Genomic DNA, 115,343 nt, shown 5'->3' with positions numbered 1-115,343 from the left:
ACAACAGCGGCTCCCCGCCCGGCGCGGGCGCACTGTTCGGCCTGGCGGTGGACCTGGACCGCGACGCGGTGTACTTCGTCGACGACGCCACGAACTTCCTCAACGTCCTGAAGTAACCCACCAGGACCCCCAGAGGCCCCGGACCCCCCCGTCCGGGGCCTCTCCCTTGCCCCCACTCACCGGGCAGCGCCTCCGCCCAACGCGAAACCCCAGCTCAGAGAGATTCTGAGCTGGGGTCCAGTGGAGCCGCCTAAGGGAATCGAACCCTTGACCTACGCATTACGAGGGCCTGCAAGATCGTGACGATGGATGCCGAGCCGTGGCACTGGATCCTCTTTTAGCTGGTCAGCGCCGCGCAGCGGAGAGGCACGTGCTCGTCCGGTCCGACCCCTGCCGGGCTGTCCGCTCACGCACGGCTCACGCAGCCGGAGCGTTTCACCGCTTCGTCACAGAGGATCTGGAGCATCTGGGCCCTCGTCGTTCTGTAGCGTTCCTGCTCGGGCAACTGGGATGATGGAATCCCGCAGCACGCAACCAGGATGGGAGGCAGCAGATGGCGTACTCGACCCGCATGGCTGCCGCCCTCTCGGGAGCGACTGTCGGACAACTTCGCACGTGGAGGCAGGACCGTGGCAACGGGCCGATCCTCCAGCCCGAGCTGGCAGCCAGGCCGGCCCTGTACTCCTTCCGCGACGTACTCGCGCTGCGCGCGTTCGCACACCTTCGCCAGGACGTGTCGCTCCAGAAAATCCGCATAGCCCTGGCCACCCTGAAAAAGATCGGTGAGGTCGAGCACCTATCCAGTTACTCCCTAGTGACCGAGGGTGACTCAATCGTCCTCGTCGGCCACGATGACCACGGCACCGATCTTGTGAAGCGTCCTGGCCAACGGGTGATTGCCACCATGGCTGACATCCTCCAGGAGTTCGCTCCCAGAGCTGGCGTCGTCGTCCCTCACCTGCTCCAGCCGAAGCAGCACGTCACTGTCGACCCCGAGACCCAGGGCGGACAGCCCGTGATCACGGGCACGAGAACCCCTTTCGACACCGTCGCGGAGCTGATCGAGGACGGCATCCCCCCAGAAAAGATCGCCGACTACTACCCCGGCGTCACCGCAGACGCAGCACGTGACGCTGCTTCCTTCGCGCTCTACGTGGACAGCTACAGCACGGGAGCGCGCTCTGCCTGATGCGGATCCTCATCGACGAGAATGTCCCCGTCCAGGTGTTGGAGATGCTCAGGCGGCTCCTGCCCGGACATGAGGTCAAGCACGTCGGCGAGATCAAATGGGCAGGAAAGAAGGATCTCGCCCTTCTCCCCGATGCCGCGAGGAAGGGCTTCGATGTCTTCCTGACGAAAGACGCCCGGCAGTTGGATGACCCGTCGGAGACGGAGGCCATCAAGAAGTCAGGCATGCACCACATCCGCTTCAGCCAGGCGCACCGGGGCATGGCCGGTCTGGGCCTGGCTATGGGCGCGGTGGTAGCAGCCATGCCATTGATCGTCGGCGAACTCAACGAAGCAGACACACAGCAGCTGATTCACATCAAGGGCTTGAACCCCGTGAGCAAGCACCGCTTCAAGCGTCTGAACCCGTCGGTCTCACCTCCGCCCTACTGGCCACGTTAGACCCGTCGGATACGGGGCCGACAGGAGGGAGCGTCAGCCTCCTTGGCATACCAGAAGGGTCAGCGCTCACTCAGTATTCTTCTCACCTTGCTCATCTGTCCCGCGCAGACGGCGCGCTCGCTCGGCAACACCGCTGGAGAGCCTGTCCTTCACCGAGTTGGCCCGGTCGAGAGTCTCACTGCCCAGGCTACGGGCAGCACCAGCACCTCTTACTCCCTTTGCTAGAGCTTTATCCCTCACCTCCACGGCAGCGTCCGTCCATCGCCGCGCCTCAGATGAGTCGCTACCGGACTCGATTCCGATCCGCACGTGAAAGTCATAGACGCCGGCCGCGACCCGGTTGCTCGACTGGACCACAGCCGGGGACGTGTTCGGGTGCAGCAACACCTTGGCGTTGGCTACGCCAGCAGCGGCGTTCATTCTGGCGAGCAGAGTTTCAGTGCTCCGCGAGATGTGCTCCAGCCGGTCCTTGCGAGCGACCTTCAGGCCGAGGCGATGCCCGTTGAGCTCATCGGGGGACGCGTCCAGCACCCTATCGAGTTCGAGTACAGCGATAGCGTCCTGCAACTGGAAACAGCGAGCCAGAACCGCGAGCCATTCTCGAACGATGCCCTCAGCCTCCTTGACCGTCTTGGCGAGATCGCCGATCTTGGTCTGACGCTCCATATTATCCGCGAGCGCGTCGAGTTGACGCAGCGCGTACGCCTGCGTCTCCGCAATCGCAGCCGGCGCGGCGTGCACCTTCGACCAAGTGACCTCGTCGACTCTCCCCCGCTTCTCTCGGAGGGTCATGGCCTCCTCGATCACGAAGCCCACTCCGATCATACGGGCCAAAGCAGTGTCCTTCTGCGCTCGCAGTACGTCGTCGACCTTCTTGTCGATCGCGGCAAGATAGTCAGTGATCTCGTCCATGGTCTGCTGCATCGCGACTTGCGCCATGAACTTCCCGGCGTTGGCAAGAGTCGCCGGGTTGGACAGGAGCGATCGGGGCGCGTGCGCGAACTCGACGAACCCCTTGATTTGCCCCTTCCCCCCCTTTAGCACACCCGTGCTGAGCCCCGTCTTCGCGCTCTCCCTCAGGCCATACTTCTTGAGGAGCAACGCCGACTTCGGGGTCAGCTTCACCCAGTGAGCGGAATTGGCGGCGATCTCCGAACCTGCATCGGCGACTGCCGCGCCCGTGGCGAAGACGGACTTGTACCACCGCGGTCCGAGGCTCTTGGACGGCAGTCCCTCCGAAGCGAGGAAGTTTTCGACATCCATCGCGCTCCCAATGACTGTCAGCCCATCCCCGTCGCCTATCAGCTGAATCTCGTTGCCCATGGTCCGCTCCAGCAGTGGCTACTCGCGTCGAAGGTCGTTGGTGTTCGCAGAGTGATCGCCGACCGGAGTGGAAGTCTTCCGAAGACGGGAGACCTCCACCCTCGACCCGGTCGGGACGTGGGTGGACTATTCCTGCGCCGACGTGGTCGCTCGGGCTCAGCTGTCCGGCATACCAGTGGTGGCCCACTCGTCGGCAAAGTGCTCCATCTGCTTCAGGACCAGGTTCACCGCCTCCGCACGACGGTCCGGCGGGTAGCCGTGGCGAGCCAGCAAGCGCTTGATGGCGCTACGGAGACCAGCGCGGACCGGCTCTCGGGCAATCCAGTCCGGCTTGAGCTTCTTCTGGACCTCCGCGACGAGATCGCGGGCGATGCTCGCCAGGATCTCGTCGCCCATGAGTTCCTGCGCCGTGCTGTGCTCGGCCACAGCGTCGTAGAAGGCGAGCTCGCGCCAGTTCAGCGGCGGCTCGAACTTCTCGCCGCGCCTGGCATCCTCGACCACCTCCTTCGCCATCTCGACCAGCTTGGCGATGAGTTCGGCGCTCGTGTACTGCTGCCGCGTGTACCGAATCATGAGGTCCTGCAGGCGGTCGGAGAAGGCCGTACGGCGGACGATGTTGTGACGCGTGACCTCACGCATCTTCTGCTCGATGAGCCGCCGCAGTGCCTCCGCCGCGAGATGCGGAGTGTCGCTGCCCTGGAGCTTGGCGACGAGTGCGTCGTTGAGGTGCGTAAGGTCGGCCATCTCCAGGCCGGCCTCGGCGAACAGGTCCGATATCCCCCCGGTCTCGACCACAGAGGAGGTCAGCTGGGCGAGGTACAGCTCAACATCGCGGGCTACGGGCAGGCCGCGCGCCTCGCGCTCCGCTGCGTCGAGCTTGGCCATGTAGGCGCGGACCTCGACGAAGAACTGGATGTCCCGGCGCCAGGTCGGGTGGTCCGGGAAACGCTCGCCGATGTTCGTGGCACTGGCGGACAGAGCGTAGAAGCGCTCCAGGCGGTGGGAGTGGTCGCGGAAACGCCGGCCGACGGTCTGGCGCGGGTCGTCGAGCTTCTCCGGGTCGTTGCCGGGAGTACGCGGGTTCCGGAGGTACTCGGCGGCCCTGCCGGCGGCGTTGACGAACGCCTTCGCTGTCGGCTGTTCAAGACGCGCACGCCAGTTGAAGCCGCGCAGGATGTCGCTGAGGATGTCATACTCGTTGCGCAGTTCGTCCAGTGCACGGTCGAGGTCCTGGCCGAGGGTGCGGTCCTCCTGGTCGGCGTCCGTGTACTCGGCGATGGCCTTCTGCAGGTTCTCCGTCAGCGGCGCGTAGCCGACGAGAAGACCGTCCTCCTTGCCACGGAAGCGGCGGTTGACCCGGGCGAGGGCCTGCATCAGGTTTGCGCCCTTGAGCGGACGGTCCAGGTACATGGTGTGGACCGGCGGGGCGTCGAAGCCGGTCAGCAGCATGTTGTTGACGATGAGCAGCTCCAGCTCGTCGTCGGGGTCCTTGGCCCGATTGATGACCGCCTTGCGCTGGCCGTCGGGCAGCGCGTGGTCGAGCAGGTGGTCCTCGTCCTTGCGGGAGTTCGAGGAGAATACGATCTTCATCGCGCCCTTGGCGGGCTCGTCGCTGTGCCAGTCAGGCCGCAATTCGCGGAGGGCGTCGTAAACCTTGACGCAGATCTCACGGGTCGCGCAGACGACCATCGCCTTGCCCGCCGCCCCGCCTTTATCGGAGACCCCGACGAACGGCCGCATCCGCTCACGCCGCTGCTCCCAGTGCGCCACCAGATCCTCGGCGAGATCCCTGACACGGGCCGGCAAGCCGTACATGGCATTCATCGTGGCGACGGCCGTCTCGACCCTGCGGCGTTCGGTGTCGTCGAGGCCGTCGGTGATGCGGTCGGCCTCCTCGTCGATCTTCGTCGGGTCGACGTCCTTGCCGAGGGCGAGCTTGATGACCCGGCCCTCGTGGAAGACCTTGACCGTCGCGCCGTCGTCGGCGGCCCTCTTGAGGTCGTAGACATCGATGTAACCGCCGAAGACCTCGCGGGTGTTGCGGTCGGCCTCAGAAATCGGCGTTCCGGTGAAGGCGAGGAGCGTGGCGTGCGGGAGGGCGTCGCGGAGGTGGCGGGCGTAGCCGTCGAGGTTGTCGTAGTGGCTGCGGTGGGCTTCGTCGACGACGACCACGATGTTGCGCCGGTCGGAGAGCAACGGGTGGTCGGCCCCCGACTCCTTCTCCTCCTTGGTCTTACCGAACTTCTGCAGGGTGGTGAAGAGGATGCCGCCGGTCCGCTTGGCTGCGAGCTCCTCCCGCAGTTTGGCCCGGGTCGCGACCTGGAGGGGCGCACCCGGGAGGATCTCGCTCTCCAGGAAGGTGGAGTACAGCTGATCGTCGAGGTCGTTGCGGTCGGTGATGACGACCACGGTGGGGTTCAGCAGCGCCGGGTCGCTCATCACCATCGCCGTGGTGAGCACCATCTCCTCGGACTTGCCCGAGCCCTGCGTGTGCCAGACGACACCGGCCTTCCCGTTCCCGGCTGCCGCTTCGCGTACCTTCTCCGCGGCCCGGGTCACCGCGAAGTACTGGTGCGGCTTCGCGATGCGCTTCATCCGCTTGGACGGCACGAGGTTGATGAAGGACCGGCACAGGGAGAGGAACCGGGACTGGGTGAACAGCCCGTGCAGCGCCAGGTTCTGGCCCGAATCGGCCACTCCTTCGTCGTCCACGGCGAACGGGGTGACGCGGGCCCCGGTCTCGTCCGTGTTCCACGGCGCGAAGTGCTCGTACGGGGTGAAGGGCGTGCCGTACTTCGCGGTGACGCCGTCGGAAAGCAGCACCACCGCGTTGTAACGGAAGGCGGTCGGGAACTCCTTCACGTACCGGGCGACCTGGGCGTGCGCATCCTGAAGCGTGGCGCTCTCGTCGCCGGCGCGCTTCAGTTCCAGCACGGCGAGTGGGAGCCCGTTGACGTACAGAACGATGTCGAAGCGGCGCCGCTTCTCACCGTCGACGACGGTGACCTGGTTCAGCGCACGGTACGTGTTCCCGTCCGGGTCGGTGAGGTCGACTAGGCGGACGGTCGGGTTGTGCTCGGCGCCGAAGGTGTCGGTGTAGACGACGGAGCGGATGCCGGTGGTCAGGTAACCGTGGGCGGTGCGGTTCTCCTCGAACGTGTCCTGCGACTCCGGGGTCGCCGCGACACCGACGGCGTCACGGACGGCGTCCGGGGGCAGCTCGGGGTTGAGCCGCTCGATCGCCTCGCGGAGGTCCGAGTAGAGGATCAGGTCGTCCCACGACTTACGGTGCCCTGAGCCGGGGGCGAACTCGTTACCGGATGCCGGCAGCCAGGCCAACTCGGCGAGTTCGTCGAGGGCAAGTAACTCCCAGTCGGCTTCCAGGGGGCGGTGACTCGGGCCTCTTCTGCTTCCACGCTCGTCATCGTGCGTCATGTGTGGTCCTCGACAATCTTCTCGGCGTCTTTGACGCGAAGGTGGCCGGACATGAGCTGGGAGAGGAGGATGTCGCGGAGGGTTGAGAGATTCCTGTTCTCTCGGGCGCTTGTGATGGCCGCCGCGTGTAGAGGGGCTACTTTCTGGGCAAAGGCTGCAATCTCTGGCGCCTCGGGGAGCCGAATCTGCATGGCCTTGAAGTTCTTGCGACTCAGCTCCAGGAAGGTGGATCCGTTAGCCAAGCTGATCATTTCGTCCACACGCGAGCGCATCTCGTGCAGGAGCCACCAGCGCATGTCCTCGTTCGAAGGAATCACCACGATAAACCCCTGATTCACCGCCGCAGGAATCTGCGGCAAAGCAAAGGCGCCAATGGTGGCACGGGAGGTCATAAAGATCGATTGCACAGGATAAAGCTGAGAGGCGCAGTTCTCGAGACCATGTTCAGTGATGCTCCGACTCGTCTCGAACAGATACGGGGACAAGAGGGCTGTCACATCCGACGGAGTGGTCCAGGAGAATACGCCGCCCCAGTAGTCGTCTACCTTGGTACTCGGAGTTCCCCCGCCAGCAACCGTGGCAACGGAGCCGAAAGTCTCCTCGCTGAAATCGAGACTAATCGCCGCCTGGGCGAACAAGGAATCGCTTAGCTCAAGGGCCGTGACCGCGATGCGCTCGTTTACAGCGATCTTGTCATCCAGCACCCCGAGCGCAGCACCGATTCGTCGTTGCTCGTCCACGTTCGGGACTGACGGAAGCTTTAGGTCGCGGACCTGAGCAACACGCAAATGCGCCACAGTTGAACCGGACGCTTGGGCGTGCAAGAGATCCTGAACCGCGGGACTCAAGAGGAAGTAATGAAGGAAGCGTGAATCCGAGCGCAGCATGTTCGGACGCAGCAGCATTGTCCTCTGCCCGAGGCAGATTTGCATACCTTCTTCGATGCGGCCAACTCGCCCCACAGGGGCCTCGCGGGTGAGAATGATGTCACCCGCCCGAGGAATCGCGCGAGCCGTCCAGGTGTCGAAGGTCTCCTGGCTCACCAGCTTTGCTTCCGAGAGTCGAATTCGTCCATTAATAATGTGCGGCGTTCCGATGGCAAACCCTACGGTGCGTTCTCCAGGAGCGGCCTCGGGCGGCGTACGGTTCTTGCAGTCCACTACGAGCTCGCAGAGGTCTGCCAACGTCAACTCGTTCATCCGATGCCCTCCAGCTGCTCCCGAACCGTCTTCTCCAGCTCCGCCGACCTGTCGAACAACGCGAACAACTCCTCCGTCAGCGCAGCGATCCGCTCCCCCACCGCCTCCGTGCTCTCCTCCACCGCCTCCACAGCCCCCACATACCGCCCCGGTGTCAGCACGTACCCGTGCTCCCGGACCGTCGCGAGGTCGGCCGAGAAGCAGAACCCAGCCTCGTCCTCGTACGTAAGCCCCGCCTCACGAGCCGACCCCACACCCCGCCACGCGTGATAGGCACCAGCGATCTTCGCCAGGTCGGCCTCCGTCAGCACGCGCTCCGTCCGGTCCACCATCTCGCCCATGTTCCGGGCGTCGATGAACAGGATCTCGCCACGCCGGTCGTCCAGGCGCTTTGCGCCCTGCGGAGTCTTGTCCTTGGCCAGGAACCACAGACAGGCCGGGATCTGCGTCGTGCGGAACAGTTGGGAGGGCATGGCCACCATGCAGGCCACCAGGTCGGCCTCAACCAGTGCCTGACGGATCCCGCCCTCGCCGCTCTGCTGGGAGCTCATCGAACCGTTGGCCAGGACGATCCCGGCGGTACCGCGCTCGCCCAGCTTGGAGATCATGTGCTGGAGCCAGGCGTAGTTAGCGTTGGTCTTCGGCGGTACCCCGTACTTCCACCGCGGGTCGCTCTCGTCCCTCGCCCAGTCCTTGATGTTGAACGGCGGGTTGGCCATGACGAAGTCGGCCTTGAGGTCGGGGTGCTTGTCGTCGGCGAAGGTGTCGCCCCAGCGGGGAGCGAGGTTGCCGTCGATGCCGTGAATGGCGAGGTTCATCTTGCCCAGGCGCCAGGTGCGCTCGTTGAGCTCCTGGCCGAAAACCGAGATGTCGGCCTTGTGTGCGCGCCCGGCGTGGGCCTCGATGAACTTGGCCGCCTGGACGAACATGCCGCCCGAGCCGCACGCCGGGTCGTAGACCCGCCCCTGGTACGGCTCCAGGATCTCCACGATCAGCCGGACGACGGACTGCGGCGTGTAGAACTCGCCGCCCCTCTTGCCCTCGGCCCGAGCGAAGTTGCCGAGGAAGTACTCGTACACCTCACCCAGAACGTCCTGCGCCGGCTTGTCACCGCTGCCGCCGAAGCGGGCGTCGCTGATGAGGTCGACAAGTTCGCCGAGGCGCTTCTGGTCCACGTTGTCGCGGTTGAAGATCTTCGGCAGGACGCCGGTGAGCGAGGCGTTCTCACGCATGACGGAGTCCATCGCGTCGTCAAGCAGCTTGCCGACGCCCTGGCTCTTGGCGTGAGTGGCGATCCACGTCCAACGGGCGGTCTCCGGAACCCAGAAGACGTGGGCGCCGGTGTACTCGTCCCGGTCCTCCAGGAAGTCGTCCATCCGGTCCTCGGTGATGCCGTCATCGGCGAGTTCCGCGGCGAGCTCGGAGCGGCGCTCGTCGAAGGCGTCGGAGACGTACTTCAGGAAGATCAGGCCGAGGACGAACTCCTTGTACTGCGCGGCGTCGATGGAGCCGCGCAGCTTGTCAGCGGCCTTCCACAGGATCGCCTGGATCTCCTTGGCGGTGGAGGCGCTGAACAATTCCGCCTGTTCGGTGGGTTTCTTCACTGCGGTAGCCATGGGCAGACCGTCTCCTTCAGTCGTCGGTTCCGGGGAGGTGCTGGAGGGTGAGCGTGCCGTCGGCGATGCCGGCGGCGGTGAGGCGGACCAGGTCGTCGAGAGCGGCGGACTGCTCCCGCAGGAGGTGCGCGCGAGTCTCGATCTCCGCGAGCACGGAGTCGAAGCGTTCGGCCTCGCGCCCGCTCAGGTCGGGGATGAGGAGGTCTTCGATACCTCGCGAGGCCCGCACCGCGCCACTGGTACGCGCGTACTCGGCGGCGGCCGCCCGCAGCAGCGCTGCAAGTACCCGTGGCAGCACCGGCGGGTCGGCGTCGGGGTGGACGCGGAGGATACGGGCCGGGGCAGCCACCAGGGACAGACCCGCTTCGTCGACGTAGGTGCCGAAGCGGGGGCTCGTGGTGACGACGATGTCGCCCGGCTCGGTGAACAGGGCGTGCTCGTAGCCGGTGAGGAGGACTCCGCGGTCGATGCGGCGTCCGCCCGGGCGGGCGATGCCGAGGACCTCGTCGGGGGTGAGCACGGTGTAGTGGCCGTCTGCCCTGAGGTGTTCGTCGGCGAAACGGTGCCCGGGGCGTCGGCGCAGGCGCCGGTCGTCGACGAGCCGGCGGACGGTGGTGCGCCGCATGGGCTGGTCGTCGGGGCGCAGCACGGCATGGGCGCTCAGCGCCGCGCGCAGGTCGGCGCGCTGCCGGGCTTGCTCGTGCAGCTCCGTCAGGCGCTGCTCCAGGGCGCTGATGCGGACCGGACGCTCGATGACGCCCCGGGTGTAGCGGGCCATGGGCGGGGGGTGCTGGATGGTGAAGGCGGTGCCCGGCCGGTCATCGAGGTCCTTCGCGGGGACGATCAGCGCGTGGCGGGGTTCGTGGTGGCGGTCGCCGCGCCAGGAGGCGGCGCGCCAGATGGCGATGTCCTCGGCAAGCACGTCGAGAACCGTGTCGGTGAGCGGCTGCGCAGAGTAATCGGCGAGGAGGACCAGGCCCGTGCGGTGTTCCGCCGAGGTGCGGGCCAGCACCCAGAGGGCGGTGCGGTAGCCGGGACGGTAGGGGAACGCGCCGTCGGGCAGGCTCACCGCGGCCTTGAGTAAACCGTCCCGGAGGAAGGACCGGCGCAGACGGTCGGCCTCGCTGTGCCGGGGGAACGGGCGTACGAGCACATCGGCGGGGCCGAGAACGACGGCTGTCGAGCCTTCGTCGAGGTAGTCGGTGAGTGCCTGTACCTGTTCCAGGACGGCCTGTGGGCTGCGGTTCTCCCCCGACTCGTAGGGGAGGACGGAGACCAGCAGATGGGGGTATCCCCAGTCGTCGACGGGCAGGTCCTCCCCCTCGGTGACGCCGAGGTCGAACTCGTTCACGCCTCGGACGAGCATCCGGCGACGAACCAGGCGGGCCCGCACCGGGTCGGGGTCGGCGGCGAGGTAGGTGTGGCCGGAGTCCTCGGCGGCCCGGGCGTGCAGGGCGGCGAGCAGGTCGCCGGAGCGCGCGTGCGGGGCGGCGACGACGGAGCCTTCGTCGAGGGTGTCGACACCGGACAGCGCAGCGAGGGCGCGTACCACGGCCGGGGTGGGCTCGTCGGCGACCAGGTCGTGGGAGCCGAGGCGGCGGCGGGCCTCCAGGACCCAGTCGAAAGCCTCGGGTGCGGTGTAGGCGGCCTCGGTCAGCTCGTCAGCCAACACCGCCAGCTCGGGGCCGAGGCGGTCCGACTCCGGGACGGCCTGCAACTCGGCCGACAAGGACGTGTCCTCGGGATCGAGCTCGTCGGCCTGGGTGAGAACGGCGTCCCAGCTCTGGCCCGAGAGAGGAATGTCGAGTTGTTGGCGCAGGCAGATCAGCGCAGTCAGCGCCCCCACCAGAACGGAGGCGGAAAGGGCAGGCGTCCGCCAGGCAGCGAGGGTGTACAGGGCCAGTTCGGCCTGCAAACGGCGGGGTTCGGCGTTGCCGCGACCCGTCCTCGTCAACCAGTCGACGACCGCGCGCGCGTCGAACAGGGGCCGCCCTCCTTCGTGGGCGACGGGAGCGGGAAAGTCCGAATGCCTGCGGCTCCAGTTGGTGGGGACGGGCCGACGTACCTGGGCGAGGGTGGCGATTTCCGCATATGTGATCCGCCAGGCCGACGGCTCGGGCACGATGGGCGACACGGCTCCTTCGCGTGTGCTGGTCACCCGCTTCACTCCCCCTTCCGTACCGGTCCTGTTCGGGCATCCTCACCGGCCGATCAACGGGCTCTGAGGCTGGCAGAACCCTACAGCGAACACGACAAGGGCAACGAAAGGAAGCCTGATAACCCGGGTTATCAGGATCTCCAACGAGTTCCCAAGCCTTCCGGTCTCACTCTGGTGCTCGCACGACGCACCGACACCTGGTGCTCGCCACAGTCGAGATCCGGAGGTCTCCCCATGGCTGACAACGCTCCCATGACCAGTTCAGAACAGGATCAGCCTGCCGCGTCCCCTTCCACGACGCCCGCCTCGCAGGCTCCTGCCCCCGAGTCCGGGCCGCTCGCCGAGCTCGTGGAGGCACGTCTGGCTGCCGCGCCCCTCGGCGAACCCGTGAAGGCACTTGTGACCGAGGCACTCGGCAGCGCGCAAACCCCGGGGAATTCACCCGTGGGCCGGATCTTCCTCGACTCCGTCTCTGTGGAAGGTTTCCGCGGCATCGGCCCTCGGGCCTGGCTGAACCTCAGCCCCCGCCCGGGTGTCACCCTCGTCGTGGGCCGCAACGGCTCGGGGAAGTCCAGCATCGCCGAAGCAGTCGAGACGGCGTTCACCGGCACGAACATGCGTTGGCTCGGGCAGGACGCGACGCGCACCAGCAACTGGCGCAACCTTCACGGCGGGGCCAAGACGGAGATCGAGGTCAAGCTCGCCGTCGAGGGCGACACCGGCCGGAGCACGCTCACTCGTGCCTGGACCGGCCACAACATCACCGACTGCGTGGGCACGTTCCGGCGTCCGGGACACGGCGCGGTCTCCCTCGACCAGGCTGCATGGAAGCAGGCCCTGACGGACTACCGTCCCTTTCTGTCGTACGTCGACCTCGGCCGCATGATCAGCGGCAAGCCCTCCCAGATGTATGACTCCATCGCCACGATCCTCGGACTCGGGCAGCTAAGCGCCGCGTACAACCACCTTGGGCTGCAGGAGAAGGCGCTGGGCGACACGATCAAGGCGGCGAAGCACGAGCTGCCGGAGATCACGTCCGCGCTGTACGCACTTGAGGACGACGAGCGTGCGGTCCAGGCGCTAATCGCCATTGAGACGAAGGGCCGGCCTGACTTCGAGGCGCTGGACGGACTCGTGGCGGGCCTGCCCTTCGACGATGACGGTCTCCTCGCCGAACTGCGTGCCGCGGTCGACATGCGGGGACCTGACCTGGAGCAGGTCGGAGCAGCGGTGGACCGGCTGCGCGAGGCGCTCGCCGGAGTCGAGGATGTGCGCCTGACCGGTGCCGAGGACGCGTTGCAGCGCGTCGGCCTGCTGGAGAAGGCCCTGGCCCACAGCGACCGTCATCCCGACGAAGGGTCCTGCCCGGTCTGCGGCACCGAACGGGTCCTCGACGCCGCGTGGGCCGCCGACGCCGATGCCCAGATCACCCTGCTCCGGCAGGAGGCGAAGACCGCCGAGGACGCGCGTAGCGAACTGCGGTCGGCAGCACGGGCGGCTCAGAACCTCATCGAGACACCTCAGCGGATCCCGGTCGCCCTGACCGATCCCTGGAACGAATGGCTTGACTGCCGTGCGATCAGCGATCCGGCTCAGCTCGTGCAGCGCTTCCACGACACCGCCTTGACCCTGGCCGACGCCTGCGCCGCTGTGAAGGACAACGCCGTCCGGGAGTTGGAGAAGCGGGACGAACGGTGGCGTCAGCTCGTCACGCGCCTGGCGAGCTGGATGGAGAAGGCCCGCACCGCGGTGGACGCCGAGCCCCGGCTCGGCCCTGTCAGGAAGGCCCGCACCTGGGTCAAGGATCTCACCGCCGAGCTGCGAGAGAGGCGAATGGAGGGCTTCACCGGTCACTCCCAGCGGATCTGGGAGAAGCTTCGCCAGGAGAGCGACATCGACCTCAAGCGGGTGAGCCTCCAGGGCAGCGAGAGGGCCAACGTCCGCAAGCTCGTCATGGACGTCACCGTCGACAGGGAGGAGGCTTCGGCGCTGAGCGTCATGAGCCAGGGAGAGCAGCACTCTCTCGCGCTGTCCTTGTTCCTGCCCCGTGCGGCCACCGCCGACAGCCCGTTCGGCTTCATTGTCATCGATGACCCCGTGCAGTCCATGGACCCGGCCAAGGTCAACGGGCTCGCCCAGGTCCTACACAAGCTCGGCGAGCACCGGCAGGTGGTCGTGTTCACCCACGACACCCGGCTTCAGCGCGCTTTCACGACCCAGGAGTTGCCGGTCACGGTGTTCGAGATCGAGCGGGGCAAGGCGTCCAAGGTGAACGTCAAAGCGGTGACCGATCCGGTCCGCCAGGCGATCGCGGATGCCAGGGCTCTCGCCAGTACCGAGCGTCTTCCGGATGCGGCCCGCACCCACGTGCTTCCCGCACTGTGCCGGATCGCGCTGGAGAACGCCTTCGTCGAGGCGGCCTGGGTCCAGCACCTCCGCTCCGGGGGCTCTGAGCACGATCTGCAGTCCGCCGTGGCCGACGCGGACAAGCTCATGAAGATGGCCGCGCTGGCCTTCTTCGGCGATATCGGGCGCACCGGCGATGTCTACCGGGAGCTCCGCACCCGTTGCGGCCCGCGTGCGGTGGACCTCCTCAAGCAGTGTCAGAGCGGTGCCCACGCCACGGGGACCCGCATCGCCGACGCGCACCGCTTCGTGACCGAGATCAGCGAGCTCACGCAGAAGGTGCGCAAGACGGAGGTGGCAAAGTGACCGGCGCCGCTGGTACTTCGATCGACGAGCTGCTGCTGACAGCCGACCAGTTGCTCTCCGACCCCAGCGTCGAAGCCTCGGCGGCCGGTCGGCACCGTGGAGCCTCCCTCGCGCTGCGGACCGCCCTGGAGATCGCGGTCGATCGCACGCTCGACGCCGCGACGCCGGGACTGGCCGGCATCACCACGCGGGCGAAGATGCTCTGCCTGCGCTGCTACACCGCCGCGACCATCGCCCGGAGGGCCAACGTCGTCTGGTCGCACCTCTGCCTTGGGTGCCACTACCACCAGTACGAGATCGGCCCTACCCGAGACCAGGTCCGCTCATGGCGTGCGGAAGTTAGCGAACTGGTACAGGAATTGCCTCGTTGACCGAGACCCCCAGGCGGGCGATGGCATCGGCCACCGCGTCGGTGTAGGTGCCCGAGGCATACGGCGTTCGCAGCGATGATGCTTAACCTCCTTGACAGTCTGCCGTGTTCATCGATCGAGTGACGCCAGGCTGACTGCCAATGAAGCTCTCCCCGGTCCGGGCCTGCGGCGTTTACTCATGTGAGCAGCATCAGGCAGTCCCAGGCGGCGGGGCAGTCTGTCGGGATGAGGCCCGAGTAGTCGGCGAGGACCAGGGCGGTGCCGGCGGCGCCCGTCAGGAAGCCTGGTTCGCCCTGGGCTGAGTTGTTCGGCTGCTCGGAGAGGTGCTTGAGGGTGTCCGTGGCGACGAGGTGTTCCGCGGCTCGCCGGGCGACAGTGTTGGAGCCGGACTGCGCCGCGGTCTGCAGAACTCCTGCTGTGCCGTGGCAGAGTGCTGGGCCTTCGGTGTCCCATTGCGTGGACGGCCGTTCGCCCATGGTGGCCAGTGCACGTCGGCCGGCGTGGGCCAGAGTAGATTCCTTCAAGGCGTCGGCGGCGAGGGTGAGGGCGCTGCTGATGCCGGGGGCGCCGTAGCACCAGGCGTCCCGTCTTCCTGGGGTGTGCCGGGTTGTCGAGCCGGTGTCAAGGTCGTTGCCGCTCACGTACGGGGGCCAGGTGCCTGCTGGCTCCCGCCAGTTCTGGAGCCAGGTGGCGGCGGTGTGGATCGCGTCGGCTTGTCCGGGGCAGGTGTGGCCGGCGGTGTGTGCGATGGCGAGGGTGGCGAGCGGGCCAGCGACGCCGTGGGCGAGGCCGGTGGTGGCGGCGCCTGAGGGGTGCACGTGAACGGTCGGCGGGTGTTCGGTGGCGGGGAGCCACCAGCCTGGGCGGGAACCGTGTGGTGTGAGGATCATGTGCGTTAGTGCCTTCAGCGCGGCTCGCAGTCCGGGTTCGGCCTCGGTGCCGTAGCCGCGGAGGTGTGCGGCGAGCAGGACGCGGCCGATGCCGGCGAGTCCCTTGATCGCGTCGTAGACGGCCCACGGGGTGCCTTCGCCGAGTGCGGAGCGTTGGTGGTGGTGCTGGGCGAGGGCGTAGGCGCGGGCGCTGAGCCAGCGTGTTGCTCGGGGCAGCGTCTTGTCGTATGGGGTGCCGGGAAGGTAGCCGGTGCCGATGAGCAGAGAGGCCGCAAGTGCTCCCGGGCCGGTGTGGATTCCGTCCGGTGGTGCTTTTGCTGCCAGTTTGTGTGCCTGGTCCCAGTGGGCGATGGCGGCGGCTTCGGCGCCGGGGTCGGCTTGGGCGAGGTAGGCGTGTAGGAGAGCGGTGCCGGCGAGCCCGTAGCACAGGGTGGGCGCGGCGCGTGGCGAGACGCGGGCCGTGACGTACTCCGGGGCGCGAAGGGCCTGGGCGAGCTGTCGGGCGGTCTCGGCGGCGCGGGTCTGTAAGGGGGTCATGCTCGGCGGTGGAGGAGGTCGGCGGACAGTGTCCGGGCGATGCGTTCGGTTTCGGGGCCGCCAGCGAGGAGTCGGTTGGCGTGCATGTGGATGACATCGCTGGCGCAGCGGGCCGCGACTTGCGGGGCCAGGGTGTCGCGGTAGTCGGCCAGGGCGGCGCGCAACTCAGCGTGGGCGGTGGTCATTTCGGTGGGGATGAGCGAGGCGGCGCCGTCGCCGAGATGGGGCCGAAGGGCGTCGCGATGGCGTCGTTGGTCGGCGGTGAGGCGACCGGGGCGAAGAGCGGTTCTCTCCTGGCCGGGGGCGAGGCTGCGAGCGATGTCGGTGGCGCATGCCACGGCGAGGAGGAGACGTTCGTCCGGCGTCCGATGTACGGCTTGGAGGGCGAGTCGGCTGTCTGCGGTGAACACGGCCTCTGCCACGGTGATGGCGTCCGGGCCGCCGTACCGCTCGACCTCCTGCTCGTACGGCTCCAGGAGCAAGGTGCGTAGGAGGCCGGTGCGGTGTAGCGCGTCGGCGGCGTTGCTGAGTCGCGGTTGGATGCGGGTGGCGAGGGTGTGCGGGGTGCCGTGGAAGCGTAGGCGTAGGTGGGGGCCGAGGGCGGGGGTGGTGTAGCGGAGGAAGAACCAGCGGTCGGCGTCGCCGGTGAGATCGTCCAGGAGCGGGGCGAGGTGGGCCAGCAGGGTGTCGTGGAGGTGGCTGGGAGCTGCGAGGGCGGCGGAGAGCCATGTGCTGCCCGGCAGGTGGAAGGAGGCCGGTGGGTGCCGGCGCAGGGCGCGGCGGGGGTCGGGTGGCGTGGGTTGCGGGGTGTGGCGGCGGGTGAGCGGGACGACGAGGTCGATCAGGTGGCGTCCGGTCGGGCCGTCGACAGCGGCCAGTTGCTCGGGCGCGGCGAGGGGTTCGGCCAGCGTGCGGGTGCCGCGGCGGATGCTGCGGCGTAGGATTTCGCGCTCTTCGGCGTTGTCCAGGTCCAGCGGGAGGCGGCGGTCCACTTCCTCGGTGACCAGGACAGGCGGTGGGGTCGGCCGAGCGGAGGTGCGCCAGGTGGCGAGGTGCGCCTCGAAGGTGGCGCGGTCGTCAGCGGCGGCGGCCACGCGGGTGGGGAGGAGCCAGCGGGCAGGGGTGAGCAGCGTGTCGCGGTAGCGCACCCGCGGGGTGTGAGGGAAGGCGGCGAAAGGGCCCCAGTGCCACGGGTGCCAGGGGCGGGTGCCGGTGTGGCCGAGTAAGTGCAGCAGGTGGGCGGCCGGGGGCAGCAGCTTCGGGGCGAGGCGGCTGTAGAGCACGGGTATCACGGGCCGGTCGTGGCTTGTCGACCACAGCTGCAGGTGGTCGCCGGTGGTGCCCAGGGCGAGGTCGGCGGGGAGGAGGTCGTCGGGGCGGGTGGGCACGTCGAGGGGGATGCGCCAGGGCGCGGTGCCGGTCTCGACGGCGAGTGCGGTGGCGCGTACGGTACGGGACCGGCAGACGATCTCGGCGATCATGGGACCGTTCCCGGGATCGTGGGCTTCGTCGGGGGCAAGGTCCGGCAGGTAGCGGGTGAAGCGTCCTGGCGCGGCGCCGGCATCCTGGGAGCCGGTCGCGGGGCAGACGGCGATCTTCAGACCGGTGGCACCGTGGAGCAGTTGTATGTGGATCTCGGCAGTGCGGGGCGGTGGCAGGGGCGAGGGGTTGGCGAGGGGGTCGATGTCGTCCTCGGTGAGTACGAGTTCGTCGGCGCCTCCGATGAGCGTGTCGCTGAGCAGGCGGGCGAGTACCTCGGTGCGTTGTGGATCGAGACCTTCGTCCAAGCCCAGCGCATCCCTCGGACGAGGCTCGCCCAGGCCCGTTACGGGGTCGAGGACGTCGAGGAGAGTGACGAGGCGGTGCCGTCCGTACTCGGCGCAAAAACGCTGGTGGTAATCGGTCAGCGGCCCGGCGCGGTGCCCGATGCGCCAGAGCAGCGAGGCGGCTTCGGCCGCCCTGCGCGCCACCGAGGACGGCAGCGCGATGTTGGCATCCGCGAGGGTGTCGACGGCCAACTGGCGAGGGGAGTGGTGCAGGGCGTCGGCCAGGCCGGTTGCTTCGCGGAGTAGTTTGCGCCGGGGCATCGCTCCGGGCGGAAAGATGTCGGCGTTGTGCAGCAACTCGGCGAGGCGTTCGAGGTCGGGTCGGGCGGATGCCTCGGGTGGGAGCTTGGCCAGCACGTGGCGTAACGGGTCTACGCCCGAGCCGACCGGTAACAGATCGGTCAGCAGCAGCCCGGAGTTGATCATCTGCTGTACGGCATCGGCAACCCGCTCAGCGGGAGTGCTGGGGTGGCGAAGACTCAGCTCGGCAATGAGGTCGCCGGCGCGGGCGCCATCGTGGGCGGCGTGCAGCAGCCAGGTGGAGACTTCCGTGGCGCGTACGCTCGACCGCCGCGACCCATCCGGCGTGGGGTGTTCGATCTCCCATCGGTCCCCTCGGAGCCGCGCAAGGGTGGCGGAGGTGACGGTGAGCGCGTACAGCAGGCTGGGCTCGGTCCCGAGCAGCCGGTCGGTGACGGCTGCCAGCCAGGCCGGGTTCGGGGTGGTGAAAGGGCGGTGGTCCGCGCTCAACTGCAACGTTACCGTGAGCGCACCGAGAAGTGCGGGCGCTACTCCGGCGAAGACGCCGTGCGGGGTTGTCCGGGTCCGCGACCGCAGGTCGTAGGCGCGCCGTGTCATTCGTCCACGCGCGGTGGCCGCGGCGTCGGCCGCGCTCCGGCTGGCCAGGTAGATGCCCTCGTCCAGTATCCCGCGCTCTCCCGTGTCCTCGTCGTCCGAGGGCGCGAAGTACGGTCGCAGCGGGATCCTCGCCATCGCCATCGGCTGGCTATCGAACACTGTGCGCATCAAGCACCTCCGGATGCCCCGGGGCGGGCCGGACGCGCTTGAGCGCGTCCGGCCCTGGACACTGGTCAGTCGTCGGTCAGCAGCCGGTCGTCGGGCCCTGCGGCGGGGACTCGCCGCAGCCATCTCCGGTCGTGTCACCGTCGCCTTCGCCGCTGAGCCAGCTGCTCAGCACCCGGATGTCCTCACCGGTGGGGTCCAGCGCGAACGGGTCATCAACTGCGTTTGCCATGTCGTTCCCTCCCTTCAGCGCACGGGCTCCCAGGGCTCCGTTGCCCAGGAGCACGGTTCCGGGCCGTTCCCCTGTCCCGGGGCCAGCCCGAGTCTTCAGGTGCCGATCACCAGGCCGGCACTGGGCTTGTCCACGGTCACGACATCTCCCGCGGGGAAGCCCCGCCGGCCGCGGAAGTAGGCGCGCACGACCGGCTCACCGGCGTGCCGGGCCTCGCGATCGAAGCGGGAGACGGCAGCGGCCAGGCGTTCGCTCAGCTCCTCCCGGGCGGGGCCGTGGCCGATCACGCCGATCTCGAAGCCGTCCCGTTGGTGCTCCTGCGCGCGCAAGGTGAGGTAAGCCAGGGAATCGTCAGACCAGATGCACGCAGCACCAGTGCCCAGCACCCACCCGACCAGACCGCGGTCGTTCGCTTCCGAAGTTGCTCGCAGCCTGCCGTACGGAGCAACGGCGCCGGCCAGCCAGACATCCAGCCGCGGCAGCACGCGCTCGGATCCCGTCAGCTCCACGCCTGTCCACCACTCACACCGCGGCTCGGCGAACGCCTTGGTCAGCGCCGTGTCGTCGACCGCCTGGTCCTCGTCCACGACGAGCCGCACGTCGCTTCCGGCGAGCTGCACCGTGCGCGGGGCATGCGCGCTCACTCCTTGCATGGCCACGAAGCCGGAGCGGATGAGGGCATCGCTGCGCAGGTGATCATCCTCACGGGTGAAGGCGATCGTGCGGGACAGCGAGCGGAATCGCAGTGGCACCAGCAGTCGGCCGTCGTCGGCGAGTTGGTCGACCCACGGCGCAGGCAGGTCGGCGGCGCCTACGGTGACGATGATCCGATCGAATCCGCCGCTGGTTGCGTCGGAAGTCGGCTGGGCGCCGTCCGCGGTGATTACCTGAACGCGGTCGTAGCCGGTCGCGGCTAGCAAGCGCTGTGCCCTCGCGGTGATGTCGGGGTCGATGTCGATGCTTGTGACTTCGCCTTCCGGACCGGCCAGCTCGGACAGAAGCGCGGCGTTGCAGCCGCCCGAGCCGATCTCCAGTACCCGCATCCCAAGTGCCACCCGAGCTGCCTCAAGCATCCGGGCGTGCAGCCACGGTGCACTGACCGAACTGACCCACCGACCCTCGGTGGTACGTTTCGTGACCACTCCCTCAGGCGCTCCGTACACGTCCTCGGCCGGCACTTCGGGCGCGAAGCAGTGACGCGGTACGGCACGGAACGCAGCCTCCACCTCATCGGAGACGATGGCGCCCTGCTTCCGCAGCTCGGCGACCATCCCTTCACGCAACAGCTCTGCGGAATCCGAGTTGGTTTGGGTCTCGGTCACAGTTACATCCCTTTCTGGGCGTACACGTACTCATGCGAACGACCCCGCGTCACGTGGGGCACCGGTGTGCCGGAGGTTGATCCAGGCGGAGCTGCTCCGGCCGGGGAGGGCGGGAGCGGGTGGCTCGCTGGGGCAGGTTCATGGTGACGGTCAGCCGCCTTCCGTGTCCTGCGGTCGACGGGCGAGCCGCAAGAATTCGCCATCGAGTGCGCAGGACTGTGTGCTCACCGGGTGTGAAAGGGGTCTTGGTGGCGACGGGAGGGGAGGTGGGTGGCTGTTATTGCGTGGGCCGCTCGTTGGAGGTCGCGGAGGTAGGTGCGGAGGTTGATCTGGTCTGTGAGGGACTGGTTGGTGACAGCGGGGTGGTCGAGTACAAGGGCGACGAGTTCTTGCAGTTCGTGGCGGCGGTGGTGGTAGGTGTCGAGGACGCTTGTCTCGGCGTCGGCCCAGTCGCAGTAGTGCTGGTCCCGGTATGCGACGACGGTGTTGTGCGCAGCTGCGATCTTTCGTTCCCAGTCGACGTGGAGCAGGTCGCGGGCGAGCAGGCACAGGTCCATGTTCACCGCGCGGTAGCGCGCCAGCTCGGGTAGAACGGCGATGTGCTCGGGGAGTTCGTAGCGGCCGAGGAATTCGGCACTGTCGAGGACGGCTAAGCCTATGAGGGTGCGGCGGCGCTGGAGGACTTCGGTGAAGTCCGTGGCGCAGTGGGAGGCGGGTCGGGCGTTTTCCAGGCAGGCGAGAAGGTATCTCCGCCAATGGCTCTTGTATCGGCGTGTCCCCCGGTGGCTCATGGGGGCGGTGAGGGCATTAGTGCACAAGATGGCGGCGGTGTGCCATTGAGTGGAGGGAGGCGTTCGGGCGTCGATGGCGGCGACGAGGGTGCGGACGAATTCCGTGTGCTCGGCAAGGCGGAGGCCGTCAGGGGCTTCGAACACTTCCCTGATGAGGAGGTGCCAGGATGCCGCGTTCGTGACCCACAGGACTTCCGGGTAGAGGCCGTGGGTGCCATCTGGGAGATCGTCTCAGCGATGCCTGTGGAATGGATGAATCTGCGTGCCTGGGGGCCGGTGAGCAGCCCGGTGCCGACGAGCCAGCCGACGTGTTCGTCCGCAATGCGGTACTCGTCCGGATGGCGGGCGAGATCCTCGGGTATACCGAGCTGTTGGCGGGTGATCATCGTGGCTCCAGCGCAGGCAGATATTTGAGGCTCGGTTTCGAAACAGCACCCCGGGCCGATTTGCAGGGGCCGATCCCGGCGATCGCTGGGGTCGGTGCGTACGCTAATGAGATTCGGTTACGTCGCGTCCTGCTGGCCGCTCAAGGCAGAAGACCTCTCACGAGGTGACCTATTCACGGTGGGGGTATCCAGCGTTGGATCGGCGGCGAGGAGGGGGACGATGCGGTTCAGCCACTGGTCTTGGCGGCCCAACCTGAGCCGCGGATCGTCCTGCTCGCCAGCCGGACTGCTGGTGGCGTAGGCGGCGACGGGCTGGTCGCCGCGGGCCTGGTCTGCCAGCACGGTGACGAAGATGGCAACCACGGCGGCGCTGAGCCAGACGAACGGCCACAGGGAGAAGTCGTTCTGCTCCCGGACAGCCTTGTGGCGGCTCACCGGTCGTCACCGATCCTCACCGACGAGCCCGGGTGCGTTTCGGCGAGCAGCGGACGGACGCGCTCCAGCCACCGCTTGGCGTTCGACATCTCCTCGGTGGTGGGGAAGCAGTCGATGTCCGCCCAGACGCCGTTGAAGCGGTCGACGCCCAGGCCCGGTTCCTCGTCGGTGCCTTCGATGACCTGGGTGAAGAAGGCCACCGGGTCTTCGTAGGTAGCTTTGCGGCTGTCTCGGAATCCGCGGTGCCAGAAGCGGAAGCGGCGTGAAGGGGTCTGCCGGTCCGGACCGTTCTTCTCGGGAGCGTGGCCGAGGACCTCGGTGGCGATGCGGATCCCGCCCCAGGTGGCGTGGCCCTCGACGAACGGCATGACGGCGCGGCCGGCCAGGCCCCGCTGCTGAGGAAACGGGGTGCCGAAGGTCGCCAGGAGCTCGGGGGAACGGTGGTGCTGCGCGGGATGGATCAGCTCGTGCGCGAAGGCGAGCGTCAGCTCGTCGTGGTGGTAGATGCCGGCGTGGCGGGCGGAGTCCGGCATGAACCAGATCTCGCGTGTTCCGTCCGGCAGCGTCACCGTCCGTGGTCCGAACAGCATCCACGTCAGGCGCAGTCCCACGCCCTGCACGCGCAACTGCCGGTATGCGTTCTTCACCGCGAGCGGGTCCGGAGTCAGGGCACGGACTTCCTCGGCGAACATCCCGCGCATGTTGTCCATGACGCGCGTACGCCAAGCGCGCGGGTTGAACATACGGATCGTCAGCTCGGCGGGCAAGCCCATTCCGACGGTCTCAGCGACCAGGGGTTCGCACTGCGCGATGATGGTCCGCAGGCGATCGGCTAACTCGGAGTGCTCTTTTCCAGCCTGGTTGTCGATGTGGATACGGGTGGTGGTCATCGAAGATGTGCTCCTAGCCGGTACGGAAGGTCCATCAGGTGCAGGTGCTTGTACGGGGGTGGGGCAGGGATGGCGGCAGCGACGCCGGTGGCAGCGGATGCGGCCCTCGCGGACGCACAAGCTCATCCCGCTCTGTGGTCGAAGGCAGGGCTGACGTGATCGAGCCAGGAGCCCGGCGCAGCCGGGCCCGCCGGCGACGGCATCCGCCTGAAGCTGTCCTGGTCGGTGAACAAGAAGGACTCCAAAAGGTTCGCGTCGTACGAGGGTCGGGGACGGCATCGCGGAGAGGTTTGCCTGCTGCCCGCCGGGATGGGCAAAGGACCGGGGATGGTCCTCCTCGGGGAAGGTGAGGGCCCGGCATCCGGCGGGCAGCAGGAGCTTCAGCACCCGCGAATCGGGCGGGATCTGCACCACTGGTCACGGCACGGCGGATACACCGGCACACGGCGGGCGCGGAGATTCCACACCATGGGGATCAGGGGCGCGACCGGCAGAACTACGATCACCGGGCAACCCCCGTCCCCGGTCCCACGCTGCGGGCCGCCGTGCTCGCTGTTTCGGCGGGGAGATCGTCCAGGAGCACCGGCGTACAGTCGTGGACGATGGTGACCTCCCGCACCGCGAGCGTCCACCGCCGTCTGATAGGCGGGCTGGCGTAGGGGACCAGGCTCAGGCCGCTCTTCTGCCTGCTGGGAAGGGGCTTCAGCGTCTCCGGGTGGTAGACAAGGCCGCCGACACCCCAGCTCGATGTGCGCCCCACCAGCGCCGCGGAGTACTCCTGATCCAGATGCGGACAGTCCCGCACCGCCTCAAAAGCACACTCCTGGTGGACTGGAGGCTGGGTCATGCGCTCCCCATCAGCGATGGGCCTGGCTCCTGCCACCAGGAACAGCAGCGGCTCGCCCGCCGGCGCGGCCGGGGCGAAGCAGACCTGGCACAACCTCTCGTTCATCGCCTGCCGCTGCCGCGGCCCGTGCACGAGGCCGATCTGCGCACGCCCCTTGCCCTCCGCCTGCGGAATCCGCTTCCACAGCAGACCGCGATGGCGGTCCGCCGGCTGCTCGTCCGCGAATCCGATTCCCTCACCGCCGAGGAAAGGAAGCCATCGCCGCATCACGGGCGTGGAAAGCGGCGCTTCACCCGTCCACGGAGCGATCGCAGGCACCCGCAAGCCGTGCTGGTAACGCTGTTCCCGCGGTGTCATAACGCCCCCTGAGCTGTGCAATACCTGCGGTTCGGGCTGATGATGCTGCCGTCGGGAAGCAACTCGCCGGTGTCGTCGAAGAGGAGCACCCCGTTGCACAGCAAGCTCCAGCCCGCCACGAAGTCGCTCGTCAGGCTCTTGGCCGCGTCGCGGTCGGGCGACTGCGAAGACGGACAGGGCGGGTCATGTCTACACATGCTGGACCTCCCGTGCGGCTTGCGCCTGCGGCGTCGCTTCCGGTTCGCTGCGGGCCGCGATGCTGCTGCGGGGGGACGTGTTCCCGGAGCGTTCGCACCGAGCACCTCCTCGATCGCGTCGAGACTGGTCGTCCATTCCGTGCCGCCGGCCGCCGGACGCAGCCACGCCACCGGCGGCGTCACCGGCACCTTGAAGACCGGCTCCAGGCGGATGTCGTCTACGTCGGGCGCCACCGCACGCAGAACCCCGATCTGGCCACCGTGCTCGGTGTCGGCTACCAACTGGCCGAGCAACGGATGTGACTGGTGTCCCATGTCAATCTGCGTCGTTGCCGCCATGGCTTTCATCACTCCCTCGGCCTTCACCGACATGCAGCTGCACTCACCGTCCTCGGAGCCCTCAGATGGCTGCGCACTGCCGTACGTGTGGGATGCAGCCGGGTGCCAGGGTCCGGGTCGAGTTGTCGTTCCGTCCCGGCTTCCGAGACGAGAGAGGTTCCTTGAGAGGCCAGAGGCAGGCAACTGGCATCCGTCACAGTTCCTGGGGACGGGCGTGGTCGGTCACAGTTTTTGTCGCAGATATGTGATGCGCGTGCGAATCTTTGCCAGACTAGGAGCGGCGCCGGGCAATCGTTCCGAGAGGAGGCGACAGCCGTGGATGGAGACAAGCGGACACATGGTCCTTCGTGTGCACGCCGCTTACGCACTCAAGGCACTTCCGAGGGGCGGACGGTCCAGGAAATCGCTGAGACGATTCAGCATCACTGCTCCGTCTCCCTGTTGCGTGCGCACCGTCTCGCTCGGGGACTCACCTTGAAGAACGTGGCAGAGAATCTCCGAATCCTGGGAGCAGGATACGGAGATGAAGCCCCGAAACCTGACGCGATCCAACTTGGATACTGGGAAACCGGAAAGAATCATCCCAAACCCGTGACGGTTGGCCTGCTGTGTTCCTTCTATAAATCCACGCCTGACGAACTCGGCTTCGCAAGTACTGCGGCAGTAAAAACACTTGTACCGTCTGGTGCCGCTGGGATTCAGGCGGGTTCAACGCCCGGCGAGTCTTTTGGTCAGCGCCTTGATACTGCACGGCGTGAAACAGACCGAACGCTGGCCTCCGCCAGCGTCACCCCTGCTCAACTCGATCTACTCGACGAGCGGGTCGGATGGGCTCGACATCAGTACCTGTATACGCCTCCGGCGCCCATCCTCGAAACGCTCCTCAGCCTCCTTGCGGACATCGACGATCTGGCCGGGGACCGGCAACCGGCTGCGGTCCAGGTTCGGCTGTCAGAACTCACGGCGATACTCGCGACGCTGATCGCCGATGCCTTGATGAAGCTCGGTGATTTGACCAGGTCCCAAGCCTGGTACGGCACCGCACGTGCCGCCGCGGATGACAGCGGCAACGTGGAGTTGCGGGCGAGGGTAAGGGCGCAGGCCGCGATGCTGCCGTTCTATTACGGCCCCCTCGAAGTCGCGGTCACCCTTACTCGCGAAGCACGGATGATCACTCGTGGCCGGCCATCAGCCACCACCGCCTTCGCCGCAGCCGCGGAGGCTCGTGCTCTTGCGAAGTTGGGCGATCGCTACGACGCGCAGCGTGCGCTCCGTCTCGCGGCCGATCTGTTCGAACAGATCGGACCGAGTGGAGACGCGGACGACGCATTCTCCTTCCCCGAGCGACGGTTTCTCCTGTACCGGAGTGGGGCGTTGACTGCCATCGGGGACACCGCACAGGCGCGGCGAGTGCAGGCGCAAGCCTTGGAGCTCTACCCGACCAGAACGGGCATCGATCCGGCACTGCTCCAACTGGAAGCGGCGATCTGCAGCGCCCTCGACCGCCTCCCCACCGACGCCTGCGATCTCGCCGGTTCGGCCATCCTGACGATCCTTCCCGCCTATCAGACACCAATCCTGCGAGCACGGGCTCACGAGGTGATCCGAGCGCTTCCACCCCCGACCCGCAGCAGCCGTCCAGCGCGTGAACTGCGGGAGATCCTGGCCCTCCCTCCTGGCACGATGTGACAAGGGTGCCCGCGGTAGGCGACCTTGGACACATGACAGTAGCGGCACCGGTAGCCGGCGGCTTCGATGAGTCAGAGCTGCAACGCGTCCTGGAACAAGCATGCTTGACAGTCGGCCTGCGCAGCTCCGACGCCCGTCTGCTGCGTGGCCACACCAACGCCGTCATCCTGCTGGCGGAGGACCCGGTCGTCGTCAAGATCGCCAGACGCGGGTCGCGGCTCAGGGACGTGACCCGCACCGTTGCCTTCGTCCGCTGGCTCATGACCGTCGGCTTCCCGACCGTACCGCTCCTCCCGGTGGACCAGCCCGTGGTCGTCGACCATCACGCCGTGACCTTCTGGACCTACCTCCCCCAGCCTGAGAACCCAGTCACGGCCGCTCAACTGGCCGACCCCCTCAACGCACTTCACTCACTCATCCCGCCGAATGTATCCCTGCCAGCGCACGACAACATACGTGCCATTCGACGCTCCATTTCGGCGATCAGCAATCTGCCGATGTCGGCCGTCAAATTTCTCAGCGACTATGCGGATCGGCTCGAATCTGATCTCGCAGGCATTGGTTTCGCTCGCCAGTCAGGTACCATTCAAGGCGACCCCCAACACCGAAACGCACTGCACACTCCTGACGGAGTCGTCCTGTGCGACTGGGACACCGCCTCAACCGGACAGCCGGAATGGGATTTGGTGACCGTCGAGATACATTGCCGCAGATTCGGCCACGGGAAGCGGCACTATGAGCAATTCGCCGACGCTTACGGCTGGGACGTCCGGCAGTGGTCGGGCTACAGTACCTTGGCTCAGATTCGCGAACTTCGAATGATCACCACGAACGCCCGGAAAGCGCATCACACCCCGGGAAGTCTGGAAGAAGTCAAGCGCCGCATCGAAGGCGTCCAGCGTGACGACCCGGAGCTTCAATGGAGGATCTTGTGATGGTCACCGTCGAGTTCGTGGACCGTTATCGGAAGGCCAGCATGACGGGCGAAGGGCTGACTCTGAGCACCTACGACCGCGGCCACCTGAGCGAGTTCCACCTACGCTGATGCGTATGCGGACGTCCACGCCGCCGAGGCCGCCGAGGCCCCGTTGTGGACGAATTCGAACGCAGCGTTGACCGCCATATGTCCACGCCCGGCTGGCGAGAAGCCGACCCACACGAGGCCAGGACCAGGACCAGCGTCACGCCGCGGGGGCGGGACCAGGGGCGGGAGAGTCAGGGAGTTGGTTGGCGTGCCACGCCGCGCGAGTCCACGCGTTACCTCCGGGGTCCTGGTCACAGACACCAACTCCGCTGCTTGCGTTCCGGCCGTGCATGCAGTCAGCGGCTTCCCACGCCACCCGGGACCCCCTCCCGCAGTCAGGGCGTCAGGACTGCCTACCTGAGGAGGTATCGGGTTCTTCCAGGAAGCGCCGCTGGCCCACGAGACGGCCTGCGCGCTGCGCGACCTCGGGCAGCCGCGGGACGCTGAGATCCATTTCCGGCGCAGCGTCGCGACCCGCCGTCGCCAGCTCTACGTCCGTACCCACAGCGTGACGCTGGGATATCTCGGAGCGGTTCAGGTTCGGCAGGAGCGTCTCGACGAGGCGTCCGCCACCTGGACGGAGTCGTTGGACGCGATGTCTGGCATTCACTCCGGTCGTGCTCGTGACGTCATCGTTCGCATGCAGAGGGACCTCACGCCCGTCCGCGGGGTGGCCGGCAGGTCGCGGAGCTGGATCGCCGGGCACGAGACTTGCTGCGCGTCGTAGGCTGCGCCAACCAGCTCTGCGGTGCCGGTTGACGGCTGGCGAACACGCATCTCCGAGGGAGAGGGACGAGCGCCGATGGCGACGTACCAGGTCGAATCGATCGGAACGGTCGTCGGGGGCCACACCCGCCTCCAGGACGACTACCAGGCCGGGGTCGAGTCGGTCATCCGCCTCAACGAGGCGTACCCCCTAGAACGCTGCAGGGAATCGAGGAGTTCTCCCACCTGACCGTGACGTGGCACTTCCACCTGGCGCGACCCGAAGACGTCCAACTCCACGCACGAAGCCCACGGGGAAACACGCGGTGGCCGGCGACCGGCACGTTCGTCCACCGCAACCACCGGCGCCCCAACCAACTGGCAACCGACTACCCCCGGTTGCTGGGCGCGGACGGCCGGGACCTTCGAGTGACGGATCTCGACGCAGTCGACGGAACGCCGGTCGTCGACCTGGCCCCGTACTTCGTAGAGATGGGGCCCCGGGGCGATATCCGTCAACCTGTGTGGCCGAGCGAGATGCTCGCCACGTACTGGCTCGACGCGTCGAAGCGGCCGTAGCTCGGAGTCCCGCAACTTCTCCATCACGACCCTTGCGGCTCGACGCCCAGAACCGGGACGGTTAGGAGCCGGAGGCGACGGACAGGGGTTGCCCGCCCAGACCTCCCTTCCCTCCCGCTCCAGATTGCAACGGTCCGTGCACTGGCGGTTGAGACGGTCTGTCGTTGGCCTGTTCATGAGCGGGGCCGGAGGTCAGATATTGCAGTTCGCTGCCGGCAGATACGGAAGATCGCGCAATGACTGGCCAGCGACGCAAGGCCAAGTCAACATCGACGACCTTGAAGAAATCCCAGGTCGACCGATCCAGCGCATCGCTCGCGTAGATGATGCCGTCCGCGGACGAGACCGGCTGGGCTGTCGTCTACCTCCCCCAGGGCGGCACGAGACCGCGCAGCTTGGGCATTTGCTTCCCGAGGTCGCGGTGGTCCTGGCCTAGCAAAGGCCCGTTCAGGAACCCCTGCGCCGTCCCCCGCCGCACCGCAGGCGTTTGATCCGCAACCGAGCACCCCTTTGGAGGCGCCCCTGTATTCCGGCTTTCCACTCGATCCTTCCGCTCCGATGGGCGGTGCGCGCGTGTACTCGGTCGGTCCCCGGCATTTGGCCGGTGACGACGGGCGCCCGTACGACGCCGTCGCCGATGCACTCGGTGGCCTGGGCTGGACGAGCCTGACAACGGTCCGGGGCCGGCTGGATCCGGACGAAGCACCGGAGGACCGCCAGGTCCTGCGCAGCACCGTCCTGCACATCAGCCCCGAGTCCCTGTGCTGGGCCCAGTGGGTGCTGGCGGACGAGCCGTTCCACTTGGGAGACCTGCCGATCGCCTGGCAGGTCTCCGCCCGTGCGGACACCAGCAGCCCGGCTGAGTGGTCGGCATACTTCACGACCGGCGTTCCCGGTGAGGCGGTGGCCGACTTCCTCGCCGCGCTCGACGCCCACGCCCAGCCTGCGGTGCCGCTCGTCCGTCCCGAGCTGGTGGTCGACGCCGTCACCGCGCACGGGTGGCTCCTCGACGCCGACCAGAGCGCGGGGGCGACGGATCCCACGTTCATCTCGCACGTCAGCCTCGGCGAGGTACCGCCCCTCATCCAGGACGCCGACCCGCGCACCCTGACCGGCGAGCCCGACGAGCCGGAACCGCACGGATGGCAGGCATGGGCCCAGCCCGCGCCCGACGCACCGTATCTGTGGGCGGTTTCCTTCTCCACGTCCGTCCCGCACGACCTCGTGGCCGCGTTCGCCGCGTCCCTCAGCTCGACGGAGTCCGTCCTGCGCCGTGTGGTGCCCGAGGCGACCCGCGAGCGACTGCTGTGGACGCCAGCCGGCCAGGATCTGTAGGTCGCAGCCGTCGGCGCCCCGCCGATTGGTGAAGCGCCGATCCGCGTAGGAAGTCGGTATTGCGCTAGCAAGTCTGCTAGACCTAGCGGCCCTGCCTGCTAGCAGTACCGCTGTGACCAGGCATCTAGCGTTCTAGCGACACAGCGAATCCCTGCTAATGCCCGATCCTTGCCGTTCATGGGCGCAACGACGGAGGTTCCTGCTAGAGGCCGTCGGGCTCGCCGGGTAGGTGGGTGTAGCGGAACCGGCGAGGGCGCCCGGTACGGCAGCCCAAGCCGAGGGCGCCTCGCCTCGTCGCGGCTGGTGACGTAGACGTGCAAGCCCGCGGCGCCGACGAACACGCACGCGGCGGCAGCCACGCCGCGGGCGCCTTGGACGACTCGCTCGGCCCGCACACAGAGTGCGGTCCGAGCGGGTCGTGTGCTCGTCTCGCCAGTCGGCCCGGTCTTCCGCAGCGGCGCACGCGCTCGCACCGCTCGCCGCCGCTACGGCGGCGATGGCAGCCGTCCGCAAGGGTTACCCCCTGCGCGACTGGTACCGCTGGCAACCGCGCCTCCATGATCCTGGTCCGCGGCCCAAGTGGTGACTGAAGGTGATCTACGGCGGATCCGACATAGTGCGTCGGGCGCCACAACTTGACAAAGGCGTACGCCGCGGTCACCGGCAGGCGGTTCCCGCTCAGGCCGTCCGTGCACTACCCGCACACCACGCCATTGCCCGGACCATGCCGCCGTCACGGCGATCCTGTGCGTCCCGGTGGCCCCGACTCGGGTGGGGCATGAGCCGCATGTCCATTGAGGGGAACCGCGGTGGTGGCGATGGCCCGCAGGTCCTCAGCCAGGAGAGGCTGGTCGTAGCGGGTGACGATCTGCGCCAGGCTCTCCACAAGATTGGCGCGCTGGTCCTCATTGAGACCTTCGGCGAAGGTCTGGAGCAGGCGGGCAATCTGGACCCAGGCGTTGTCGGGCGCGTGGTCAGTGATCTTCTCTGCAAGCCGGTTGACGGCGTCGATGGTTTCGCGGCCGGTCGCTTCGGGGTGGTGTGTGAGCCAGTAGGCCAGCGTCAGGGTCGGAGTGGCCGCCAGTGCCTGGTGGAGTTCTTCTGCTTCCTGCCGACGCTGACGGCGCCGCTGTTCGTTCAGCGCCTCTTCGTGCAGTTGCCGTTCGAGGGCAGTGGCCGCTGCCAGGTCCTCGGTGGTCACGGTCAGGGCCGCTTCGGCCCACAGGAGGCGGACCGGAGCACCGGCCAGGTCAGCCTCGGCACCCAGGCGGGTGTTGATGTGGGCCTGCGCGGCCTGGTGCTCGCCGAGTGGGTACAGCCGGGCCGTGGCGCGGGCCGTTTCCAGGGCGTGATGGGTGACCACCGCGCGGGGATTGTGATGGAGCCGAGCGGCGGGCACCTCCTGCCACCGGCCGGTCAGTTCAGCACGGAAGCAGAATCCGGGCGTGTTGCTTGGAAGCGTGTAGCTGCCCCCGGCGAGCTGTCCGGCGCGAGGCGCCGGCCAGCCGGATCGGCTACGACCGCGACGCATGGTCACCGGGGAGCGGGGGCGCGGCGGGGTCCTGGGCCCGCAGTCGGGTGAGTATCTGGTCGCGCAGACGTATGGCGTCGGCGTTCTGCACGGCGGGAGGTGCGGGGGCCCAGCTGTACAGGAGATTCTGCATGGCGATCAGGCGGTTGGCGCTGTAGTGCGGGTCGTCGGTGCGGTGGACGGCGTCGCACACGATCTGGCCGATAGTCTCGCGCTGTTCGGGGTGTTCCAGGGCAGTCTGCATCCAGTAGGCGAAGGCGTCGGCGACCGGCGGCGACCAGCCGGTGGTGGGCAGTGCGTTGCGCCACATGTCGGTGAGCCATGCTGTGTCGTTTGCGGAGTCGGTCAGGAGGGCCGGGGCGGAGGGGGTGCCCCGCTGGGCGAGGTGGGCGAAGGTACTCTGCGCTGCCGCCCGGTGCGGGCCATGCGAGTCGCTGGCCCACTGGGTCAGCTGGTGGTGGATTCCCAAGCGCTGCTCGCTGTTGTCCCACAGGGCGTTCAGGGCCTCGCTGACGGCCTGGGTGATCTGGGCCGTCCGGCGGTTCCTGGCGTCGCCGTCGCCGTGAGCCCTGGTGGCGAGTTCAGCGATACGGCTGAGCATGCTGGAGGGGTGGGCCTCGGCGAGGCGGCGACAGGCACGGATGAGGACGGCCGTGAAGTCGGCGGACAGCGCGGCGGCTTCTGGTTTGGCCCATCGGCGGTAAGCCCTGCGGGCGAGGTCTCCGGTCCGGTCGTCCACAGCGGCCAGGACGAGGAGGTCGCAGGCAGCGTCGCTGTAGGTGGTGGACCACTGTTCGGCCAGGGACTTGAGGAGTGCGGTTCTGCGGTGGCGGGCTGTGTAGTGCACGACCCAGTGGCTGACGCGCTGAATCAGCGGCCTGGCGAGGTCCTCGTCGAGTCCGGTGACCTGGGAAGCGGTCCAGGCGGTGAACTGCTGCAGAAGGTGCGGGCGGTCGTCCAGGAAGTAGTCGACAACGGCCTCGGCGTAGTTGTGGTAGCGGAAGCGGATCGTCCCGTCGGGCTGGAGGTCGGCGTTGGCCTTCTGCGTCAGTGCCACGACGCCGAGTCCTTGCTGCCCGGGACGGGACTGGGGTGCTTCCTTGAGCGCCTTGGCCAAAGTGGTGGATGCCTCGTAGATCTTCTCCGAGCTCGCGCCTTCGAGTACCGCAGCGGCAAGCAGGTAGTTGCGGTAGTCGCTGTCCTGGTGGGTGGTGTGCCACTCAAGGAGGTCGCTGCGCCAGTCCTCGGCGGCTGTGACGACCTTCTGGACCAAGCCGGTGAAGTCCCCGGGGTCGACAGGCTGGCCCTGTACGAGGCGGCCCTTGTCCCGCTCGACGTCCTCGGTGTTGACGATGGCGTTGGCCCAGGCTCCGATCTGCGCCGGCTGAAGCCGGGCGATCCCCCGTTGGATGGGTTCGGCTGCAATCCATTGGTCCACGCCAATGATGAGCGGCACGTCCTTCAGGTGTTCTCGCAGGATGGCGGCACGCTCTGGGCCAGCAAGGAGGCGGCTGAGGTGGGTCGCACCGTCTCCGCACTTCTTCCATGCCTGGGCGCTCATCAGGACGATGAGTACAGACCCGTGGGGCAGCTTGTCTGAGTCTTCGGCCAGTTCGCGGCCGAATCCGGCATGTGGGTCCTCGGCCCGCAGGTCCAGGATCCAGCCGGTGTTGTGCTCGTGCAGGCCGCTCAGGTCAAACGGCGTGCCGGGCTCCCGCCGGACCTGGCGGACGGGGCCGTTCACGCGGCGGTGCAGGATGTCCAGCGCGGTGCTGAAGCGGCCGCTGCCGTCTGTGCCGGTCAGCACAGTCACGGGGCTCTTGTTGAGGATCTCGCTGATCGCGAGGTCGTCGTCCTGGCCCCGGACGTAGTTCCGTAGGTGTGCGTCGATGTCCTTGCCCGGGATGGTGGTGCCGCGCAGCCGCTGGATGCCCTGTTCGATGAGCGTGCCAATCATGACGCCGCGGTTGGTGCCGACGCGCTGGTTGACCTGCGCGGTCCAGTACGGTTCGGTGCTCTGTTCGTGGTAGTCGGATCCCTCGGCGCGGGCAGCGTCCCCGGTGGTGGCAGGGCGGGACCCGACGGCAGCTTCGAGCGTCGGATCGGACGGGTCGCTCCCGGGCGCGTCGGAAGCAGGCGTCAGACCGTAGTCGGCATCAGGCGGTAAGTCGTTCACGGGCTGCGGAGACGGAACGCTTGAGGTCACGTACTTCCCCTTCTCACGTGCTGGAGGGACGGCGGCGGGGGCTACCGGGAGGCGGGCGGCGGGCCTATGTAGCGGGCCCGGATACCCGTCATCTCACCGCCCTCCTCCACCGTGACGGCGTCCTGGCTCGTCTCCACGGGGCCGGCGACAGTGTCGGAGTCGACAGCGGTGGCCTTGCCGCGCAGCGTCCCGACCTTCTGCCGCACAGACGGCCCGGAGGGGTCGCGGCCCTCCTCCCCCACGAACGTCAAACGCTGCCCGTAGATCTCCTCGAGCGTGCCGCGCACCCGGCCCAGCATTCGCAGCAGCCGGACATCATCGACGCTGATGCGCTCGGGGGCGTGCCGGTATCCTTCCAGCACGTCACGCAGAGTCTCCAAGTTCTCCAGCCTCGCAGCGAACTCCTCCGGATCTGCCGTGAGCGGCATGCTCAGTTCCCCGTGCAGGACGCCTGAAGCGGGCAGGGCTGTCTCAGGCTGGCCGCGCCGGTCCAGCAGATTCTCCAGGCGTTGGTAGAGGAACGTGGAGGTGGCCGGAAGCCCTGCGCCGAGCACGGCGGGCAAGGCACTGAGGTCAGGCATGAACTCTCCCTGTTCTGACGGGCGTTGAAGGGCCTCCAGGAACTTGGCCTGCGCTCACTGGACGGAAAACTGGACCTTGCGGAAGTTGACCGAAAGTGAATTTCATCTCTCGTCACACCATTTCCAACTGCATCAACAGCCGCATTCGGTGGGGCCCCTATGGCCGCTCATGTCTCCCTGGCGGTCCGGGGTCCGTCTCGCAATGCTGCGGTGCACGCTCAGCCCGTCCCTCGGGTGTCGGACCACGGGGGGTGCGGTGGCCGGACTGACGGTAGAGCAGCTCGTCAGGGTGTCTGGCCACGCGTTCCTGCCGCCAGGCGGTGTCGAAAGAGAGCCGGCCCACGTTTCGGGCCATAGCCCACGCAGCACGGCAACTGGTCACAGGAGACAGAAGAATGCGAGCGAGGGTCAGGCGCATGACTCTCAGCATGAGCGCCGCACTCTGCACAGGAGGGGGTTTCCCACGCGTCAGCTCTCCTGCGTCCCACAGCATCGCCTAAAACAAGACGTTCTCAAGATGGCGCGCAATGTACTTCGCCACTTACGTCCGAGCTTACCGCCACAGGCAGCACGGCAGCCCCTTAAAGCTACCGGCCGCCCATTGGTTTCGGCGGTCGCACCCGAACTGCAAAATTCGACACCGCGCCAGGGGGGTAGGCGAGCGCACGGCCCCCATCGTCAAGCGAACGGCAGGAGCACGATTGAATAAGTGTGCTCGGATCGTCGCAGTGGCACCAAAACGCGAAGAGTCACCCGGCGTACTTGCCACTCTGCTGTACGTGGAATACATCCCACACGGGCTCGGTGCATAAAGGGGCTGGACTACCGCGTCCAGCACGGCGATCGACGATGCTGCGATTCGCTGGGCGCCATGGCCGTCACCGTCGCGATGCCAGCGTTCAACCAGCCTCGAATCCGAGCCTGCCGATGGTTCCGGGTCGCGGCTGCAAGCGGTGGTCGCGCGGGTCTCAGCCGTGGCGGGTGTGCGGGCGCGTTCGAAGACGTCGGCGACGGTGCAGGCAGGTTCGGAAACTCACTCAGCGGCGTCGTTTGGGGTCGTGCGCCGGCGAGGTGGCTGGCGGTGCGGCGGGTGCGTGGGCGCGTTGGTGGCGGGTTCGGTTGTTGCGTGCTGTGGCGGCTTCGGCGCATTTGCTGGGGGTGTGGTGCAGGCGCCATAGCAGGACTTCGGCGGGGTGGGTGGCGGTGTCGAGTTCCCGCTGCGTGGCGGTCTTGGCCAGCGTGTCCTTCGCCAGCGTGCCGGCGGCTTCGGTGCTGGTGAGGGTGGCTGCGAGGGCAGGCCAGACTGGATCGGCGAGGATGCGTTCGGCGTGCTCGGGCAGCACTTGGCGGATGAGGCCGGCGTAGCCGTGCTGGATGTCGGTGCGGGGCGCGTGGGTGGCGAGTTCGGCCAGGGCGGGGGCGGTGGTGTGCTGGTAGGCCGCTTGCAGGTGGGCCAGTGTCGTCTGGGCGGCGGCGGCTTGCTGGGTGTGGCCGTGGGCTTGGTGGAAGCGGTGGGCGGCTATGGCTACCAGCGTCAGGGTGATCAGTAGGTCCGCGATGAGGGCGGTGTCCGCGGGTTGGCCGGCGGTGCGCAGGAGTCGCTTCGCCGAGGTGCGCAGGGCGGTGGCTTGCGCGTGTTCGAAGCGGATGTGGGAGCGGGTGGCGCGTTCGAAGTGTTGAGCGGCGGTGAAGATCTCGATGCGGGTGGGGCCGGTGGTGACGGTGGGCAGGATGTCCAGCAGGTCGCCGACGGCCGCGAGCTGTGCCTGTCCGAGGGCCGGGTCGTCGCCGTGGAGGCTGGTGTGGGCGGCCTGGACGGCGCGGGTGGTGTGGCGCCACCGCTGGCTCGCGCGGCCTGTCCGGGCACGGCTGGGTGTGTCGGGTGCGGTGTCGTGGGCGGTGATCCGTTCGCGGATCTTGGGCCAGGTCAGGTCCTTGGCGAGGGTGCCGCCGGCGAACCAGACCGGCTCACCGTCCTTGTTGCGGTTGTCGGCGGTGGCGACTTTGAGGCCGATGACGTCGCCGGACGGGGCGATGCGTCTGTTGATCAGCACGTGTGATCCCGTGAGCTTGGCGAAGAAGTCTGCTTCGGAGGTGGCGTGGGCGGCGGCGGTGCGCACGATGGCGCGTAGCTCGTCGCGTGTGGTGATGGCTTTTCCCTGGCGGTCGGCTTTGTGGCGTTCGGCGCTGGTGGCGCGTTTGGCGGCGGTGCCGTCGCCGGCGTTGACTCGGGTGAGGCCGTAGTCGGTCTCGATGCGCCGGCACTCGGCTTGGGCGCGTTGGCCGGAGCGGTGGTGGTCGGGGCGGCGGCCGTCTTCGCGTACGAGGGTGGCGATGATGTGGATGTGGTCGTCGGCGTGCCGTACAGCGGCCCAGCGGCAGCCCGCCTCCTCGCCTTCGGGGGCGATGCCGGTAGCGGCGACGATGCGGCGGGCGATCTGCGCCCACTGGGTGTCGGTGAGGATCCGGTCGCCCTTCGCGGCCCTGACCGAGCAGTGCCAGACATGCTTGACCGGGCGCTGGTCGGCCTCCAGCAGGTGCAGCGGCTGGTCGAGCAGATCGCGTAGGTCGGCGCGGGTGGCTGCCGGGTCGCGGCCGGGGTCGGGGGCGGTGTCGTCGTGGGAGGCGACGAGGTGGGCGTCGACGTGCGCTTCGGCCTTGCCGGGGCCGTAGAGGTAGTTCAGCAGGCCAAGGGTGGAAGAGCCCTGCTTGTGGACCTTCGGGATCACCGGCCCTCCGGACGCTGGGGGTTCATCAGCGCGACGAACCGGCCGGTGGCATCCTTCAGCTCCTCGGCAGCTTCCTGGACTGACAGGACGGCGGCGTCGAGCTGGGCGGGGCGCTGGCCGGTATGGAGGGCCTTGACGGCTTGGTTGAGGAGGTTTCCGTTGGCGCGCAGGGTGCGGTGCGCGGCGAACAGCTTGGCCAGCGTCTCCCGGTTGGAGGCGATCAGCGCGGCGGTGCGCTCCGGGTCGGCGGCAGCGGCGAGCGCGGCGCGGGCCATGTACGTAGCCCGGGTGACCTCGGCCGCCGCCGCGCCGGAGTCGATGACGGCCAGCTCGCGTGGGCTCAGCCGCACGCTGACCGCCGTACGCTGCCTGCGATTACGGGAGCGCTGCCGTACCCGCCGACGGTCGGCGACCCGCCGTCCGGGCTCGGGTCCGCCCTCGGACCCGGCCCCTTCCCCCGACGCCCCCTGGCGGCGGGGAGCCTCCGCCACCCCCGGGGCGGAGGCCGGTTGGGACACTCCCCCGGCGGGGGAGTGTCCCAACCTCCAACTTGCTCCGCTGATTCGGTCGGGAGGGAGACCTCGCCAACGGGAGCGAGGTGGGTCGGTACTGGTGGGCCTGCCGGTGGACTCGGGCTGATGCATGCGGACTGGCTCCTCAGGTGTGGGTGGGCGGTGCCTGGATCGGGGGCACTGCATGGAGCGGTGAGCGTGACGGCTCTTCGCTGGTTGAACGGGAGGCGGCGGCAGCCATGGTGGTCTGCGGATCGTGGGACGGACGGTCGGAAGTAGTGTCAGCGTCGGACTTCAGCACCTTCATGATCTTGGTGAGGCGTTCGCCGCCGATGGGAAGCCCTTGATCACGGATCGCGTTTTCGACGACGGTGCGGGAGGTTTCGCCGTGGCTTTCGACGGCCTCTCGGGCGATGGCCAGGAGTTGGCCGAATTCGGCGCCGGGTGGGCGGCCTGTGCGGCGCTGTGTGGGCTGAGCTGGGGCGGGATGGGGTGGTGGGGCAGAGATGGAGGTGTCGGCCGCGGTGTGGCGGTCAGCGGTTTCGCTGCGGCGGTCGGAGGCCAGCGGATCGGACGCGATCGTGGGCCGTTCCGTCGTGGGGGTTCCGTTCGGGCCAGCGGAACCTGCCGGGTTGAGCACAGGGGTTCCGGTCGCGCTGACTGCCGAGAGGGCGGGCTCGGCAGCGGCGTGCGGAAGTCCCGGACCATCGTTGGGTGTGCGTGTGGGGGTGTTTCGGCTGATGAGGATGTAGAGGTGGACGGCACCGGCGAGGGCGAGCGGTGCGACGGTGGAAAGAAGGGCGACGGAGAGATCGCCGAGGTGCAGTTCGTCGGACCGACCGGTTTCGAGGTGGTTCAGGCGGACGGCGTGGAGAGCGTTGGCCCAGATGCTGGTCCCCGTGGCGGTGAACACCAATGCCCAGATGTAGATACGGGAGCCGGTCGGGCCGGCGCGCAGGATGATCAGAGCTGCGACGCCGATGGCGATGAAGCCGTCGATCACCAGCGGGAACAGGTACGTCAGCGGGCCGCGGATGTGAACGGCGACGGCCATCTGGCGCAGGGCGTCGTACGACAGCACGAAGCCGATGGCGGCCAGAGCGGCGACGCTGATACGCAGCGCGATGCTGCCCCGGACCGTGGAAGCGGTGGAACGGGTTGGGTCGAGCTGTTGCGCGGCGGCAGGCAAGTCCAGGTACTCCTACGGGTGCTGGGATGATCCGTCTTGGGCGTCTTGGCCGTTGCACGTGCAGGTCAGGGCGGGACGGCAGGCCGGGCTCCATTCCGACTCAGGTAGGCGGCAGCGTGCGGTGTCGACTACTGAGACGGCGGGGCCTCAGCCGTCCGTCCCGGAGTGGGGCCTTGCGACCTGCAGCGATACGGGACGGACGGCCAGGACGGCACAAGACGGATGCGAGCAGGGTCGAGCGTGGGGCACTCGTGATCGACTTCCGTCTTGGCCTCGACTGCCGTCTTGCTCGCATGCTGTACGACCTGGGCCGCGACGGCAGGGACGGCAGGGACGGCAGCCGGGGATGGGCGGGGCGTTAGACCTTCGCCCCTGTCGGATCTGCGTCGACCGGATGGACCGTCGGGCAGTACCGCCGCCATGCGTCGAGGAACTTGTTGCGCGTGTAGCCCTTGCGCTGGGTGCCGTCGGCCATGCGCACGTTCCCGGAAGTGATCTCGAACTCGCGGAGCATGGCGCCGAGGTCGCGCGGGCTAAGGCCGTGGCGACCCCACTCCGCCCACGGGCTCTCGACATCCTGGCGGAGGTGGTGGAGGAGTTCCTCCGTGCTGAGGCTGTCGACCTCGCGCTGGGCTACGAAGACGCGACGGATGTCGGCGAGGATCCGTGCACCGCTTGCGTGCTCGTCCTCAGCCGCGGTCTCGGCGGCGACCATCTCCGCGCAAGCCGTACGCGCGCGAGAAGGCCAGGTCCCCGCAGCGAGGTCGGCGGCGATCACCAACGGCTCCCAGGTGTCGGCGGCCCGGTCCTCGACGGGCATGGCCGGTTCCAGATCGGCTGCCTCGTCGAGCAGCGGGGTCGCCCAGGCGGCCATGCGGTCGCGCAGATCGTGGAGGGCCGGGGTATCGCGCCGGGAGCGGAACGGCTTCACGCTCTCGCCCTCGGCGCGACGGCGCATGCGGATGACCACTGCCCGGTCCATGATGGTGTCCGGCAGGTTCCCGATGCCGGCCAGAGCCGCCATGGCGAAGGTGGCGAACTTGCGGGGCGTGTGGTCGTTGCCGACGACCCGCGTGACGAACCGATTGCGCTGGTGCCCGGCGTTGAGCAGGCCGCGCATCTCTTCGTTCTTCTCGGCCATCTTCGGGGTGCCGAAGATGGTGTCCGCCTCGTCCACCAGGAGCGTGGGCGGCACATCCGTGATGGAGCGGAAGATCGCCGCCGGGGTGGTGTTGATGGTGAGCATCGGCTCGTGGACCGTCTCGGTGAGTACGTCCAGCAGGCGGGACTTGCCGCATCGCTTCGCCGGCCCGACCACGGCCAGGCGCGGGGCGTGCTGCCAGGCAGGTTGTAGGTGGCTGGCCACCACCCAGAGGGTTACCGCGTCCAGAGCCTGCGGTGAGGGCAGGATCACGAACTTCGCGATCTGAGCCCGCAACTCATCCAGCAATTCGGTCCCGCGCGTCGGCTCGGGGTCTGATGCCGTCTCCTCATCGTCCGCGGGGGACGCCTCGCCTACGGGCGCCGGAGGCTCCGGCCGCGGCTGGCGGGTGGGCCGGCCGGGGACCGCGACAGGAGGCCAGGCGCCCGGGGCAGGTGCGCGATCGGGGTCGGGTGTTGCACTATGCACGGGGCAGCTCCTCTGCTGGCGGTCGCAGGCTTGTGCGCCGTTGCCGCCGGATTCGGTCACATGGGGCCATAGACAGGCGCTGCTGGGGCCTCCGGCGTTGCAGCGCCGGGGGCTCGCCCACTTCTCGCGGGAACCGTTGTGCCGCGAGGGAACACGGACAGTACGACCACGGCGGGGAACAGTCCAGCGATTCTGTGTCCGCTCCGCGCAGAACTCTTCCTCGGGTGCCCGTCCGGTCATGCGGCCAGGCCGAGCAGGTCCAGCAAGTCGGCCGTCACGACCCGGTACGCCTTGCCCAGCCGAAGGACCCGGCACGGGTACTGTCCCCGCTTGGCCAACTCGTATCCCTTGCTTCGCCCCAGCCCGAGCGCGCGGTTGCAGGTGTCCAGGTCGATGGCCACCGGAAGGGCGAGCAGTTCCTCGCGGGTCATCCCTCTCGACGGGACGCTGGGGGCTTCGTCACGCATGGACGCTCCATTCCGTACTGAGCCCTCGGCGAACGCGGGGATCACGTCCGACTCCAGGCAGGTCATTCCAGGATGACGGAGTTATTGTGTCTTCATGACACAACGACGACCCCATGCTGGGAACGAAGGCGCGGACGAGGACGACGTCCCGGAGTGGACGGACCACGTCATGGCCACCGTGGCCGGAGAAGTCCGGCGGCGGAGGAAGGAGTTGGGGTGGAGCGCCCAGGAACTGGCCAACGAGTGCGGGGCCCTCGGGCACACGATCCCCCGCAACGTCATCGCCAACATGGAGTCGGGCCGCCGCGCGTCGCTGCCGCTGGTCGACGTCATGGTCCTGGCCCAGGCGCTGGGCACGAACCCGATCTGCCTGATCTACCCGATCGGCTACGTCGCCGAGGTTCAGCGGCTCCCGTACGAGGACCGGGTCGCCCCGTGGGAGGCCATGTGCTGGTTCATCGCACAGGACGACGGATATCTGACCGACCGCGACATGCTGCGCTACCAGGGCGAGCACATCAGCGCCCTCGTCTCGGCCAAGTCCGCGATGGCGAGTGAGCGCTACGCCCGATGGGCCGTCGATCACGCACGCACTGGAGCGGAGAGGGCGAAGGCTCTCCGTGAGCAGGCTGAGGCCCTTGAGGAAGTCGACGAGGCCAAGCACCGCCTGCGTGTTGCCCGCTCCTTCATCCGGAGCGAGCGCGGCCTTCTCCCCTACCTACCGCCAGAACTCGCGGATGTCGATCCCGACGGCTCCAACGCCGACACTACAGAGGAGGACGGCCTTTGAAGGGTTCCACCCACCGCCGCTGCTACTGTCGCGACCCCGAGAGCGGCAAACCGCTCGGCAAGAAGTGCCCCAAGCTCACCAACCGCAAGCACGGCTCGTACTCCATACGCCAGGAGCTGCCGCCCCGCGAGGACGGGGCACGCCGCTCCTTCAGCCGCGCCGGCTACGAGACCCTCAAGGCCGCGCAGACGGACCTGAACCACGTCCGCGCCCTCCTCGGCCTGGCTGGTGCCGACGACCCTGAAGGCATGGACCTGATCGCCGTCATGCTGGAGGAGGTGGGCGACGAAAAGCGGCCGCTGCCTGACGTGGAGGAGACGCGGCGTCGCCTCAAGTCCGGCCAAGACCTCGTCGGCCGGCTCACCGTCGACGAGTGGCTGGACCGGTGGCTGGAGGGCAAGCGCATCCGCCGTTCCGGCCTGAGCCGCTACGACACGGACATCCGTGTCCACCTCAAGCCGCGGATCGGTCACCACCGCCTGGACCGGCTGCGGGTGAGCCACCTCAGCGGCATGTTCACGGCCATCGCCGACCACAACGTCGAGATCCTGGAGCAGAACGCGCAGCGGCGCGCGGCGATCGAGGAGTTGGCGGCGGTCCCGTGGAAGGGGGCGGAGAACCGTGCCCGCCGCAAGGCGATGAAGGCCGCGATCGACGCGATGCCGCCGTTCCGCCGCATCACCGGCCCCGCCACACGCCAGCGGGTCAAGGCCACGCTGCGGGCGTCGCTCAACGACGCCATCGGCCAGCAGATCATCACCTTCAACCCGGCCGCCCACGTCGAACTCGACCCCGTGCGCAAGCCGAAGGCCCTGGTGTGGACGAAGGAGCGGGTGGCCAGGTGGCGCGAGACGGGTGACAAGCCGTCGCCGGTGATGGTCTGGACGCCGAAGCAAACCGGGGCTTTCCTCGACTTTGTAGCCGAAGACCGGCTGTACGCGATGTGGCACCTGATCGCCTTTCGCGGCCTGCGGCGCGGAGAGGCGTGCGGGCAGCCGTGGTCGGAGACCAACCTGGATGCCCATTCGCTGACCGTTTCCGCGCAGCTCGTGCAGGACGGTTGGGACGTGGAGACGTCCGAGCCAAAGACCGATAGCGGGCACCGCGTGGTCGCGCTCGACGACGACACCGTCAACGTCCTCAAGCGGCACCGCGAGCGTCAAGAAGCGGCACGCGAGGAATGGGGTACGGCCTGGGTCGAGACAGGCATGGTCTTTACTCAGGAAGACGGTTCCTGGCTGCACCCCGGCAAGGTGACCGACCTTTTCGAGCGGCTCGTCGCCGCCTCCGGCCTCCCGCCTGTCCGGCTGCACGACCTGCGCCACGGCGCGGCCACGCTCATGCTCGCCGCCGGCGTGGACGTGAAGATCGTCTCCGACACCCTCGGACACAGCGACACCCGGATCACGCGGGACATCTACCAGAGCGTCCTCCCCGAGGTCGGCCGCGGAGCCGCGGAGGCCACCGCCAAGCTGGTCCCGCTCCAGCGCAAAGTGGCGGAGAACGCACAAAAGGCCGCGGTTGACAAAGCTCGCAAAGCAGCCAAGAAGGCAAAGCAGTCGAAAACTGTCGAAGCCGCGAAGAAGAAGGTTAAGCGCAAGAAGCCCAAGATTTGAGCAATTCCCCAAGTTCCGTGCGCTACAGGTGTTGAGGTCGTTTGGGGCGGGAGGCGCTGAGGTTTTCGCCGGGCGTTCGAATCGAGGCGCCTGCATTGTCCGCCCGGTCGTGGTCAGCGTTCGCCCGCCCTACAGGCATGCCAGTGACGCTAATCTCCTTGCTGCTGGTGCGTGACCCAGCCATGGCGCGGCGCTAGATCGGCCGCTTCAGCCCCTACATCGTGACAGGCTTGGCCGATCGGCCCCGCAGTGGCGGTGGACGCTGAGCGGCAGTCGGCTGACTGCGCGCAACATCGCACTGCATCAGCGGCCTCGCTCGGGTGTGACGTGCGAATGTGACGGGGCGCACCGACCAACGGCCGGTGCGCAGCCAGTGCATCGCCGAGTTCCTGCGAACAGCGCCTGGCGTGGGAGATCCTCGACCTCGAACGCGCCGCAGCGCCCCTCGCCGGCGGTTTCCAAAACTACGGTCCCTCTGCTGGCCCGTAACCGAGGTCGTAACGTAGTCATCAGATAATGTCCCGCGCCCAGGGCTGACCCCGCATCATCGCGGCCGGCGGCCACCGGGAGGCGGAGAACTGCGAGCCCGCGTTCACCAGCTGCGTGCCTGCTCCCCCATGGCGCCGCCCTGCGGGCTGTCCTGCGGTCTGCACAAGAACAGACGCCGCAGGGCCCCGACTCTCATCGTGCCCTGCCCACGACCGGACGACCCCAACTGGCACAAAGTGGTCGCCGACGAAAATTCCTCCGGGCTGGCATCTACGCTCGCCGCCAGTCCGCACGACGCACCACCTGAGCCACCGCTGCGGGTCCTTGATTCACCAACGTGGGTTCACTCCTGTGAACACCTTGCGTGCTGCTGCCCCTTACTGTTGCTGACGGTCCAAGCCGGCCCTGCCCCACTGACAAACAAACCGGCCGCCTCCACGCACCACACGCCTGACAGGAGACCGATCATCAGCCGCAACCAGGACTCCATCCCCCCGCCGCCGTATATCGAGCTGCGCATCGGCGACTTCCACCTCACCCTGCAGCGCCGCCCCGTCCGGCTGCTGACAACCGCACTCATCGCCGCAGTCCTCCTGCTCGCCGGCGGCAGCGCCTGGGCCGTCCACCTGCCATGGCAGTAAACCCGCCTAGGCTGCCTCCACCGCACCGGCCCGGTCAGCGGAAGCCCGGCGAGCGCACCGCATGTGAACAAGGGCCGTGGCCAGGTCACCGACGCCGCACCGGAGCCCCGGAGCGACTCGGTTCCGGGTAGTTCTACGTCCGCCTCCGCCGGGGCCTTGGCCCTGGCCCCGGCCTGGAGCAAATTGTTCAACACGTCCTCAAAAAGCCACCCACGCCACCGAGTACCCGAGTGCCTCGTCCGTGGGCAGGCCCTAAGGGCCCCCGCGATATACAGCCAAGAGGAGACCTGCCGTCCCGGCCCACAGCCGATGTGCTGGATCCGCTGATCGCCCTGGCCCGCCGGGCATCACGTCCGAACCCGGCTTACCGGCTCTGTACCGATACCTCAGTCACCGTACGTTGTATCAACGTGCTGTAGCTAGCGATGCCAGCTCCGACGCCCCCGGCGGGTCAGGCCCTCAGTCGGTGAAGGCTTTGCCCACCCCAGAATTCAGTACCTGCGTACCGAGAGTCGCTCTCTGGGACCTTCGCGCGAAACCATGCGGCCGACAGCCGACACCCTTCGGTGGGCCAGCCATGACTGCGTGCCACGGTCACGATGCTTACGTCGATCAGCTGCAGGAGCGCAGCCGATAGGCCACGCGCATGGCCACTCTGAATGGTGATCGACTGCGCGTTGTTGATCCACGTGTAGCTCGACTCACTGGCCGCAGCAAAGTCCTGAGGAAATGCGAGGTGCGCAACCCCGTTCCGGATCTTCTGCACCTCCTTCAGGACATCGCGAAACACACTTGGTTCTTGGGCGTACTCAACGAACAACCAACTTTTGGGAGTCGCACCAGCCCAGGTGAAGGATAGCCATGCAGCCCATTTATCAGATATGTCGTGATTGATTACCCCACGTTGGCGCAGGTAGGGAGATAGGTGGTCAGGCTCCCACGGGCGGGATAGCCCGCCCTGCCCGTCCGACCTCTTGGCTTTGGGGATCTCAAAGCGCCCCAGTCCACTGCTGCCCCGATCGCCCCACTTGTCTTCCGGATAGGAAGCCGCTCCGACCAAGTCGCTGAGGAAGCGCTCCCACGCCGCAGCTGCCATCAGGACAGTCAGCGGGTTCAGCGTCGCGCGAGGCTGGCGACCCCGCGCGTCTCGCTCAGAGTGGATGTAGATGAGGTCCAGGAACTTCTTCACATTCCACGTTGTCTCGCGACAGACGTCGGCGAACCGATCTTTCGTCAGCATTAGCGCAGGGTAGCCAAGAGCGAGGTCGCCTGCGGGTGGGGTTGCCAACCCCGCGCGGATCGACGGGGATGTTCACTGCCGAAGGAGGCCCCACCAGCCCATCCCGTCGTCGCGCTCACGCAGCGCTCACGCAAGCAGGCTCGCGGCGTTCCGGCCGTGTCGCACGTCATGCTCTGCTGCATGCAAAAGGCCAGGTCACGGGCTACGTGACCTGGCCTTTGATGGAGCCGCCTAAGGGAATCGAACCCTTGACCTACGCATTACGAGTGCGTCGCTCTGGCCGACTGAGCTAAGGCGGCAGGTTGCGGGCCGGGGCCCTGGCAACGGCGACAAGTTTACACAGTTCCCCGGGGTCCTCCGCACCCGGTTGGGGAGTGGGCTACCGGCAGCGCTTGCCGTCCTCGGGTGGGGTGCCTTCCAGGAGGAAGGTGCCGACCGCGTCGTCGATGCAGCCGTTGCCGCGGGCGTACGCCGTGTGGCCGTCGCCCTCGTACGTCAGCAGCACGCCCTCCTTGAGCTGGGCCGCCAGGCTCTCCGCCCAGACGTACGGGGTCGCCGGGTCGCGGGTGGTGCCGACGACCAGGATCGGGTCGGTGCCCGCGGCCTCGATGCGGTTGGCTTCGCCGGTGGCGGGGACGGGCCAGTCGGCGCAGTTCAGTGCGGCCCAGGCGAAGTCGCGGCCGAAGACCGGGGAGTCCGCCTCGAAGTCCGGGACCAGCTTCTCGACGTCCGCCGGGGTCTCGAAGGGTGGCGGCTGGTCGATGCAGTTCACGGCGGCGAAGCCGTACATCATGCTGCCGTACGAGCCGTCCGCCTCGCGCTCGAAGTACATGTCCGCCAGCGCCAGCAGCCCGCTGCCGTCCTTGCGCTCCATCGCGTCGGTGAGGGAGTCGCGGAGCTGCGGCCAGAAGTCCTCCTGGTACATGGCCATCAGCACGCCCATCGTCGCCAGCGGCTCGCCCAGGTTCCGCTTCTCGCCGGTCGGCACCGGCTTCGAGTCGAGTCGGTCCAGGAAGTCACGGAGCTGCGTGCCCGCGTCCTCGGCGCTGCCTGTGCCCAGCGGGCAGTCGGAGCGCTGGACGCAGTCCTCGGCGAAGGAGTCGAAGGCGGTGGTGAAACCGGCGTTCTGGTCGAGGTTCAGTTGCCGGGAGGTGAGGGACGGGTCCATCGCGCCGTCGAGGACCAGGCGGCCCGCGCGCTGCGGGAAGAGGCCCGCGTAGGTGGCGCCGAGCATCGTGCCGTACGAGGCGCCGACGTACGTCAGCTTCTCGTCGCCGAGGACGCCGCGGAAGACGTCCATGTCCCGGGCCGCCTCCTCCGTCGAGACATGGCCCAGCAGGTCGCCCGCGCGCTTCGCGCAGCCCTGGGCGAAGCGGTCGAACGACGCGGTCAGCGCCTCGACCTCGCGCTCGTCGTCGGGCGTCTGATCGACCTGGGTGTGCGCCTCGAACTCCGCGTTCGTCAGGCACTTCACCGGCTGGCTGCTGCCCACGCCGCGGGGGTCCATCGCCACGATGTCGTACCGGGCCCGGACGTCCTCCGGGTAGCCGATGCCCGCGAAGTTCTGCATGAACTCGATGGCCGAGGCGCCCGGGCCGCCCGGGTTCACGTGCAGCGAGCCCAGGCGCCCGCCGGGGTTCTCGGCCTGCTTGCGGGTGACCGCCAGCTTCAGGTCACCGCCGCCCGGCTCGGCGTAGTCCATCGGTACGCGCAGCGTCGTGCAGTCGAAGCCGGGGGCGTCGTCGCACTCGGTCCAGCGCAGCTTCTGCTCGTAGTACGGCTTGATGTCCGCGGGGATCTTCGCCGGGAGCGCTTCGAGCACCTTGCTGACGCTGCCGGCGCGGGCGGCGTCGGCGCCGCTGCCGCCGGTGTCCGTGCCGCCGTCGTCGGATCCGGCGGAGTCACACCCGGCGGCGGCGATCAGCACCAGCAGCGCGGTGACGGGTGCGGCCGTACGGAACAGGCTGCGGAATTCCATGCGCCTGAGCGTAACCGCTGGGGGTGGGGCCTCCACCCGGTCACCCTCTCCCCGTACGAGTGACGTGGAGTGGGAGGAGGCCGGGTGCCGCTTCGCGTTTTCTACGGTTTGCGCAGCGTCACCGTCATCGCCTCCAGCGCCAGCAGCGGCGCCACGTTCCGCTCCAGCGCGTCCCGGCACTCCATGATCGCGTCGATCCGCCGCAGCGTCATCTCCGCGCTGCTGTCCTCCGCGATCCGCCGCAGCCCGTCCCCCACGTCCGCGCACGGCAGCAGCGAGGCGTCGGCCACCGCACCGAGCTGGAGCGCGAGCACGTCCCGGTAGAAGCCCGCGAGGTCGGTGAGGGCCAGGTCGAGGCTGTCGCGCTGGCTGCGCGTCGCCCGGCGCTTCTGGCGCTCCTGGAGGTCCTTCATCACGCCCGCCGTACCGCGCGGCATCCGGCCGCCGGGCTGCGCGCCGAGCGCCGTGCGCATCTCCTCCGTCTCCTGCTCGTCCAGCTCCTCGGACCGCTCCTTCGCCGCGTCCGCCGCGACCTCGACCAGCTCCTGCGCCGCGCGCAGGCAGCCGCCGATGTCGTCGACGCGCAGCGGTATCCGCAGCACCGCCGCCCGGCGTTCGCGGGCGCGGTCGTCGGTGGCCAGGCGGCGGGCCCGGTCGAGGTGGCCGCCGGCGGCGCGGGCGGCGGACTCGGCGACCGCGGGGGTGATGCCGTCGCGCTGGACGAGGACGGCGGCGACCGCCGCGACCGCGGGGGTACTGAGGGAGAGGTGGCGGCAGCGGGAGCGGATCGTGGGCAGCACGTCCTCCAGCGACGGGGCGCAGAGCAGCCACACCGTGCGCGGGGCGGGCTCCTCGATGGCCTTCAGCAGGACGTTGCCCGCGCCTTCCGTGAGGCGGTCGGCGTCCTCGACGACGATGACCTGCCAGCGGCCGCCGGAGGAGGCGAGCTGGGCGCGGCGGACCAGCTCGCGGGTCTCCTTGACGCCGATGGTGAGGAGGTCGGTGGCGACGACGGTGACGTCCGCGTGGGTGCCGACGAGGGCGGTGTGGCAGCCGTCGCAGAAGCCGCACCCGGGGCCGGCGGACGCGCGGTCCGGGCTGACGCACTGGAGGGCGGCGGCGAACGCGCGGGCCGCCGTCGCCCGGCCGGCGCCCGGCGGTCCGGTGAACAGCCAGGCGTGCGTCATCGCGGAGTTGGAGGGCGGCGCGGCGGCCTCCGCGGGGTGGCCGCCGGGGGCGGCGGTGCCGGCTTCCGCAGTGACGCGGGCGTCGGCGGCGCGGGCCGCGGCGGCCAACTGCTCGCCGACCCGCTGCTGCCCGACCAGCTCGTCCCACACCGCCATGGCACCGTCCTTCCGTCGTCCGCCGACCCATTGTGCTGCACGCCACTGACAGCAGGCCGCCGGTCGCTCCCCCGTGCCTCAGCGGTGGTGCCCGTGCTGGTGCCCCTTGCCGTGGTGGTGGCCGTGGCCCCGGCGGCGCCAACTGATCGCGTCCGGGTCGCGCGGCGCCCGGTCGACCACCAGGGCCCCCGCGGTCAGCATCAGCCCGGCCACGGAGGCGGCGTTCTCCAGTGCGGTACGGGGCACGCGGACCGGGTCGAGGACGCCGGCCGCCGGCAGATCGCCGTACGTACCGGTGTCCGCGTTCCAGCCGTGGCCCGGCGGGAGGGCGGCCGTCTCGGCGACGACGCGGGCGCCGTCCACGCCGGCGTTGTCGGCGAGCTGCCGCAGCGGAGCGGTGAGTGCCGCCCGTACGGCCAGGGCCCCCGCCTGCTCGTCGGGGGACAGGGCGCGGGCGGTGGTCCCGTCGGGCGTGCTTCCCGCGGTGCCGGTCCCATGCCTCGCCGTCCCGGCGGAGACCGTACGGGCCCCGCCCTCCGGCCCCGTACCGCCCAGCAGCACGTCCACCGCCCCCCGCGCCCCCGCCAGCCCCGTGCCGCCGCCCGGCGTGACGCCCTCCGCGAGCGCCGCCCGTACCGCCGCCACCGCCCCCGCGACGCGCTCCCGGCGCTCCGCCCGCTCCGGGTCCGTGGCGCCGCCGACCCGCAGCACCGCCACCCCGCCCGTCAGCCGGGCCAGCCGCAGCTCCAGCACCTCACGGTCGAAGTCGGACGCCGCCTCGGCCAGCGCGTACTCCAGGTGCGAAACCCGCCGCGCCACCGCCTCCGCGGCACCCGCGCCCCGCGACACCGTCGTCGTCCGCCGCGTCACCACGACCCGCTCCGCCCGCCCGAGCGACGACAGCTCCGTGTCGCGAAGCAGCATCCCCTTCTCCGGCAGCACCACCTCCGCCCCCGTCAGCGCCGCCAGGTCCTCCAGGTGCGCAAGGCGCCGCGCGCCCAGCGCCGGCGCGGGGACGGCCGCGGAGAGCAGCGTGCCGCGCAGCCGGTTGGCGACCAGCGCCGCGAGCGCGTCCGGCTGCACGGAGTCCGCGACGACCAGCAGCGGGCGCCCGGTGGCAGCGACCCGCTCCATGACCGGCAGCAGGTCCTCGGGCCCGGCGACGCGCCCGTGGTGCAGCAGGACGTACGGGTCCTCCAGCACCGCCGTGCCCTGCTCGGGGTGGGTCATCATGAACGGGCTGAGGAAGCCCCGGTCCAGCCGCAGCCCCTCCGTGAACTCCAGCTCCACGCCCGCCACATGCGCCTCCTCCACGGAGATCGCCGCGTTCCGCCCGGCCTTGGCGAAGGCGCGGGCGACCAGCTCGCCCAGCTCGGGGTCGCGGGCCGCCGCGGCGGCGACCCGCGCGGTGTCCTGCTCGCCGTCGACGGCGCGGGCGGTGGCGGTCAGGTGCGCGGCGGCTGCCGCCGCGGCGGCGTCGAGGCCGCGGCGTACGGCGACGGGATCGGCCCCGGCGGTCACCGCGCGCAGCCCGGCCTCGAAGAGCGCCTGGGTGAGCACGACGGTCGTCGTCGTGCCGTCGCCCGCGGCGCGGCGGGTGCGGGTGGCGGCCTGGCGGACGAGGGAGGCGCCGAGGTTCGCGTACGGGTCGGAGAGCCGGACGGCGTCGGCGACGGTGGCGCCGTCGCGGGTGGCCACGGGGCCCGAGGCGGAGCCGGCCCCGCCGCCGGCCCCCGCGCCCCCAGCACCGGAACCGGAAGCGGACTCGCCGTTCCCGGACCGGCCGCTACGGGAGCCGGCCGACCCCGGCCCCGTACCGCCCAGCACCACCAGCCGCCCCCGCGGCCCCAGCGTGACCCGCGCCGCGTCCGCCACCGCGGCGACGCCACGGCGCAGCGCGGCGCGGGCCGCGTCCTCGAAGAGGAGTCCGCTCACTGCTCGTCGTCGTCCCCGCGGCCGAACCGGCCCCGCTCCATGATCAGCGCGGCCTGCATCATCGCCCGCGCGTAGCCGGTGTCGTACAGCTCCATGCCGTGGCCGCCGCCGCCCACGTCCTTGTACTGGTTGCTCTGGTCCGACCCGTTCTCCCGGTCGAAGTCGTTCGCGCGCGGGTGCTCGGCGAGGATGCCGCGCGGGTAGCCGGCGCGGACGAGCTGGCGCATGAAGCCGAACATGTCGGTCTCGCCGTTGTCCGGGAACACCTCGGCGTACTTCACCTGCGGCTCGTCCACGCGCACGTTGCGGTAGTGGATGTGGTTGACCCGGTCCTTGCGGCTCATCCAGCGCAGGAAGTCGACGGAGTCGAAGCCGACTTCCGCCGTCACGCCCGCGTGCACGGTCATGCCGTTCGACGGGCTGTCGACCGTCTCGACCATCCGCTTCCAGTCCGCGACCGAGCCCATGATCTGCGGGTTGCCCCGGCTGATCGCGGCGGGCGGGTCGTTGGGGTGCACGGCCATGCGCACGCCCGCCTCCTCGGCGACGGGCATGACCTCGCGCAGGAAGTGCTCGTAGTGCTCCCAGAGTTCGTCGCGGGTGAACGCGGGTACGCCGTCGGGGCGCGGGAGGTCGCGGACCTTGACGCCGTCCACCTCGTGGTCGAGGTCGAAGGCGGTGTAGCCGGCGCCGATGCGGTCGGTCTCGTCGATCTCCTCGTAGTAGCCCTCCTTCAACCGGTGGACGTACCAGTTGTATTCGACGACGTCGATGCCCGCCTCCCCCGCGGCCCGCAGCGAGGTCTTCATGTCCTCGATGGCCTGGTCCCGGCCGTCCTCGCCGCGTACCACCGAATCCGGGGCGCTGATGAGGTACGCGGTGACGTGCATGCCCATGTCCTCGACGCGCTCCCGGTCGGCGCGCAGTTCTGCGGCGTCCCAGGGGGCGGGGGGCACGTCGGTGACGAGCGCGCCGGTGATGCCGGCCTGCCGCCAGCGGCGCACGGTGGCCTCGCTGGGCCTGCGGGACATCCACTGGCAGAGCTTCGGGGTGTCGGGTCCTTCACGGACGTCGTCGGGCCAGTTCAACTGCGGGAACGGGGCGTTGCCGCCGGGGCCGCCGCCCGGACCGCTGCCGCCGCCCTGGCCGGGCGCGGCGAACGCGGAGCCCGCGGCGCCCGCCGAGGCGCCGATCGCCGCGGCCGCGGCGGCGGTGGAGCCGCGCTTGAGGAACGACCTGCGCGAACTGCCGTCGTGCGCGGGGGATTCCATACGTCACCTTCGCTTTCTGTGCTCTGCCGGCTGCCTGATGCTGCGGTAGTGCGTCGCGCGTGGTGCGTAGTACGTGGTGCGTACAGCTAGTGCGTCGTACATGGTACGTAGCCGCACAGGAGGGATGCGCGCAGCGTACGTACGGGATCCACCGCCGTTAAGGGCGAGTTGCGGATGGCGCCATTCGCGAACCGAATCGAGCGGCCGCCCCTGCACGCATTCGCTTTCCTGATGAATGCATACGGAAACTAACGCCGCGGGACCGCTCCCACGCCCCGGGAACCGCCCCTATGGTGAGCCGCAGAATTCCCGGAATCCTTACGGAGGACCCCCACATGCAGGAATCCGAGAACGGCACCGGCACGCGTTCCAGGCGCACCGTACTGGGACTCGGCGCAGCCGCCGCCGCGGGCGGCCTCGGGCTCGGCGCACTCGCATTCCGACCGGCGGAAGAACAGGTCGAGTTCCTCACCCAGAAAGTCACCAGGGCGTCGAAGCCGAGCAAGCTGAAGATCACGGACCTGCGGGTGGCGGTGCTGGAGGGCGTGCCCTTCACCAGCCCGATCGTCCGCATCGAGACCAACCAGGGCATCTCCGGCTGGGGCGAGGTGCGCGACGACGCCGACAAGCGCTACGCGCTGGAGCTGAAGAGCCGGCTCCTCGGCGAGAATCCGTGCAACGTCGAGATGCTCTTCAGGCGCCTCAAGCAGTTCGGCAACCACGGCCGCCGCGGCGGCGGTGTCTCGGGTGTCGAGATGGCGCTGTGGGATCTGGCGGGCAAGGCGTACGGCGTGCCGGTGTTCCAGATGCTCGGCGGCGCGTACCGCAGAAAGATACGCCTCTACACCGACACCACCGAGTCCGAGGACCCGAAGGTCTACGCGCAGCGCATGAAAGAGCGCGTCGAGATGGGCTTCACCTTCCTCAAGATGGACCTCGGCCTGGAAATCGTGCAGGACCTGCCGGGCGCGGTCGTCGGCAAGAGCCTCTACGACGGCAACCTCCAGCAGTACGACGGGACGCCCGGCGGCTACGGCATGACCGAGCACGGCCTCACCATGGTGCAGATCACCGACAAGGGCCTGGACGCCATGGCGGAGTACGTGGAGGCGGTGCGGGACGCCGTCGGCTACGACGTCCCCATGGGCATGGACCACTTCGGCCACTTCGACGTCAACACCGCGATCCGGCTGGCGAACCGCTTCGAGCGCTACCACCTCGCCTGGCTGGAGGACCTGGTGCCGTGGTTCCGCACCGACGACTGGAAGGAGATCACGAAGGCCGTCAACGTCCCCACGATGACCGGCGAGGACATGTACGGCCTGGAGTCGTTCCGCACCCTCGTCGACGAGGGCGCCGTCGACCTGGTCCAGCCCGACCCGGCGACCGCCGGCGGCATCCTGGAGACCAAGCGCATCGGCGACTACGCGCGCGAGCAGGGCATGGCGATGCCGCTGCACTACGCGGGCTCGCCGATCGGCGCGATGGCCAGCGCGCACATCGCCGCCGCCACCGAGAACTTCGTCTGCCTAGAGTACCACGCGAGCGACGTGAAGTTCTGGAACGACCTCATCGCGGGCGGAGAGCCGCTGCTCAAGGACGGCTTCTACCACCTGACCGACGCGCCGGGCCTCGGCGTGGAGCTGGACGAGAAGGAGATGGCCAGGCACCTGGCCGAGGGCGAGAAGCTGTTCGCGCCGACGAAGGAGTGGAACGAGAACCCGGCCTGGGACCGCACCTGGAGCTGAGCCCCGTCACCAGCGGGGCGGCAGACGAGGAGCCCGTACGCACCCGACCAGGGTGGTGCGTACGGGCTCCAGGCTTCAGCGCGCGGGGCGCGCGCTCACCGCCCCGCCGGGGTCTCGTCCTCCGGCGGCACGATGCGCTTGATCCAGTACTCCCGCGCCAGCGCGTCCACGCCCGCCGGCGCCACGCCGCGCAGATGCACGGTGTTGCCGTCCGTGCCGGCGATCCGGCCGTGCTTCTGCATCCGCAGGATGTGGTACCGCTCCGGCGGGAAGCCCAGCTCGACGTCGGCGGAGAAGCGGCCGCGCATGTCGCGCTCGTCGCCGACCGCCGGGTCGACCTTGCCGCTCGCCTGGACGGTCAGCCAGACCTGGTACGCGACGATGAGCAGGACCAGGATGAGCAGCCGGCGGATCGTGGGGCTGCGGACCGCCCTAAACGCCAGCGACTGCCGTTCCGTCGCCATCGGCCGCACCTCCCGCGTCGTCCGTCGCGCCGCCGGCCGCCGCGCCCCCGTCGTCGACGAGCAGCTCGTTGACCCGGTTCGCGATCTCCCGGAACTCCGGCATCTCCAGCGCCGTACGCCACTCCCGCGGCCGCGGCAGGTCGACGGTGACGATCTCCCGTACCCGGCTGGGGCGCTTGGAGAGCACCACGACCCGGTCGGAGAGGAACACCGCCTCGTCCACGTCGTGGGTGACGAAGAAGACCGTCGGGTGCCGCTTCTCGAAGATGCGGGTCAGGTCCTCCTGCAGCTTGCGCCGCGTCTGCGCGTCGATGCTGGCGAACGGCTCGTCCATCAGCATCACGGCCGGCTCGTTGGCCAGCACGCGGGCCACGCCCAGGCGCTGCTGCATGCCGCCGGACAGCTCGTGCGGGTACTTGTGCTCGAAGCCGCCGAGGCCGACCAGCTCCAGGAAATCCTTGCCCTTCGCGTCCCGTTCGGCGCGCGGCACGCCCTTCATCCGCAGCCCGAAGACCACGTTGCCCAGCACCGTCTTCCAGGGGAAGAGCGCGTGGCTCTGGAACACCACGCCGCGGTCGGGTCCCGGGCCGCCGACCTCCTGGCCGTCGACGACGACCGAGCCCTCCGTGAGGTTCACGAAGCCGGCGACGATGTTCAGCACGGTCGTCTTGCCGCAGCCGCTCGGGCCGAGCACGGAGACGAACTCGCCCTCGTTCACGCTGAACGAGACGTCGCCGATGGCGGTGACCTCCTCGCCGCTGTACGCGTCGACGTAGTTCTTGTGCAGTCCTGTGATCTCCAGCGCCGTCATCCGTCGGCCTCCAAACTCCGTACCATGCCCCACCGTTCGACGGTGGCGCGCTCGAACGGCGCCAGGACCATGGCGTCGAGCGCGTACCACAGGATTCCCAGCACTGCCATGCCCAGGAACACCTGGCTGATGTCGCCCACCCGGCGGGCGTCGAACATCATGAAGCCGACGCCGCTGGTGCCGACGATGATCTCGGCGGCGACCAGGGCGCGCCAGCCGTAGCCGAGCCCGGTGCGGACGCCGCCCGCCACGGACGGCAGCGCGCCCGGGAGGATGACCTCGAAGAACACCCGCGTCCTGCTCGCGCCGAGGCTGCGCGCCGCGCGCAGCAGTTCGCGCGGCACCTGCTCCACACCCGCCACGACGCTCAGCATCAGCGGGAAGACGATCGTGTAGACGATCACGAAGGTGACCGCGGTGAGGCTGAAGCCGAACCAGACGATCACGATCGGCAGCCAGGCGATGTCGGCGACCGCCTGGAAGAACAGCAGGATCGGCCAGAAGAACCGGCGGACCTTGGCGAACATCGCCACCACGAAGCCCATCGGCAGGCCGATGGCCAGGCCGAAGCCGACGCCGTACGCCAGCCTGGTCAGCGAGTCCGTCAGGTAGCCGGGCAGGATGCCCTTCTCCATCAGGTCGCCGAACTCCTCGACCACCCGCGGCGGGCCGACGAAGAACGCCTCGTCGAAGACGCCCATCTCCGCGACCAGCCACCACAGCGCGATGACCGGCACGAACGGGCCGAGGTTGCGGAACGCGGCGCGGCGGGTGAGCCAGAGCCAGACCTTCCGGGCGCGTACCACCCCCGGGCTCGCGCCCTTGCGCGGCTTGCGCCCCGCGGGCGCGCGCCGTACGGGCTTGGCGGCTTTGGCCGTGTCAGTCGTGTCCGACGCCATCAGCCCCTCCCTCCCGTCATGCCCCAGCGCTCCACCGTGCGCTTCTCCAGCGGGGCCAGCAGCAGCCGGTCCATCAGCAGCCAGAGCACGCCGATGATGACCATCGAAGCGATGATCACGTCGGTCCGGAAGTACTTCTGCGCCTGGAACAGGGCGTAGCCGAGGCCCGCGTTGCTCGCGATGATCTCCGCGGCGACCAGTCCGCGCCAGCCGTAGCCGAGGCCGACCCGCAGGCCGGTGACGACGCTGGGCAGCGCGCCCGGCAGCAGCACCTCCCAGAACATCCGCAGCCGGCTCGTGCCCATGCTGCGTGCGGCGCGCAGCAGTTGGGTCGGGATCTGCCGGACGCCGAGCATCGCGTTGTACGTGATCGCGAAGAACATCGCGTTCCACACGATGAAGATCACGGCCTTGTCGCCGTAGCCGAACCACAGGGTGGCGACGGGGATCCAGGCGATGCCCGCGAGCGCCACGGAGAACCGCAGCAGCGGGGAGAAGAACGCCGACAGCGCCGCGCTGGAGCCCAGCGCGATACCGAAGGGCAGGGCGGTGGCGATGGCGATCACCGAGCCGATGCCCATGCGGCGCAGGCTCGCGCCGAGGTGGTCGAACAGCTCGCCGCTGGACCACATGTCGCCCAGCGCCGAGAGCACGTCGCCGACCTGCGGGAAGACTCGCAGCGGCGGATCGGTGATCGCGACGACCACCAGCCACACCACGACGAGCAGCGCGAGCGGGGTGAGGAACCACAGCGCGGAGATCGCGCGCGCGGCCGGGGTGTTGGCCGCGCCGCGTTTGCGCTTGCGCTGCTGCCCCGGCGGCCGGCCGCCCGGCCGCGGCCGCCCCGTGGCGGGGGCGGCCGCGGCCGTGGCCTGTTTTTCGGTACGGGGCGTGGTCACGACGGGCATGCCTCGGCGGCCGTGTCGCGGTCGAAGGTGTACCCGCCCTCGATCGCCGCCGCGTCCGGGACGGGCGGCAGGTCGGCGAAGAGGTCGGGGTTGTCCTTCATGACCTTGAGGATCGGCTCGGGCTGGAAGTACTTGTTGACGTCGAAGCCCTTCTCGACGTTGCCCTGCTCGGCCAGCAGCCCCGCCAGGGTGTCGAGCGCGAGGTAGTTGCAGGCGGAGAAGCGGCCGTCGAGCTGCTTGACGTTGTGCTTCATCGCCTCCTGCGCGACCGCCTTCTCGGTGCCCGGCAGCCAGCGCGTCGCCGAGTCGGCGGCGTCGTCGGGGTTCTCGCGCATCCACTGGTCGGTCTGCGCGCGGGCGGTCAGGAACTGCTCGATGACCTCGGGGTTCTTCTCCGCGTAGTCGCGCGTGGTGACCAGGTAGCCGATGAACGGGATGTAGCCGCCGCCGCGCAGCACTTCCTTCGCGCCGTCGACCTGCCCGGTCATCGTGATCGGCCACGGGTCCCAGACGATGCCCGCGTCGATGCCGCCGGTCTCCAGCGCGACCGCCATGTCCGGCGGCTCGGTGTTGACGATCTCGATGTCGCCGGCCTTCAGCCCCGCGTCGTCCAGCAGGCCGAGCAGATAGAGGTGGTTGATGGAGCCCTCGGAGACGCCGATGCGCTTGCCGCGCAGGGTCGAGAGGTCCTTGCCGTCGATGCCGGAGTCGCCGCCGGCCACCACGGCCATCGTCTCGTCGATGCTGAGCTGCGAGGACGAGCCGGTGTAGTTGCCGACGAGCACCAGGTCGATGCCCTGCTGGGCGGCGGCGATGGCCGGGGTGCCGACCTGGACCACGTCGACCTCGCCGGCCTGCAGCGCGTTCAGCGCGTCGACGCCGGTCGGGTAGGGCTCCTTCAGCTTCACGTTGAGGTTCTGCTCGTCGAAATAGCCCGCCTCGACGCCGGCCGGCAGGCCGATCTGGTCGATGGCGGAGACGTACCCGGCGGACAGCTTGGTCGGCTCGGTGCCTCCTGCGCCACCGTCGACGTCGTCGTCCACGGTCGAGTCGCTGCCGCAGGCGGCCAGCAGCAGGGCTCCCGAACAAGCCGCCGCCACTGCTATGTGACGTGATGCGCGAAACATGAGTCTCTCCTGATCCGTACGGCTACGGGGCTGGTGTGGGAGCGCCGGGGAGCAGCGCGTCCACCGCGGCCCGGTGCGGAATCGGCAGGACCGCTCCCGGTCCGGTGGTGGTGAGCGCGGCGGCGACGGCCGCGTAGCGGGCCGCCTCCAGCGGTACGGCACCCTCCAGGAGCCGGGCCGCGAACGCGCCGTCGAAGGTGTCGCCGGCCCCCGAGGGGTCGACGGCCCGCACCGGGTGGGGCGGAATGCGGGTCACGGTGCCCTCGTGGGCCAGCAGGGCGCCCTGGTCGCCCATCTTGAGCACGACGATGCCGGGGCCGCGGCGCACGAAGGCGCCGAGGACCTCCTCGGGCTCGTGCAGGCCGGTGAGCAGCCTGCCCTCCTCCAGGTTCGGCAGTGCCACATCGCACAGCTCGATGCTGCGCATGACCACCGCGCGGGCCCGTTCGACGGGCCAGAGCGCGGGGCGGTAGTTGGGGTCGTAGCCGATCAGCGTGCCGCTGCCGCGGGCCAGTTCCATGGCGTGGAAGGCCGCGTCGCAGGCGGACGGGCTGATCGCCTGGGTGATCCCGGTGACGTGCAGCATGCGCGCCCGCGCGATCGCCTCGGCCGGCACGTCGGCCGGGGCGAGCCGGCTGGCCGGCGAGTCCGCGCGGTAGTACGTGAACCTGCTGGCCGCGGGCGTACGGGAGATGAAGTAGATCCCGGTACGCCCGCCCGCCTCCCGGACGACGTGCTCGGTACCGACACCCTCGCGCTGCCACAGCCGCAGCAGGGCGTCGCCGAAGTCGTCGTCGCCGATGCGCGTGACGTAGCCGGTGCGCGCGCCGGAGCGCTGCGCGGCCACCGCGAAGTTCGACGAGTCGCCGCCGTAGCCGACGGCGAAGTCGTCGCCAGGCCCGACGGGCTCGCGGCCCTCGGCGCGGGCGTTGAACTCCAGCAGGGGCTCGCCGATCGCGAGGATGTCGTTGTCCATGTCCGCCGCCGTCAGATCCGCTGGTACTTCTCGAGGCCGCCGCGCAGCGAGCCCGACTCGCGGATGAGCCGGGTCTGCTCGCGCTCGCGCTCCTCGATGTCCGTGGCCAGCGCCAGCACCTCGGCGACCAGCTCCAGCGGCACGCACACGACGCCGTCGCTGTCGGCGACGATCAGGTCGCCGGGGCGTACGGACACGCCGCCGACCTCGACCGGCTCGTTGAGCGAGACGGTCCGGTAGCGGCCGACGGTGGTGGCCGGGACGGCGCCGCGGGCGTAGATGGGGAGTTCGGGGTAGTCGCGGCGGATCTCCTCGACGTCCCGTACCCCGGCGTCGAGCACGGCGCCGGCGATCTGGTTGGTGACGGCGCCCGCGGCCATCAGGCCGCCCCACACCGCGACGTCGGCGCCGCCCGCGGCGATGCAGATGACGCTGCCCGGCGCCGACTCGTCGATGGCACGCAGCGCGTGCGTGGGGGGCTCCGACACGTGGGAGGGCACCTCCTGCACCGTCACCGCGGGGCCCACCAACTTGCCCGGCAGCACCGCTTTGATGCTTCCGGTGAGGTAGCCCCGTACGCCCTTCTGCTCCACGGCGTCGGCCACCGAAGCGGTGGCTATGCCGTGGAAGGCCGCGATGGTCTCCGGCGGGATGGTCGTCGTCATCTCGTGTTGGCTCCGATCTCGTACGTGCGTGCTGTATCGCGGCGGCCGGGGTCTCAGCGCGACAGCCAGCCGCCGTCGACGGCCAGGACGTGGCCGTGGACGTAGTCGGCGGCGGGCGAGGCGAGGAACACCACGGGTCCTGCGATGTCGGCGGGGCGGCCCCACCGTCCTGCGGGGATGCGGGCGAGGATCTCGCTGCTGCGGACGCCGTCGGCGCGCAGCTCCGAGGTCACGGCGGTGTCGATGTAGCCGGGGGCCACGGCGTTGACGTTGACGCCGCGGCCGGCCCACTCGTTGGCCAGTGCGCGGGTCAGTCCGACGAGGGCGTGCTTGCTCGACGTATACGACGGGACGTACATCCCGCCCTGGAAGCTGAGCACCGACGCGATGTTGATGATCTTGCCGTAACCGCGCTCCAGCATGCCCGCGCCGATGGCCCGGGTCAGCTCGAATGCGGCGTGCAGGTTCAACTCCACGACGTCGTACCAGTCGGCGTCCCCGAATTCCGCGGCCGGGGCTCTGCGAATGAGCCCCGAATTGTTGACCAGAATGTCCAGGTCGAATCTCTCGACAAGTTGACTGATCTCACCCCTGCGGGCCCCGGCATCGGTCAGGTCGACGTGCACGCGAGTGACGGAAACTCCCAATTCAGCGGCCTCTTTGGCCACCGGGTCGAGATTGTCGCGCTCCGACAGCAATACCAAGTCGGCGCCGACGGCCGCGAGCCCGAGCGCAACTGCACGCCCGATTCCGCTGCCCGCTCCCGTAATGAGCGCACGACGGCCGTGCAGATCCCCGGTCCGGGAATCAGACTCCTCCGTCAACGCCCCTCTCCCTTCATTCGGTCCCAGCCGTGCATGGTTCCGGCTACGGAAACATTAGAAGCGGACTGCCGGGGCGTTAAGACTGAATTGCGAATGACAGTATTCGCAAAGCTGATGTGCCGGGCCGCGCCGGACGGATACGCACGCACGCCCGGTCACGCGGCGGCGGGCACCGCGTGGGTGCCGGCCGGGATCCGGGCCCGGACGATGGCGCGGAGCAGCGTACGGGCCGACGGCGTGAGCGGCCGTGAGGAGTCCCAGCAGACCGCCACGCGGCGCTCCGGGGCCCCCTTCAGCCGCCGTACGCGGACGCCGTCGACGTCGGCGACCTGGGCGGCCAGCGAGTTGGTCACGCCGACGCCGATGCCCTGGCGCACCATCGAGACCAGCGTCTGCGGCTGGTTGGTGGCCTGCACGGGCTCGATCTCGTGGCCGTTGTCGCGGAAGGTCCGGTACGTCTCGAAGTCGGGCGTCTCCGGGGCGTCGAGCCGGCCGATCGACACGATCGGGTGCTCGGCGACGGCGTCGACGGACAGCGGATCCGGCACCTCTGCCAGCGGGTGCTCGCTGGGGTGGATGGCGACCAGCGACTCGCCCCACAGCAGCCGGCTGCGCACCGAGGCGGAGGACGGCGGGGGCGACATCGGGCGCAGGTACACGTCGACGGCGCCGGAGGTGAGGGCGTCGTCCAGCTCCAGCGTCGACCGCTCCACCAGCACCACCCGCACCTCGGGGCTCGTCCGCGCCAGCCCCTGGAGCAGGGCGGGCACGAACGCGGCGCTCGCGCTCGGGTACGAACCGAGCGTCACCACGCCGCGGGCGCCGCTGCGCCACGGGGCCATCGCGGCCTCCGCGGACTCCAGCGCGCGCAGTATCTCGTGGGCGTGGTCGGCGAGGACGACGCCGGCCTCGGTCAGCTCCACGGGACGCTTGCGGCGGTCGAAGAGGGGCAGGCCGATCTCGCGCTCCAGCGCGGCGACGTGCATGCTGACGCGGGGCTGCGACCGCTTGGTGGACTCGGCCGCGGCGACGAAGCTCCCCGTTTCGATGACCGCGAGGAAGGAGACGAACCATTCCAGCCTGACATCCGGGTTCAACATCTTGCCCTCACCCCGCACCGAAGCAGCGCGTCTTCCCGCCCAAACCAGCCCGACCCAGCCCGATCAGCACAACGGCACCAGTGATCAACAGCCGTCCTCAGGCTAAGTTGCGGGCTAGCAAGGGGCAACAGTCGTGCACGGCGTAATGCTCGTGACAGCCATATCCGCCGGGCGAATGCCGCTATTCGAAAGTCGGCCCTTGACCAGCATTCGGACAACTGGCTTCGTGGGGGGATGGCCAATGAAGTAGCCCCCGCCGTCATCGCGGCGACCACGTCGCTGCCGCCCGAACTCGCCGTCGCCGCCGTCCCCGAGGACGAGCGCGTGTGGGTGCCGCAGGCGCCCAATGTGTGGTTCCGGCCGCTGCTCTTCAATACGGTGACGGGCCAGTGGTGCAACCTCTTGAAGGTCACCGCCGCCGGCATCGTCTCCCGGCACCGGCACCCGGGCGCGGTCTTCGGGTACGTGATCAAGGGCAAGTGGCACTACTACGAGCACCCGTGGGTGGCCGAGCAGGGCCACTTCGTCTACGAGCCGCCGGGCGAGATCCACACGCTGGCGGTGCCGGAGGACTGCGCGGAGATGATCACGTTCTTCAACATCAGCGGCGCGATGATCTACCTGGACGAGGAGAACCGGAACACGGGCTACGAGGACGTGTTCACCAAGATCGACATGGCCCGCGCCCACTACGCGGACAACGGCCTGGGCGCGGACTACGTGGACCAGTTCATCCGCTGACAGCCCGCGGCCGGCGCGTACGGACGGGGCGGGGGCGGGGCGCGGGTAGGCCGCGGACGCCGACGCCGACGCCGGCCGGTGCGGAGGCGGGACGTGGCGGCGCACGCGCGCGGGCCGCGGACGTGGATACGCGGCGAACGCGCGTCCCGCGTACGTCGCCGACGCGAGCACCGTCGTAGCCGCGCGTACGTGCCGACGCGACCGCCGTCGAGCAACGTGCACGGCGGACGCGGACACGGCCGTAGTGGCACGTACGCCGCGGACACGAGCACGTCCTGGCCCGCGCACACGACCGCGGTCACGGACGCCCGCGCGGCCGCGGGCCGTGCTCACACGCACGCGCCGCGCTCCCCCGACGCCGGTACGCCCCGCGCGTACCGGCGTCGGTGCGCTTCAGCGACGGGGTCCGGCAGGTGTGCCCGGCGCCGTCTCCCGGGCCAAGGCCCGTACCGGCGGACGGCCCGGCCCGGCAGCCGTCATCGGCTACCGGTACCGCGGGCGATCCGCACCTGCGCGGCAGCGGTCTTCGCGTGCCGGCGCAGCGGCGACGCCCAGCGGGAACGATCGGCGACCGGCCACACGCACGCACGCCTGCCGCAGCCCGCATCTGCGCACCCGGTGGCCGCTGCCGGGGAGCGCCGGTGCCGCAACCGGCCCGGCCCGCCCCGGCAGCGGCCCCGTACACCGGCACGGCGACGCCGCTCAACAGCGGCGCCCCGCAGGGGGTCAGCGGCGGCGGTCTTCGCGGTCTTCTTCGCCGCGGGGGCCCAGGAGTTCGTCGGCCAGGCTGGGGAGGTCGTCCAGGGGGGTCTCCTCCGCCCAGTCCGGACGGGGACGGCGGCGGTCCTGGTCCTCCGGGTCCGGGACCTGCGGCACCTGGAGCGTCTCCTCCGCGTCCGGGTCCGGGACCTGTGGCAGCACGCGGGTCTCCTCCGCGTCGCGCGCGGCGTCCGTGCGCGTCTGCGGCAGCCGGGACGTCTCCTGTATGTCCGGCTCACCGCTCGCCGGCAGCGGCTGCGTGGTGTCGTTCGAGGTACCCGCGCCCGCGGCCGAAGCCGCGGCCTCCGCCGCCAGCCGCTCCTGCTCCGCGCGCAGCAGCGCCTCCTCCGCCTTGCGCTGCTTCTCCTTGCGGCGCTCCTCCGCCTCCCGGCGCAGCCGCGCCTCCTCGTCGGCCTGCCGCCGGATCCGCTCCTCCTCGGCGCGGCGCGCGGCCTCCTCTGCTTCGCGGCGCTTGCGCTCCTCCTCCGCCTGGCGGCGGGCCTCCTCGGCGCGATGCCGGGCCAACTCGGCCTCGCGCTCGGCCTCCAGCCGCTTGGCCTCCTCGATCTCGCGCCGCTTGCGTTCCTCTTCCTCCCGGCGCAGCCGCTCCAACTGCTCCTGCCGCTCCCGCTCCAGCCGCTCTTCCTCGGCCTTGCGCGCGGCTTCCTCGGCCTCCCGGCGCTTGCGCTCCTCCTCGGCCTTGCGGCGGGCCTCCTCCTGGGCGCGCACCTCCTGCTCCGACAGCGGCAGGATCTGGTCCAGGCGGTGCCGTACGGCGGTGGTGACGACCCCGGGGTCCTGCCCGGCGTCGATCACCAGATAGCGCCCCGGGTCCGCGGCGGCCAGCGCCAGGAATCCCGCGCGCACCCGCTCATGGAACTCCGGCGGCTCCGACTCCAGCCGGTCCGGCGCCTCCGTGAACCGCTCCCGTGCCGTCTCCGGCGCGATGTCCAGCAGCACCGTCAGATGCGGCACGAGCCCGCCGGTGGCCCAGCGGTTGATCCGCGCCACCTCGGTCGGCGACAGCTCGCGCCCGCCGCCCTGGTACGCGACGGAGGAGTCGATGTACCGGTCGGTGATGACCACCGCGCCCCGCTCCAGCGCGGGCCGGACGAGGCCGTCCACGTGCTCCGCGCGGTCCGCCGCGTACAGCAGTGCCTCCGCGCGGTGCGAGATCCCGGCGGTGGAGACGTCGAGCAGGATGGAGCGCAGCCGCTGCCCGATGGACGTGGCGCCCGGCTCGCGGGTGACGACGACCTCGTGCCCCTTGTCCCTGATCCACTGCGCCAGCGCCTCGACCTGCGTGGACTTCCCGGCCCCGTCGCCGCCCTCGACGGCGATGAAGAACCCGCTCTCCGCCAGCCCCTCGGCCGGGTCCGCGCCGCGCAGCGCCTCGCGCAGGTCGACGCGGAGCGGGACCCCCTGCCGGTCGTCGGTGCGCACCAGCACCAGTACCGCCACCGGCAGCAGCAGCGCCCCGGCCAGCATGTACGTGAACGCCGCGCCGCCGTGCGCGAAGACCAGGTCGCCCGCCTCCAGGCGGTGCCGGCCGATGGCCGCGGCCAGCAGCGGCGCGCCGATCAGCGCGAGCGCGACGGCGACGCGCGAGACGGCGTGCAGGTGGTCGACGAGCCGGGGCCTGCGGGCCTCCTCGGTCTCCTGCTCCAGCAGCGCGTGCCCGGTGGCGGCGGCGACGCCCGCGGCCGTCCCGGCCAGCAGCGCGCACAGCACTCCCGTCGCCGCGTCGGCCACCAGGCCGACGAGGAGCAGCCCGATCCCGGCGACGCCGACGGCCAGCGCCAGCAGCCGCCGCCGCGACAGCCCCGGCAGCACCCGCGGCGCCGTCCGCACGCCGAGCACGGGACCGGCGGTGGCGGCGAGCGCCAGCAGCGCGTAGGCGATGGTGCCGTCGATGTCGTACGCCTCCTGCGCCTGCAGGACGGCGAGCGCCACGGACGCGGCGAGTGCGGCGGCCGCCGCGGCGCAGGCGGCGACGAGCAGCGGCACCGCGCCCGTACGCCCGCGCTCGGGACCGCCGTCCGCGGCGCGCGGCCGGCGCAGCCCCTCCAGCGGGGAGCGCGCCCGCGCCCCGCCGTCGGGCAGCTCCATGAAGAACAGCACCGAGACCGACGCCGCGAAGAGCCCGGCGGCGAGATACGAGCCCAGCGCACCCGGGTGCCCGTCGAACCAGTCGAACCCGGAGCCCAGCAGCCGGCCGATCCACGCCGTCACCAGCAGCGCGGCGGCACCGAGCGGCAGCGCCCCGTACCCCGTGCGCAGCGACAGCCGGCGCAGCGCGGCGCCGTGGTCGGGCAGCGGCCTTATCGCCGCACCCTCGGGCGGCGGCGCGGGCAGCAGCGCCGGGGCGACGCTGTCCTTGGCGACGATCCACACCCGCTCCGCCGCGCCGGCGACGAAGACGGTGACGAGGATCCAGGTCAGCGCCGAGTCCTGGGTCCAGTCGATCCACAGCGGGGCGACGATGAGCAGCCCCGCACGCACCACGTCCGCGCCGACCATCGTCCAGCGCCGGTCCAGCTTCCCGGTCCCGGACAGCAGCGACCCGACCGGGCCGAGCAGCACGGCACCGAAGACGACCGTCGACAGCAGCCGGACCGCGAAGACCACGCTGACCGTGACCGCCGCGCCGCGATAGCCGCCGCCGAACGAGTCGGCCGCGAGCCCCGCCTGGAGCGCGAGCAGCACGAGGACGAGCATCGCCAGCGCGTCCGCGGTGGCACTCGTGAGATGGGCGCCCCACAACCGCCTCAGTGACGGCACGCGCAGCAGCGCCCGCACGGCGCGCTCGCGCGAGTCCGCGACAAGGCTCTCGGTGGGGTCCGGCGCTGTCGTCGGCTGGTCGGCTCGCATGCGGTCAGCCTAGCGGGACGGGCCGGACCGGCGAGCTCCGCACGAACACTTGCCCGGTTCTGTGGATTACCGGCCGGTTGTGGACAATCCGCGGCCTCCGCCCCCCGCCGGGCGTTACAGGTCCTCGTCCGGCACGTCCGCCTTCGCCGACACGGTCTTCTTCGTCGTGGCCTTCTTCGCCGCCGCCGTCTTCGTCCCGGTCGCCTTCTTCGCCGCGGTCTTCGTCGCCGTCTTCTTCGCGGCGGTCTTCTTCGCCGCCGCCTTCTTGGCCGGCGCCTTCTTGGCCGGCGCCTTCTTCGCGGGAGCCTTCTTCGCCGCGGTCTTGGCGGTCTTCTTCGCCGGCCCCTTCGCCCGCTTCTCCGCCAGCAGCTCGAACCCGCGCTCCGGCGTGATCGACTCCGGCTCGTCCCCGCGGCGCAGCGTCGCGTTCGTCTCGCCGTCGGTCACGTAGGGACCGAAGCGCCCGTCCTTGACCACCACCGGCTTGCCGCTCGCCGGGTCCTCGCCCAGCTCCTTGAGCGGCGGCTTCGCCGCGGCCCGCCCGCGCTGCTTGGGCTGGGCGTAGAGCGCGAGCGCCTCTTCCAGCGTGACCGTGAAGAGCTGGTCCTCGCTCTGCAGCGAGCGCGAGTCGGTGCCCTTCTTCAGGTACGGGCCGAACCGCCCGTTCTGCGCGGTGATCTCCGTGCCGCTCTCCGGGTCGGCGCCCACGACCCGCGGCAGCGACAGCAGCTTCAGCGCGTCCGCCAGCGTCACCGTGTCCAGCGACATCGACTGGAACAGCGACGCCGTCCGCGGCTTCACCGCGTTCTTGCCGGACTGCGGCGTGCCCTCGGGCAGCACCTCGGTCACGTACGGCCCGTAGCGCCCGTCCTTGGCGACGATCTCGCGCCCGCTGTCCGGGTCGGTGCCCAGCTCGTACGCCCCGCTGGGCTTGTCGAGCAGCTCCTCGGCCAGCTCCACGGTCAGCTCGTCCGGCGGCAGTTCGTCCGGCACGTCCGCGCGCCGGTGCTCCTCGGTGTCCCGCTCGCCGCGCTCGACGTACGGCCCGTAGCGCCCGACGCGCAGCACGATGCCCTCGCCCACCGGGAACGTGGACACCTCCCGGGCGTCGATCGCGCCCAGGTCGGTGACCAGCTCCTTCAGCCCCGCGAGGTGGTCGGCGCCGGCCCGCTCCCCGGCGGGGGTGGCGACGTCGTCCGTACCGAAGTAGAAGCGCCGCAGCCACGGCACCGCCTCGGCCTCGCCGCGCGCGATGCGGTCGAGGTCGTCCTCCATCTTGGCGGTGAAGTCGTAGTCGATGTAGCGGCCGAAGTGCTTCTCCATCAGGCCGACGACGGCGAAGGAGAGGAAGGACGGCACCAGGGCCGTGCCCTTCTTGAAGACGTAGCCGCGGTCCAGGATCGTGCCGATGATCGAGGCGTACGTGGACGGGCGGCCGATCTCCCGCTCCTCCAGCTCCTTGACCAGCGTCGCCTCGGTGTAGCGGGCGGGCGGCTTGGTGGCGTGCCCGTCGGCGGTGATCTCCTCGGCGCTCAGCCGGTCGCCCTCGGCGAGCTGCGGCAGCGGCCGGTCGCGGTTGTCGAGGTCGGCGGAGGGGTCGTCGGAGCCCTCGACGTACGCCTTCATGAAGCCGTGGAACGTGATGACCCGGCCGGACGCGGAGAACTCGGCGTCCCGCCCGTCGGCCGCCGTGCCGCCCAGCTTCACCGTCACGGACTGCCCGGTGGCGTCCTTCATCTGCGACGCGACCGTACGCATCCAGATCAGCTCATACAGCCGGAACTCCGTGCCGGACAACCCCGTGTCCGCCGGCGTGCGGAAGCGGTCGCCGGAGGGCCGGATGGCCTCGTGCGCCTCCTGCGCGTTCTTCACCTTGCCCGCGTAGTTCCGCGGCCGGTCCGGCAGGTAGTCGCGCCCGTACAACTGCGTGACCTGCGCCCGCGCGGCGGCGACCGCGGTCTCCGACAGCGTGGTGGAGTCGGTGCGCATATAGGTGATGAAGCCGTTCTCGTACAGCCGCTGGGCCACCTGCATGGTGGCCTTGGCGCCGAGCCCCAGCTTGCGCGACGCCTCCTGCTGCAGCGTGGTCGTACGGAACGGGGCCGAGGGCGAGCGCCGGTACGGCTTCGCCTCGACGCTGCGTACGGCGAAGGCCGTGTCCTGCAGCGCGGCGGCCAGCGCGCGGGCGCTCTCCTCGCTCAGGTGCAGCACGTCGGCCGAGGAACCGCCCTTGAGCTGCCCGTCCTGGCCGAAGTCGCGGCCCTGGGCGATCCGGCGGCCGTCGACCGCGGAGAGCTTGGCGCCGAAGCTGCGGGGGTCGGTGGCGTCGCCGGCGCGGCCGGATGGGGGTACCCCCTGCTCGAGCGAAGCCGAGAGCTTGGGGGAGAAGACACCGGCCAGGTCCCAGTACTCGGCGGAGCGGAACGCGATGCGCTCGCGCTCCCGCTCGACGACGAGGCGGGTGGCGACGGACTGGACCCGGCCGGCGGAGAGCCGGGGCATGACCTTCTTCCACAGCACCGGCGAGACCTCGTACCCGTACAGCCGGTCGAGGATGCGGCGGGTCTCCTGGGCGTCGACGAGTTTCTGGTTGAGCTGGCGCGGGTTGGCGACGGCCTGGCGGATCGCGTCCTTGGTGATCTCGTGGAAGACCATCCGGTGCACCGGGACCTTGGGCTTCAGCACCTCCAGCAGGTGCCAGGCGATGGCCTCGCCCTCGCGGTCCTCATCCGTCGCGAGATACAGCTCGTCCGACTCGGCCAGCAGTTTCTTCAACTTGCTGACCTGTTGCTTTTTATCGCTGTTCACCACATACAGCGGCTCGAAGTCATGATCGACGTTCACCCCGAGCCGCGCCCAGGACTCCCCCTTGTATTTCGCCGGCACCTCGGCGGCGCCGTTCGGGAGATCGCGGATGTGCCCGACGCTCGACTCGACCTCGTAGCCGGGGCCCAGATAGCCCTTGATCGTCTTCGCCTTGGCAGGCGACTCCACGATGACGAGTCGGCGGGTCTTGCTGGTGGCGGACAACTTCGGCTCTCTCTTCTCCGGTCGGAAGCTGGCAGCGATCTGGTGGGGGGATTCGCGGCGATCTTGCCGGTGGTCGTTATCGGTGGGCCTTGTGGGACCTCTTGTGGACGGCTGTGCGGGTCGTACGTCGCTGTGCTGGGCGTTGCTGCGGAGTGTGACGGTACAACCCGCCCCCGTGTCAAGCGGCTAAAACCCGGGGCGCCACTCGAACGGTAACCCGACAAGCCGCCTAGCTCCCGCACAGGGCACATTCCGGTCGTGGTGGCCTGTATCGCACAGCCCCTTGACAGCAGCCAGTACTACGGATGGGAGTATGGGCGTCCGACCGCGCCGCGAGGCCCGTTCGGAGCCCACCACTTCAGACATCCGACCGGGGGGACGTACCAGTGTCCGATCCGTATCAGAATCCTTATGGCCAGCAGCCCGGACAGCCGGGCCAGCCCGGGCAGCCGGGGCAGCAGCCCCAGCCGGGATACGGCTATCCGCAGTACGGCCAGCAGGACCCGAACCAGAACCCGTACGCGCAGCAGGCAGGCCAGCAGCCGGGGTACGGCTACCCGGGTGGTCAGCCCGGCGGTCTCCCGCAGGCCCCGGCCGCCGCGGCGGGCTACGACCCGAACGCTCCGTACGGCTACGACCCGCACGGCCGTCCGTACTCGGACAAGTCCAAGATCGTCGCGGGCGTGCTGCAGCTCTTCATCGGCACGCTGGGCATCGGCCGCTTCTACACCGGGCACACCGGCATGGCCATCGCCCAGCTCCTCACCTGCGGCGGCGTGGGCATCTGGGCCCTCATCGACGGCATCATGATCCTCGTCAGCGACGACAAGACCGATGCCAAGGGCCGCGTCCTCCGCTCCTGACGCCGACAGCCCTCCGGCGCCCCCTGGGCACCCGGACCCGCCGCCTCCCGTTTCCCCGCGACCGGAGACGGCGGGTACCGCACCCCCGCGGCCGGCGGAGGGCGTACGGCGCAGGGGCGCGGCGCGCGTACGGCGCCTGCTGCGCCGGCCGGCCACCGCACCGCTCGCACTGGCGGCGGCGGGGGCCGCGGGCGCGGCGTACCTCTACGGCACGAACCCCCACGAGCCGGGGCACTGGCTGCCCCGCTGCCCGTTCAACTGGGCCACAGGACTGGACTGTCCCGCCTGCGGCGCTACCCGCATGGCGTACGACCTCCTCCACGGCGACCTCGGCTCCGCCTTCCACAGCAACGCCCTGATGCTGCTGCTCGGCCTGCCGTTCGCGGCGGTGCTCTACGGCCGCTGGCTGTACGAGGGCCTGCGCGGGCGCCGCTGGCGGCCGTCCTTCGGGCGGCTCGGCACGGCGGCGGTGCTGGGCGTGGCGGTGGTGTGGGCCGTGGTGCGGAACGTGGCGTGACCCCGCCCCGGCGCGGGCCGGGTCCGCCAGGACTCAGCCCGCCGGGGCCAGGAACCCCTGCTCCACCAGCAGCCTGATCATCTCCGGCGTACGCTCCCGCAGCGCCGCCGGGTCCGCCGCCAGCACCTGCGCGATGGCGTCCAGGATGACCCCCGCGGGCAGCGTCCCGTCGCACGCGCCGGCGAAGCCCGCGGAGACCGTGTCCACCCGCGTCGCCCGCCGCATCCCCAGCTCCCGGCGCAGCACCACGTGCTCCGGGTCCTCCTCACCCGGTCGGCCCACCTGCTCCTGCACCACGTCGTCCGCGAGCCGGAACGTCGTCGCGAGCAGCGCCGCGTCGTCCGTACGGCGCAGGAAGTCCTGCCGCGCGAAGTGCTCCACCACGGCCGCGCCGAGCGGCTGTTCGACGGCGTGCGGCCAGTCCTCGACGGTGACCGCGGGTTCCGCCGCGTCCGTACGGCGCAGGGTGATCCAGCCGAAGCCGACCGCGCGGGTGCGGGTGGCGGCGAAGGCGTCGAGCCAGTCGTCGTAGCGGGCGGCGTACGCCGCGGGGTCGGCGTGGTCGCCCGCGTCGCGCAGCCACAGCTCGGCGTACTGCGTGACGTCCTGCACCTCCCGCTGCACGATCCACGCGTCGCAGCCGGGCGGCACCCAGCCCGCGACGCGCTCGCGCCAGTCCTCGTCCTCGACGTGCTGCCAGTTGGCGAGGAGCTGGCAGTAGCCGCCCTCGGCGAGGTGTCCCGCGGCTCCGGCGACCAGCGTGCGGCAGAGCTCGTCGCCGGCCATGCCGCCGTCGCGGTAGGTCAGCCGGGCGGCGGGCGAGATGACGAACGGCGGGTTGGAGACGATCAGGTCGTACCGCTCGCCGGCCACCGGCTCGAAGAGCGACCCGGCCCGCAGGTCCGCGGTGGGCGCGCCGGAGAGGGCGAGCGTGAGCCGGGCGCAGTCGAGGGCGCGGGGGTTGACGTCGGTGGCGGTGACGGCGTCGGCGCGGGCGCCGGCGTGCAGCGCCTGGATCCCCGAGCCGGTGCCGAGGTCGAGTACGCGCCCGCCGTCGAGCGGCACGGTGAGCCCGGCGAGCGTCGTGGAGGCGCCGCCGACGCCGAGGACGAGATCCGCGCCGGACGCACCGGGTGGCCCGGTTCCGTACGCACCGGCCCGCCGTGCCCCGGCGGCACCCCCCACCGCGCAGCCCAGATCCGAGACGATCCACCAGTCCTGTCCCTCGGGGCCGCTGTACGGCCGGACGTCGACCACGGCCCGTACCGCCTCGCCGTCCTCCCGCACCCAGCCGTCCGTGAGGCACGCGGCCAGCGGCAGCACCGCCTCGGCGTGCGCCCGGGGGACGGCGTGCTGGAGGAGGAAGAGCCGGGTCAGGGTGGCGAGCGCCGGCGGCGTCCCGCCGGGCGGCCACCGGGTCGCCCGCTCGGCGGGGACGGTCTCGCTGCGCGCGAGGGCCGCGTACGCGGGGGCGCCCAGGAGGTCCAGCAGGCCGTCGGCGGTGAAGCCCGCCGCGAGCAGCGCCGCGCGCAGCTCGGCGGCGCCGTCGGGGAAGGGGAAGTCGGGGAGGGGAAGATCGTCGGTCGCGCTCACGGGCACCATTGTGCTGCCGCCGCGGCCGCCCCGCCGACCAGCCCGCCGCGTGCCCCTACGCCTTCTGCGACGGCTTGGCCTTCGACTTCTGGCAGCCCTCCTGCTCGGCCAGCGCCTGGCCGACCTCGCCCGCCTGCAGCTTGTTCAGCGCCTGGTCGCCGCTCTTGCTGATCTTGTCGGCCTCGCCCGCCAGCTCGCGCAGGCCCTCCGCGAACGCCGCCTGGTCCTTGACGTCCAGGTCCTCCACCTGCTTCTGCAGGTCCGCGTACGCCGAGGCCACCTGCTGCAGCTCGGTCACGGCACCGCCGTGGGTGTTCTTGCCGTCGTCGACCGGCGGCGCGCCCACCTTGTTCACGGCCTTGCTCATCGCCGTGTACGCCTCGGAGATCTCGCCGAACGCCTGGGCGTCCGCCTCCTGCACCTTCCGGGGGTCCTTCTCGGTCGTCGCCTCGCCGATGGCGAGGTTGGCCTGGTCCCGCTTCTGCAGCTCCGGCTGGATCCGGTCGCAGAGGGAGCCCGCCCACTTCTGGACCTCCGCCCCGTTGTCATCGCTGCAGCCGGTCGCCGCGAGCAGCGTGACGGCGGCACCGGCCAGGGCGGCGGCAAGCTTCTTGTTCACCGGATCATCCCTTCGAGACTGAGACACCCGGAACATACACCGGCACCCCGCCGGTACGACGAATCGCCGGGGCCGCACGCCGCGTCGTGCACCATTTGCCACAACTGCCACAGCAGATCACCGCAGTCACAGGAGTAACAGCGGCCCCGCCGAGAACCACCACACCCCGCCGGCCGGGAGCTGTGTCGCCTCCCGGCCGGCGGGGTGTGGTGCCGTGGCCCGGTCTCAGCCGTTGACCACCGCCGGATCGGTCGACGACGTCGGCGACGGGCCGGTGGGCGCCGTGGTCTCCGACTCCTCGTCACCGACCGCGATGCCGCGGCGCTTGGAGATGTACACGGCACCGGCGATGATCCCGATGGCCGCGATCGCGATGACAGCCCGTACCCCGAGGTTGGCGTCGTCACCGTACGAGAACTTCACCACCGCCGGCGCGATCAGCAGCGCCACCAGGTTCATCACCTTCAGCAGCGGGTTGATCGCCGGGCCCGCGGTGTCCTTGAACGGGTCACCGACCGTGTCGCCGATCACCGTGGCGGCGTGGGCCTCACTGCCCTTGCCGCCGTGGTGGCCGTCCTCGACGAGCTTCTTGGCGTTGTCCCAGGCGCCGCCCGAGTTGGCCAGGAAGACCGCCATCAGCACGCCCGCGCCGATGGCACCGGCGAGGAACGAGGCCAGCGCGCCGACGCCGAACGTGAAGCCGACCGCGATCGGCGCCATGACGGCGAGCAGACCGGGCGTACGCAGCTCGCGCAGCGCGTCCCGGGTGCAGATGTCGACGACCTTGCCGTACTCCGGCTCCTCCGAGTAGTCCATGATCCCCGGGTGCTCGCGGAACTGCCGGCGCACCTCGAAGACCACCGCGCCCGCGGAGCGGGAGACGGCGTTGATCGCCAGACCGGAGAAGAGGAAGACGACCGCGGCACCGAGGATGAGGCCGACGAGGTTGTTCGGCTGCCCGATGTCCAGGCTGAGGGCCAGCGGGTTGCCGACGTTCGTCGCCTCCGACACCGCCTCGTTGACCGCGTCGCGGTACGAGCCGAAGAGCGCCGCCGCCGCGAGGACCGCGGTGGCGATGGCGATGCCCTTGGTGATGGCCTTGGTGGTGTTGCCGACCGCGTCCAGGTTGGTGAGGACCTGGGCGCCGTCGCCCTCGACGTCGCCGGACATCTCGGCGATGCCCTGGGCGTTGTCGGAGACCGGGCCGAAGGTGTCCATCGCGACGATGACGCCGACGGTGGTCAGCAGGCCGGTGCCGGCCAGGGCCACCGCGAAGAGCGCCAGCATGATGGACGTACCGCCGAGCAGGAACGCGCCGTAGACGCTGAGACCGATGAGGACCGCGGTGTAGACGGCGGACTCCAGGCCGATGGAGATGCCGGCGAGCACCACCGTGGCCGGGCCGGTCAGCGAGGTCTTGCCGATGTCCCGTACGGGACGGCGGTTGGTCTCGGTGAAGTAGCCGGTGAGCTGCTGGATGACCGCCGCGAGCACGATGCCGATGGCGACCGCGACGAGCGCGAGCACCTGCGGGTTGCCGTCGTGCTCGGCGATGCCGGCGCCGACGCCGTCGAGGTCCGTGTACGACGAGGGCAGGTACGCGAAGACGGCGATGGCCACCATCACCAGGGAGATCACCGCGGAGATGAAGAAGCCGCGGTTGATGGCGGTCATGCCGCTGCGGTCGCTGGCCTTGGGCGCCACGACGAAGACGCCGATCATGGCGGTGACCACGCCGATCGCCGGAACGATCAGCGGGAAGGCGAGACCGGCGTCACCGAGGGCGACCTTGCCCAGGATGAGCGCGGCGACCAGGGTGACGGCGTACGACTCGAAGAGGTCGGCCGCCATGCCGGCGCAGTCGCCGACGTTGTCGCCGACGTTGTCGGCGATGGTGGCGGCGTTGCGCGGGTCGTCCTCGGGGATGCCCTGCTCGACCTTGCCGACGAGGTCGGCGCCGACGTCCGCGGCCTTGGTGAAGATGCCGCCGCCGACACGCATGAACATCGCGATCAGCGCGGCGCCGAGGCCAAAGCCCTCCAGCACCTTGGGCGCGTCGGCCGCGTAGACGAGCACGACGCTGCACGCGCCGAGCAGGCCGAGGCCGACGGTGAACATGCCGACGACGCCGCCGGTGCGGAACGCGAGCTTGGTCGCCTCGTGGCTCACCGCGGTGAGGTCCTTGGCGGGCTCGCCCTCGCGCGGAGTGGCGGCGCGCGCGGCGGCTGCCACGCGCACGTTGCTGCGGACCGCGAGCCACATGCCGATGTACCCGGTCGCGGCCGAGAATGCGGCACCGACCAGGAAGAAGATCGAGCGTCCCGCCCGCTCCGACCAGTCGTCCGCGGGCAACAGGAAGAGCAGGAAGAACACCACGGCCGCGAAGATGGCGATGGTGCGCAACTGGCGGGCCAGATAGGCGTTCGCACCTTCCTGTACCGCCGCCGCGATCTTCTTCATATTGTCTGTGCCCTCGCCGGCGGCGAGTACCTGACGGAGCAAGACCACGGCGACCGCGAGTGCGGCAAGCGCGACCACGGCGATGATCGCCACGATGGCCCGGTTGCCGCTGGTGAGTTCCACGGCCAGTAGGTGGTCCTGCTGTAGTGGGGTGAAATGCCCCGCCATTCGTCCTCCTTGACGTACGGCACATGGGCGCGCGGCAGCCCCGACTGCGGGTATGGGCGGTCGGGGTTTGGGCGGCCGCAGCGCTCAGGCGTCCTGAGCTGCAAGTTGTGGACGGATTGTAGGGAGCGGAACTAGATCAAAACAGAGCGTCCCCGGGGGAATTCGGCTCCGACGACGATCAATGCGGTGACGAGCGTCTGTCAATTCGCTCGAAAGAGGGATGCGGGAACGGCGGGGCAATGCCGGGAAAATGATCTCCGGGCCCGGAGAAAGCGCTGATCAGAAGCTCCTTGATCTTGAAATGCCCGGGTCAAGGGGTGGGTTGGGGGAGGGCCGGGGGGCGGGCGGCGCGGCGGTTGGCCGGAGTTGATCGGCACCGGGCGGGGGAAGCCGCAAGGTGGCAGGGGTTTGCCGTACGGGCCCGGGGGCGCGTGGGGGCCGGGTGCGGGGGTACGGGCGGGCGTGCCGCGCGCGGGTGGGCCGGTTCTGCCGTACGCCCCCGGACAGCCGTGGGCCTCAGGCCGGCGTAGGGGCCTCAGCGCGCCGTACGCGCCTCAGGGCGGCCGTACGGGGATCAGGGCCCCGTACGGGACGAGGAACCGCCGTACGGCCCGCAGAGGGCCGTACGGGCGTCAGGAGCCCGCTGCCGCGGGGGCGGCCGGCCAGCTCATCCGGATCGTGCCGCCGGACTCGCCCGCGGTGACTTCGACGTCGTCGACCAGCCCGCTGATGACCGCGAGACCCATCTCGTCGTCTATGTCCGACTCGTCGCCGCCCGGGCCGCTCGCGTTCCCGTCGCCGTCCGGGTCGGGGTGGGTCTCGGCGGTGCTGCGGGCGGCGGGCACGTGGCCGGGAACGGTCGGCGCGTCGTCGCCGACCTCGATGGAGAACTTCTTCTCCTCCTCGGTGAGCACCACCCGCACCGGACCCGAGAGCCCGTTGTGCTGGTGCAGCCCCACGGCGCGCAGGCAGGCTTCGCCCACGGCGAGGCGCACCTCGTCGAGCACCGCCTCGTCCACACCCGCCCGGCGCGCGACCGCGGCCGCCACCAGGCGGGCCGTGCGGACGTGCTCGGGAAGGGCACTGAAGCGCAATTCAACGGTGGGCATGCCATCCCCTTCACGTCATCCCACGCCATCCCGTACGCCACGGGATGCATCCGTACCGGAGCCAACCGCGGAGGGACCCGGCGCGCGGCCCGGTCCCTCCGCCTGTATGGCGTCCTGAGTCAGTCCTTCGCGGCGACGGCTTCGTCGACCGAGGTGTGGATGGGGAACACCTTGGTCAGGCCCGTGATACGGAAGATCTTCAGAATGCGCTCCTGGTTGCAGACAAGGCGCAGCGAGCCCTCGTGGGCCCGGACCCGCTTCAGTCCGCCGACGAGGACACCCAGGCCGGTGGAGTCGAGGAAGTCGACGCGCTCCATGTCGACGACCAGGTGGTAGCTGCCGTCGTTGACCAGCTCGACCAACTGCTCACGCAGCTTGGGGGCGGTATACACATCAATCTCGCCACCGACTTCGACGACCGTGCGGTCGCCCACGGTACGAGTCGACAGGGACAGGTCCACGGATCCTCCAGCACCTTTCAGCGAGCGGCTGCCCCGGGCGTCCCCCGCCGTCCGGCCGGAGACGGATCGGCATCCGCCATGGCATTCAATCACTTACCCCCGGGCGTGCACGACGCCTTGGGGTCATTGTCCGTCGCATCGGTGACACACTCGTGCCGATGGACGCGAACGAGTGGAGGGACGCGAACGAGCCGGGGGCAGCCCCCGCGGCCGCCGGCACCCGGCCGGGGCACGTGCCCGGCGCGCGCTCTGGCGCACCGCACGTCACACCGGCAGGACCGCCCGACGGCGCACTGCCCGGCACGGCCGACCGCACGACGGCGGACGGCACTGCGGCCGGTCCGGCGCATGTCACGCCACGCACCGCGCTGCGCCGGCTCGCCGCCCGGGAGGACCGCGCCGCTCGCATCACTCATACGGAGCACCTGCCCCCGCGCGGCGGGCGCCATGCCGACTGGCCTGCCGGCATCCGTCCCGAGGTGATCGACGCCATCGAGGCGGCCGGAATCGGGCGGCCGTGGGCGCACCAGGCGCGGATGGCCGCGTACGCGCTCGCGGGCGACTCGGTGATCGCCGCAACCGGCACGGCGTCGGGCAAGTCCCTGGCGTATCTGGCGCCCGTGCTCAGCGCGGCGCTCGACGGCTCCGAGGCCCCCAACGGGCGGGGCGCGACGGCCCTGTACGTGGCGCCGACGAAGGCGCTGGCCGCCGACCAACTGCGCGCGGTCAAGACGCTGGCCGCCCCGCTCGGCAAGGCCGTCCGCCCGGCCGTCTACGACGGTGACACGCCCACCGAGGAACGCGAGTGGGTGCGCCTCTACGCCAACCTCGTCCTCACCAACCCCGACATGCTGCACCGCGGCATACTCCCGGCCCACTCCCGCTGGTCGTCCTTCCTGCGCGCGCTGCGCTACGTCGTGATCGACGAGTGCCACACCTACCGCGGCGTCTTCGGCTCCCACGTCGCCCAGGTGGTACGGCGGCTGCGCCGGCTCTGCGCGCGCTACGGCGCGGACCCGGTGTTCCTCCTCGCCTCCGCCACGGCGGCCGAGCCGGGGCAATCGGCGGAGCGGCTGACGGGGCGGGCCGTGGCGGAGGTCACGGACGACGCGTCGCCGCGGGGGGAGGTCGCCTTCGCGCTGTGGGAGCCGCCGCTGACGGAGCTGCACGGCGAGCGGGGCGCGCCGGTGCGGCGCACGGCCACGGCGGAGTGCGCTGAGCTGCTGACGGACCTGGCGATCGCGGACGTACGGACCGTCGCCTTCGTCCGCTCCCGGCGCGGCGCGGAGCTGGTCGCGATGATCGCCCAGGACCGGCTGGCGGCCGTCGACCGGGCGCTGGCCGACCGGGTCGCCGCCTACCGCGGCGGCTATCTGGCGGACGAACGGCGGGCCCTGGAGGCCGCGCTGCAGTCCGGCGAGCTGCTGGGGCTGGCCGCGACGTCCGCGCTGGAGCTGGGCGTCGACGTGTCGGGCCTGGACGCCGTGCTGATCGCCGGCTACCCCGGCACCCGGGCCTCGCTCTGGCAGCAGGCCGGGCGCGCGGGCCGGTCGGGGCAGGGCGCGCTGGCGGTGCTCGTCGCGCGGGACGACCCGCTGGACACATACCTGGTGCACCACCCGGAGGCGCTCTTCCGCCGCCCGGTGGAGTCCACGGTGCTGGACCCGGACAACCCGTACGTGCTCGCACCGCACCTGTGCGCCGCCGCCGCCGAACTGCCGCTGACCGACGCCGACTTCACCGGGGACTCCGCGTGCTTCGGCGCCGAAGCCGCCGGACTGCTGCCGCAGCTCGCCGACCGCGGGCTGCTGCGCCGCCGGGGCACAGGGCCCGGAGCCGCCTGGCACTGGACCCGGCGCGAACGGGCCTGCGACCTCACCGACATCCGCGGCGGGGGCGGCCGCCCCGTCGACGTCGTCGAGGACGGCACCGGCCGGCTGCTCGGCACCGTCGACGCCGCGGCCTCCCACACCACCGTCCACGAGGGCGCCGTCCACCTCCACCAGGGCCGCACCTACGTGGTCCGCACCCTGGACCTGGAGGACAACGTGGCGCTCGTGGAGCGCGCCGACCCCCCGTACACCACCGTCGCCCGCGACACCACCTCCGTCTCCGTGCTGGAGACCGGGCGCGAGATCCCGTGGGGCGACGCCCGGCTGTGCTTCGGGTCGGTCGAAGTCACCAACCACGTGGTCTCCTTCCTGCGCCGCCGGCTGATCACTGGCGAGATCATGGGCGAGACGAAGCTCGACCTCCCTCCGCGGACGCTGCGCACCCGCGCCGTCTGGTGGACCGTCACCGACGACCAGTTGGACGCGGCGGACATCGCCCAGGAGCAGTTGGGCGGCGCCCTGCACGCGGCGGAGCACGCCGCCATCGGCATGCTGCCGCTCTTCGCCACGTGCGACCGCTGGGACATCGGCGGCGTCTCCGTACCCCTGCACGGCGACACCCTGCTGCCGACCGTCTTCGTCTACGACGGCCACCCCGGCGGCGCCGGCTTCGCCGAACGCGCCTTCGGCGTCGCCCGCGACTGGCTCGGCGCGACCCGCGCCGCGATCGCCGCCTGCGAGTGCGACTCCGGCTGCCCGTCCTGCGTCCAGTCCCCGAAGTGCGGCAACGGGAACGACCCGCTGGACAAGGCAGCGGCGGTACGCCTGCTGACGACGCTGCTGCGGGAGGCAGGAGAGGGAGCGGAGCCCGCGGCCGCGGAGGCGCAGCCGGAGGCGGCGGACGCGAGCTGACGGACTACGCCGACCGGGCTGGCAGGGACCGAACCGACCGACCCGAATCCCCCGCCCGGCTCCCGCGCGCGGCAACGTCCTGCCCCGCTGCCGAAGCTCAGCCGGCGGCGTCGAGGCGGGCCCGCTGGTCCCCCGTCAGCTCCAGGTCCACCGCGGCCAGGCTCTCGTCCAGTTGCGCCACTGACGAGGCGCCGACCAGAGGTATCACCGGCACCTCCCCGCCGATGAGCCAGGACAGCACCACCTGGTTGACCGTCGCCCCGGCCTCCTTCGCCACCGCCCGCAGGGCCTCCAGCCGCGCCGGCGTCCCCGGGTGGTCCAGCTCGTCCCCGAGCGGCTTGTCCGCGCGGACGTAGCCCCCGGCGAGCAGCGGCGAGTACGCGACGAGCGTGAGCCCGGGGTTGTGGCGCAGGTAGCTGAGCATCGCGCCGTCCGCGCCGCCCGGGGAGCCGTCCGGGTCGATCTCGCTGGGGCGGTCGGTGCGCCGGCGCAGGTAGGTGTGGTGGTACTGCAGCAGCTCGTACCCGGCGAGGCCGGAGGCCGCCGCGTGCACACGGGCCCGCTCCACCCGCCAGACCCACTGGTTGCTGACACCCAGCAGCCCGACGGAGCCCTCCGCCACGAGCGCGCCGAACGCCTCGACGGTCTCCTCCTGCGGGACGGTCATGTCATCGATGTGCGCGTACAGGATGTCCAGCTTCTCCACCCCGAGCCGCTGCCGGCTCTCTTCCGCGGACTGCCGGATCACCTCCGCCGACAGGCCCTCGGCGTTGTCGACGTACGAGGTGCCGGGAGCGAGCGGCCGGGCACCGAGCTTGGTCGCGATGACCACCTCGTCGCCGATCCCCCGGCTGCGCCGCCACCGCCCGAGCAGGCTCTCGCTCTGGCCGCCCTGCGAACCGTCCACCCAGAACGCGTAGTTGTCGGACGTGTCGACGAACGTGCCGCCCGCCGCCACGTAGCGGTCGAGGATCGCGAACGAGGTCTCCTCGTCGGTCCTGGAGCCGAACAGCATGGCCCCGAGGCTGAGCACGCTGACCTCGCGCCGGTTCTGCGGGTCGGCGCCGATCGTGCGGTACTTCATGCGGAGTCCTTTCGTGTGTCTGCCAAAGCGGGAGTCTGAACGCTGGAGCGCGCTCTACCGCAAGCCCGGCCGCGGGCCGGGTGCGGGACCGGCCGCGTGACCGGCCGGGGCCGCCGGGCCGGCGCGGGAGCGGACTTCGGCGGTGAAGCGGCCGGTACGGGCCGACGCCACGACGTCCGCGACCTCCCCGGAGACGGCGCACCGCAGCAGCCTGGCCCCCTGCGCCGCCGCCACCCGGCGGGCCGCGGCGCAGGCCGCCGCCTCGCCGAGCAGCGCCCGGTCCGCCGCCGCCAGCGCCGCCAGGTCGGCGGCACCGCCGGCGCGGTGGCGGGAGTGCACCGCCTGCCCCAGAGCCAGCGCGGCGGCGAACACCGCGCACAGCGCGAAGCAGGCCAGCGCCGACCACACCGTGGCCCCGCCCCGGTCATCGAACGGTCTCTTCCACAAGGGCGACCGCCTCCCCTCCGAGGTCGAGGGAGAGCGACCCCGGCCCGGGAGCCGCCGCCCGCACCCGTACACGCACCAGATCGCCCGCCCGCGCCACCGCCACGTCCGCCCCGCGCGGAGCCGCCGCCAGTGCCGCCCCGCGCACGTCATCCGGGGGCTCGCCCCGGGCTGCCGCCCGCGCGCCCGCGCGGGCGGCGTCCACGCACTGGATCTGGGCTGCCGCGGCCATCAACGCCCAGACCAGCCCGAGGGCGAGGAACACGAGAGCCGGAACGGCCACCGCCGCCTCCGCGGTGACGACCCCCGCGTCCGTCCGCGCCCCGGCGCGGCCCGGGTCAGAACGGGACGTCCAGCGCGCGTTCCACCACCGCCTGCAGCGCACCGCCGACCGCATCGCTCGTCACCACCTTGTACAAGATCGCCGCGAACGCGACCGCCGCGATCGTGCCCACCGCGTACTCGGACGTCGTCATCCCCGCGTCCCCGCCGAGCCTCCGTGCGTACGCGCGCACCCTCCGGACGAACCTGCCGGCCATCTCAACCCCCGTGTCTCCGTATCCGAATCCGTGTCCTTCATCGACTGCCGCCCAGCAACTGCGCCGCCAGGCCCATCACCACCGGCGCCACCCCGACCGCCAGGAACGCGGGCAGGAAGCACAGCCCCAGCGGGCCCGCCACCTTGACGCCCGCCCGGCGGGCCCGGGCCGCGGCGGCGCGGGTCTCCTCCGCCCGGCACTCGGCCGCCAGCCGGGAGACCGCGTCGACCACCGGTACGCCCGTGTGGTCCGCCTGCTCCAGCCAGCCGGCCAGCCGTGCCGCGCCCGGGAGTTCCGCGAGGGGCGCCCAGGCCGCGTGCGGGGCGGCGCCGAGGCGCAACTCCGCCGCGCCCTGCGCGACCCGTGTCCCGACCGGTCCGCCCAGCGAGCGGCCCACCTCGGCGGCGGCCTCCCGCGGACCCGCGCCGGCCGCGAGGCAGGCGGCGAGGAGGTCGGCGGCCAGGGCGAGGTCGGGGCCGGTCCGTATGCCGGCGTCGCGGCGTGCGACGGCGGCCGTGCGGCGCTGCCACCGCCGTATGCCGTACGCGGCGGCGAGTCCCGCCACCGCGCCGACCGCCCCGCCGACGAAGATGAGCACCGCGGCCCCCGCGAGCAGCCCGGGACCCCACCGCACCACCGCTGCCCGGAGCCGCGCCACGGCCGGCTCCTGCCCGCCGCCGGGCCGCGCGACCGGCTCCGGGCGCACGGGCGGCGCCACCGGGCCCAGCACGGCGGGGAGCCGGCGCCGCCAGGCGCGGGCCCGCCAGGACGCGAGGGCCGCGTCCGCCGCGCAGTACGCGGCGGCCAGCATCGAAAGCATTGTCCACAGGCTGTGGATGAACTCAGCACGCATGCGCACCTCGCACGATCCGGCCCACCCAGGCCAGCCCCGCCCACTCCAGCAGACCGCCCGCCACCAGGCAGACCAGCCCCGCGGGCGTGTGCAGCAGCACCCGCAGCGGCGCGGCGCCGAGCGCCGAGCCCATCAGCAGCCCGAAGCAGGGCAGCAGGGCCAGCAGCAGGGCCGTCGCCCGCGGGCCCGCCAACTGGGCCTGCAACTCCTCCCGTTCGTCCCGCTCCGCGCGCAACGCCGCCGCCACCCGGTCCAGCCCGTCCGCCAGTCCGGCACCGCCGCCCGCTGCCACCTGCCAGCACGCGGCGACACCCGCCAGCCCCTGCGCACCGGGCGCCCCGGCCGCCGACCGCAGCGCGCCCGGCACATCGCCGCCGAACCGCGCGGCGGCCAGCACCTCAGGACCGCCCGCGGGCCCACCGTGTGCCGCCGCGAGCAGCGCCTCGGCCGGCTGCCGCCCGGCCCGCAACCCGCCCGCGACCGCCGCGCACAGCTCGATCACGGCCGCCGCCCGGAGCGCCTCCGCACCGCGCCGCTCCCGGCCACGCAGCCGCCGCCCGACGAGCGGCACCGCCACCACCCCCGCGAGCAGCGGCAGCCACGACGCACCCAGCAGCGCCACCGCGCCCCCGGCCGGCAGGCACCACAACTCGCGTCGCCCACCCCACGTCCGTACGACCGCGGCCACCCGCCACCGCTGCCCCGCCCGCACCGAGCTCCCCGGCGGCCCCAGCAACACCCGGGCCCTCCGCACCGCGTGCCTCCGCCCGCCGGCCAGCACCACGGCCGCCCCCGCGCACAACGCCGCGCCGCACGCCGGCGCGACCGCCGTGACCTCCCCGCTCACGCCGCACCCCCGCCCCGCGCCAGCAGCCGCTCCAACCGGGGCCACCCGGCCCTGCGGGCGAACCCGTCGGCCGCCCACACCGCCGCGGGCACCGCCGCCACCAGCCCCGCCGCATCCTGCTCCAGTACGTGCACCTCCGCGATCCGCCGGCGCCCCCGCCGATCGCGCACCAGGTGCAGCAGCACCGACACCCCCGCGGCCAACTGGCTGTGCAGAGCGGGCCGGTCGAGTCCCGCGACAGCACCCAGCGCCTCAAGCCGCGCGGGCACGTCGCCGGCAGCATTCGCATGGACGGTCCCCGAGCCGCCTTCGTGGCCGGTGTTCAGAGCGGCCAGGAGGTCGACCACCTCGCGCCCCCGCACCTCTCCCACGACCAGCCGGTCGGGCCGCATCCGCAGCGCCTGCCGCACGAGGTCCTGCAACGTCACCTCGCCGGCACCCTCCTGGTTCGCGGGGCGGGCTTCGAGGCGTACGACGTGGGGGTGATCCGGCCGCAACTCGGCCGACTCCTCCGCCAGCACGATCCGCTCGTCCCGCCGCACCAGCGACAGCAGCGCACTCAGCAACGTCGTCTTGCCGCTGCCCGTCCCGCCGCTCACCAGGAACGACAGCCGGGCGTCGAGGAGTCCGCGCAGCAGCCCCTCGCCGCCCGGGGGCACCGTGCCCGCGGCGGCCAGCTCCGCGAGGCTGAACGCCCGCCGCCGCACCACCCGAAGCGACAGGCAGGCCGACCCGACCGCCACCGGCGGCAGGACCGCGTGCAGCCGCGTGCCGTCGGGCAACCGGGCGTCGACCCACGGCCGGGCGTCGTCGAGCCGCCGCCCGGCGACGGCGGCAAGGCGCTGCGCCAGCCGCCGTACGGCATCGGCGTCCGCGAACCGCACGTCGACCCGCTCCAGGCCGCGGCCCCGGTCCACCCACACCTCGTCCGGCGCGGTGACCAACACGTCGGTGACGTCCGGCTGGGCCAGCAGCGGCTCCAGCGGCCCGCTGCCGACCATCTCCGAACGCAGCGCGCCCACGATCGCCAGCACCTCGGTGTCGCCGAGCAGCCGCCCCTCCCGCCGCAGCGCGGCCGCCACTCCGGCGGGCGTCGGCTCCCCACCGCTCTCCGCCAGGCGCCGCCGCACCGCCTCGACCAACTGCCCCGACACGGCAGGAACTTGCCCATCACCGCCGCCGGACCGCCGGGGCGAGCGGACGTAGCCGGCTACGGAATCGGGGAGTTCCGCCTCGCGGACGGCCACCGGGTCCGTCCCGGCACCGGCAGAGGCGGACTCCGGGCCCCAGCCCGGCCGCCCGTCTCCCTCGGAGGCCGGGGAGCCATACCCCCACCGGGTCCGCCCCCGCGGCACCTCGTTCTCACCAGCCGTACGAGCCGGAGCAGTTGCCGCCGGTCCGCCACCCGAGCCGTACACCGCCAGCAGCGAGCCCGGCCACACCCCGCGCCCAGGCGCCGCGAAAGCCGCACCGGCCGCCCCCGGGGCGTCCGGACCGCACTCCGCCAAGGCCGGCTCCGGCTCGGCGTCGTCCCCGCGGGCCGTACGGGCCACCGCGGTTGCCGCCTCCTCCGCACCGCCTCGGCCGCACCGCGGCAGGGTCCACCCCGACACCGTGACCCGCTCCTCCGCCGCCGGTTCCGTGCGCCTCATACCGCCGCCCCCTCCGTGCTCGCACCCGGCAGGGCCCGGGCCCAGAAGTCCGTGCAGAAGCGGGACAGCGGCGTACGCGGGCGGCTGCCCGGCGGCGGCGCGCCGGTCTCGGCGGCCTGCGACAGGCCAGGATCCGCCGGGAGTTCACCCGCCAGCGGGAGGCGCAGCAGCTCGGCAACGTCCTCTGCCATCAACCCGCCCCGCGTCGGGCCCCGGACCACCACCCGCAGATCGCCCAGCACCATCCGCACCGCGTCCGCCACCCGGTGCGCCGCCGCGACCGCGCGCAGCTCCGCCGGCACCACCAGCAGCCCCACGTCCACCTGGGCCAAGGCCTCCGCCACCGGCTCGTCCACCCGCCGCGGCAGGTCGACCACGACCACCCCGCCCCGCCGGCGCGCCGCCGCCAGCACCGAGCGCATCGCCTCCGGCGCCACCGGCGCCGCCCCCGCCTCGCCGCCGCCACGGTCCCAGCTCAGCAGCCGCAGGCCATGGAGCCGCGGCAGCGACTCCTCCAGCGCCGCCCCGCCGATCCGCCCCCGCGACGAAGCGAAGGCCGGCCAGCGCAGCCCCTCCGCCTCCTCACCGCCGAGCAGCACATCGAGCCCGCCGCCCAGCGGATCCGCGTCGACCAGCACCGTGCGCCGCCCGGCCCGCGCCGCGGTCACCGCAAGCGCGCAGGCCAGCGTGGACGCCCCGGCACCGCCCCGGCCGCCGACGACGCCGACCGTGCGGGCCTGCGCGCCGACTCCCTCCGCGGCGTCGGCGATCCGGTCCACCAGCGCCGTCTCGCCGTCCGGCAGCACGACCACCTGCTCCGCCCCGACCGCGACCGCCCGCTCCCACACCCCCGGGTCGTCCTGATCCCGGCCGACGAGCACCACCCCGTCCCGCCGGGCCCGCCCCGCCGCCAGCCGCCCGGCGCTGTCGTCCCCGACCAGCACCAGCGGCGCCGCGCCCCAGTCCTGCCGGCCCGGCGCGTGCGAGACCTCCGCCTGCGTGCCCGCCGCGGCGCAGAGGCGCAGCAGGTCGTCGAGAAGGTCCTCGTCCTCCGTGACGACCAGCGGCCGCCCCCCGGCACCGTCGCCGGCACCGGCGGACGCGCTCCCCTCACCCCCGGACGAGCCACCGGCACCGCCCGTCCGCCCTCCAGCCCCGGGCCCGGACCCACCGGCCCGGGGCCCCCAGGCGACCCGCACCCCGGCCCCGCGCACCGGCGAGCGACGTACGGAAACCCCGCGAGCCACAGCCCCCGGCCCCGTAACCCCGGCCCGCACGAGCCCGCCGCCCCGCGGCCGCCCGCCCGCGCCGCCCCATAGCCCGCCGTCCAGCAGCCCACCGCTCCACACCCGGCTCATCACGCCGCCTCCCCCGATTCACCCGCCGCACCACCCGGCACGCCGTCCGCCTCGGCCCGCGCCGCCGCCCTCCGCGACAGCATCCGGCCCGCTTCCGGCCCCACCGTGCCCCCGGCGCCCCACCCCTCGTGGATCTTGGTCAGGATCTGGGGATAACCCGCCAGTTGTGGACAACTCCGTCACCCGATCGGGGGAGCGTGCCGATCCAGGGCAACGGTTACCCACGGTGATGCGTCTAGTTCCACGAAGACGACGAAGACAGCCCGAAGGACCGCCTGAAGCAAGGAGCGACCGGGAAGAGCGGAAGAAGATCCGACGCGGTCGGAGAAAAATCGAAAAATCCGGAGTCCGGACATGCGACGACCCCCGCCGGGGGGAGAGCGGGGGTCGTCCCCACGGCCGACTCGGGGGGGAGGAGCCGGTCCGGGTTAGCACGGTCGCGAACGATCCGTGACTTCCATGGTGTACCCGAGAGCCTTCTCAGGCAAACCCACGCGCCACACCTTACGCCGAATGGTGGGCGCCTATGCTCGCACTCGTGGAAAACCACTCGTTGCCCAGGACGGCCGCCTTCTTCGATCTGGACAAGACGGTCATTGCGAAGTCGAGCACCCTGACCTTCAGCCGGTCCTTCTACCACGGTGGGCTGATCAACCGGAGGGCTGTGCTCCGATCCGCCTACTCGCAGTTCATCTACCTCCTGGGCGGGGCCGACCACGAGCAGACCGAGCGCATGCGCGCCTACCTCTCCAACCTCTGCCGCGGCTGGAACGTGGCCCAGGTGAGCGACATCGTGGCCGAGACCCTCCACGACCTCATCGACCCGATCATCTACGACGAGGCCGCCTCCCTCATCGAGGACCACCACCTCGCCGGCCGCGACGTCGTCATCGTCAGCAGCTCGGGTGCCGAGGTCGTCGAGCCCATCGGCGAGCTGCTCGGCGCGGACCGCGCGATCGCCACCCGCATGGTCGTCGAGGACGGCCGCTACACCGGCGAGATCGACTACTACGCCTACGGGCCCGCCAAGGCGGAGGCCGTACGCGAGCTGGCCGACGCCGAGGGCTACGACCTCGCGCGCTCGTACGCGTACAGCGACTCGATCACGGACGTACCCCTCCTGGAGACCGTCGGCCACCCCTACGCCGTCAACCCCGACCGGGCGCTGCGCCGCGAGGCGGAGCAGCGCGACTGGCCGGTGCTGTCGTTCGCCCGTCCCGTACGGCTGAAGCAGCGGCTGCCGCAGTTCTCGCTGCCCTCCCGGCCGGTGCTCGCCGCGGCCGCCGCGGGGCTGGCGGCGGCGACCGCGGCGGGGGTCGTCTGGTACGCGTACCGCCGCCGCCTCCAGGCCGCCTGAGGCGCCGGAAACCCGCCCCGACCTGCACACCATCCGCTTCGCCCGATAATTAACCTTTGCCAACTTTTGCAGGCGAAAGTAAATATCTGCTCGCTGGGCTTCCCTCTCCCCGCGGACAGGAGTACAAAGGAATTGCGGCCCGCGAAGCCAGGGCATCCGAGGAGGATCTCCCAGCAACAACGGCCCCGCGGACCGCACATGGAAGTCGGGAACCCACGCGACGCCGATCCCTCGAATAGGGATCGCCACACCAGGCAACGGACGGGTGCCGGGCCTGATGGGCAAAGAACTCTGCACGCACTGGTAGCCCGGCCGACATGAGACAGCGGCGGTGCCCCAGGGCACCGCCGCAACTCTGTGCCTACGGGCCCGCAGAACCCCCGCGCACCGCGGCTACGCCGCCCCCCGCTGCAGCGCCTCGCACACCGCCGTGCTCTCCCGCGCCCCCAGTTCGACGGCCCTGCCGCAGTGCGCGATCCACCCCCCGACGCCCTCCGGCGTCCCGCTCGCGTAGCCCGTGAGCGCCGTCTCGTACGCCCCGCGCCCCTGCTCGGCGTGCCCTACCTCGGCCGGGCAGACCGCCTTCGGGTCCAGCCCGCTGCCGACGAGCACGATCCGCTCGGCGGCCCGGGCGACCAGCCCGTTGCCGGTACGGAACGGGCGCAGCGTCAGCAACTCGCCGTGCACCACCGCCGCCATGACCAGCGCGGGCGCGGACGAGCCCGCGACGACCAGGGCCGCCAGCGCGTCCAGCCGCGCCGCGGCCTCCTCGGCGTCCGGCAGCGGCGACGGCAGCACCGCACCCGGCTCCGCGACGGCCTCGCCCGCCAGCCGTGGCCGCCCCACCGCCTCGCCGGCATCCCCCTCGGAGGAGTCCGCGGCACCCCCCGACGCCACCACGTGCAGCCGCGCCAGCACCTGCATCGGCGACTGCCGCCAGGTACTCAGCAGTTGCCCCGCCTCCGCGTTCGCCCGCAGCGCCCCGCCGACCGTCCGCGGCTCCCCCGCGCCGGAGAAGTCACTGCGCCGCCGCACCTCCTCCAGCGCCCAGTCCGCCCCCGACAGCGCCGCCGAGGCCCGTGCCCCGCGCAGCGCCGCCTCCGCCGACACCTCGTTGCTGCGCCGCCGCATGACCCGGTGCCCGTAGACGCGATCGACCGCCCTCCTTACAGAGGACACCGCCTCCTCGACTCCCGGGAGGGTGCTCAGGGCCGCCAGCGGGTCGGTCACGCTCGTCATGCGTACGAGACTACGCAACCCGATGGGGTGGACTTGTGGGGCCCTTTCCCTGACCGCGGGGCAAGATCCCGCTACCGTTTCTGAACATGAAGATCGCTTTCGTGGGAAAGGGCGGCAGCGGCAAGACCACCCTGTCGTCCCTCTTCGTCCGGCATCTCGCCGGCACCGGCCGCCCCGTGCTCGCCGTCGACGCGGACATCAACCAGCACCTGGGCGCCGCACTCGGGCTCGACGAGGAGGAGGCCGCCCGGCTGCCCGCGCTGGGCGCGCACCTCCCGCACATCAAGGAGCACCTGCGCGGCGCCAACCCGCGGATCGCGGACGCCGCCGGCATGATCAAGACCACACCCCCGGGCACGGGTTCCCGCCTGCTCACGGTCACCGGGGACAATCCGGTGTACGCCGCCTGCGCCCGGCCCGTGCGGTTGGACAACGGCTCCGTACGCCTCATGGTCACCGGCCCGTTCACCGAGGCCGACCTCGGCGTCGCCTGCTACCACTCCAAGACCGGCGCGGTGGAGATGTGCCTCAACCACCTGGTCGACGGGCGCGAGGAGTACGTCGTCGTCGACATGACGGCGGGCAGCGACTCCTTCGCCTCGGGTATGTTCACGCGCTTCGACATGACGTTCCTCGTCGCCGAGCCGACCCGCAAGGGCGTCTCCGTCTACCGCCAGTACAAGGAGTACGCCCGCGACTTCGACGTCGCGCTGCGCGTCGTCGGCAACAAGGTGCAGGGCCCGGAGGATCTGGAGTTCCTGCGCGCGGAGGTGGGCGCCGACCTGCTGGCCGCGTTCCCGCACTCCGACTGGGTGCGGTCGATGGAGAAGGGCCGCCCGCCGGCGTTCGCGATGTTGGAGGAGCCGGCGGCGCAGGTGCTGCGGGAGATGTACGGGGCCGTGGACGCGTCGTACGAGCGCCGCGACTGGGCGCGGTACACCGACCAGATGGTGCACTTCCACCGGAAGAACGCGGAGAGCTGGGGCAACGCGAAGACCGGGGCCGATCTGACGGACCAGATCGACCCCGGCTTCGTCCTGGGCGAGACCGCGCCCCCGGAGCCCCTGCCGGCCGTACGGAGCGCGGCCGCGGCCCCTCAGCCCGCCTGACCCTCCTTGGCGTCCTCGGTGCCGGCGTGGTCCTTCTGCCCGGACCCCGCCGGCTCGGCGCGCTGCGCGCTCCCCCGCTTCGCGCCCTTGGCGTCCTTGGCGCCCTTCGCCAGGAACTTCTCCCAGCCCTTCGCCGGCTGCTCGCCCACGTCCAGCGTGCGCAGCCTGGCGAGCGACGCCGGGTCCTGCGCGTCCAGCCAGTCCACCAACTGCCGGAAGGAGACGCAGTGCACGTCCTTCTTGGGGCAGACGGTCTTGATGGTGTCCTCTACGGCGCGCATGTACGCGCCGCCGTTCCAGCTCTCGAAGTGGTTTCCGATGACGAGCGGCGCGCGGTTGGTCGTGTACGCCCGCTCGAAACCGGCCAGTAGCCCCTCGCGCATCTGCCGTTCGAAGGCGGCGTGCTGGGCGGCGGGCGCATAGGCGGTGCCCGACTGGTTGGCCATGAAGTTGTAGTCCATGCTCACGACTTCGAAGGCGCGGCCCGGGAAGGGGACCTCCTGCAACGACAGGTCCCAGATGCCCTCCTTCTTCTTGGGCCACACCTGGCTGCTGACACCGCTGGTGTCATACCGGAAACCCATCTCCTTCGACGCCTTCATGAGGTTCTTCTGCCCCTCCAGGCAGGGGGCGCGACCGCCGACCAGCTCCTTGTCGTAGTCGAAGGGAAGGGGATCCGCCTTCTTCCGGCCGGTGTTCGTCTTCCAGCGCTGCACGAACTGCTTGGCCTGCGCGATCTCGCTCTTCCAGTCCTCCTTCGACCAGCCCGCGACGCCCGTACGGCCGCAGAAGTGGCCGTTGAAGTGGGTGCCGATCTCGCTGCCCTCCAGCCAGGCGCCGCGTACCTGCTCCAGGGTGGCGCCGACCTCCTCCCCGTCCAGGTAGCCGATGTCGGAGGCGCCGCGGGCGTGGCCGGGGGGCTCGTACTCCATGCGCTTGTCCCGGGGCAGGACGTAGACGCCGCTGAGGAAGTACGTCATGGCCGCGTCGTTCTCCCGCGCCACCTTGCGGAAGTGGGAGAAGAGCCGCTGGCCGTCCTCGCCGGCGCCGTCCCAGGAGAAGACGACGAACTGCGGCGGCTTGGCGCCGGCCGACATCCGGCTGACCTTGGGCTGGTTGGGCTGGCTGCCGGTGTAGGCAGTGGAGCCGTCGCCGATGAGCTTCATCGGCCGGCCCTTGCCGGGTGCGTCGTCCGCCGCGCCGCCGCTCCCCGAGCGCTGCGGATCGCCGTCCGATCCGGTCCCGGGAGAACAGCTCGCGACCGCCACTCCCCCCAGTGCGAGGACGCCGCAGATTCCCACGGTCGCCCGCCATGTTCCGAACAAAGCTCCCACCTCTTCCCGGCGTCGCCAGGGACGCGCTGACTCGAATGGCCGAATGCACGCGCGATTCCTCGACGCACGCTCGGAAAGAGGGATAACCGGGAATTCAGATTATCTCTCTGTATTCACTCGATGGATGGGAGAAGTGGTCCGACCGGCGCAAAATGCTTCGCGGACTCTTTACGTGGCATTACGATTCATTTACTCGCCCTTGAGGGTCACCGAACCGTCACACTGAGTGACGTAACCCGTGTGCCCGTGCTGCAAGACGCCCCCTCCACCTCGAGGAGACGCCACATGCCCGCAGGACGCCCGACGCCCCTGGGAAGCCCTTCCGCCGAGCGCGCGAAGGATCCGGAACACGAACCGGAACACGACCCGGAACACACGGCAGACCCCGAACCCGCGAAGACCGCCGAGCACGCCGAGCACGCCGCAGTCCCCGGACCCGCCGCGCCCCCCGAACACACCGCTCCCCGGCGGACCCTCGTCGCGGACCTCTCCGCCTCCGTGACCGTCTTCCTCATCGCGCTGCCGCTCTCCCTGGGCATCGCGCTCGCGACCGGCGCCCCGCTGCAGGCAGGGCTGCTGTCCGCCGCCGTGGGCGGCATCGTCGTCGGTCTGATCAGCGGAGCACCGCTCCAGGTCAGCGGGCCCGCCGCCGGGCTGACCGTGGTCACGGCCGACCTCATCCAGCAGTACGGCTGGCGCGCCACCTGCGCCATCACCGCCTTCGCGGGGCTCGCGCAGCTCGCACTCGGCTCGCTCAGGGTGGCCCGGTCGGCGCTGGCGGTCAGCCCGGCAATCGTGCACGGCATGCTCGCGGGCATCGGCGCGACCATCGCGCTGGCCCAGTTGCACATCGTCCTGGGCGGCAGTCCGCAGAGCTCGCCGGTCGACAACACCCTGGCGCTGCCCGGCCAGTTCGCCGGCCTGGACCTGGCCGCCGTGTCGGTGAGCGCCGTCGTCATCGTCGTGCTGCTGGGCTGGCCCTGGCTGCGCGGGCGGGGCACCGGTCCCCTGCGGTACCTCCCGGGGGCGCTGGCCGCCATCGTGCTCGCGACCGGCTTCGCCTCGCTCACCGGGCTGCACCTGCCGCGCGTCGACCTGCCCTCGTGGAGCAGCCACGCGCTCGCGGGGATGCCCGACGGGCCGGTGCTGGGGCTGGTGGCCGCGGTGCTGACGATCACGGTCGTGGCCAGCGTGGAGTCGCTGCTGTCCGCGGTGGCCGTCGACAAGCTGGTGGTGGCAAGGGGCGACCGGCACCCCGTAGCGCGCGCCGACCTCGACCGGGAGCTGCGCGCCCAGGGCGCCGGCAACTTCGTCGCGGGGCTGCTCGGCGGGCTGCCCATCACGGGGGTCGCGGTGCGCAGTTCCGCGAACGTCGCGGCGGGGGCGGTCAGTCGCGGCTCCGCGGTGCTGCACGGTGTGTGGGTGGTGCTGGCGTCGCTGCTGCTGGTGGGGATGCTGGAGCTGATCCCGCTGGCGGCGCTGGGGGCGCTGGTGATGGTCGTCGGCATCCAGATGGTGAAGATCAGCCACGTACGGTCGGTGCGGCGGCACCGGGAGGTGCTCGTCTACGCGGCGACCGTGGCCGGCGTCGTGGCGCTGGGCGTGCTGGAGGGCGTCGCCGTGGGGATCGCGGTGGCGGTGGCGATGTCGCTGCACCGGCTGTCCCGTACGCGGGTGACGCTGGAGCGGCGCGGCGGAGGTGCGGCGCCGGGGGCGGACCCGGGTGCGGACCCGGGGGCGGCGGAGGACGCGTACGACGTGCGGGTGCGCGGGCAGCTCACCTTCCTTGCCGTCCCGCGGCTGAGCCGGGTGCTCGCGCAGGTGCCGCCGGGGGCGGCGGTGGAGGTGGAGCTGACCGGCTCGTTCATGGACCACGCGGCGTACGAGACGCTGCAGGAGTGGAGGCAGGCGCACGTCGCGCACGGCGGCGCCGCGGAGCTGGTCTCCGCCACCGGCCGGCGCATCGCCGAGCCGGCCACCGCGCACCACTGCCACCCCTGGACGCCGTGGCGCAACCACTGCTGCGTCACGACACCGGAGCGGCCCGCCCCGGCGCACCGGCTGCTCAGCGGGATCAGCAACTTCCAGCGCAACACCGCGCCGCGGGTGCGCGAGGAGCTGGCGCGGCTGGCCCGCGAGGGGCAGCGGCCCACCCAGCTCTTTCTGACGTGCGCGGACTCCCGGGTGGTCACCAGCATGATCACGTCGAGCGGGCCGGGCGATCTGTTCACCGTACGGAACGTGGGCAACCTGGTACCGCTGCCGGACGGGCCCGGGAGCGGCACGGTCTCCGTGAGCGACGCGGACGGGGGGACGGCCACGGCCGGCACCCGCCAGGACGCCGCCGGCGCCGCCCTGCCCGACGACTCCGTCGCGGCGGCGATCGAGTTCGCGGTCGAGGTGCTGCGGGTCGAGTCGATCACGGTGTGCGGGCACTCCGGCTGCGGCGCGATGCAGGCGCTGCTCGACGAGGAGGCCGCCCACGGCGACGTCGCAGGCACCGCCGCCGGCGTACCGCCCACGCCGCTGCGGCGCTGGCTGCGGCACGGGCTGCCCAGTCTGGCGCGGGCGAGGGCCGGCGGCCCCCCGATCGTCTCCCGGCCGTACGCGGACGACGCCGAGCGGGTGAGCCTGGCCAATGTGGCGCAGCAGTTGGACCATCTGCGCAGGCACCCGTGTGTACGCCGCCGGCTGGCTGACGGTTCGTTGAGCCTGCACGGCATGTACTTCCACGTCGGCGAGGCGCAGGCTTATGTCCTGGGAGAGCAGGGCGACTTCACGGCCGTACGCCCCGGGCCCGCAGGGCTGCCGGAGCGTGCCGCGGCCGATGTCCGTTAGCACACGGCGCCTGCGGGTACCCACAGGTCTAAACCATTTTATCCCCAGGCCCTTGTCACGCCCTCCCCACTCCTGATGAGCTAGGCCCGGGACTGAGGCGGACATCCTGGAAAAGGGAGATGGCGTGAGCAACGAAAGCCTGGCCAACCTGCTCAAGGAGGAGCGCCGGTTCGAGCCGCCAGCCGAGCTGGCCGCGCACGCGAACGTCACGGCGGAGGCGTACGAGCAGGCACGTGCGGACCGGCTGGGCTTCTGGGCGGAGCAGGCCCGGAGGCTCAGTTGGGCCACCGAGCCCACGAAGACGCTCGACTGGTCGAACCCGCCGTTCGCGAAGTGGTTCGAGGACGGCTCGCTCAACGTGGCGTACAACTGCGTGGACCGGCACGTCGAGGCCGGCCTCGGCGACCGCGTCGCGATCCACTTCGAGGGCGAGCCGGGCGACTCCCGCTCGATCACCTACGCGGAGTTGCAGCGGGACGTCGCCAAGGCGGCCAACGCACTGACGGAGCTGGGCGTGCAGACCGGCGACCGGGTCGCCATCTACATGCCGATGATCCCGGAGACCGTCGTCGCCATGCTGGCCTGCGCCCGCGTCGGCGCACCCCACTCGGTGGTCTTCGGCGGCTTCTCCGCCGACGCGCTCGCCACCCGGATCGCCGACGCGGACGCGCACGTGGTCATCACGGCCGACGGCGGGTACCGGCGCGGCAAGCCGACCGCGCTCAAGCCCGCGGTGGACGACGCGGTGGAGCGCAGCGACCGGGTGCGCAGCGTCCTGGTGGTCCGCCGTACGGGCCAGGACGTGGCCTGGACCGAGGGGCGCGACGTGTGGTGGCACGATGTCGTGGACCGGCAGGAGGACACGCACACCCCCGAGGCGTTCCCCGCGGAGCACCCGCTCTTCATCCTCTACACCTCGGGCACGACGGGTAAGCCCAAGGGCATCCTGCACACCACCGGTGGCTACCTCACCCAGGTGTCCTACACCCACCACGCCGTCTTCGACCTCAAGCCCGAGACCGACGTGTTCTGGTGCACGGCCGACGTCGGCTGGGTCACCGGCCACTCGTACATCGTGTACGGCCCGCTCTCCAACGGCGCCACCCAGGTGCTCTACGAGGGCACGCCCGACACCCCGCACCAGGGCCGCTGGTGGGAGGTCGTCCAGAAGTACAAGGTCTCGATCTTCTACACCGCGCCCACCGCGATCCGCGCCTGCATGAAGTGGGGCGACGCCATCCCGGCGAAGTTCGACCTGAGCAGCCTGCGGCTGCTCGGCTCGGTCGGCGAGCCGATCAACCCCGAGGCATGGATCTGGTACCGGGACCACATCGGCGCCGGCCGCACGCCGGTGGTGGACACCTGGTGGCAGACCGAGACGGGCGGCATCATGATCAGCCCGCTGCCCGGGGTGACGAGCACCAAGCCCGGCTCGGCGCAGGTGGCGCTGCCCGGCATCGCGGCCACCGTCGTGGACGACGAGGCGCGCGAGGTACCCGACGGCTCGGGCGGCTATCTGGTCCTCACGGAGCCGTGGCCGTCGATGCTGCGCACGATCTGGGGCGACGACCAGCGTTACAAGGACACGTACTGGTCCCGCTTCGAGGGGCGGTACTTCGCGGGTGACGGCGCGAAGAAGGACGACGACGGCGACATCTGGCTGCTGGGCCGGGTGGACGACGTCATGCTCGTCTCCGGGCACAACATCTCCACCACCGAGGTGGAGTCCGCCCTCGTCTCGCACCCGAAGGTCGCCGAGGCGGCCGTCGTCGGCGCCACCGACCCGCAGACCACGCAGGCCATCGTCGCCTTCGTGATCCTGCGCGGCGGCGCGGAGGAGGCGGACGGGCTGGTGGAGGAGCTGCGGGCGCACGTGGCGAAGGCTCTGGGCCCGATCGCCAAGCCCAAGCGGATCCTGCCGGTCGCGGAGCTGCCCAAGACCCGCTCGGGCAAGATCATGCGCCGGCTGCTGCGGGACGTCGCGGAGAACCGCGAGATGGGCGACGTCACGACGCTGACGGACACCACGGTCATGGACCTCATCCAGGCGAAGCTGCCGAGCGCGGCCTCGGAGGACTGAGACCGGGCCCGCGGTGAGCGGTGCCGGCGGCGGGGGACACCCCGCCGCCGGCGGCCCCGCCGCGCCGTATCTCCCTTTTGGCCCGTAATCTGACCCCTGGTTGATCGGCCGGTGCCGCCCTGTAGGGTGGCGGAGACACGTAAAGAGAGCGATAAAACCCTGAGGCGCGCCGGGAAGTCTGGTCGGCACACAGCACTCGTGTATCTGCCGTCCACCGCCCGGGAGGGCCCGTCGTGACCGAGCCCCAGCGCCCGCAGCAGTCCCAGTTCCTGCGCAGACCGTCCCTCAAAGAGAGCAAGTTCCTCACCGAGGCGCTGCGTACGGAGACCGTCGGCGGACTGATTCTGCTGGCCGCGGCCGTCATCGCCCTCGTCTTCGCGAACAGCGCGCTGAGCGGCACGTACGAGGACATCAAGGGCTTCACCTTCGGCCCCTCGGCACTCGACCTCCGCCTCGATCTCGCGCACTGGGCCAAGGACGGGCTGCTGACGATCTTCTTCTTCGTCGTCGGCGTCGAGCTCAAGCGCGAGCTGATCGACGGCGAGCTGAAGGACCCGCGGGCGGCTGCGCTGCCGATCGTCGCCGCACTCTGCGGCATGGCCGCCCCCGCCCTCTTCTACGTCGCCGTCAACGCCGGCCGCGGCGACCTCGGCGGCTGGGCGATCCCCACCGCCACCGACATCGCGTTCGCCCTCGCCGTGCTCGCGGTCATCGGCAGCAACCTCCCCTCCGCGCTGCGCGCCTTCCTGCTGACGCTGGCCGTCGTCGACGACCTCTTCGCGATCCTGATCATCGCGATCTTCTACACCTCCGGCATCAACCTCGTCGCCCTCGGTTTCGCCCTTGGCGGCCTCGTCCTCTTCTGGTTCCTCCAGCGTCGTGACGTACGCGGCTGGTACGTGTACCTGCCGCTGGCCCTGGTCATCTGGGCCCTCATGCACGCCAGCGGCGTGCATGCCACCATCGCGGGCGTCGCCATGGGCCTGATGCTGCGCGTCACCACCCGACCGGGCGAAGAGCGGTCGCCGGGCGAGCGCATCGAGCACCAGATGCGCCCGCTCTCCGCCGGGCTCGCCGTGCCCGTCTTCGCCTTCTTCGCCGCCGGCGTGGCCGTGAACGCCGACTCGCTGGGCGGCGTGTTCACCGATCCCGAGCCGCTGGGCGTCGTACTCGGCCTCGTCCTCGGCAAGGTCGTCGGCATCTCACTCGGCTCCTGGCTCGCCGCCCGCTTCACCCGGGCGGAGCTGAACCCGGCGCTGAGATGGCCCGACGTGTTCGCCGTCGCGACACTGGCCGGCATCGGCTTCACCGTCTCGCTGCTCATCAGCGAGCTTGCCTTCACCGACGACCCCGGCCTCGCCGAGGAGACCAAGGCCGCGGTGCTGACGGGCTCGTTCATCGCCGCCGTGCTCGCGTGCGTGATGCTCAAGATCCGCGACAATCGCTACAAGGCGATCGCCGAGGAGGACGAGCGCGACGAGGACATGGACGGCATCCCGGACATGTACCAGCAGGAGGATCCCGGGTACCACCTCCGGATGGCCGCGATCTACGAGGCAAAGGCCGCGGAACACCGGAGGCGTGCCGAAATGCGGCACCCGCCCGGCGAGCAGGGTGACCGTCGGGCATGATGTGACCTCAGGCGGCGAAGGGACGGACGATGAGCGCAGCCGGCAACGGTGCGGCAGGTAGCCGGACGGCCGCGGACGCGAGCACCACGGCGAAAGTCACGACGGCGAAGGCCGGCACGGCGAAGGACGGCGCGGGCCCGGAGCCCGGCGACGACGCCCACCTCGACACGCAGCAGAGCCTGGGGCAGCTCGTCTCGACCGCCACCACGAATCTGAGCGCGCTGCTCCACGACGAGATCGCCCTGCTCAAGGCCGAGACCCGGGAGGACATCAAGCGCGCGGGCGCGGGCGGCGCCGCCCTCGGCATCGCCGCCGTCCTCGTCCTCTTCGGCATCCCGGTGCTCAGCTTCGCCGCCGCGTACGGGCTGCACGCCCTGGGCCTCCACCTCGCCTGGTCGTTCCTCATCGTCTTCGGCGTCCACGTGCTCCTCGGCGCGCTCGCCGCCGTCTGGGGCATCGCCAAGATGCGCCAGATGCGCAAGCCCGAGCGCGCGATGAACTCCACCAAGGAGACCGCCACCGTCATCTCCGACTCCCTGCGCGGCCGAAGTCATCCGGCGGACCGACGCAAGCCGGCCGCGGGCGTGGCACGCTCGGAGTCATGACGGCACCGTCGCCAGTCGACCCGGCAGTCCACCTCGAAGGTCCCTGGACCCACAGGGACGTCGCGGCGAACGGCGCCCGCTTCCACATCGTGGAGATGGGCGAAGGGCCGCTGGTGCTGCTGCTGCACGGTTTCCCGCAGTTCTGGTGGACCTGGCGGCACCAACTGCCTGCGCTCGCCGAGGCCGGCTACCGCGCGGTGGCGATGGACCTGCGCGGCGTGGGCGGCAGCGACCGTACGCCCCGCGGCTACGACCCCGCGAACCTCGCCCTCGACGTCACCGGCGTGATCCGCTCGCTCGGCGAGCCGGACGCGGCGCTCGTCGGCCACGACCTCGGCGGCTATCTCGCCTGGACCGCGGCCGTGATGCGGCCCAAGCTGATCCGCCGGCTGACCGTCGCCTCGATGCCGCACCCGCGCCGCTGGCGCTCCGCGATGCTCACCGACCCGCGGCAGAGCGCCGCGGGCTCCTTCGTCTGGAGCGCCCAGCGCCCCTGGCTGCCCGAGCGGCAACTCGTCGCCGACGACGCCGCGTTGGTCGGCCGGCTGATCCGCGACTGGTCGGGGCCGCGGCAGCCGGACGACAAGGCGCTGCAGGTCTACCGGCGCGCGATGACCGTGCCCTCCACGGCGCACTGCTCGGTGGAGCCCTACCGCTGGCTCGTACGGTCGCTGGGGCGGCCCGACGGCATACAGTTCTACCGCCGGATGAAGCTGCCGGTGCGGGTGCCGGTGCTGCATGTGCACGGATCCCTCGATCCGGTGATGCGTACGCGCAGCGCGGCCGGATCCGTCGCGTACGTGGAAGCGCCCTACCGGTGGCGCCTTTTCGACGGTCTCGGGCACTTCCCGCACGAGGAGGACCCGGTCGCGTTCACGACCGAACTCGTCAACTGGCTACAGGATCCCGAGCCCGACCGCTGATCCCGCGCAGCTCACCGGCCGGTCCACCGCACTTACGGCACCCGCCGCCACCTCGGTGACCAGCACCCGGCGCAGCCGACGCTGGAACTGGACACGTCAATTGCACCCTGCATAGGCCGATGGGCCACGGAAAGGGCGATTACCGGCCGCCCGGCGGGGGGAGGATCCGGGGTATGGGTTGGACGCATGACTACAACGACGTAGGAACCCACCGCGCCACCACCCCGGACGCCAGACCGCTCCGGGGCGCCTCGGCGCATCGCGAAGTGGACCTCCGTCTGGGGATCCCGCACATTCTCCGCCGCCGGGCCCGCTGGATGAGCGCCCGGTTGCGGCGCGTGCACTGAGCAGCGCGTGCACTGAACGGCCCGCCGGGGCAGGTCCCGACGAGGATTCCGGGGGCTCAGCCCCCGGCTCCCCCGCGCTCACATGGCGCAACTGTCGCTGTCCACGCGCTGCGACGCCGAGCGCCCGCGCTCGATGTCGTCGCGGACCTCGTCGACCGTCAGCGCGTAGCCCGTGTCCTTGTCGTCCATGGACCTGGCGAAGATGACGCCCACGACGGCGCCCTCGGGAGTGAGCAGCGGACCGCCCGAGTTGCCCTGGCGGACGAGGGTGAAGAGGGACAGGACGTCGCGGTTGACGGTGCCGCGGCGGTAGATGTCCGGGCCGTTGGCCGTTATACGGTCGCGCACGCGCGCCGCCCGTACGTCGAAGCCGCCGTTCTCCGGGAAGCCGGCGACGATGGCGTCGTCGCCGCGGGTCGCGTCGTCCTGGTCGAACGGCAGCGCGGGGGCGTCCAGCCCGGGCACCTCCAGCACGGCGACGTCCCGCTCCCAGTCGTAGAGCACGACCTCGCCGTCGTAGAGCCGGCCCTCGCCGCCGATCTGCACGGTGGGCTCGTCGACGCCGCCGACGACGTGGGCGTTGGTCATCACGCGCTGCGGCGCGAAGACGAACCCGGTGCCCTCCAGCACCTTGCCGCAGGACTGCGCCGTGCCGACGACCTTGACGATGCTCTTCCGGGCCTGCTCGACCACCGGGCTGCTGACCAGCGCGGGGTCGGGCGCCGGCACGTTGGTGATCTGCTCGCTCTGGAACGGCGCGAAGACCTGCGGGAAGCGGTTCTCCGACAGCACGGAACTGAACTCGCCGAACCAGGTGTCGGCGCTCTTCGGCATCACCTCGGCCACGCCGTTGAGCACCTTCGACGCGCGCACCTCGCGGGCGACGGTCGGCAGCGTCGTCGACGCCAGCGCCGTGCCGAGCAGCCAGGCGACGAGGAGCAGCGCCACGACGTTGACCAGCGCGCCGCCGGTGGCGTCGAGGGAGCGGGCAGGCGACCAGGTGATGTACTGCCGCAGTTGGTTGCCGAGGTGGGTGGTGAGTCCCTGGCCCACCGAGGCCGCTATGAGGACGAGGACGATGGCGCCGAACGCCGCCGTCGGGCCGAGCGTGGCGCCGTCGGTCACCAAGTCCCAGATGACGGGCAGCAGATAGATGGCCAGCAGCCCGCCGCCGACGAAGCCGCACACGGACAGGACACCGACCACGAAGCCCTGGCGATAGCCGACCACGGCGAACCACACGGCGGCCGCCACCAGCAGGATGTCCAGCACGTTCACCCGGTCACCGTCTCATGCGTGCCAGTCCAGCGGCACCCGGCGGTCGCGATCCCACGGGCGCTCCCACCCGGCCAGGTGCAGGATGCGGTCGATGACGCCGGCGGTGAAACCCCAGACCAGCGCGGAGCAGACGAGGAACGCGGGGCCGAGGTGGCCGCGCGGATGGACGGCCATGGCGCGGTTCGCCGGGTCGGTGAGATCCGCCACGGTGACGCTGAACACCCGCGCCGTCTCGGCCGGATCGACGACGCCGACGGGGCTGGGCTCGCGCCACCAGCCGAGCACGGGCGAGACGACGAAGCCGCTGACGGGGATGTAGAGCCGGGGCAGCACGGAGAACACCTGCACGCCCGCCGGGTCGAGCCCCGTCTCCTCCTGCGCCTCGCGCAGCGCGGCGCGCAGCGGCCCTTCACCCGCGGGGTCGCCGTCCTCCGGGTCGAGGGAGCCGCCGGGGAAGGAGGGCTGGCCGGCGTGCGAGCGGAGGGAATGGGCGCGCTCGGTGAGGAGCAGTTCGGGGCCGTCCTCACCGTCGCCGAAGAGGACGAGCACGGCGGCGGGCCGGCCACCGTCGCCGTCGGGCGGGAGGAAGCGGCTCAGCTCTTCCGGCCGTACGGTACGGGCCGCGTCGGCGACCGGCGCCAGCCAGCCGGGCAGCCCGGCGTCGCTGACGGCCACGGGCGGCCGGGCCGCGGACGTACGGGACGCAGCCGCGGGCGTACGGGACGCGCGGGTACGGGACCCGGGCGTACCCGACCCGGGCGCGGGGGAGTCGGGCGCCTGGGATACGGGCGTTCGACCCACGGGCGTACAAGCGGAATCCGCGGCTTCGGCGGGCCCGTCCGCGGCGCTCGGGGCGCCGTGCGCGCCCCCGTCCGCTTCACCGCGCGCCTCACCCGCCGCCGCCCGCGCCGAAGCTCCGGGCGCCGCCTCGTCCGCCGTGCCGCGCGCCGCACCCGACGCCGCGCCGCCGCCCGGCCCGCCGGGCGTCCCGCGAGATCGCGTCATGCGGCTCCCAGCGGGGGCGCGGGCTTCCCGGGGTAGTCCGGCGGGGGCTTGAGGCGCTGCCCGGGCATGCCGCCCTTCTCGTACTTCAGCAGCTTCTGCGCCTTCTCCGGATCCGTCTCCCCCTCCCCGTACGCCGGGCAGAGCGGGGCGATGGGGCAGGCGCCGCAGGCGGGCTTGCGGGAATGGCAGATGCGCCGGCCGTGGAAGATCACGTAGTGCGAGAGCATCGTCCAGTCCTTCTTCGGGAAGAGGGACCCGACCTCCTGCTCGATCTTGTCGGGGTCGGTCTGCTCGGTCCACTTCCAGCGCCGCACCAGCCGTGCGAAGTGCGTGTCGACCGTGATACCGGGGACCCCGAAAGCGTTGCCGAGCACGACGAACGCCGTCTTGCGGCCCACGCCTGGCAGCTTGACCAGGTCCTTCAGATTGCCCGGGACCTCGCCGCCGAAGTCGTCCCGAAGGGCCTGCGAAAGACCCATGATCGACTTGGTCTTGGCGCGGAAGAACCCGGTGGGCCGGATCAGCTCCTCGACCTCCTCGGGGTTGGCCGCGGCCAGGTCCTCCGGCGTCGGGTACTTCGCGAAGAGGGCCGGCGTCGTCTGGTTCACCCGCAGGTCGGTGGTCTGCGCGGAGAGCACCGTGGCGATGAGCAACTGATACGGGTCCTCGAAGTCCAGCTCCGGGTGCGCGTACGGATACACCTCGGCCAGCTCGCGGTAGATCCGCCGCGCCTGCCGCACCAGCCCCGTCCGCGTCGGCGCCGGTTTCGCCTTGCGCACCACCGCGCGGCCCCCCGCCGCGGATGCCGCCTCGCCACTCTTCGCCATGGGGCCAGCCTACGGGCCCCGGCTGACACCGAAGCGCGAAACCGCTGGGCCCCCTCCCGGGGAGGCGAAACCAAGATTGAGCGACCGTCGTCGTGAGTAGGGTACGCATGAACGTCGCGAGCAGGGTGATGGAGGGGGATCCATCGATGGTGCCTGACGACGCCGTGATCGGCTGTCTGGGCGTTCTCGTCATCCCCACCCGCGGGTCCGCGGGCCCCGGCGAGGTGCTGGTGCGGGTCAGGGGTGGCACCGAGACCTTTCTCGCCCGGTCCGCCGAGCCGTTGCCGCAAGGGGCGGAGGTGCTCGTCACCGAGTACTGCGGCGGTCGCCAGGTCACCGTGATCGCGTGGGCCGATCCGTTGGACGAGCTGACCGGCGGCATCGGTCCCGTGGAGTGAGGAGGTAAGCATGTTCGGCTATCGCGTTCCGGCCCCCGACCAGGCCATGCTCGTGTCGGGCGGCAGGCGCCGGCGGGACGGCGCACCGTTCCGCGTCGTCGTCGGGCACGGCAGGTTCGTGTTACCGATCTTCCGCAAGACCCGCTTCCTGTCGCTGGCGATGCACGAGTCGGAGGTCGCCGAGTACTGCGTGACCAGGCAGGGCATCCCGCTGACCGTGCGGTCCGTGATCGCCTTCAAGGTCGGCAACGACATCGAGAGCATCGTCAACGCCGGGCAGCGCTTCCTCTCCGAGCAGAAGGAGATGTCGGTGCTGACCGGGCGGATCTTCGCCGGCCACCTGCGCGCCATCATCGGCTCGATGACGGTCGAGGAGATCGTCACGGAGCGGCAGAAGCTCGCCTCCGAGGTGGTGGAGACCTCCAAGAGCGAGATGGGCCGGATCGGCCTGATCGTCGACTCGTTCCAGATCCAGTCGATCGACGACGGCGACACCGGCTACATCAAGGCGATGTCGGCGCCCCATCAGGCGGCCATCCAGCGCGAGGCGAAGATCGCCGAGGCGCAGGCGGCGCAGAGGGCGTCCGAGGCGGAGCAGGAGTCCGCCCGGAAGCAGGCCGAGTACGCCAGGGAGACCGCCATGGTGCGGGCGCAGTACAAGGCCGAGGTCAGCCGGGTCGAGGCGGAGGCGGCGCAGGCCGGGCCGCTGGCCCAGGCGCACGCGCAGCAGGACGTGCTCGCCGCGCAGACCGAGCTGGCCGAGCGCGCGGCCCAGCTCCGCCAGCAGGAGTTGCAGGCGGAGGTGGTCAAGCCGGCCGAGGCGGAGGCCGAGCGGGTGCGGGTGCTGGCCCTCGCCGAGGCGGAACGGATGAAGATCCAGGCCGAGGCGGCGTCCTCGTACGACAGGGTGGCGCTGGACCAGCAGTTGATCGACCAGCTCCCGAAGATCGTCGAACGGGCCGCGGCCGGCCTCCAGGGCGCGAACATCAACGTGCTCAACGGGGCCGACGGGCTCGGCGAGCTCACGGCCGGCCTGGTCGGCCAGGGACTGGCCATCCTGGACTCGGTAAGGACCACCATGCCCCAGCAGCGGTCCCCGGAGGGCGAACGGCAGCACGACTAGGGCACATTGATCCGGCCTTCCCGGCCCCCTCCCCCGCCGGCGGGCGTCCCGTACGGCCGCCGGCAGGGGGAGGCCGGCTGCCGCACGGCAATCGCGGCGACTGGTGGCGGGCGTCGCTTGACCTGAACCTTCGTTGAACTTCTACGTTTGGCCGCGTCGAGTCGATCAAGACAGGAGCGTGGTCGCGGTGCGTGCGATCGAGGTACGGGAGTTCGGCGGGCCCGAGGTGCTGGTGCCGGCGGAGGTGCCCGAGCCGGTGGCCGGGACGGGGCAGGTCGTCGTGGGGCTGGAGGTGGCCGACGTCATCTACCTGGACACCCTGCTGCGCGGCGGCTGGGGCGGCGAGATCTTCCCGGTGCGACCGCCGTACGTGCCGGGCCAGGGCGGCGCGGGGACCGTGCTGGCCGTCGGGGAGGGGGTCGACACGGCGTGGACCGGGCGGCGCGTGGCCGCCCCGGCGTCCGCCGGGTACGCGGAGCAGGTCGTCGCCGAGGTGGCGGAGATCGCCGCCGTCCCCGACGCGCTCGGCACGGCCGAGGCGGCGGCGCTGCTGCACGACGGCACCACCGCCGTGCGCCTCGCCCGCGCCGGGCAGCCCCGGGAGGGCGAGACGGTGCTCGTGACGGCGGCGGCCGGCGGGGCGGGGTCGCTGGTGCTGCAACTGGCGCGCGACGCGGGGGCGCGCGTCATCGCGGCGGCGCGCGGCGAGCGCAAGCTCGCGCTCGCCCGCGAGCTGGGCGCGGAGCACGCCGTCGACTACTCCGAGGACGGCTGGCAGGACCGGGTCCGCGAGGCCGCCGGCGGGGACGGCGTCGACCTGGCCTTCGACGGCGCCGGGGGCGAGCTGGGCCGGGCGGCGTTCCGTACGGTGGCGCGGGGCGGCAGGTTCGTGACGTACGGGACGTCGGACGGCTGCTTCGCCGAGATCGACCCGCGCGCGGCCGCGGAGCGGGACGTACGGGTGACCAACCTCCTGGAGGGCGGCCCGCCGCCCGCCGCCGTCTCGCGGGCCGCGCTCGTCGAGGCCCTGGACCTCGCCGCCGCGGGCCGCATCAGGCCGGTGATCGGCGCGACCCACCCGCTCGCGCGCGCCGAGGACGCGCACGCCTCGCTCGCCCGGCGGGCGACGGTGGGCAAGTCGCTGCTCGTCGTGTGAGGGCGCGGGCGGGGCTCACATGTGGATCGTGGGTGCCCCGCCCTTCAGCTCCTTGGGCGCGCCCCGCCGGTACAGGAACAGGGTCACCAGGGCGCCGGCGGCGAAGAACCCCGCCGACCACCAGAACGCGGTGTGGTAACTCTCCAGCGCCGCCTGCGCCTTCACCGCCGGATCCCTCGGGTTGCGCCCGGCGACGTAGCTCGCGGCGGCGCTGGCGGAGACGGTGTTGAGCAGGGCGATGCCGATGGAGCCGCCGACCTGCTGCATGGCGTTGACCGTCGCGGAGGCCACGCCCGCGTCGTGCACGGAGACGCCCAGCGTGCCCAGGCTCATCGCCGTCGCCACGACCAGCCCCAGGCCGAAGCCCACCATCACGGTCATCGGCAGGATGTGCACCGCGTACGAACTGCTCAGGTCCAGCCTCGTCATCCACACCAGGCCGACCGCCGAGATCGCCATGCCCGGGGGCACCACCAGCCGCGGCCCGATGCGCGGTACGAGGAAGTTGGTGGCCAGTGTCGCGGCGATCACCAGGCCGCCGACCATCGGCAGAAAGGCGACGCCGGAGTCGATCGGCGTGTAGTCGAGACCCGTCTGCAGGAAGTACGTGAGGAACAGGAAGACGCCGAACATCCCGCCCGCGGAGATCAGCATGCCGAGGTAGGACGCGCCGCGGTTGCGGTCGGTGACGATGCGCGTGGGCAGCAGGGGGTGCCGGCTGCGGGTCGACCACCAGGCGAACACCGTGAGCAGCACGCCGCCGGCGATCAGCAGCCCCCAGGTCGCCGGCGCGCCCCAGTCCTGGTGCTCGGCGTTGGAGAAGCCGTAGACGACGCAGAACAGGCCGACGGTGACCAGGGCCGTGCCGGGCACGTCGAGCGTGACGCTCCGGTCCCGTGCCGTATGGGTCAGCAGCGCGGAGGCGAAGACGAAGGCGACGACGGCGAGGACCACGTTCACGTACAGCGTCCAGCGCCAGTCCAGGTACTCGGTGAGCACCCCGCCCAGCAGCAGGCCGATGGCGCCGCCCGCGCCGGACACGGCGCCGTAGACGCTGAACGCCTTCGCCCGCTCGCCCGGGTCGGTGAACGTCGTCGTCAGCAGCGACAGCGCGGACGGGGCGAGGAGCGCGCCGAAGGCGCCCTGGAGGGCGCGGGCGAGGATGAGCATGTCGAAGCTCACCGAGGCGCCGGCCACGGCGGACGCGGCGGCGAAGCCGACGAGACCGACCAGGAAGGTGACCTTGCGGCCGACGAGGTCGGCGATGCGGCCGCCGAGGAGCAGGAGGCTGCCGAAGGCCAGCGAGTACGCGGTGACGACCCACTGCCGGTCGCCGTTGGTGAAGCCGAGGTCGGACTGGGCGGACGGCAGGGCGATGTTCACGATGGTCACGTCGAGGACGACCATCAACTGGGCGAGGCCGAGGACGCCGAGGATCAGCCACCGGTGGCGGTGGGCGCGGTCGTCCTGGGGTGTGCCGGCGGCGGCGAGCGGGCCGGGTTCGCCGACGGGACCGCTGCCGGCTTCGGCGTCGGTACGGGACATGGCGGGCTCCGTGTGGGGGGTCGGATGCTCGGAGGACCGGATGCGGCTCGTACGGGTACGGCGTAGGGGTATGAGGCCGTCGGGGTACGGGCCCGGGCCCGGCGGCGCCGCCCGCGAGGCGGGCGCACGGTGGCCGGAGTGACCGGAGTGACCGGCGAGGGTGGTGAAGGGCGTACGGCTCAGGAGTGACGCAGCGCCGGCAGCACCACGAGGTCGACGAACCGGGCGAGATACGCGGAATCGGCGAACGTCCCGTCGATCAGCGGGCGTATGACGACCGCGCCGAACAGCAACTGCGGCAGGAACTCCGCCGCACCCGGCTGCCCCGGCAGCTCGCCGCGCGCCACCGCGCGGTCGAGCAGGCCGCACAGGTGCGTCACCTCGTAGTCCGCGAGGGACGCGTGCAGCGTCGCGGCCAGGTCCCCGTCGGTGAGCGCGGCGTGGTGTATCGCCGCGATCAGCGCCGTGTCCTTCTCGGCGGTGGTGGACAACTCTTCGACGAGGCTGATCAGATCACCGCGCAGGGAACCGGTGTCGACGGCGCCGGGGTCCACGGGCCGGTTGGCGATCATCGCGGCGACGACCATCTCCGCCTTGCTGTGCCACTGCCGGTACAGGGTCGCCTTGCTGCATCGCGCGCGGGTCGCGACGAGGTCCATCGACAGCGCCTCGTACCCCGACTCGCGCAGCACGCCCAGCACCGCTTCGAGCAGCTCACGCTCACGCTCGGGGGTCATGCGGGGCCGGCGGATCCGGGCGTCGGAGGTCTGGCCGGGGAGCTGGCCGACGGGTCTGCCGGGCATGACAGGCGATCCTTTTCGTACGGAACCGTTTCGTACCGCCCACGCTAGATCGCGACCGGGTGAAACGCAACCGTTTCACCCGTCGACTTCGCGAGGGGACCCCCAACCGGCCAATCCCCCTTTTATGCCTACTCTTTCGAGCGATTGCCGCACTCGGCACAGATGCCTAGCGTCGAAGTATGACGATCTCCTCGCCGGCCTCCGCGGAGGCCGGGTGCCGCGCATGACCGGAGCACCCGCAGAAGCACTCCGCGCCCTCCTCCCCCTCGGCCCCACCGGCCTCGGCACCGCCGCCGCGCACCCGCTCGCCGGGTACCTGCCGGGGGCCGTCCCGCCGCCTGAGGCGGAGCCCCCTGCCCGTACGAGGTCCGGACCCGAACCGGCACCGGCGGCCGAGCCCGATACCGACATCGGCTCGGCCGCGGGGCCGGAGACCGGCACCGCGCCCCCGGCCGGCGGCGGCGGCGAGCGCGGCGGCCTGCGGATCCCGCCGCTGTACTGCCCCGACGCCCTGCGCAACGACCCCGCGCTCGGCGAGGAGGTCAACGAGCGGCTGGTCGCGTGGGCGGAAGAGATCGGCATCTTCACCGGCCGCATCGAGCGCCTGCGCTCCCACCAGTTCGGCCGCCTCTTCATGCTCGCGCACCCCGACTGCGACGACCCCGACCGGCTGCTGGCCGCCGCCAAGTGCGGCCTGTCCGAGTGGTCCGTCGACGACCACTGGGTGGACGAGGGCGAGGACCCGGATCCCGCCCTGCTCGGCGAACGGATGGCGCTGGCGCACGCCGTCATCGACCCCGTACGGCTGCCCGCGCGCTACATGCCGCAGTTCGAGGAGACCGTCCAGCGCGAGCCGGTGCTGCGCGCGTTCCGCTCCGCCCTAGCGCACCTCTCGCGGTACGCGAGCCCCACCCAGGTCGCCCGGCTGCGGCACGAGTTGGCCGTCATGTTCGTCGGGTACGGCCAGGAGGCCGAGTGGCGCTCCTCGGCGCGCACCCCCGCGGTGTGGGAGTACCTGCTCCACCGCTACGAGAACGCGTTCTTCCCCTGCATGGTCCTCGTGGACCCCGTCAGCGGGTACGAGCTGCCGCCCGACGAGTTCGCCGACGCCCGGGTCCGCCGCACGTACCTCTACGCCGGCACCGCCAGCGTGCTCCTCAACGACCTGTACTCGATGGGAAAGGAAGACCCCACGGACACCAACCTGCCCAACCTGATCGCCGCCGAAGAAGGCTGCACCCTCCAGGAGGCCGTGGACCGGACGGCCCTGATCCACGACGAGCTGATGCACACCTACGAGATGGAGGCCGCGGCGCTGACCGCCGCCGGCTCCCCGCACCTCGGCCGCTTCCTGGCCGGAGTCTGGGCATGGATGGGCGGCTGCAAGGAGTGGCACGCCACCAGCGCGCGCTACCAGACCGCCTGACCTGCCGGGCCCACCCGCCCGCCGGTCCGGACCGCCGGGCCGGCCATGCCGAACCGGCCCGTCCATCCCCCCGACGCACCCGCAGGACCGCCTGACGGGCATACGCGTCCCGCATCCGCACGTACCCGACCACCACGCCTCAGCAGCTTCAGCACGCTCAGCACGCCCTCAGAAGGAGAACGACCATGGCGGCAGCCGCCGACACGAACGTCCTCAGCAGCCCGTACCAGCACTCCATCGCCGACTACTGGAACCGGGAGAAGGACCCGGTCAACCTCAAGCTCGGCGACGTCAGCGGCACGTACCACCACCACTACGGCATCGGCGAGGTCGACCAGTCCGTGCTGGCGGGCCCGGAGGAGACCAGGGAAGCGCGGATCATCGCGGAGATGCACCGCCTGGAGACCGCGCAGGCCACCCTCCTGCTGGACCACCTCGGCGAGCCCGACCCCGGCGCCCGGCTGCTGGACGCCGGCTCCGGCCGCGGCGGCACGAGCTTCATGGCGCACGAACGATTCGGCTGCCGCGTCGACGGCATCTCGATCTCGCAGTCGCAGGTCTCCTTCGCCAACGACCAGGTGCAGCGCCGCGGGCTGGGGAGCGCGGTGCGGTTCCACCTGAAGAACATGCTCGACACGGGCTTCGAGACGGGTGCGTTCCGCGGGATCTGGAACAACGAGAGCACGATGTACGTGGAGTTGGCGCAGCTCTTCAAGGAGCACGCGCGGCTGCTCTCGCGCGGCGGCCGGTACGTCACCATCACCGGCTGCTACAACGACGCCTACGGGCTGCCGTCCCGCGCCGTCAGCCAGATCAACGCGCACTACATCTGCAACGTCCACCCGCGGTCGACGTACTTCAAGGAGATGGTCGCGAACCGGCTGGTGCCCGCGCAGGTCATCGACCTGACCGAGGCGACGATCCCGTACTGGGAGCTGCGGGCCAAGTCCTCGGTGGCCACCGGGATCGAGGAGGCGTTCCTCACGGCGTACCGCAGCGGGAGCTTCCAGTACCTGCTTATCGCCGCGGATCGGGTCTGATCGGGTCCGAACGGCTCGCCCGGTGGGCGCCCGCGGCCGGCGGGCCCCACCGGGGCGGCCCGGCGCCGGTGGCCGCGTCCGCACCGGCGCGGGGTTCGGGGTTCGGGGTTCGGGGTTCGGTAAAGGGCCGGGCAAAAGGAGATCGGCCGCTCACGGGGTGCGTGAGAGGCTGGCGTACGTGCGCATTGGGGTGCTGGGTCCGCTGGAGGTGGCGGTCGGCGGGGTGCCGGTGGAGATCGCCGGCGGCCGGCTCCGCGCGCTGCTCGTACGGCTCGCGCTCGACCCCGGCCGGTACGTCGGCACCGCGCTGCTCGCCGACGGCCTCTGGGGCGACGACGCCCCCGCCGACCCCGGCAACGCGCTGCAGTCCCTCGTCTCCCGGCTGCGCCGGGCGCTCGGCCGGGCGGACGTCCTCGCGTACGGGCCCGCCGGCTACCGGCTCGCGCTGCCGCCGGAGGCGGTGGACGCCGTGCGCTTCGAGCGGCAGGCGCACGCCGGGCGCGAGGCGCTGGCGGCGGGCGACGCCGTAGCGGCGCGGAGGCTGCTGGAGGAGGCGCTGGCGCTGTGGCGCGGGCCCGCGCTCGCGGACGTGGCGTACGCGCCGTTCGCGGCGGCGCCCGCGCACCGGCTGGAGGAGCTGCGGCTGGAGGCCACCGAGGACCGCATCGAGGCGGGCCTCGCGGAGGCCGGCCCCGGCGGCGCTCGCCCCGGTGCCGCGGTCCCCGAGCTGGAGGCGCTGACGGTGGCGCACCCGCTGCGTGAGCGCCCGCGCGCGCTGCTGATGCGCGCGCTGTACGCGACGGGGCGGCAGCCGGAGGCGCTGGGGGCGTACGAGGTGTACCGCGCGCTGCTGGCGGAGGAGCTGGGCGCGGACCCGTCGGAGGCCCTGCGGGAGCTGCACGTGGCGGTGCTGCGAGGCGAGGTGCCGGGGTGGGGCGGCGGGGGTGACCCGTACGGTAAGGGGCCGGGCGGCGCAAGCGGTCCGTACGCGGGCGCCGCGGGTGATCCGTACGGCAGGAAGCCGGAAGGCGCAAGCGGCTCGTACGGTACGAGGCCCGGCGCCGCTACGAAGCCCGGCAGCGGCACCGGCCCCGGAACCCCCGACGACCCCCGGCCCCCGGTCCGTACCAACCTGCGCGCCGCCCTCACCAGCTTCGTCGGCCGCGACGGCGAACTGCGCCGCGTGCGCGCCCTCCTCGGCGATTCGCGGCTCGTCACCCTCACCGGCCCCGGCGGCGCCGGCAAGACCCGGCTCGCCACCACCGCCGCGGAAGCGCTCCTCGATGACTCCCCCGGCGGCGTGTGGCTCGTCGAACTCGCGCCCGTGACCGGCGGCGCCGACGTCCCGTTCGCCGTACTCGGCGCGCTCGGCCAGCGCGAGACCGCCGTGCTCGACAACCGCCACCTGCCCCCGCGCGACGTGCTCACCCGGCTCACCGACACCCTCGCCGCCACGGCCACCACCCTCGTACTCGACAACTGCGAGCACGTCGTCTCCGCCGCCGCCCACCTCGCCGACCACCTGCTGCGCCGCTGCCCCGAGCTGCGCGTGCTCGCCACCAGCCGCGAGCCGCTGGGCATCGACGGCGAGGCGCTGTGTCCCGTCCCGCCCCTGAGCCTGCCCCCGCAGGACGCCCACGACGGGCCGGCCGCCCGGGACGGGCAGGGCGAGCAGGCCACCGGCGCGGCCGTGCGGCTCTTCGCCGACCGCGCCCGCGCCGCCCGCCCCGACTTCGCCGTCGGGCCCGCCAACGCCGCCGCCGTCGCCGAGATCTGCCGCCGCCTCGACGGCCTGCCGCTGGCCATCGAACTGGCCGCCGCCCGGCTGCGTTCGCTGCCCGTCGAGCAGGTCGCCGCCCGCCTGGACGACCGGTTCCGGCTGCTGACCACCGGCAGCAGGACCGCACTGCCCCGGCACCGTACGCTCCAGGCCGTCGTCGCCTGGAGCTGGGAGCTGCTGGGCGAGGAGGAACGGCGGCTCGCGGAGTGGCTGTCGGCGTTTCCGGGCGGCGCGACGCCCGAGTCCGTCGCGGGCGTGTGCGGCATGGACGTCGTCACCGCCCTCGACCTGCTCGCGGCCCTCGCCGACAAGTCCCTGCTGCAGATCGCGGAGGCACCCCAGGGCGCGAAAGCCGAGCCGAGCGCCGGTCCGCGCTACCGCATGCTGGAGACCATCCGCGAGTTCGGCCGCGACCGCCTCGCCGAGGCCGGCGACCTCGACCGCGTACGGGCCGCGCACGCCGCGCACTTCCTCCGGCTCGCCGAGACCGCGGACCCGCACGTGCGCGGCCGCGAACAGCTCGGCTGGATCGCCCTGCTCGACGCCGAGCACGACAACCTCCTCGCGGCCCTGCGCTACGCCATCGACGCCGGGGACGCCGGCACCGCCGTCCGGCTGGTCGCCGCCCTCGGCATCTACTGGATGATCCTCGGCCACCACAGCGAGGCCGCCGACTGGCTCCGCCTCGCGCTCGCCGTTCCCGGCGAACTGCCCCTCGAACCGCACGCGGTCGCCCTCGGCTTCTACCTCATCAACTCCGCCACCAGCGGCGGCACCGATCCCGACCCGGCGGCCCTGGAGGAGCTGACGGCGCTGGCCGCGCGGGTCGATCCGATGGGCGGGCATCCCATGCTTGCCGTGCTGGAGCCGGGCATCGCGGTGTTCACGGACGACGACGAGCGCGGGCTCGCCGCGATCGACGAGCGGCTGGGGCACCCGGACCCGTGGGCGCGGGGGCTGCTGCGGATGATCCGGGCGGCGTTCCGGGAGAACCGGGGGTACGCGCCGGGTCTTGAGGAGGACCTGGAGGCGGCCGCGGCGGAGTTCCGGGAGGTCGGCGACCGGTGGGGGCTGGCGATGGCGCTGCACCAACTCGGCGAGTACCGGGCGCTGCTGGGGGACGCGGAGCGGGCGCGGGCGGGGTTCGAGGAAGCGCTGCGGCTGATGGGCGAGGTGCACGCCGAGGACGACGTAGGGCAGTTGCGCACCCGGCTCGCGCAGCTCGAAGCTGCGCAGGGGCGTACGGAGCAGGCGCGCGCGGAGTTGCACCGCGTGTTGCGTGCGGCGGTGCGCGAGGGGCGCTCGCACGTCGCGGCGCTGTGCCGGGACGTCCTGGGCGATCTCGCGCGCTGGGCAGGCGAGGCGGACGAGGCGGCGCGGTGGTACGGGGAGGCGCTGGCGACGCTGCGGCGGGGCGGCGTGGCGGTGCCGCAGATCGAGGCGATCGTACGGACGGGGCGGGCGCTGCTGGCGTGCGTACGGGGTGACGTGGCCGGTGCGCGTACTGAGCTGGCGACGGGGCTCGGCGTGGCGGTCGGGGTGAAGGACATGCCGGTGGTGGCGATGGTCGGGGTCGGCGTGGCGACGCTGGCGGCGGAGTACGCGGAGCAGGCGGACGCGGAGCAGGCGGACGCGGGGCACGCCGGGGCGGAGTTCGCCCGCGCCGCCGGGCTGCTCGGCGCCGCAGACTCCGTCCGCGGGGTCGGCGACGTCGCGCTGCCGGACGCCGCGGACCTCGCCGCCCGGCTGCGCCGCGCGCTCGGCGCGGAGTTCGGGCCGGCCCGGGCCCGCGGCGCCGCCCTCAAGCAGGGCGACGCCATCGAACTGCTCCGCGCGTACCTGGCCGGCACCCCGGACCCCACCGGGGAACCGGTGGCCGAAGACTAGGTCCGCCGCAGATAGGCCCGTACCGCCAACGGGAAGAACACCGCGAACACCCCCGCGCTCCACAGCACCGACTCCAGCACCGGCCCCGCGACCGGCCCCTCGACCATCAGCCCCCGCGCGGCCTCCATCACGCCCGTCACCGGGTTCACGTCGACCCACGTCTCCAGCCAGCCGGGCAGGGTGTCAGTGGGCACCAATACGTTGGTGCCGAAGGTCAGCGGGAACATCGCCATGAAGCCCACGCCCTGCACCGCCCCCGGCTCCCGTACCAGCATCCCGATCAGCACGAACAGCCACGAGAGGCAGAACGCGAAGAACATCACCAGCAGACAGGCCGCCAGGGCCGGCAGCAGTCCGGTCCCGACCCGGAAGCCCACGGCGTAGCCGAAGCCGAGTTGCACCACGATCAGGATGACGAACCGGATCAGGTCGCCGAGCACCGAGCCGATCAGCGGCGCGGAGCGGGCGATGGGCATGCTCCGGAAGCGGTCGAAGACGCCTTTCTTGATGTCGTCGTTGAGGTTGATGCCGGTCTGGACCGAGGCGAAGGCCGTGTTCATGACCATCAACGCCGGCAGCAGGGTCTGCAGATACGCGTGCGTCGAACCGGCGACCGCACCGCCCAGCAGGTACAGGAACATGACGAGGAAGAGGATCGGCTGCAGCGTCACGTCGATCAGTTGCTCGGGCGTGCGCCTGGTCTTGACCAGGCTGCGGCCGGCGAGCGCGACGCTGTGCCGTACGAGCGCGAAGGGACGCGCGGCGCCCTCGCGGCGGGACGGCACGGCGGTCCGCTCGGGGGCGGTGAGCGTGGTCATCGGACGGCCTCCTCGGTCTTCGCGGTACGGGCCGCGCCCGCGGTGCCGGATCCGGCCGGGACCGCCGTGCCGTGGCCGGTGAGGGTGAAGAACACGTCGTCCAGGTCGGGCAGCCGCAGCGACAGCTCGGCCACCGCGATCCCGGCCTCGTCGAGGCGGCGGACGGCCGCCGTGAGCATGCCGTCGTCGGCGACGGGGACGGTCAGCGTGCCGCGCGTCGGCGACTCCGGCTGCGTGCCGGCCACCGCCGCGAGGATCCCGGCCGAGTCCAGCAGCCGCGCCGGGTCCAGCGGGCGCAGGTCGAGGTGGCGGCCGCCGACGCGCTGCTTCAGCTCGGCCGGGGTGCCGTGGGCGATGACCCGGCCGTGGTCGATGACGGAGATCTCGTCGGCGAGCGCGTCGGCCTCCTCCAGGTACTGGGTGGTGAGCAGCACGGTCACGCCGTCCCCGACGAGCGAGCGGACGATGCGCCAGACGTCCTCGCGACGCACGGGGTCCAGGCCGGTCGTCGGCTCGTCGAGGTAGATGACGTCGGGCCGGCCGACGAGGGAGGCGGCGAGGTCGA

Annotated in this window: 90 protein-coding genes, 1 tRNA gene and 2 pseudogenes (2 of these 93 only partly in view); 32 read left to right on the top strand and 61 right to left on the bottom strand. The window is 71.1% G+C overall.

What is annotated here, in order from left to right:
* The 3 genes from CXR04_RS20305 to CXR04_RS20295 form a co-directional block, all read left to right on the top strand.
* Nucleotides 1-116, top strand: the 3' end of a protein-coding gene (locus CXR04_RS20305; protein ID WP_234380357.1) for a hypothetical protein. 1,012 nt of this gene lie to the left of the window's left edge; the window shows 116 of its 1,128 coding nt (coding positions 1,013-1,128); its start codon lies beyond the left edge, outside the window; its stop codon occupies nucleotides 114-116.
* 455 nt (nucleotides 117-571) lie between these two features.
* Nucleotides 572-1,189, top strand: a complete 618-nt coding sequence (locus tag CXR04_RS20300) for a DUF433 domain-containing protein (protein WP_101426494.1) — start codon at nucleotides 572-574, stop codon at nucleotides 1,187-1,189.
* Nucleotides 1,189-1,629, top strand: a complete 441-nt coding sequence (locus CXR04_RS20295; protein WP_101423770.1) for a DUF5615 family PIN-like protein — start codon at nucleotides 1,189-1,191, stop codon at nucleotides 1,627-1,629. The genes CXR04_RS20300 and CXR04_RS20295 overlap by 1 nt, the downstream gene beginning before the upstream one ends.
* 66 nt (nucleotides 1,630-1,695) lie before the next feature.
* On the opposite strand, the gene CXR04_RS20290 is transcribed toward CXR04_RS20295, so the two are convergent.
* The 5 genes from CXR04_RS20290 to CXR04_RS20270 form a co-directional block, all read right to left on the bottom strand.
* Nucleotides 1,696-2,952, bottom strand: a complete 1,257-nt coding sequence (locus tag CXR04_RS20290) for a hypothetical protein (RefSeq protein WP_101423769.1) — start codon at nucleotides 2,950-2,952, stop codon at nucleotides 1,696-1,698.
* Nucleotides 2,953-3,108: 156 nt separating this feature from the next.
* Nucleotides 3,109-6,387, bottom strand: coding sequence for a type I restriction endonuclease subunit R (locus CXR04_RS20285; protein WP_101423768.1), 3,279 nt, complete (start codon nucleotides 6,385-6,387; stop codon nucleotides 3,109-3,111).
* A complete protein-coding gene (locus CXR04_RS20280; protein WP_101423767.1) occupies nucleotides 6,384-7,586 on the bottom strand; it encodes a restriction endonuclease subunit S in 1,203 nt (400 codons plus the stop codon). Before CXR04_RS20280 ends, CXR04_RS20285 begins: the two co-directional genes overlap by 4 nt.
* The gene (locus CXR04_RS20275) at nucleotides 7,583-9,202 is read right to left on the bottom strand and encodes a class I SAM-dependent DNA methyltransferase (protein ID WP_101423766.1); all 1,620 of its coding nucleotides are present in this window, start codon (nucleotides 9,200-9,202) and stop codon (nucleotides 7,583-7,585) included. The genes CXR04_RS20280 and CXR04_RS20275 overlap by 4 nt, the downstream gene beginning before the upstream one ends.
* Nucleotides 9,203-9,218: 16 nt before the next feature.
* Nucleotides 9,219-11,360: an SAM-dependent DNA methyltransferase gene (locus CXR04_RS20270; RefSeq protein WP_101426493.1), complete on the bottom strand. Its 2,142-nt coding sequence runs from the start codon at nucleotides 11,358-11,360 to the stop codon at nucleotides 9,219-9,221.
* A 234-nt stretch (nucleotides 11,361-11,594) separates the two neighbouring features.
* Between CXR04_RS20270 and CXR04_RS20265 the strand changes: the two genes are divergently transcribed.
* Both CXR04_RS20265 and CXR04_RS20260 read left to right on the top strand, forming a co-directional pair.
* Entirely contained in the window at nucleotides 11,595-14,072 is a 2,478-nt protein-coding gene (locus CXR04_RS20265) for an AAA family ATPase (protein WP_234380356.1), read from the top strand.
* Nucleotides 14,069-14,443, top strand: coding sequence for a hypothetical protein (locus CXR04_RS20260; RefSeq protein ID WP_101423765.1), 375 nt, complete (start codon nucleotides 14,069-14,071; stop codon nucleotides 14,441-14,443). The genes CXR04_RS20265 and CXR04_RS20260 overlap by 4 nt, the downstream gene beginning before the upstream one ends.
* A gap of 176 nt (nucleotides 14,444-14,619) precedes the next feature.
* On the opposite strand, the gene CXR04_RS20255 is transcribed toward CXR04_RS20260, so the two are convergent.
* The 9 genes from CXR04_RS20255 to CXR04_RS20220 all read right to left on the bottom strand — a co-directional run bounded on the left by CXR04_RS20255 (nucleotide 14,620) and on the right by CXR04_RS20220 (nucleotide 24,176).
* The gene (locus tag CXR04_RS20255) at nucleotides 14,620-15,870 is read right to left on the bottom strand and encodes a lanthionine synthetase C family protein (protein WP_101423764.1); all 1,251 of its coding nucleotides are present in this window, start codon (nucleotides 15,868-15,870) and stop codon (nucleotides 14,620-14,622) included.
* On the bottom strand, nucleotides 15,867-18,722 hold the full coding sequence (locus CXR04_RS20250; protein WP_159072359.1) for a lantibiotic dehydratase: 2,856 nt from the start codon (nucleotides 18,720-18,722) through the stop codon (nucleotides 15,867-15,869). The genes CXR04_RS20255 and CXR04_RS20250 overlap by 4 nt, the downstream gene beginning before the upstream one ends.
* A 76-nt stretch (nucleotides 18,723-18,798) precedes the next feature.
* On the bottom strand, nucleotides 18,799-18,951 hold the full coding sequence (locus CXR04_RS35285; protein WP_199850493.1) for a hypothetical protein: 153 nt from the start codon (nucleotides 18,949-18,951) through the stop codon (nucleotides 18,799-18,801).
* A 95-nt stretch (nucleotides 18,952-19,046) separates the two neighbouring features.
* On the bottom strand, nucleotides 19,047-20,273 hold the full coding sequence (gene fxlM, locus CXR04_RS20245) for a methyltransferase, FxLD system (RefSeq protein ID WP_101423762.1): 1,227 nt from the start codon (nucleotides 20,271-20,273) through the stop codon (nucleotides 19,047-19,049).
* Nucleotides 20,274-20,497: 224 nt separating this feature from the next.
* Complete coding sequence (locus CXR04_RS20240; protein ID WP_101423761.1) at nucleotides 20,498-21,208, bottom strand: terpene synthase family protein; 711 nt, start codon at nucleotides 21,206-21,208, stop codon at nucleotides 20,498-20,500.
* Between the two features lie 359 nt (nucleotides 21,209-21,567).
* Nucleotides 21,568-21,885, bottom strand: coding sequence for a hypothetical protein (locus tag CXR04_RS20235; protein WP_101423760.1), 318 nt, complete (start codon nucleotides 21,883-21,885; stop codon nucleotides 21,568-21,570).
* Nucleotides 21,882-22,775, bottom strand: coding sequence for a hypothetical protein (locus CXR04_RS20230; RefSeq protein ID WP_159072358.1), 894 nt, complete (start codon nucleotides 22,773-22,775; stop codon nucleotides 21,882-21,884). Before CXR04_RS20230 ends, CXR04_RS20235 begins: the two co-directional genes overlap by 4 nt.
* A 502-nt stretch (nucleotides 22,776-23,277) precedes the next feature.
* Nucleotides 23,278-23,979 carry a hypothetical protein gene (locus CXR04_RS20225; protein ID WP_159072357.1) on the bottom strand — a complete coding sequence of 234 codons (702 nt, stop codon included), beginning with the start codon at nucleotides 23,977-23,979 and terminating at the stop codon, nucleotides 23,278-23,280.
* Nucleotides 23,976-24,176: a DUF5999 family protein gene (locus CXR04_RS20220; protein ID WP_101426491.1), complete on the bottom strand. Its 201-nt coding sequence runs from the start codon at nucleotides 24,174-24,176 to the stop codon at nucleotides 23,976-23,978. The genes CXR04_RS20225 and CXR04_RS20220 overlap by 4 nt, the downstream gene beginning before the upstream one ends.
* An 822-nt stretch (nucleotides 24,177-24,998) precedes the next feature.
* Here CXR04_RS20220 and CXR04_RS20215 point away from each other — a divergent pair.
* The 6 genes and pseudogenes from CXR04_RS20215 (at nucleotide 24,999) to CXR04_RS20190 (ending at nucleotide 29,847) form a co-directional block, all read left to right on the top strand.
* Nucleotides 24,999-26,204, top strand: a complete 1,206-nt coding sequence (locus CXR04_RS20215) for an XRE family transcriptional regulator (protein WP_234380793.1) — start codon at nucleotides 24,999-25,001, stop codon at nucleotides 26,202-26,204.
* Nucleotides 26,205-26,236: 32 nt separating this feature from the next.
* Nucleotides 26,237-27,139, top strand: coding sequence for a phosphotransferase (locus CXR04_RS20210; protein WP_101423757.1), 903 nt, complete (start codon nucleotides 26,237-26,239; stop codon nucleotides 27,137-27,139).
* Complete coding sequence (locus tag CXR04_RS36490) at nucleotides 27,124-27,249, top strand: hypothetical protein (RefSeq protein ID WP_267898197.1); 126 nt, start codon at nucleotides 27,124-27,126, stop codon at nucleotides 27,247-27,249. Before CXR04_RS20210 ends, CXR04_RS36490 begins: the two co-directional genes overlap by 16 nt.
* A 346-nt stretch (nucleotides 27,250-27,595) precedes the next feature.
* Nucleotides 27,596-27,987 (top strand): annotated as a pseudogene (locus tag CXR04_RS36040) (Tat pathway signal protein); the annotation flags it as partial.
* 43 nt (nucleotides 27,988-28,030) lie between these two features.
* Nucleotides 28,031-28,512: pseudogene (locus CXR04_RS20200) on the top strand (SAM-dependent methyltransferase).
* A gap of 510 nt (nucleotides 28,513-29,022) precedes the next feature.
* On the top strand, nucleotides 29,023-29,847 hold the full coding sequence (locus tag CXR04_RS20190; protein WP_101423755.1) for a DUF317 domain-containing protein: 825 nt from the start codon (nucleotides 29,023-29,025) through the stop codon (nucleotides 29,845-29,847).
* 733 nt (nucleotides 29,848-30,580) lie between these two features.
* On the opposite strand, the gene CXR04_RS20185 is transcribed toward CXR04_RS20190, so the two are convergent.
* The 8 genes from CXR04_RS20185 to CXR04_RS20150 form a co-directional block, all read right to left on the bottom strand.
* The gene (locus CXR04_RS20185; RefSeq protein WP_101423754.1) at nucleotides 30,581-31,210 is read right to left on the bottom strand and encodes a hypothetical protein; all 630 of its coding nucleotides are present in this window, start codon (nucleotides 31,208-31,210) and stop codon (nucleotides 30,581-30,583) included.
* A 151-nt stretch (nucleotides 31,211-31,361) separates the two neighbouring features.
* On the bottom strand, nucleotides 31,362-33,554 hold the full coding sequence (locus tag CXR04_RS20180) for a hypothetical protein (protein WP_234380355.1): 2,193 nt from the start codon (nucleotides 33,552-33,554) through the stop codon (nucleotides 31,362-31,364).
* 71 nt (nucleotides 33,555-33,625) lie between these two features.
* Nucleotides 33,626-34,165 carry a hypothetical protein gene (locus CXR04_RS20175; protein ID WP_101423752.1) on the bottom strand — a complete coding sequence of 180 codons (540 nt, stop codon included), beginning with the start codon at nucleotides 34,163-34,165 and terminating at the stop codon, nucleotides 33,626-33,628.
* A gap of 1,037 nt (nucleotides 34,166-35,202) precedes the next feature.
* Nucleotides 35,203-36,894, bottom strand: coding sequence for a relaxase/mobilization nuclease domain-containing protein (locus CXR04_RS20170; protein WP_101423751.1), 1,692 nt, complete (start codon nucleotides 36,892-36,894; stop codon nucleotides 35,203-35,205).
* On the bottom strand, nucleotides 36,891-37,244 hold the full coding sequence (locus CXR04_RS20165; RefSeq protein ID WP_101423750.1) for a mobilization protein: 354 nt from the start codon (nucleotides 37,242-37,244) through the stop codon (nucleotides 36,891-36,893). Before CXR04_RS20165 ends, CXR04_RS20170 begins: the two co-directional genes overlap by 4 nt.
* 307 nt (nucleotides 37,245-37,551) lie before the next feature.
* A complete protein-coding gene (locus tag CXR04_RS20160; RefSeq protein WP_101423749.1) occupies nucleotides 37,552-38,595 on the bottom strand; it encodes a DUF2637 domain-containing protein in 1,044 nt (347 codons plus the stop codon).
* Between the two features lie 358 nt (nucleotides 38,596-38,953).
* Nucleotides 38,954-40,225: a DUF3631 domain-containing protein gene (locus CXR04_RS20155; RefSeq protein WP_101423748.1), complete on the bottom strand. Its 1,272-nt coding sequence runs from the start codon at nucleotides 40,223-40,225 to the stop codon at nucleotides 38,954-38,956.
* A gap of 236 nt (nucleotides 40,226-40,461) precedes the next feature.
* Complete coding sequence (locus tag CXR04_RS20150; RefSeq protein WP_100300865.1) at nucleotides 40,462-40,692, bottom strand: hypothetical protein; 231 nt, start codon at nucleotides 40,690-40,692, stop codon at nucleotides 40,462-40,464.
* A gap of 94 nt (nucleotides 40,693-40,786) precedes the next feature.
* On the opposite strand from CXR04_RS20150, the gene CXR04_RS20145 reads away from it, so the two are divergent.
* The 3 genes from CXR04_RS20145 (at nucleotide 40,787) to CXR04_RS20135 (ending at nucleotide 44,228) form a co-directional block, all read left to right on the top strand.
* Complete coding sequence (locus tag CXR04_RS20145; RefSeq protein WP_101423747.1) at nucleotides 40,787-41,482, top strand: helix-turn-helix domain-containing protein; 696 nt, start codon at nucleotides 40,787-40,789, stop codon at nucleotides 41,480-41,482.
* On the top strand, nucleotides 41,479-43,098 hold the full coding sequence (locus tag CXR04_RS20140; RefSeq protein ID WP_101423746.1) for a tyrosine-type recombinase/integrase: 1,620 nt from the start codon (nucleotides 41,479-41,481) through the stop codon (nucleotides 43,096-43,098). Before CXR04_RS20145 ends, CXR04_RS20140 begins: the two co-directional genes overlap by 4 nt.
* Before the next feature lie 872 nt (nucleotides 43,099-43,970).
* The gene (locus CXR04_RS20135; protein ID WP_101423745.1) at nucleotides 43,971-44,228 is read left to right on the top strand and encodes a hypothetical protein; all 258 of its coding nucleotides are present in this window, start codon (nucleotides 43,971-43,973) and stop codon (nucleotides 44,226-44,228) included.
* A gap of 451 nt (nucleotides 44,229-44,679) precedes the next feature.
* On the opposite strand, the gene CXR04_RS34910 is transcribed toward CXR04_RS20135, so the two are convergent.
* From CXR04_RS34910 to CXR04_RS20110, 6 genes are all read right to left on the bottom strand, one after another.
* A complete protein-coding gene (locus CXR04_RS34910) occupies nucleotides 44,680-45,468 on the bottom strand; it encodes a hypothetical protein (protein ID WP_159072356.1) in 789 nt (262 codons plus the stop codon).
* Nucleotides 45,469-45,690: 222 nt separating this feature from the next.
* Nucleotides 45,691-45,767, bottom strand: a tRNA-Thr gene (locus tag CXR04_RS20130).
* An 80-nt stretch (nucleotides 45,768-45,847) separates the two neighbouring features.
* On the bottom strand, nucleotides 45,848-47,446 hold the full coding sequence (locus CXR04_RS20125; RefSeq protein ID WP_101423744.1) for an alpha/beta hydrolase: 1,599 nt from the start codon (nucleotides 47,444-47,446) through the stop codon (nucleotides 45,848-45,850).
* A gap of 101 nt (nucleotides 47,447-47,547) precedes the next feature.
* The gene (locus tag CXR04_RS20120) at nucleotides 47,548-48,789 is read right to left on the bottom strand and encodes a DNA polymerase III subunit delta' (protein WP_101423743.1); all 1,242 of its coding nucleotides are present in this window, start codon (nucleotides 48,787-48,789) and stop codon (nucleotides 47,548-47,550) included.
* 78 nt (nucleotides 48,790-48,867) lie between these two features.
* Nucleotides 48,868-50,724, bottom strand: a complete 1,857-nt coding sequence (gene groEL / locus CXR04_RS20115) for a chaperonin GroEL (RefSeq protein ID WP_101423742.1) — start codon at nucleotides 50,722-50,724, stop codon at nucleotides 48,868-48,870.
* Nucleotides 50,721-51,995: a mannonate dehydratase gene (locus tag CXR04_RS20110; RefSeq protein WP_101423741.1), complete on the bottom strand. Its 1,275-nt coding sequence runs from the start codon at nucleotides 51,993-51,995 to the stop codon at nucleotides 50,721-50,723. The genes groEL and CXR04_RS20110 overlap by 4 nt, the downstream gene beginning before the upstream one ends.
* Nucleotides 51,996-52,330: 335 nt before the next feature.
* On the opposite strand from CXR04_RS20110, the gene CXR04_RS20105 reads away from it, so the two are divergent.
* Entirely contained in the window at nucleotides 52,331-53,743 is a 1,413-nt protein-coding gene (locus CXR04_RS20105; RefSeq protein ID WP_101423740.1) for a mandelate racemase/muconate lactonizing enzyme family protein, read from the top strand.
* Nucleotides 53,744-53,838: 95 nt separating this feature from the next.
* Here CXR04_RS20105 and CXR04_RS20100 read toward each other — a convergent pair whose 3' ends face one another.
* The 9 genes from CXR04_RS20100 to CXR04_RS20060 all read right to left on the bottom strand — a co-directional run bounded on the left by CXR04_RS20100 (nucleotide 53,839) and on the right by CXR04_RS20060 (nucleotide 61,517).
* A complete protein-coding gene (locus CXR04_RS20100) occupies nucleotides 53,839-54,207 on the bottom strand; it encodes a hypothetical protein (protein ID WP_101423739.1) in 369 nt (122 codons plus the stop codon).
* Entirely contained in the window at nucleotides 54,176-55,018 is an 843-nt protein-coding gene (locus CXR04_RS20095) for an ABC transporter ATP-binding protein (protein WP_101423738.1), read from the bottom strand. Before CXR04_RS20095 ends, CXR04_RS20100 begins: the two co-directional genes overlap by 32 nt.
* Entirely contained in the window at nucleotides 55,015-55,917 is a 903-nt protein-coding gene (locus CXR04_RS20090; RefSeq protein ID WP_234380354.1) for an ABC transporter permease, read from the bottom strand. Before CXR04_RS20090 ends, CXR04_RS20095 begins: the two co-directional genes overlap by 4 nt.
* Entirely contained in the window at nucleotides 55,917-56,825 is a 909-nt protein-coding gene (locus CXR04_RS20085) for an ABC transporter permease (RefSeq protein WP_234380353.1), read from the bottom strand. Before CXR04_RS20085 ends, CXR04_RS20090 begins: the two co-directional genes overlap by 1 nt.
* Complete coding sequence (locus tag CXR04_RS20080; RefSeq protein WP_234380352.1) at nucleotides 56,813-57,952, bottom strand: ABC transporter substrate-binding protein; 1,140 nt, start codon at nucleotides 57,950-57,952, stop codon at nucleotides 56,813-56,815. Before CXR04_RS20080 ends, CXR04_RS20085 begins: the two co-directional genes overlap by 13 nt.
* 22 nt (nucleotides 57,953-57,974) lie before the next feature.
* Complete coding sequence (locus CXR04_RS20075) at nucleotides 57,975-58,928, bottom strand: sugar kinase (RefSeq protein WP_101423736.1); 954 nt, start codon at nucleotides 58,926-58,928, stop codon at nucleotides 57,975-57,977.
* An 11-nt stretch (nucleotides 58,929-58,939) separates the two neighbouring features.
* Nucleotides 58,940-59,593, bottom strand: a complete 654-nt coding sequence (locus CXR04_RS20070; RefSeq protein ID WP_018841348.1) for an RraA family protein — start codon at nucleotides 59,591-59,593, stop codon at nucleotides 58,940-58,942.
* Between the two features lie 53 nt (nucleotides 59,594-59,646).
* Nucleotides 59,647-60,417 carry an SDR family oxidoreductase gene (locus tag CXR04_RS20065; protein ID WP_101423735.1) on the bottom strand — a complete coding sequence of 257 codons (771 nt, stop codon included), beginning with the start codon at nucleotides 60,415-60,417 and terminating at the stop codon, nucleotides 59,647-59,649.
* A gap of 155 nt (nucleotides 60,418-60,572) precedes the next feature.
* Complete coding sequence (locus CXR04_RS20060; RefSeq protein ID WP_101426487.1) at nucleotides 60,573-61,517, bottom strand: LysR family transcriptional regulator; 945 nt, start codon at nucleotides 61,515-61,517, stop codon at nucleotides 60,573-60,575.
* 234 nt (nucleotides 61,518-61,751) lie between these two features.
* On the opposite strand from CXR04_RS20060, the gene CXR04_RS20055 reads away from it, so the two are divergent.
* On the top strand, nucleotides 61,752-62,258 hold the full coding sequence (locus CXR04_RS20055) for a 2,4'-dihydroxyacetophenone dioxygenase family protein (protein ID WP_101423734.1): 507 nt from the start codon (nucleotides 61,752-61,754) through the stop codon (nucleotides 62,256-62,258).
* Nucleotides 62,259-62,984: 726 nt separating this feature from the next.
* Here CXR04_RS20055 and tmk read toward each other — a convergent pair.
* Together tmk and topA are read right to left on the bottom strand one after the other, a co-directional pair.
* The gene (gene tmk, locus CXR04_RS20050; protein WP_234380351.1) at nucleotides 62,985-65,888 is read right to left on the bottom strand and encodes a dTMP kinase; all 2,904 of its coding nucleotides are present in this window, start codon (nucleotides 65,886-65,888) and stop codon (nucleotides 62,985-62,987) included.
* Nucleotides 65,889-66,002: 114 nt separating this feature from the next.
* The gene (gene topA / locus CXR04_RS20045; RefSeq protein ID WP_101423733.1) at nucleotides 66,003-68,918 is read right to left on the bottom strand and encodes a type I DNA topoisomerase; all 2,916 of its coding nucleotides are present in this window, start codon (nucleotides 68,916-68,918) and stop codon (nucleotides 66,003-66,005) included.
* Nucleotides 68,919-69,304: 386 nt separating this feature from the next.
* Between topA and CXR04_RS20040 the strand changes: the two genes are divergently transcribed.
* Nucleotides 69,305-69,781 carry a TM2 domain-containing protein gene (locus CXR04_RS20040; RefSeq protein WP_234380350.1) on the top strand — a complete coding sequence of 159 codons (477 nt, stop codon included), beginning with the start codon at nucleotides 69,305-69,307 and terminating at the stop codon, nucleotides 69,779-69,781.
* Nucleotides 69,782-69,917: 136 nt separating this feature from the next.
* On the top strand, nucleotides 69,918-70,298 hold the full coding sequence (locus CXR04_RS20035) for a DUF2752 domain-containing protein (RefSeq protein WP_234380791.1): 381 nt from the start codon (nucleotides 69,918-69,920) through the stop codon (nucleotides 70,296-70,298).
* 33 nt (nucleotides 70,299-70,331) lie between these two features.
* Here CXR04_RS20035 and CXR04_RS20030 read toward each other — a convergent pair whose 3' ends face one another.
* From CXR04_RS20030 to bldG, 5 genes are all read right to left on the bottom strand, one after another.
* On the bottom strand, nucleotides 70,332-71,900 hold the full coding sequence (locus CXR04_RS20030; RefSeq protein WP_101423730.1) for a DUF7059 domain-containing protein: 1,569 nt from the start codon (nucleotides 71,898-71,900) through the stop codon (nucleotides 70,332-70,334).
* 46 nt (nucleotides 71,901-71,946) lie between these two features.
* A complete protein-coding gene (locus tag CXR04_RS20025) occupies nucleotides 71,947-72,510 on the bottom strand; it encodes a small secreted protein (RefSeq protein ID WP_101423729.1) in 564 nt (187 codons plus the stop codon).
* 225 nt (nucleotides 72,511-72,735) lie between these two features.
* Nucleotides 72,736-75,138 (bottom strand): sodium-translocating pyrophosphatase, encoded by a 2,403-nt coding sequence (locus CXR04_RS20020; protein WP_234380349.1) that lies wholly within the window; start codon nucleotides 75,136-75,138, stop codon nucleotides 72,736-72,738.
* Between the two features lie 632 nt (nucleotides 75,139-75,770).
* Complete coding sequence (locus tag CXR04_RS20015; RefSeq protein ID WP_101423727.1) at nucleotides 75,771-76,247, bottom strand: ATP-binding protein; 477 nt, start codon at nucleotides 76,245-76,247, stop codon at nucleotides 75,771-75,773.
* Nucleotides 76,248-76,366: 119 nt separating this feature from the next.
* Nucleotides 76,367-76,708 carry an anti-sigma factor antagonist BldG gene (bldG, locus tag CXR04_RS20010; protein ID WP_018835875.1) on the bottom strand — a complete coding sequence of 114 codons (342 nt, stop codon included), beginning with the start codon at nucleotides 76,706-76,708 and terminating at the stop codon, nucleotides 76,367-76,369.
* A gap of 158 nt (nucleotides 76,709-76,866) precedes the next feature.
* Here bldG and CXR04_RS20005 point away from each other — a divergent pair, with 158 nt between their 5' ends.
* Nucleotides 76,867-79,452: a DEAD/DEAH box helicase gene (locus tag CXR04_RS20005; protein WP_101423726.1), complete on the top strand. Its 2,586-nt coding sequence runs from the start codon at nucleotides 76,867-76,869 to the stop codon at nucleotides 79,450-79,452.
* Nucleotides 79,453-79,549: 97 nt separating this feature from the next.
* Here CXR04_RS20005 and CXR04_RS20000 read toward each other — a convergent pair whose 3' ends face one another.
* From CXR04_RS20000 to ssd, 8 genes are all read right to left on the bottom strand, one after another.
* A complete protein-coding gene (locus CXR04_RS20000) occupies nucleotides 79,550-80,536 on the bottom strand; it encodes an aldo/keto reductase (RefSeq protein WP_101423725.1) in 987 nt (328 codons plus the stop codon).
* Between the two features lie 54 nt (nucleotides 80,537-80,590).
* A complete protein-coding gene (locus tag CXR04_RS19995) occupies nucleotides 80,591-80,983 on the bottom strand; it encodes an Rv3654c family TadE-like protein (RefSeq protein ID WP_101423724.1) in 393 nt (130 codons plus the stop codon).
* The gene (locus CXR04_RS19990) at nucleotides 80,961-81,377 is read right to left on the bottom strand and encodes a TadE family type IV pilus minor pilin (protein ID WP_234380347.1); all 417 of its coding nucleotides are present in this window, start codon (nucleotides 81,375-81,377) and stop codon (nucleotides 80,961-80,963) included. The genes CXR04_RS19995 and CXR04_RS19990 overlap by 23 nt, the downstream gene beginning before the upstream one ends.
* Nucleotides 81,319-81,456 (bottom strand): DUF4244 domain-containing protein, encoded by a 138-nt coding sequence (locus CXR04_RS19985; RefSeq protein WP_234380345.1) that lies wholly within the window; start codon nucleotides 81,454-81,456, stop codon nucleotides 81,319-81,321. Before CXR04_RS19985 ends, CXR04_RS19990 begins: the two co-directional genes overlap by 59 nt.
* 100 nt (nucleotides 81,457-81,556) lie before the next feature.
* Nucleotides 81,557-82,378, bottom strand: a complete 822-nt coding sequence (locus CXR04_RS19980) for a type II secretion system F family protein (protein WP_101423721.1) — start codon at nucleotides 82,376-82,378, stop codon at nucleotides 81,557-81,559.
* Nucleotides 82,362-83,219 carry a type II secretion system F family protein gene (locus CXR04_RS19975; protein ID WP_101423720.1) on the bottom strand — a complete coding sequence of 286 codons (858 nt, stop codon included), beginning with the start codon at nucleotides 83,217-83,219 and terminating at the stop codon, nucleotides 82,362-82,364. The genes CXR04_RS19980 and CXR04_RS19975 overlap by 17 nt, the downstream gene beginning before the upstream one ends.
* Complete coding sequence (locus CXR04_RS19970; protein WP_101423719.1) at nucleotides 83,216-84,361, bottom strand: TadA family conjugal transfer-associated ATPase; 1,146 nt, start codon at nucleotides 84,359-84,361, stop codon at nucleotides 83,216-83,218. Before CXR04_RS19970 ends, CXR04_RS19975 begins: the two co-directional genes overlap by 4 nt.
* Nucleotides 84,362-84,867: 506 nt before the next feature.
* Nucleotides 84,868-86,220 carry a septum site-determining protein Ssd gene (ssd, locus tag CXR04_RS19965; protein ID WP_101426485.1) on the bottom strand — a complete coding sequence of 451 codons (1,353 nt, stop codon included), beginning with the start codon at nucleotides 86,218-86,220 and terminating at the stop codon, nucleotides 84,868-84,870.
* A gap of 535 nt (nucleotides 86,221-86,755) precedes the next feature.
* On the opposite strand from ssd, the gene CXR04_RS19960 reads away from it, so the two are divergent.
* Complete coding sequence (locus CXR04_RS19960; protein ID WP_101423718.1) at nucleotides 86,756-87,586, top strand: HAD family hydrolase; 831 nt, start codon at nucleotides 86,756-86,758, stop codon at nucleotides 87,584-87,586.
* A gap of 393 nt (nucleotides 87,587-87,979) precedes the next feature.
* Here the strand turns inward: CXR04_RS19960 and CXR04_RS19955 are convergent, their stop codons facing one another.
* The gene (locus CXR04_RS19955) at nucleotides 87,980-88,825 is read right to left on the bottom strand and encodes a Fic family protein (RefSeq protein ID WP_101423717.1); all 846 of its coding nucleotides are present in this window, start codon (nucleotides 88,823-88,825) and stop codon (nucleotides 87,980-87,982) included.
* An 86-nt stretch (nucleotides 88,826-88,911) separates the two neighbouring features.
* Between CXR04_RS19955 and CXR04_RS19950 the strand changes: the two genes are divergently transcribed.
* Entirely contained in the window at nucleotides 88,912-89,934 is a 1,023-nt protein-coding gene (locus CXR04_RS19950; RefSeq protein WP_101423716.1) for an ATP-binding protein, read from the top strand.
* Here the strand turns inward: CXR04_RS19950 and CXR04_RS19945 are convergent.
* A complete protein-coding gene (locus tag CXR04_RS19945; protein ID WP_101426484.1) occupies nucleotides 89,922-91,100 on the bottom strand; it encodes a hypothetical protein in 1,179 nt (392 codons plus the stop codon). The two genes, CXR04_RS19950 and CXR04_RS19945, sit on opposite strands and share 13 nt — an antisense overlap.
* A gap of 453 nt (nucleotides 91,101-91,553) precedes the next feature.
* On the opposite strand from CXR04_RS19945, the gene CXR04_RS19940 reads away from it, so the two are divergent.
* The 5 genes from CXR04_RS19940 to CXR04_RS19920 all read left to right on the top strand — a co-directional run bounded on the left by CXR04_RS19940 (nucleotide 91,554) and on the right by CXR04_RS19920 (nucleotide 99,345).
* Nucleotides 91,554-94,106, top strand: coding sequence for a SulP family inorganic anion transporter (locus CXR04_RS19940; protein WP_101423715.1), 2,553 nt, complete (start codon nucleotides 91,554-91,556; stop codon nucleotides 94,104-94,106).
* A 124-nt stretch (nucleotides 94,107-94,230) separates the two neighbouring features.
* Nucleotides 94,231-96,186, top strand: coding sequence for an acetate--CoA ligase (gene acs / locus CXR04_RS19935; protein ID WP_101423714.1), 1,956 nt, complete (start codon nucleotides 94,231-94,233; stop codon nucleotides 96,184-96,186).
* A 233-nt stretch (nucleotides 96,187-96,419) separates the two neighbouring features.
* A complete protein-coding gene (gene nhaA, locus CXR04_RS19930; RefSeq protein WP_101423713.1) occupies nucleotides 96,420-97,817 on the top strand; it encodes a Na+/H+ antiporter NhaA in 1,398 nt (465 codons plus the stop codon).
* Nucleotides 97,818-97,846: 29 nt separating this feature from the next.
* Nucleotides 97,847-98,422, top strand: a complete 576-nt coding sequence (locus CXR04_RS19925) for a phage holin family protein (protein ID WP_267898196.1) — start codon at nucleotides 97,847-97,849, stop codon at nucleotides 98,420-98,422.
* Nucleotides 98,419-99,345: an alpha/beta fold hydrolase gene (locus CXR04_RS19920; protein ID WP_101423712.1), complete on the top strand. Its 927-nt coding sequence runs from the start codon at nucleotides 98,419-98,421 to the stop codon at nucleotides 99,343-99,345. The genes CXR04_RS19925 and CXR04_RS19920 overlap by 4 nt, the downstream gene beginning before the upstream one ends.
* A 425-nt stretch (nucleotides 99,346-99,770) precedes the next feature.
* On the opposite strand, the gene CXR04_RS19915 is transcribed toward CXR04_RS19920, so the two are convergent.
* The 3 genes from CXR04_RS19915 to nth form a co-directional block, all read right to left on the bottom strand.
* Nucleotides 99,771-100,970, bottom strand: coding sequence for a MarP family serine protease (locus tag CXR04_RS19915; protein ID WP_101423711.1), 1,200 nt, complete (start codon nucleotides 100,968-100,970; stop codon nucleotides 99,771-99,773).
* 12 nt (nucleotides 100,971-100,982) lie between these two features.
* Nucleotides 100,983-101,645 carry an NUDIX hydrolase gene (locus CXR04_RS19910; RefSeq protein ID WP_101423710.1) on the bottom strand — a complete coding sequence of 221 codons (663 nt, stop codon included), beginning with the start codon at nucleotides 101,643-101,645 and terminating at the stop codon, nucleotides 100,983-100,985.
* Nucleotides 101,646-101,971: 326 nt separating this feature from the next.
* On the bottom strand, nucleotides 101,972-102,802 hold the full coding sequence (nth, locus tag CXR04_RS19905) for an endonuclease III (RefSeq protein ID WP_101423709.1): 831 nt from the start codon (nucleotides 102,800-102,802) through the stop codon (nucleotides 101,972-101,974).
* 146 nt (nucleotides 102,803-102,948) lie between these two features.
* Here nth and CXR04_RS19900 point away from each other — a divergent pair, with 146 nt between their 5' ends.
* The 3 genes from CXR04_RS19900 to CXR04_RS19890 all read left to right on the top strand — a co-directional run bounded on the left by CXR04_RS19900 (nucleotide 102,949) and on the right by CXR04_RS19890 (nucleotide 105,479).
* A complete protein-coding gene (locus CXR04_RS19900) occupies nucleotides 102,949-103,200 on the top strand; it encodes a hypothetical protein (protein WP_101426482.1) in 252 nt (83 codons plus the stop codon).
* Between the two features lie 10 nt (nucleotides 103,201-103,210).
* A complete protein-coding gene (locus CXR04_RS19895) occupies nucleotides 103,211-104,323 on the top strand; it encodes a flotillin family protein (RefSeq protein WP_101423708.1) in 1,113 nt (370 codons plus the stop codon).
* Between the two features lie 187 nt (nucleotides 104,324-104,510).
* The gene (locus CXR04_RS19890; protein WP_234380342.1) at nucleotides 104,511-105,479 is read left to right on the top strand and encodes a zinc-binding dehydrogenase; all 969 of its coding nucleotides are present in this window, start codon (nucleotides 104,511-104,513) and stop codon (nucleotides 105,477-105,479) included.
* 15 nt (nucleotides 105,480-105,494) lie between these two features.
* On the opposite strand, the gene CXR04_RS19885 is transcribed toward CXR04_RS19890, so the two are convergent.
* Complete coding sequence (locus tag CXR04_RS19885) at nucleotides 105,495-107,024, bottom strand: MFS transporter (RefSeq protein ID WP_101423706.1); 1,530 nt, start codon at nucleotides 107,022-107,024, stop codon at nucleotides 105,495-105,497.
* 179 nt (nucleotides 107,025-107,203) lie between these two features.
* Complete coding sequence (locus CXR04_RS19880) at nucleotides 107,204-107,827, bottom strand: TetR/AcrR family transcriptional regulator (protein WP_101423705.1); 624 nt, start codon at nucleotides 107,825-107,827, stop codon at nucleotides 107,204-107,206.
* A gap of 223 nt (nucleotides 107,828-108,050) precedes the next feature.
* Between CXR04_RS19880 and CXR04_RS19875 the strand changes: the two genes are divergently transcribed.
* From CXR04_RS19875 to CXR04_RS19865, 3 genes are all read left to right on the top strand, one after another.
* Entirely contained in the window at nucleotides 108,051-109,253 is a 1,203-nt protein-coding gene (locus CXR04_RS19875) for a family 2 encapsulin nanocompartment cargo protein terpene cyclase (RefSeq protein WP_101423704.1), read from the top strand.
* A gap of 185 nt (nucleotides 109,254-109,438) precedes the next feature.
* A complete protein-coding gene (locus CXR04_RS19870) occupies nucleotides 109,439-110,293 on the top strand; it encodes a geranyl diphosphate 2-C-methyltransferase (RefSeq protein ID WP_101423703.1) in 855 nt (284 codons plus the stop codon).
* 178 nt (nucleotides 110,294-110,471) lie between these two features.
* On the top strand, nucleotides 110,472-113,960 hold the full coding sequence (locus tag CXR04_RS19865) for an AfsR/SARP family transcriptional regulator (protein WP_234380341.1): 3,489 nt from the start codon (nucleotides 110,472-110,474) through the stop codon (nucleotides 113,958-113,960).
* On the opposite strand, the gene CXR04_RS19860 is transcribed toward CXR04_RS19865, so the two are convergent.
* Together CXR04_RS19860 and CXR04_RS19855 are read right to left on the bottom strand one after the other, a co-directional pair.
* A complete protein-coding gene (locus CXR04_RS19860) occupies nucleotides 113,957-114,778 on the bottom strand; it encodes an ABC transporter permease (RefSeq protein WP_101423701.1) in 822 nt (273 codons plus the stop codon). The genes CXR04_RS19865 and CXR04_RS19860 overlap by 4 nt on opposite strands.
* Nucleotides 114,775-115,343, bottom strand: the 3' portion of a protein-coding gene (locus tag CXR04_RS19855) for an ATP-binding cassette domain-containing protein (RefSeq protein ID WP_101423700.1). Its footprint extends 430 nt past the window's final position; only the last 569 of its 999 coding nucleotides appear in the window; its start codon lies off the right edge, out of view — the gene reads right to left on this strand; it ends in the stop codon at nucleotides 114,775-114,777. The genes CXR04_RS19860 and CXR04_RS19855 overlap by 4 nt, the downstream gene beginning before the upstream one ends.

This window comes from Streptomyces sp. CMB-StM0423 (genome assembly GCF_002847285.1).
Classification (GTDB): Bacteria; Actinomycetota; Actinomycetes; order Streptomycetales; family Streptomycetaceae; genus Streptomyces.
Note: the sequence above shows the minus strand (reverse complement) of the source record. Positions and strands in the feature narration are given on the sequence as shown.

Coding starts and splice junctions, on each gene's coding strand:
- CXR04_RS20100 (WP_101423739.1), bottom strand. CDS start 54,207: ATGGCGACGGAACGGCAGTCGCTGGCGTTTAGGGCGGTCCGCAGCCCC.
- CXR04_RS20145 (WP_101423747.1), top strand. CDS start 40,787: ATGACACAACGACGACCCCATGCTGGGAACGAAGGCGCGGACGAGGAC.
- CXR04_RS20075 (WP_101423736.1), bottom strand. CDS start 58,928: ATGGACAACGACATCCTCGCGATCGGCGAGCCCCTGCTGGAGTTCAAC.
- CXR04_RS20120 (WP_101423743.1), bottom strand. CDS start 48,789: ATGGCGGTGTGGGACGAGCTGGTCGGGCAGCAGCGGGTCGGCGAGCAG.
- CXR04_RS19860 (WP_101423701.1), bottom strand. CDS start 114,778: ATGACCACGCTCACCGCCCCCGAGCGGACCGCCGTGCCGTCCCGCCGC.
- CXR04_RS19885 (WP_101423706.1), bottom strand. CDS start 107,024: ATGTCCCGTACCGACGCCGAAGCCGGCAGCGGTCCCGTCGGCGAACCC.
- CXR04_RS19925 (WP_267898196.1), top strand. CDS start 97,847: ATGAGCGCAGCCGGCAACGGTGCGGCAGGTAGCCGGACGGCCGCGGAC.
- CXR04_RS20080 (WP_234380352.1), bottom strand. CDS start 57,952: ATGTTTCGCGCATCACGTCACATAGCAGTGGCGGCGGCTTGTTCGGGA.
- CXR04_RS19880 (WP_101423705.1), bottom strand. CDS start 107,827: ATGCCCGGCAGACCCGTCGGCCAGCTCCCCGGCCAGACCTCCGACGCC.
- CXR04_RS20060 (WP_101426487.1), bottom strand. CDS start 61,517: ATGTTGAACCCGGATGTCAGGCTGGAATGGTTCGTCTCCTTCCTCGCG.
- CXR04_RS20085 (WP_234380353.1), bottom strand. CDS start 56,825: ATGCCCGTCGTGACCACGCCCCGTACCGAAAAACAGGCCACGGCCGCG.
- CXR04_RS20290 (WP_101423769.1), bottom strand. CDS start 2,952: ATGGGCAACGAGATTCAGCTGATAGGCGACGGGGATGGGCTGACAGTC.
- CXR04_RS20110 (WP_101423741.1), bottom strand. CDS start 51,995: ATGGAATCCCCCGCGCACGACGGCAGTTCGCGCAGGTCGTTCCTCAAG.
- CXR04_RS20250 (WP_159072359.1), bottom strand. CDS start 18,722: ATGCGCACAGTGTTCGATAGCCAGCCGATGGCGATGGCGAGGATCCCG.
- CXR04_RS19895 (WP_101423708.1), top strand. CDS start 103,211: ATGTTCGGCTATCGCGTTCCGGCCCCCGACCAGGCCATGCTCGTGTCG.
- CXR04_RS20125 (WP_101423744.1), bottom strand. CDS start 47,446: ATGGAATTCCGCAGCCTGTTCCGTACGGCCGCACCCGTCACCGCGCTG.
- CXR04_RS19990 (WP_234380347.1), bottom strand. CDS start 81,377: ATGCGGTCGGCGGTGCGCTGCAGGCGGTGGTGGAACGCGCGCTGGACG.
- CXR04_RS20015 (WP_101423727.1), bottom strand. CDS start 76,247: ATGCCCACCGTTGAATTGCGCTTCAGTGCCCTTCCCGAGCACGTCCGC.
- CXR04_RS20300 (WP_101426494.1), top strand. CDS start 572: ATGGCTGCCGCCCTCTCGGGAGCGACTGTCGGACAACTTCGCACGTGG.
- CXR04_RS20255 (WP_101423764.1), bottom strand. CDS start 15,870: ATGACCCCCTTACAGACCCGCGCCGCCGAGACCGCCCGACAGCTCGCC.
- CXR04_RS20285 (WP_101423768.1), bottom strand. CDS start 6,387: ATGACGCACGATGACGAGCGTGGAAGCAGAAGAGGCCCGAGTCACCGC.
- CXR04_RS36490 (WP_267898197.1), top strand. CDS start 27,124: ATGGAGGATCTTGTGATGGTCACCGTCGAGTTCGTGGACCGTTATCGG.
- CXR04_RS20150 (WP_100300865.1), bottom strand. CDS start 40,692: ATGCGTGACGAAGCCCCCAGCGTCCCGTCGAGAGGGATGACCCGCGAG.
- CXR04_RS20020 (WP_234380349.1), bottom strand. CDS start 75,138: ATGGCGGGGCATTTCACCCCACTACAGCAGGACCACCTACTGGCCGTG.
- CXR04_RS19875 (WP_101423704.1), top strand. CDS start 108,051: ATGACCGGAGCACCCGCAGAAGCACTCCGCGCCCTCCTCCCCCTCGGC.
- CXR04_RS20280 (WP_101423767.1), bottom strand. CDS start 7,586: ATGAACGAGTTGACGTTGGCAGACCTCTGCGAGCTCGTAGTGGACTGC.
- CXR04_RS19985 (WP_234380345.1), bottom strand. CDS start 81,456: ATGACGACGTCCGAGTACGCGGTGGGCACGATCGCGGCGGTCGCGTTC.
- CXR04_RS20275 (WP_101423766.1), bottom strand. CDS start 9,202: ATGGCTACCGCAGTGAAGAAACCCACCGAACAGGCGGAATTGTTCAGC.
- CXR04_RS19960 (WP_101423718.1), top strand. CDS start 86,756: ATGCTCGCACTCGTGGAAAACCACTCGTTGCCCAGGACGGCCGCCTTC.
- CXR04_RS35285 (WP_199850493.1), bottom strand. CDS start 18,951: ATGGCAAACGCAGTTGATGACCCGTTCGCGCTGGACCCCACCGGTGAG.
- CXR04_RS19945 (WP_101426484.1), bottom strand. CDS start 91,100: ATGAAGCTCATCGGCGACGGCTCCACTGCCTACACCGGCAGCCAGCCC.
- CXR04_RS20220 (WP_101426491.1), bottom strand. CDS start 24,176: ATGTGTAGACATGACCCGCCCTGTCCGTCTTCGCAGTCGCCCGACCGC.
- CXR04_RS19940 (WP_101423715.1), top strand. CDS start 91,554: ATGCCCGCAGGACGCCCGACGCCCCTGGGAAGCCCTTCCGCCGAGCGC.
- CXR04_RS19900 (WP_101426482.1), top strand. CDS start 102,949: ATGGTGCCTGACGACGCCGTGATCGGCTGTCTGGGCGTTCTCGTCATC.
- CXR04_RS20030 (WP_101423730.1), bottom strand. CDS start 71,900: ATGGTGCCCGTGAGCGCGACCGACGATCTTCCCCTCCCCGACTTCCCC.
- CXR04_RS20225 (WP_159072357.1), bottom strand. CDS start 23,979: ATGACACCGCGGGAACAGCGTTACCAGCACGGCTTGCGGGTGCCTGCG.
- CXR04_RS19955 (WP_101423717.1), bottom strand. CDS start 88,825: ATGACGAGCGTGACCGACCCGCTGGCGGCCCTGAGCACCCTCCCGGGA.
- CXR04_RS19870 (WP_101423703.1), top strand. CDS start 109,439: ATGGCGGCAGCCGCCGACACGAACGTCCTCAGCAGCCCGTACCAGCAC.
- CXR04_RS20210 (WP_101423757.1), top strand. CDS start 26,237: ATGACAGTAGCGGCACCGGTAGCCGGCGGCTTCGATGAGTCAGAGCTG.
- CXR04_RS20095 (WP_101423738.1), bottom strand. CDS start 55,018: ATGACGGCGCTGGAGATCACAGGACTGCACAAGAACTACGTCGACGCG.
- CXR04_RS20230 (WP_159072358.1), bottom strand. CDS start 22,775: ATGACCACCACCCGTATCCACATCGACAACCAGGCTGGAAAAGAGCAC.
- CXR04_RS20000 (WP_101423725.1), bottom strand. CDS start 80,536: ATGAAGTACCGCACGATCGGCGCCGACCCGCAGAACCGGCGCGAGGTC.
- CXR04_RS19920 (WP_101423712.1), top strand. CDS start 98,419: ATGACGGCACCGTCGCCAGTCGACCCGGCAGTCCACCTCGAAGGTCCC.
- nth (WP_101423709.1), bottom strand. CDS start 102,802: ATGGCGAAGAGTGGCGAGGCGGCATCCGCGGCGGGGGGCCGCGCGGTG.
- CXR04_RS20090 (WP_234380354.1), bottom strand. CDS start 55,917: ATGGCGTCGGACACGACTGACACGGCCAAAGCCGCCAAGCCCGTACGG.
- CXR04_RS20175 (WP_101423752.1), bottom strand. CDS start 34,165: ATGCCTGACCTCAGTGCCTTGCCCGCCGTGCTCGGCGCAGGGCTTCCG.
- CXR04_RS34910 (WP_159072356.1), bottom strand. CDS start 45,468: ATGCTGACGAAAGATCGGTTCGCCGACGTCTGTCGCGAGACAACGTGG.
- CXR04_RS19950 (WP_101423716.1), top strand. CDS start 88,912: ATGAAGATCGCTTTCGTGGGAAAGGGCGGCAGCGGCAAGACCACCCTG.
- CXR04_RS20105 (WP_101423740.1), top strand. CDS start 52,331: ATGCAGGAATCCGAGAACGGCACCGGCACGCGTTCCAGGCGCACCGTA.
- CXR04_RS20295 (WP_101423770.1), top strand. CDS start 1,189: ATGCGGATCCTCATCGACGAGAATGTCCCCGTCCAGGTGTTGGAGATG.
- CXR04_RS20005 (WP_101423726.1), top strand. CDS start 76,867: ATGGACGCGAACGAGTGGAGGGACGCGAACGAGCCGGGGGCAGCCCCC.
- CXR04_RS20265 (WP_234380356.1), top strand. CDS start 11,595: ATGGCTGACAACGCTCCCATGACCAGTTCAGAACAGGATCAGCCTGCC.
- CXR04_RS20055 (WP_101423734.1), top strand. CDS start 61,752: ATGGCCAATGAAGTAGCCCCCGCCGTCATCGCGGCGACCACGTCGCTG.
- CXR04_RS20070 (WP_018841348.1), bottom strand. CDS start 59,593: ATGACGACGACCATCCCGCCGGAGACCATCGCGGCCTTCCACGGCATA.
- tmk (WP_234380351.1), bottom strand. CDS start 65,888: ATGCGAGCCGACCAGCCGACGACAGCGCCGGACCCCACCGAGAGCCTT.